Source organism: Desulfonema magnum, from assembly GCF_017377395.1.
Classification (GTDB): domain Bacteria; phylum Desulfobacterota; class Desulfobacteria; order Desulfobacterales; family 4be13; genus Desulfonema_C; species Desulfonema_C magnum.
In genome coordinates, this window is the sequence record NZ_CP061800.1 from 1,326,446 (window position 1) to 1,441,788 (window position 115,343).

General features: G+C 43.6%; 104 protein-coding genes and 1 riboswitch (1 of these 105 cut by a window edge). Of the genes, 81 read left to right on the top strand and 23 right to left on the bottom strand.

Going from position 1 to position 115,343, the window contains the following annotated elements; genetic code table 11:
- Positions 1-7: 7 nt before the first annotated feature.
- The 14 genes from dnm_RS05255 to dnm_RS05320 all read right to left on the bottom strand — a co-directional run bounded on the left by dnm_RS05255 (position 8) and on the right by dnm_RS05320 (position 20,147).
- On the bottom strand, positions 8-289 hold the full coding sequence (locus tag dnm_RS05255) for a DUF2442 domain-containing protein (RefSeq protein ID WP_246556212.1): 282 nt from the start codon (positions 287-289) through the stop codon (positions 8-10).
- Complete coding sequence (locus dnm_RS31540; RefSeq protein WP_207681648.1) at positions 270-515, bottom strand: DUF4160 domain-containing protein; 246 nt, start codon at positions 513-515, stop codon at positions 270-272. The genes dnm_RS05255 and dnm_RS31540 overlap by 20 nt, the downstream gene beginning before the upstream one ends.
- A gap of 53 nt (positions 516-568) precedes the next feature.
- Positions 569-784 (bottom strand): hypothetical protein, encoded by a 216-nt coding sequence (locus dnm_RS05265; protein WP_207681649.1) that lies wholly within the window; start codon positions 782-784, stop codon positions 569-571.
- A 217-nt stretch (positions 785-1,001) separates the two neighbouring features.
- Entirely contained in the window at positions 1,002-2,183 is a 1,182-nt protein-coding gene (locus dnm_RS05270; RefSeq protein WP_207681650.1) for an AlbA family DNA-binding domain-containing protein, read from the bottom strand.
- Between the two features lie 224 nt (positions 2,184-2,407).
- Positions 2,408-2,821 carry a hypothetical protein gene (locus dnm_RS05275; protein ID WP_207681651.1) on the bottom strand — a complete coding sequence of 138 codons (414 nt, stop codon included), beginning with the start codon at positions 2,819-2,821 and terminating at the stop codon, positions 2,408-2,410.
- A gap of 358 nt (positions 2,822-3,179) precedes the next feature.
- Positions 3,180-3,821, bottom strand: a complete 642-nt coding sequence (gene pgp3 / locus dnm_RS05280; RefSeq protein WP_207681652.1) for a virulence factor Pgp3 — start codon at positions 3,819-3,821, stop codon at positions 3,180-3,182.
- 15 nt (positions 3,822-3,836) lie between these two features.
- Positions 3,837-5,144, bottom strand: coding sequence for a C1 family peptidase (locus dnm_RS05285; RefSeq protein WP_207681653.1), 1,308 nt, complete (start codon positions 5,142-5,144; stop codon positions 3,837-3,839).
- 276 nt (positions 5,145-5,420) lie between these two features.
- Positions 5,421-6,908 carry a monovalent cation/H+ antiporter subunit D family protein gene (locus dnm_RS05290; protein WP_207681654.1) on the bottom strand — a complete coding sequence of 496 codons (1,488 nt, stop codon included), beginning with the start codon at positions 6,906-6,908 and terminating at the stop codon, positions 5,421-5,423.
- Positions 6,909-7,431: 523 nt separating this feature from the next.
- Positions 7,432-7,902 carry a cation:proton antiporter subunit C gene (locus dnm_RS05295; protein WP_246556214.1) on the bottom strand — a complete coding sequence of 157 codons (471 nt, stop codon included), beginning with the start codon at positions 7,900-7,902 and terminating at the stop codon, positions 7,432-7,434.
- A gap of 9 nt (positions 7,903-7,911) precedes the next feature.
- Positions 7,912-8,745 carry a Na(+)/H(+) antiporter subunit B gene (locus dnm_RS05300; protein ID WP_207681655.1) on the bottom strand — a complete coding sequence of 278 codons (834 nt, stop codon included), beginning with the start codon at positions 8,743-8,745 and terminating at the stop codon, positions 7,912-7,914.
- 320 nt (positions 8,746-9,065) lie between these two features.
- Entirely contained in the window at positions 9,066-10,847 is a 1,782-nt protein-coding gene (locus tag dnm_RS05305) for a methyl-accepting chemotaxis protein (RefSeq protein WP_207681656.1), read from the bottom strand.
- A gap of 573 nt (positions 10,848-11,420) precedes the next feature.
- A complete protein-coding gene (locus dnm_RS05310; RefSeq protein WP_207681657.1) occupies positions 11,421-11,984 on the bottom strand; it encodes a cache domain-containing protein in 564 nt (187 codons plus the stop codon).
- A 345-nt stretch (positions 11,985-12,329) separates the two neighbouring features.
- Positions 12,330-17,447, bottom strand: a complete 5,118-nt coding sequence (locus dnm_RS05315; RefSeq protein ID WP_207681658.1) for a PKD domain-containing protein — start codon at positions 17,445-17,447, stop codon at positions 12,330-12,332.
- 51 nt (positions 17,448-17,498) lie between these two features.
- Entirely contained in the window at positions 17,499-20,147 is a 2,649-nt protein-coding gene (locus dnm_RS05320) for a FecR domain-containing protein (protein WP_207681659.1), read from the bottom strand.
- A 338-nt stretch (positions 20,148-20,485) separates the two neighbouring features.
- Between dnm_RS05320 and dnm_RS05325 the strand changes: the two genes are divergently transcribed.
- The gene (locus dnm_RS05325; RefSeq protein WP_207681660.1) at positions 20,486-20,824 is read left to right on the top strand and encodes a hypothetical protein; all 339 of its coding nucleotides are present in this window, start codon (positions 20,486-20,488) and stop codon (positions 20,822-20,824) included.
- A gap of 424 nt (positions 20,825-21,248) precedes the next feature.
- On the opposite strand, the gene dnm_RS05330 is transcribed toward dnm_RS05325, so the two are convergent.
- Positions 21,249-21,452 (bottom strand): DUF6485 family protein, encoded by a 204-nt coding sequence (locus dnm_RS05330; RefSeq protein WP_207681661.1) that lies wholly within the window; start codon positions 21,450-21,452, stop codon positions 21,249-21,251.
- Between the two features lie 109 nt (positions 21,453-21,561).
- Between dnm_RS05330 and dnm_RS05335 the strand changes: the two genes are divergently transcribed.
- The 14 genes from dnm_RS05335 (at position 21,562) to rfbD (ending at position 33,277) form a co-directional block, all read left to right on the top strand.
- Positions 21,562-21,777, top strand: coding sequence for a hypothetical protein (locus dnm_RS05335; protein ID WP_207681662.1), 216 nt, complete (start codon positions 21,562-21,564; stop codon positions 21,775-21,777).
- Positions 21,770-22,024 carry a hypothetical protein gene (locus dnm_RS05340; RefSeq protein ID WP_207681663.1) on the top strand — a complete coding sequence of 85 codons (255 nt, stop codon included), beginning with the start codon at positions 21,770-21,772 and terminating at the stop codon, positions 22,022-22,024. Before dnm_RS05335 ends, dnm_RS05340 begins: the two co-directional genes overlap by 8 nt.
- Positions 22,025-22,786: 762 nt before the next feature.
- Positions 22,787-23,125 carry a type II toxin-antitoxin system HicB family antitoxin gene (locus dnm_RS05345; protein WP_207681664.1) on the top strand — a complete coding sequence of 113 codons (339 nt, stop codon included), beginning with the start codon at positions 22,787-22,789 and terminating at the stop codon, positions 23,123-23,125.
- A gap of 117 nt (positions 23,126-23,242) precedes the next feature.
- The gene (locus dnm_RS05350; RefSeq protein ID WP_207681665.1) at positions 23,243-25,324 is read left to right on the top strand and encodes a molybdopterin-containing oxidoreductase family protein; all 2,082 of its coding nucleotides are present in this window, start codon (positions 23,243-23,245) and stop codon (positions 25,322-25,324) included.
- An 80-nt stretch (positions 25,325-25,404) separates the two neighbouring features.
- Positions 25,405-25,725 carry a hypothetical protein gene (locus dnm_RS05355; RefSeq protein ID WP_207681666.1) on the top strand — a complete coding sequence of 107 codons (321 nt, stop codon included), beginning with the start codon at positions 25,405-25,407 and terminating at the stop codon, positions 25,723-25,725.
- A 44-nt stretch (positions 25,726-25,769) separates the two neighbouring features.
- Positions 25,770-26,135: a hypothetical protein gene (locus tag dnm_RS05360; RefSeq protein ID WP_207681667.1), complete on the top strand. Its 366-nt coding sequence runs from the start codon at positions 25,770-25,772 to the stop codon at positions 26,133-26,135.
- A 105-nt stretch (positions 26,136-26,240) separates the two neighbouring features.
- Positions 26,241-26,558: a hypothetical protein gene (locus tag dnm_RS05365; protein ID WP_207681668.1), complete on the top strand. Its 318-nt coding sequence runs from the start codon at positions 26,241-26,243 to the stop codon at positions 26,556-26,558.
- A gap of 972 nt (positions 26,559-27,530) precedes the next feature.
- Entirely contained in the window at positions 27,531-27,893 is a 363-nt protein-coding gene (dksA, locus tag dnm_RS05370; protein WP_207681669.1) for an RNA polymerase-binding protein DksA, read from the top strand.
- Complete coding sequence (locus tag dnm_RS05375) at positions 27,883-28,767, top strand: PHP domain-containing protein (protein ID WP_207681670.1); 885 nt, start codon at positions 27,883-27,885, stop codon at positions 28,765-28,767. The genes dksA and dnm_RS05375 overlap by 11 nt, the downstream gene beginning before the upstream one ends.
- A gap of 166 nt (positions 28,768-28,933) precedes the next feature.
- Positions 28,934-29,620, top strand: a complete 687-nt coding sequence (rnc, locus tag dnm_RS05380) for a ribonuclease III (RefSeq protein ID WP_207681671.1) — start codon at positions 28,934-28,936, stop codon at positions 29,618-29,620.
- Between the two features lie 3 nt (positions 29,621-29,623).
- Positions 29,624-30,661, top strand: a complete 1,038-nt coding sequence (locus dnm_RS05385; protein WP_207681672.1) for an elongator complex protein 3 — start codon at positions 29,624-29,626, stop codon at positions 30,659-30,661.
- Positions 30,662-30,695: 34 nt separating this feature from the next.
- Complete coding sequence (gene rfbA / locus dnm_RS05390; RefSeq protein WP_207681673.1) at positions 30,696-31,568, top strand: glucose-1-phosphate thymidylyltransferase RfbA; 873 nt, start codon at positions 30,696-30,698, stop codon at positions 31,566-31,568.
- A gap of 250 nt (positions 31,569-31,818) precedes the next feature.
- The gene (rfbC, locus tag dnm_RS05395; RefSeq protein WP_207681674.1) at positions 31,819-32,376 is read left to right on the top strand and encodes a dTDP-4-dehydrorhamnose 3,5-epimerase; all 558 of its coding nucleotides are present in this window, start codon (positions 31,819-31,821) and stop codon (positions 32,374-32,376) included.
- Position 32,377: 1 nt separating this feature from the next.
- A complete protein-coding gene (gene rfbD, locus dnm_RS05400; protein ID WP_207681675.1) occupies positions 32,378-33,277 on the top strand; it encodes a dTDP-4-dehydrorhamnose reductase in 900 nt (299 codons plus the stop codon).
- Between the two features lie 678 nt (positions 33,278-33,955).
- Here rfbD and dnm_RS05405 read toward each other — a convergent pair.
- Together dnm_RS05405 and dnm_RS05410 are read right to left on the bottom strand one after the other, a co-directional pair.
- Positions 33,956-35,155, bottom strand: coding sequence for an ABC transporter substrate-binding protein (locus tag dnm_RS05405; RefSeq protein WP_207681676.1), 1,200 nt, complete (start codon positions 35,153-35,155; stop codon positions 33,956-33,958).
- Between the two features lie 93 nt (positions 35,156-35,248).
- Positions 35,249-35,491 carry a hypothetical protein gene (locus dnm_RS05410; protein ID WP_207681677.1) on the bottom strand — a complete coding sequence of 81 codons (243 nt, stop codon included), beginning with the start codon at positions 35,489-35,491 and terminating at the stop codon, positions 35,249-35,251.
- 929 nt (positions 35,492-36,420) lie between these two features.
- On the opposite strand from dnm_RS05410, the gene dnm_RS05415 reads away from it, so the two are divergent.
- The 7 genes from dnm_RS05415 to dnm_RS05445 all read left to right on the top strand — a co-directional run bounded on the left by dnm_RS05415 (position 36,421) and on the right by dnm_RS05445 (position 46,953).
- On the top strand, positions 36,421-37,143 hold the full coding sequence (locus tag dnm_RS05415; RefSeq protein ID WP_207681678.1) for a hypothetical protein: 723 nt from the start codon (positions 36,421-36,423) through the stop codon (positions 37,141-37,143).
- Positions 37,144-37,235: 92 nt separating this feature from the next.
- Positions 37,236-37,739 (top strand): hypothetical protein, encoded by a 504-nt coding sequence (locus tag dnm_RS05420; protein ID WP_207681679.1) that lies wholly within the window; start codon positions 37,236-37,238, stop codon positions 37,737-37,739.
- Positions 37,740-37,839: 100 nt separating this feature from the next.
- Positions 37,840-38,856, top strand: coding sequence for a DNA-methyltransferase (locus dnm_RS05425; RefSeq protein ID WP_207681680.1), 1,017 nt, complete (start codon positions 37,840-37,842; stop codon positions 38,854-38,856).
- A 172-nt stretch (positions 38,857-39,028) separates the two neighbouring features.
- The gene (locus dnm_RS05430) at positions 39,029-39,961 is read left to right on the top strand and encodes a hypothetical protein (RefSeq protein ID WP_207681681.1); all 933 of its coding nucleotides are present in this window, start codon (positions 39,029-39,031) and stop codon (positions 39,959-39,961) included.
- A 119-nt stretch (positions 39,962-40,080) separates the two neighbouring features.
- The gene (tssK, locus tag dnm_RS05435) at positions 40,081-41,451 is read left to right on the top strand and encodes a type VI secretion system baseplate subunit TssK (RefSeq protein WP_207681682.1); all 1,371 of its coding nucleotides are present in this window, start codon (positions 40,081-40,083) and stop codon (positions 41,449-41,451) included.
- Positions 41,448-42,209, top strand: coding sequence for a DotU family type IV/VI secretion system protein (locus dnm_RS05440; protein WP_207681683.1), 762 nt, complete (start codon positions 41,448-41,450; stop codon positions 42,207-42,209). Before tssK ends, dnm_RS05440 begins: the two co-directional genes overlap by 4 nt.
- A 460-nt stretch (positions 42,210-42,669) precedes the next feature.
- Positions 42,670-46,953, top strand: a complete 4,284-nt coding sequence (locus tag dnm_RS05445) for a type VI secretion protein IcmF/TssM N-terminal domain-containing protein (RefSeq protein WP_207681684.1) — start codon at positions 42,670-42,672, stop codon at positions 46,951-46,953.
- Between the two features lie 17 nt (positions 46,954-46,970).
- Here the strand turns inward: dnm_RS05445 and dnm_RS05450 are convergent, their stop codons facing one another.
- Positions 46,971-47,135, bottom strand: coding sequence for a hypothetical protein (locus tag dnm_RS05450; protein ID WP_207681302.1), 165 nt, complete (start codon positions 47,133-47,135; stop codon positions 46,971-46,973).
- A gap of 348 nt (positions 47,136-47,483) precedes the next feature.
- Here dnm_RS05450 and dnm_RS05455 point away from each other — a divergent pair, with 348 nt between their 5' ends.
- From dnm_RS05455 to dnm_RS05485, 8 genes are all read left to right on the top strand, one after another.
- On the top strand, positions 47,484-48,302 hold the full coding sequence (locus dnm_RS05455; RefSeq protein ID WP_207681685.1) for a hypothetical protein: 819 nt from the start codon (positions 47,484-47,486) through the stop codon (positions 48,300-48,302).
- 295 nt (positions 48,303-48,597) lie between these two features.
- Positions 48,598-49,731 carry a type VI secretion system protein TssA gene (gene tssA, locus dnm_RS05460; RefSeq protein WP_207681686.1) on the top strand — a complete coding sequence of 378 codons (1,134 nt, stop codon included), beginning with the start codon at positions 48,598-48,600 and terminating at the stop codon, positions 49,729-49,731.
- 267 nt (positions 49,732-49,998) lie between these two features.
- Complete coding sequence (locus tag dnm_RS05465; RefSeq protein ID WP_207681687.1) at positions 49,999-50,304, top strand: hypothetical protein; 306 nt, start codon at positions 49,999-50,001, stop codon at positions 50,302-50,304.
- A complete protein-coding gene (locus dnm_RS05470; RefSeq protein WP_207681688.1) occupies positions 50,279-50,518 on the top strand; it encodes a hypothetical protein in 240 nt (79 codons plus the stop codon). Before dnm_RS05465 ends, dnm_RS05470 begins: the two co-directional genes overlap by 26 nt.
- Positions 50,518-50,661, top strand: coding sequence for a toxin-antitoxin system TumE family protein (locus tag dnm_RS31545; RefSeq protein ID WP_353740339.1), 144 nt, complete (start codon positions 50,518-50,520; stop codon positions 50,659-50,661). The genes dnm_RS05470 and dnm_RS31545 overlap by 1 nt, the downstream gene beginning before the upstream one ends.
- A gap of 222 nt (positions 50,662-50,883) precedes the next feature.
- Positions 50,884-51,189: a hypothetical protein gene (locus dnm_RS05475; RefSeq protein ID WP_207681689.1), complete on the top strand. Its 306-nt coding sequence runs from the start codon at positions 50,884-50,886 to the stop codon at positions 51,187-51,189.
- The gene (locus dnm_RS05480) at positions 51,186-51,560 is read left to right on the top strand and encodes a toxin-antitoxin system TumE family protein (protein ID WP_207681690.1); all 375 of its coding nucleotides are present in this window, start codon (positions 51,186-51,188) and stop codon (positions 51,558-51,560) included. Before dnm_RS05475 ends, dnm_RS05480 begins: the two co-directional genes overlap by 4 nt.
- A 164-nt stretch (positions 51,561-51,724) precedes the next feature.
- Complete coding sequence (locus dnm_RS05485; protein ID WP_207681691.1) at positions 51,725-51,970, top strand: DUF2442 domain-containing protein; 246 nt, start codon at positions 51,725-51,727, stop codon at positions 51,968-51,970.
- A 74-nt stretch (positions 51,971-52,044) separates the two neighbouring features.
- On the opposite strand, the gene dnm_RS05490 is transcribed toward dnm_RS05485, so the two are convergent.
- Both dnm_RS05490 and dnm_RS05495 read right to left on the bottom strand, forming a co-directional pair.
- On the bottom strand, positions 52,045-52,509 hold the full coding sequence (locus dnm_RS05490) for a hypothetical protein (protein WP_207681692.1): 465 nt from the start codon (positions 52,507-52,509) through the stop codon (positions 52,045-52,047).
- On the bottom strand, positions 52,490-53,794 hold the full coding sequence (locus dnm_RS05495; protein WP_207681693.1) for an AAA family ATPase: 1,305 nt from the start codon (positions 53,792-53,794) through the stop codon (positions 52,490-52,492). Before dnm_RS05495 ends, dnm_RS05490 begins: the two co-directional genes overlap by 20 nt.
- A gap of 462 nt (positions 53,795-54,256) precedes the next feature.
- Between dnm_RS05495 and dnm_RS05500 the strand changes: the two genes are divergently transcribed.
- From dnm_RS05500 to dnm_RS05650, 31 genes are all read left to right on the top strand, one after another.
- Entirely contained in the window at positions 54,257-55,201 is a 945-nt protein-coding gene (locus tag dnm_RS05500) for a class I SAM-dependent methyltransferase (protein WP_207681694.1), read from the top strand.
- Between the two features lie 130 nt (positions 55,202-55,331).
- Positions 55,332-57,539 carry a molybdopterin-containing oxidoreductase family protein gene (locus dnm_RS05505; protein ID WP_246556218.1) on the top strand — a complete coding sequence of 736 codons (2,208 nt, stop codon included), beginning with the start codon at positions 55,332-55,334 and terminating at the stop codon, positions 57,537-57,539.
- Between the two features lie 634 nt (positions 57,540-58,173).
- Positions 58,174-58,704, top strand: coding sequence for a protein-tyrosine phosphatase family protein (locus dnm_RS05510; protein WP_207681695.1), 531 nt, complete (start codon positions 58,174-58,176; stop codon positions 58,702-58,704).
- Positions 58,705-59,128: 424 nt separating this feature from the next.
- Positions 59,129-60,271, top strand: a complete 1,143-nt coding sequence (locus tag dnm_RS05515) for an RNA ligase RtcB family protein (protein WP_207681696.1) — start codon at positions 59,129-59,131, stop codon at positions 60,269-60,271.
- 360 nt (positions 60,272-60,631) lie between these two features.
- Positions 60,632-61,654 (top strand): Rpn family recombination-promoting nuclease/putative transposase, encoded by a 1,023-nt coding sequence (locus dnm_RS05520; RefSeq protein WP_207681697.1) that lies wholly within the window; start codon positions 60,632-60,634, stop codon positions 61,652-61,654.
- Positions 61,655-61,965: 311 nt separating this feature from the next.
- Positions 61,966-62,040: riboswitch (cyclic di-GMP riboswitch) on the top strand.
- 199 nt (positions 62,041-62,239) lie between these two features.
- Positions 62,240-62,884: a peptide chain release factor H gene (prfH, locus tag dnm_RS05525; RefSeq protein WP_207681698.1), complete on the top strand. Its 645-nt coding sequence runs from the start codon at positions 62,240-62,242 to the stop codon at positions 62,882-62,884.
- Between the two features lie 365 nt (positions 62,885-63,249).
- Entirely contained in the window at positions 63,250-63,840 is a 591-nt protein-coding gene (gene tssB / locus dnm_RS05530) for a type VI secretion system contractile sheath small subunit (RefSeq protein ID WP_207681699.1), read from the top strand.
- Positions 63,833-65,353: a type VI secretion system contractile sheath large subunit gene (gene tssC, locus dnm_RS05535; RefSeq protein WP_207681700.1), complete on the top strand. Its 1,521-nt coding sequence runs from the start codon at positions 63,833-63,835 to the stop codon at positions 65,351-65,353. Before tssB ends, tssC begins: the two co-directional genes overlap by 8 nt.
- A 259-nt stretch (positions 65,354-65,612) precedes the next feature.
- On the top strand, positions 65,613-66,107 hold the full coding sequence (locus tag dnm_RS05540) for an Hcp family type VI secretion system effector (RefSeq protein WP_207681701.1): 495 nt from the start codon (positions 65,613-65,615) through the stop codon (positions 66,105-66,107).
- 238 nt (positions 66,108-66,345) lie between these two features.
- On the top strand, positions 66,346-66,840 hold the full coding sequence (gene tssE, locus dnm_RS05545; protein ID WP_207681702.1) for a type VI secretion system baseplate subunit TssE: 495 nt from the start codon (positions 66,346-66,348) through the stop codon (positions 66,838-66,840).
- A 31-nt stretch (positions 66,841-66,871) separates the two neighbouring features.
- A complete protein-coding gene (tssF, locus tag dnm_RS05550; protein ID WP_207681703.1) occupies positions 66,872-68,716 on the top strand; it encodes a type VI secretion system baseplate subunit TssF in 1,845 nt (614 codons plus the stop codon).
- Complete coding sequence (gene tssG, locus dnm_RS05555) at positions 68,680-69,738, top strand: type VI secretion system baseplate subunit TssG (protein ID WP_207681704.1); 1,059 nt, start codon at positions 68,680-68,682, stop codon at positions 69,736-69,738. The genes tssF and tssG overlap by 37 nt, the downstream gene beginning before the upstream one ends.
- A 558-nt stretch (positions 69,739-70,296) precedes the next feature.
- Positions 70,297-70,644: a DUF6883 domain-containing protein gene (locus dnm_RS05560; protein WP_207681705.1), complete on the top strand. Its 348-nt coding sequence runs from the start codon at positions 70,297-70,299 to the stop codon at positions 70,642-70,644.
- Positions 70,641-71,024: a DUF4926 domain-containing protein gene (locus dnm_RS05565; RefSeq protein ID WP_207681706.1), complete on the top strand. Its 384-nt coding sequence runs from the start codon at positions 70,641-70,643 to the stop codon at positions 71,022-71,024. Before dnm_RS05560 ends, dnm_RS05565 begins: the two co-directional genes overlap by 4 nt.
- 190 nt (positions 71,025-71,214) lie before the next feature.
- Positions 71,215-71,823: a hypothetical protein gene (locus tag dnm_RS05570; protein ID WP_207681707.1), complete on the top strand. Its 609-nt coding sequence runs from the start codon at positions 71,215-71,217 to the stop codon at positions 71,821-71,823.
- Positions 71,824-71,931: 108 nt separating this feature from the next.
- Positions 71,932-72,729, top strand: coding sequence for a hypothetical protein (locus tag dnm_RS05575; RefSeq protein WP_207681708.1), 798 nt, complete (start codon positions 71,932-71,934; stop codon positions 72,727-72,729).
- A 12-nt stretch (positions 72,730-72,741) separates the two neighbouring features.
- Positions 72,742-73,158 (top strand): XisH family protein, encoded by a 417-nt coding sequence (locus dnm_RS05580; RefSeq protein WP_207681709.1) that lies wholly within the window; start codon positions 72,742-72,744, stop codon positions 73,156-73,158.
- The gene (locus tag dnm_RS05585; protein WP_207681710.1) at positions 73,146-73,481 is read left to right on the top strand and encodes a XisI protein; all 336 of its coding nucleotides are present in this window, start codon (positions 73,146-73,148) and stop codon (positions 73,479-73,481) included. Before dnm_RS05580 ends, dnm_RS05585 begins: the two co-directional genes overlap by 13 nt.
- Before the next feature lie 68 nt (positions 73,482-73,549).
- The gene (locus tag dnm_RS05590) at positions 73,550-75,103 is read left to right on the top strand and encodes a carbon-nitrogen hydrolase family protein (RefSeq protein WP_207681711.1); all 1,554 of its coding nucleotides are present in this window, start codon (positions 73,550-73,552) and stop codon (positions 75,101-75,103) included.
- A gap of 172 nt (positions 75,104-75,275) precedes the next feature.
- A complete protein-coding gene (locus tag dnm_RS05595) occupies positions 75,276-76,889 on the top strand; it encodes a B12-binding domain-containing radical SAM protein (RefSeq protein WP_207681712.1) in 1,614 nt (537 codons plus the stop codon).
- Entirely contained in the window at positions 76,879-79,662 is a 2,784-nt protein-coding gene (gene tssH / locus dnm_RS05600) for a type VI secretion system ATPase TssH (RefSeq protein ID WP_207681713.1), read from the top strand. The genes dnm_RS05595 and tssH overlap by 11 nt, the downstream gene beginning before the upstream one ends.
- A 141-nt stretch (positions 79,663-79,803) precedes the next feature.
- The gene (locus dnm_RS05605; protein ID WP_207681714.1) at positions 79,804-81,849 is read left to right on the top strand and encodes a type VI secretion system Vgr family protein; all 2,046 of its coding nucleotides are present in this window, start codon (positions 79,804-79,806) and stop codon (positions 81,847-81,849) included.
- Between the two features lie 29 nt (positions 81,850-81,878).
- Positions 81,879-82,376 (top strand): hypothetical protein, encoded by a 498-nt coding sequence (locus dnm_RS05610; protein WP_207681715.1) that lies wholly within the window; start codon positions 81,879-81,881, stop codon positions 82,374-82,376.
- Positions 82,377-82,545: 169 nt separating this feature from the next.
- Positions 82,546-83,580 carry a DUF2169 family type VI secretion system accessory protein gene (locus dnm_RS05615; protein ID WP_207681716.1) on the top strand — a complete coding sequence of 345 codons (1,035 nt, stop codon included), beginning with the start codon at positions 82,546-82,548 and terminating at the stop codon, positions 83,578-83,580.
- Positions 83,581-83,583: 3 nt separating this feature from the next.
- Entirely contained in the window at positions 83,584-84,651 is a 1,068-nt protein-coding gene (locus dnm_RS05620) for a beta-ketoacyl synthase N-terminal-like domain-containing protein (RefSeq protein ID WP_207681717.1), read from the top strand.
- An 11-nt stretch (positions 84,652-84,662) separates the two neighbouring features.
- Positions 84,663-85,046: a DUF4150 domain-containing protein gene (locus tag dnm_RS05625; RefSeq protein WP_207681718.1), complete on the top strand. Its 384-nt coding sequence runs from the start codon at positions 84,663-84,665 to the stop codon at positions 85,044-85,046.
- Positions 85,047-85,405: 359 nt separating this feature from the next.
- A complete protein-coding gene (locus dnm_RS05630; RefSeq protein ID WP_207681719.1) occupies positions 85,406-86,161 on the top strand; it encodes an AHH domain-containing protein in 756 nt (251 codons plus the stop codon).
- 2 nt (positions 86,162-86,163) lie between these two features.
- On the top strand, positions 86,164-86,715 hold the full coding sequence (locus dnm_RS05635) for an imm11 family protein (RefSeq protein WP_207681720.1): 552 nt from the start codon (positions 86,164-86,166) through the stop codon (positions 86,713-86,715).
- A gap of 312 nt (positions 86,716-87,027) precedes the next feature.
- On the top strand, positions 87,028-88,416 hold the full coding sequence (locus dnm_RS05640) for a hypothetical protein (RefSeq protein ID WP_207681721.1): 1,389 nt from the start codon (positions 87,028-87,030) through the stop codon (positions 88,414-88,416).
- 520 nt (positions 88,417-88,936) lie between these two features.
- Positions 88,937-89,482 (top strand): KilA-N domain-containing protein, encoded by a 546-nt coding sequence (locus dnm_RS05645; protein ID WP_207681722.1) that lies wholly within the window; start codon positions 88,937-88,939, stop codon positions 89,480-89,482.
- 63 nt (positions 89,483-89,545) lie between these two features.
- Complete coding sequence (locus tag dnm_RS05650; RefSeq protein WP_207681723.1) at positions 89,546-89,794, top strand: hypothetical protein; 249 nt, start codon at positions 89,546-89,548, stop codon at positions 89,792-89,794.
- A 186-nt stretch (positions 89,795-89,980) separates the two neighbouring features.
- On the opposite strand, the gene dnm_RS05655 is transcribed toward dnm_RS05650, so the two are convergent.
- Entirely contained in the window at positions 89,981-91,141 is a 1,161-nt protein-coding gene (locus dnm_RS05655) for a transposase (RefSeq protein ID WP_207678360.1), read from the bottom strand.
- Positions 91,142-91,302: 161 nt separating this feature from the next.
- Between dnm_RS05655 and dnm_RS05660 the strand changes: the two genes are divergently transcribed.
- The 13 genes from dnm_RS05660 to dnm_RS05720 all read left to right on the top strand — a co-directional run bounded on the left by dnm_RS05660 (position 91,303) and on the right by dnm_RS05720 (position 102,592).
- On the top strand, positions 91,303-91,887 hold the full coding sequence (locus dnm_RS05660) for a KilA-N domain-containing protein (RefSeq protein ID WP_207681724.1): 585 nt from the start codon (positions 91,303-91,305) through the stop codon (positions 91,885-91,887).
- Positions 91,888-91,981: 94 nt separating this feature from the next.
- On the top strand, positions 91,982-92,551 hold the full coding sequence (locus tag dnm_RS05665; RefSeq protein WP_207681725.1) for a hypothetical protein: 570 nt from the start codon (positions 91,982-91,984) through the stop codon (positions 92,549-92,551).
- Between the two features lie 59 nt (positions 92,552-92,610).
- On the top strand, positions 92,611-92,898 hold the full coding sequence (locus tag dnm_RS05670; RefSeq protein ID WP_207681726.1) for a hypothetical protein: 288 nt from the start codon (positions 92,611-92,613) through the stop codon (positions 92,896-92,898).
- A 19-nt stretch (positions 92,899-92,917) separates the two neighbouring features.
- Complete coding sequence (locus dnm_RS05675; RefSeq protein WP_207681727.1) at positions 92,918-93,460, top strand: hypothetical protein; 543 nt, start codon at positions 92,918-92,920, stop codon at positions 93,458-93,460.
- Positions 93,441-93,794 carry a polymorphic toxin type 44 domain-containing protein gene (locus dnm_RS05680; protein ID WP_207681728.1) on the top strand — a complete coding sequence of 118 codons (354 nt, stop codon included), beginning with the start codon at positions 93,441-93,443 and terminating at the stop codon, positions 93,792-93,794. Before dnm_RS05675 ends, dnm_RS05680 begins: the two co-directional genes overlap by 20 nt.
- 46 nt (positions 93,795-93,840) lie before the next feature.
- Positions 93,841-94,395 (top strand): DUF5412 family protein, encoded by a 555-nt coding sequence (locus dnm_RS05685; protein ID WP_207681729.1) that lies wholly within the window; start codon positions 93,841-93,843, stop codon positions 94,393-94,395.
- Between the two features lie 174 nt (positions 94,396-94,569).
- Entirely contained in the window at positions 94,570-95,085 is a 516-nt protein-coding gene (locus dnm_RS05690) for a hypothetical protein (protein WP_207681730.1), read from the top strand.
- 403 nt (positions 95,086-95,488) lie between these two features.
- The gene (locus dnm_RS05695; RefSeq protein WP_207681731.1) at positions 95,489-96,892 is read left to right on the top strand and encodes a cytochrome B6; all 1,404 of its coding nucleotides are present in this window, start codon (positions 95,489-95,491) and stop codon (positions 96,890-96,892) included.
- A 346-nt stretch (positions 96,893-97,238) separates the two neighbouring features.
- Positions 97,239-98,231, top strand: coding sequence for a TRAP transporter substrate-binding protein (locus dnm_RS05700; protein ID WP_207681732.1), 993 nt, complete (start codon positions 97,239-97,241; stop codon positions 98,229-98,231).
- 342 nt (positions 98,232-98,573) lie between these two features.
- Positions 98,574-99,974 (top strand): SPOR domain-containing protein, encoded by a 1,401-nt coding sequence (locus dnm_RS05705; protein WP_207681733.1) that lies wholly within the window; start codon positions 98,574-98,576, stop codon positions 99,972-99,974.
- 76 nt (positions 99,975-100,050) lie between these two features.
- Positions 100,051-100,746, top strand: a complete 696-nt coding sequence (locus dnm_RS05710) for an SPOR domain-containing protein (protein WP_207681734.1) — start codon at positions 100,051-100,053, stop codon at positions 100,744-100,746.
- A 34-nt stretch (positions 100,747-100,780) separates the two neighbouring features.
- On the top strand, positions 100,781-101,782 hold the full coding sequence (locus dnm_RS05715) for a hypothetical protein (protein WP_207681735.1): 1,002 nt from the start codon (positions 100,781-100,783) through the stop codon (positions 101,780-101,782).
- A gap of 216 nt (positions 101,783-101,998) precedes the next feature.
- Positions 101,999-102,592 (top strand): hypothetical protein, encoded by a 594-nt coding sequence (locus dnm_RS05720; RefSeq protein ID WP_207681736.1) that lies wholly within the window; start codon positions 101,999-102,001, stop codon positions 102,590-102,592.
- A gap of 120 nt (positions 102,593-102,712) precedes the next feature.
- Here the strand turns inward: dnm_RS05720 and dnm_RS05725 are convergent, their stop codons facing one another.
- The gene (locus dnm_RS05725; RefSeq protein ID WP_207681737.1) at positions 102,713-102,916 is read right to left on the bottom strand and encodes a hypothetical protein; all 204 of its coding nucleotides are present in this window, start codon (positions 102,914-102,916) and stop codon (positions 102,713-102,715) included.
- 119 nt (positions 102,917-103,035) lie between these two features.
- Here dnm_RS05725 and dnm_RS05730 point away from each other — a divergent pair, with 119 nt between their 5' ends.
- The 7 genes from dnm_RS05730 (at position 103,036) to dnm_RS05760 (ending at position 114,226) form a co-directional block, all read left to right on the top strand.
- Positions 103,036-103,185: a hypothetical protein gene (locus tag dnm_RS05730; RefSeq protein WP_207681738.1), complete on the top strand. Its 150-nt coding sequence runs from the start codon at positions 103,036-103,038 to the stop codon at positions 103,183-103,185.
- Entirely contained in the window at positions 103,149-104,570 is a 1,422-nt protein-coding gene (locus dnm_RS05735; protein ID WP_207681739.1) for an SUMF1/EgtB/PvdO family nonheme iron enzyme, read from the top strand. Before dnm_RS05730 ends, dnm_RS05735 begins: the two co-directional genes overlap by 37 nt.
- 223 nt (positions 104,571-104,793) lie before the next feature.
- Positions 104,794-108,399 (top strand): exodeoxyribonuclease V subunit beta, encoded by a 3,606-nt coding sequence (gene recB / locus dnm_RS05740; RefSeq protein WP_207681740.1) that lies wholly within the window; start codon positions 104,794-104,796, stop codon positions 108,397-108,399.
- Between the two features lie 190 nt (positions 108,400-108,589).
- Positions 108,590-110,422, top strand: coding sequence for an exodeoxyribonuclease V subunit alpha (gene recD, locus dnm_RS05745; protein WP_207681741.1), 1,833 nt, complete (start codon positions 108,590-108,592; stop codon positions 110,420-110,422).
- 631 nt (positions 110,423-111,053) lie between these two features.
- Complete coding sequence (locus tag dnm_RS05750) at positions 111,054-111,623, top strand: acetate uptake transporter (RefSeq protein WP_207681742.1); 570 nt, start codon at positions 111,054-111,056, stop codon at positions 111,621-111,623.
- Positions 111,624-111,702: 79 nt separating this feature from the next.
- The gene (locus tag dnm_RS05755; RefSeq protein WP_207681743.1) at positions 111,703-112,182 is read left to right on the top strand and encodes a cache domain-containing protein; all 480 of its coding nucleotides are present in this window, start codon (positions 111,703-111,705) and stop codon (positions 112,180-112,182) included.
- Positions 112,183-112,948: 766 nt separating this feature from the next.
- Positions 112,949-114,226 (top strand): L-lactate MFS transporter, encoded by a 1,278-nt coding sequence (locus tag dnm_RS05760; RefSeq protein WP_207681744.1) that lies wholly within the window; start codon positions 112,949-112,951, stop codon positions 114,224-114,226.
- A gap of 508 nt (positions 114,227-114,734) precedes the next feature.
- Here the strand turns inward: dnm_RS05760 and dnm_RS05765 are convergent.
- Positions 114,735-115,343, bottom strand: the 3' portion of a protein-coding gene (locus tag dnm_RS05765; protein ID WP_207681745.1) for a right-handed parallel beta-helix repeat-containing protein. It continues 3,921 nt past the right edge of the window; the window shows 609 of its 4,530 coding nt (coding positions 3,922-4,530); its start codon lies off the right edge, out of view; its stop codon occupies positions 114,735-114,737.

Here is a 115,343-nt window from a genome sequence, read left to right on the forward strand (position 1 = left end):
TTATTCTTCATGATACTTTTTTATGAAACTGAGTAGCATATCGTGTACGATCTCCAATTCCCAAGAGAAGTGATTTGACAGATATGTCTTCATCTAATTCATCCCAGTGCAATCCGCTTCCCCCACCACTGATGATATAATTCTCAAGCTGTTTTTTCTCTGCCCTGAGAAGTCTGGGAAAATAAGCCAGCGGAACACTCAGCTTCCGTCCGTCTCTTAGTTCCACCCACATGTTATCAGCATCAAACGAAAGTTTTTCTGCCAATGGATTAAAGGTCAAAGTATTCATTCCAACACCTTTCTATAAGCTCTCTGTTTTCTGTGATCACCTTCATCAGAGTTCGGAGTTCCGAGGATTTTATTCCGTATGATTCAGCAACGCTTATCTGAGGATGCACCCAAAATTTTGCGACAGATTCTCCTTTGCGAACGTGTATGCGGAGAGGTTCCAAAGGTTCTCCCTCATTTGAATAGAAAAAGAATCTGTATCCTTTGTATCTGAATACGACAGGCATAATGAAAGATCATTTCTTTTTTTGAATAATGTTTTCAACTTCAGCTTTCTGCGCTAGTAAACCAGCCAGCTTCGGCAGCCAAAAAGCTCCTCTTCTGAAATAAGTTCACCTTTTTTCATCTCAGAAATTGCCTGTTTTCTCCTTTTCATCAGTTCTTCTGAAAGCTTTTCATCCGCCATTATGGCAAGCGTCTCTTTCTCTGCATCAGTGAGATTTTCAATAGCTTTAAGAATTTGAAACGGAGTTGTTACGGGGTTTGATATTTGCATTTTTGCAACCTCGTTTTTAAAACATTTCCCAATTTAGCTAAACAATAACTCTCTTAATTTAAATCAAAAAATCAATATGCAACGAATCGCCCGGCACAGAGCCATACAGGCCAGGCTGAGAAACGAAACCCGACACTTTCGTGATCCGTCAGTTGGGAAATGATTGTTGGTGTTGGGTTTCGTTCCTCAGCCTAACCTACAGAACTGTAGCGAAAAGTTATATTTGCTTGGTTAATTTCTTAATCTTTTCAAGTAATTCATCGGTAATCCCTTCGATTTCTTCCAGAGGAGTATTTTCAGGATTATAGTGAAAATGGTCATAGATTTTAGAAGCCATTTCAAAATCAATGTTTAATACTTCTTGTATTACATTATAATCATAGTATCTAATATCTATGGGTTCGAAATCGGAACTTCCAGTGAAAATATGACGCAAATTTTTTAAGGTTCGTAAAGATACATCAATGCCTGTTGCTCCAGAAATAGCATTAAATTTTTTAATGGAAGCGTTAATTTTATTTAGCTCTGTTTGGATGTCTGCAAGTACTTCTATAGATTGGGAAATTTTAACTAAAGGGTTCCTCTCTACAGTACTATCAAAATAATCGAGAAAATCGATGTGAACAATTTCTTGAACTTTACTTTCACTGAATGGATGAAAATACGATATTGCAACATCAAAGGAGGTATCATATTTGGAATTCTCTCCCAAAATCGAAGAACTTGATCCCAGTGTATAGATTATCTTTCTACCGGGAGGAAAAAATTTAATGCCATTTTTTAGAGCATTTGGAAGTTCTCCTCTATACCACTTAAAATCTTTAGGGAATTCAAATTTTACTTCGTGGGCAACATCATTCCCAATGTTCTCTATTTTTAATCGGATTAAGTGACCGTCAAAATCAACATCGAAATTAACTAACTGTGGTAATAAACTCCTCCTGTTTCTTACATCTTCTATCTCATAATGTTCCATTGGGACAGATATAAAGTTAAAACGTTTGTAATATTTTTTGTCTGCTGATTGATGCGGTCCACGAAAACTTTTGGGAATACTAACCACAAAATATGAATGTTGGTTTGATTTTTTAATTTCATTAACTTCAATGCCTTCAATAGTCGGAATTATATGGGTTGAGAGGATTTGATCAATCCACTCTCTGTTGATTGTCTTGGTATCTACCCCATTATCTAATTCATACGGCAAATCATCTTTTTCTAAAATTCCATAAACTAGCACTCCTCCATCTGAATTGGCAAAAGAAGATACATCTTTGCAAATTTCATTCAATTTCTTTTTTGAAAGAGCCGGACTTGCCTTAAAATCTAAGTATAAACTCTCTGGAATTCCAGCCTTAATCAATTTTTCTAGGTCTTCTATCTTCTTTGGTATTTTCATAATAGATATCCCATTGGTATTACTGATATTAAATTATTTGCCCCGATATGGCAAACTCAATAACACTCGTCACAAGCTCGCCCGAATATACACAAGTCATGCAGGGCGGGATGAGAAACGAAACCCGACACTTTCATGAGCTGTCAGTTGGGAGATGATTGTTGGCGTTGGGTTTCGTTCCTCAAACCAACAGACAGAACTACAATATTGTTGTTTGATCATTTTTAAGAAATGCCTGCATACCAGTCATTCCACACTTTTTCCTCTGTAATAATATCATTCCCGTCATTCCCGCCAGCCTCAGCTAACTGACGCGGCAAATCGCCAAATAAAAATTCCCATAATGCGGTCGCCGCTCCGTTTGCCCCTGCAAAACGGGGATTATCTGTCACACACCATCGGTATAAATTCATATATCCGTTACGGTTAAAAATACTTTGAGAATTTCTCTTCTGCCCGGAAGGAAAGCTGCCAGTTTCAGGGAGAGATTGTAAAACCTGACAAAGATGTCGGTTTATGTTCACAGCATCACTGAAAAAATTGTCAGATAGCCTTCGGTATGTCTCTTTTCGGAAAGCCTGAATATTAACAATACTCAGATCTTTTGATAGCTCATTAGCACGTTTCCATTGTAACATAGTATTTCTTCCCAATGTTTTTTATAATTTATTGATTTTAATGCATATAGTTAGTGTAAGACACAAAAAACAGTGTCTGGCCCAGACCATATCCTGCAATAAAAAGGTGACTAATCCAGATGGCAGCTCCGTATCCGCTTCTCAGAAATGGATTTCCAAAAATTACGCCGGATTATACACCAAATTTCGATGATAAAAGTCATGCGGGCCGGGCTGAGGAACGAAACCCGGCACTTTCGTGATCCGTCAGTTGGGAGATGATCGTTGGCGTTGGGTTTCGTTCCTCAACCCAACCTACAGAACTGAATTTATCTTGGCACGATCATCTCGGGGTTATATTCTTTTGTCTTCAAATCTCTTAATTTTCGATTTCCATAACTCGAATTGATGATGCCGCCACACCACCATAGAGTTTATTGCAACCCATACCATTTAAAGTAAAGTGATACCCCTGACTTTCACCAATTCTTACTTTGAAAGTAATCGGAGAAACGGTTCCGGCAGTCATGTGATGTGACAGCAGAATAGGAACTCTGTAGTCATTACCCGGGGCTGTGACGGATATAGCTGCTAAAGCATTTGGATCGGAATCTTTGAATAAAGCAGTTGTAATATTCAGACCACCATCGACAGATCCAAAAGCATTTACATCAATTAAAAGTTTGCTATCAGCGGATTTAGGCGTGATTGTAACAGATAAAAACTCAGTTCCTTCTTCTTTCTGCGGAATAGTATCGTCTGTTCGTATTACAACATTGCTACAAGGTGCGTCGTTTCTCTGAAAACTGACTACCTGAACTATAGCACTTCCCAATTTATCAGTTAGTTTATTAATTTGCTCGTACAGCACGTCAAAATTGGCATTGACTTCAGCAGCGGAAGCAGGGGTATTTGGGGAAAAAGTATATGGTTTTGTGACATCCTGTGCAGTTGCCAAACTCGCACAAAGCAGAATGGCGATCAGAAAAAAAAGAACCTTGAAATCGATTTGAAACCTCATAATAATCTCCTTGAATTAATTCCAATTTTTTTCATTCCAATTCCCATAGTTCCACATGAGTCCGTCAGGTATGGGAATTGTGGTTGTCGTAGTCGGAACAAAACTTGTCGTAGTTGTCGGGGCAATGCTTGTCGTGGTTGTCAGGACAATCGTGGTACTTGTTGAGGTTGTCGAACTTGAAGTACTCGATGTGGTTGTTGTGCTGGTTGTCGTGGTTGTAACAGAAGCCGTGTTTTTTATCGTGAAATTTGCCATAACGAAACGCAGGTCAGTTATATGACCAGAATAGGCAATCCAGACAGTGCCGTCATTGTTGGGACCTCTTTCTCCCCAACTGTTTTTGCAAAGCCATGCCTGTTTGCCGTCGTCCCATCCGATAAGCAGGACTATATGACCGCCGCTGCGGGAACCGTCCGAATGCCTGTAAACTTCCCCAGGAGAACCTGTATTCCAGAAATTTTGAAAATCAGTGTATGTGTCAAACCCCAAAGGAGAGGGACCGTCTTCGCTGAGGGAAAGCTTTATCTCATTTATGTCAGTTGTATCCACAGAATAATATCTGTCAGTTCGGTAAGGCAGTTCATCGCATGACTCCAAAGTGTCACAAAAAACTTCCGCACAGTGAATATAGGGAGGAGCAAATCTGCAACCGCAGGAATCCCCTGTATTATAATCACCGTAGCCGCTACAGCTTTCTCTGACAGGTCCTCTGTACCGCCAGAAGAGAGCAGCGTTGACATATCCGCCGCAACATCCGTACTGGTTGTTTCTGTTACAGGATATTTGTTGCTGCTCCGAGAGATCGTATTCTGCACCTCCCGCCATCATTATTTTCGATTCAAAAGCACCCACAGCGCCGAAAGCCCAGCAGCTTCCGCAGCGTCCCTGATCATCTGGCGGTGTGACAATATACCTCTGATCCTTTGCCCGTGTCACAACTCCTTTGTCCCGCCAGTCGAAAATTTCGGGCAGTTGAATGACGAAACTTTCATAATCTCCCATGCTGGGAAAAGAATCTCTGAAGCTTATCAGCGTTTGTTCATAGTCATCAGGTATTCCCAAACCTCCGGGATTTCCGGGCAGTATTCTCAGACCCGCCACAACCTGCAAAGCGAATATGGCATCTTTCAGACCGATTTTTTCGCCGGATTCCGGGCTTGCGTCTAGGTTCATACCCGCACATATCTGAAGTGCGGTGACAACATCACTCAGGTCTGTGTTCCCGGATCCGTTGACATCTCCGTCAGATGCTCCGATACTGTGAGGGAAACACAGAATGAGTAAACTGAAAATCCTCAATAATAGTTTTAGCCTTTCACTCAATACGTTACCTCCTTATTTGAAGAATATAACTAATATTAGACACCAAAAACGGTGTCCATCCCAAACCGAATCCTGTAATAAATAAGGTGTCTAATCCAGATGGCATTTCCGTATCCGCTTTTCAAAAGCGTGTTTCCAAAAATCACACAGGATTATACACCAGATTTCCACCGATAAAAGAATCCGGAAACATACCTCCGGAATTAAAGATGAGAATGAGCGGTGCCGAAGGACACCGCTCCATCTGCCAGATTGTTGGGAACGGTCAACCGAATATCAGGTTATTCCCCCCGGTATGGCAAACTCAATAACATTCGTGACAAGTTCGCCCGAATATATACCCAGAACGATGAGCAGAATCGCAGTCATCAGAAGCGGAATCAGCATAGTGGCAGGAGCCTCGTCCAATGATGATTCCTCTTTTTCGTGATGATGATCGGCAAAAGGTTCATAATAACAAATCTCGATGAGCCTGAAAAACAGCACCACATTGGCAAGGCTGCTGAACAGCAGCGCCGCCACAAACCCATAATGCCCGGCAGCAATCCCTCCTGAAATCAGATACCACTTGCTGAAAAACCCGCACGTCGGCGGCACACCGATAATTGACAACGCCCCGATGACAAACGCTGTCATGGAAAAAGGCATTTTTTTGAACAATCCCTTCAGATCATCAAAAGAATCCCCTTTTGTTTTGTATAAAATCGTTCCTGCCGCAAGAAACACGCACAACGTCATCATGGCATCATTGACAATATGCAGAATTGCCCCTGTCATTCCCGGACGGTTTCCCAGCCAGAAGCCCCCGACCATATAGCCGACCTCGGCAATGACCACATAAGAAAGCATCTTTTTCAGGCTTTTCTGGGAAAGCGCAAACAAAGACCCCATGATAATCGCAAATACAGCAAGCCAGACAATGGCATTGCTTATCTTCAGACTGGCAAAGGAAAATTCCGGCGTGAAAACAGACAAGACAATCCGGATCATGACATAGATCATCACCTTGGTGGTCAGCGGCGCAATCAGGCTGCTGGCACAGGAGGGGCTGTATGAATACGCATTAGGCAGCCAAGCATGTAGCGGAAAAAAAGCCATTTTCACAAAAAGCCCCGTGAGACAGAAAACAAAGGCCAGCAGAACCACTTTTGAATCATAAATCTGAGGAAGCAGGGCAGCGAGATCCGCCATATTCAGCGAGCCAGTAACAAGATAAAGATATCCCACCCCCAGCAAATAAAGACTTGCGCCAATTGTCCCCATGAACAAATAATTCAGACTTGCCAGCGGGGCACGATCTTTTCCAATACCGATCAGGGCATAGCCAGTCAGGGACGCAATCTCCAGAAGCACATACAGATTAAAAGCATCTCCCGTGACAACCATGCCGGTCAGACCCGTCACAAACAGAATGTACAGCGTATAAAACGGGCCGATTTTTTCCGGGAACTCCTGTGCAATACTCTTTTTATTGGCGACAAGATTCAGAAGCGCCACAGCAGAAATCACAACAAGAACAAGCCCGTTTAAATGATCAACATTATATGCGATCCCCCACGGCGGAGGCCATCCCCCCAACTGATACTCCACCATGCCGCTTTCCAGGACAATGCCAAGCAATCTGACAGCAGAGTAAAGAGATACGCAAAGCGAAGCCGCCGCAATGGGGAAACATAATCTTTTGTTCACCCATCCCGCGACAGCAATCAGAAACGCCGCAAGCAGCGGCACAATAATAATCAATGCTGGAAAGTGTTCGCTCATTTTTTCTCCCTCAACAGTTGTAAGTTTCCATAGTATCTGAGATCAGTATCACCAGCGTTTTCCGGAGCAGCATATGCCGCCCCGGAAATCCAGAATGTTAAGTACCTAACCATAAATTTTTCAATATTTACCCGGTAAGAAACCCGGGTTTTTCCCGTATGACGTTCCCTTCTCCGAAGAAAAACCCGAGTTTCTTCGTTTTTCACAGAAAAAAATATAAAAACTTTTGCTCATCTACTTAACGTGATATGCAACTTATTAATGCCACGAAGACACAAAGGCACGAAGTCCGGCGAAGCATCTCCCGGTGTGTCTCCGTGTCTTTGCGCCTTCGCGGCATTGTCCGGCCGTGCTTCGGTTGAAAAAAGCCACGAAGACACAGAGGCACAGGATCTTTCTTTGTGTTCCTTTGTGTCTTCGTGCCTTTGTGGCATTATATGTGTGTCCGTGTTCCCCTCAGTTGAAAGAAGTTGCACATTGCGTGTACTTATGGAAAAACTTTCAACTTTTAATTTTTAACTTTTTACTGTGGAGTTTCCCTTAGTTGTGCGTTTATCTCATCCTCCTCAAGAGTTCCGTACTGACGATAAATCTTTATCGCCAAAGCCAGGGCCACTCCCAAAGTGGCCACAGACACCACAATAGCCGTAAGCATCAGCACATGCGGCAGCGGATTGATGAAATCCATCGCATGAACAGCGTGATCCCCCCCATTATGCCCATGGGAAATAATGGGAATGGTTCCGCCTTTCTTTGCAGCCACGGAAATATAAAAAAGGATGATAGCCGTTTGAAAAATATTCATTCCGATAATCTTCTTCACAAGATTGTTCTTGGTGATCATGGCATACATGCCGATCATCATCAGAATGACGTAAGCCCAGTAATTATACCTTGAAATAACGATTGTAATAAATTCATCCATTTTTGTCTTTTGAAACTTGAAACTTGAAACTTGAAACTTGGACGCTCCCATCCAATTTTCAATTCTCAATTCTCAATTTTAAAGTCCTTCGTCATGTTTTCCTACGGAGGAGAGATTATAGTATATCCATATCATGGCAGCCATTACGGAGATCCCCACACCGATTTCGACAATCAGGATGCCGTGAGAATGGGCTGTAACCGGATCAACACCCAATATGCCGGTAAGTGCGCTGTAGTCTAAAAAGTTTCCGCCTAAAAGATAGCAGAGAAAACCTGTTCCCGCGTAGAGAAATACGCCTGCCGCACAAAGGATTGCGCTGACTTTTTCCCCCATCCGCCGAATGCTTGCCCTGAGATTACGGGAAACAGCAAACAAAATAAAGGCCGCTCCCAGTATGACACCGCCCTGGAATCCGCCTCCGGGGCTGTGGTGTCCGTGGGCGATGACATAGAGGGCAAAGAGTTGAATAAACGGTATGATCAGGCGGCTGGTGGTATTTACAATCATGTCATGGGGGACCCATTCGGAATCTATCCGCTGAAAATCCGCCGATTCCTCAGGTATTTTTCCACCCTTTTCAATGCGGAGTGTGATGCCGGTGGGAATGTGGCGGTAATGCCTGACCTCATCGTTTTCACGTCTTTTAAAAACCCGAAGCAGAAAGAAACAGGCAATGGCAGCGGAAAACACAACAGTGGTTTCAAACATGGTGTCATATCCCCGATAATCAGCAAGCACTGCTGTGACAATGTTGGGGACAGATGTTTCCGCCATGGTGTTTTCAACATAACGGGGGGAGAGATAGGTGCTGGCCGGAGCGTCCGGGTCGCCAAACCCGGGAAAATCAATTGTGCCGTAAATCAGCAGACTGCCGCACAACAGCACGATAATAAAACCGATTATTTTCATTTTCATGGCCTCCTTGAAAAATTGATAAGATGACATAACTTACCGAATTTTTATTATACACAATCTTTTCAGATTGATCAATAATTTTTAGGATGATCTGAGTGGTAAGATGCAAAAAAACGCTTCGCTTTATTTTTGCACTCCGGAGAACATTGCAGATTTAGTGAGTATCAGTAGATCGAAAAGTTTTCGGGCTGTCACCGGGCAGACACGGCGGACGGGGGAGAAACCCGGCTTTTTCCAGCGGGGGAGAGCGTCCCGTCCTGAAAAAAAAGCCGGGTTTCTTTGCCGCACCGCTCATAGTCCGGAAACTTTTCGATCTACTGAGTATGACTGATTTTGAAGATTTTCATAGAGGATGCCAGTTCCTGACTTTCTTCCGCATTCTGTCGGGATATGGATTTTATTTCATGAATGGCGCGGTTAATCTCTTTAATTTTTTTATCTTTTTCATTGGATATTTCAGAAATTCTGTTCACCATATCCGCGGACTCCGCAGCGTAAATCGTCAGCTTTTCACTGCTTTTATTGGTATGATTAAGCAGATCATAACCATGTCTGATTTTTGTTGTCGTATCTTCAATAAGATTTGCAGCATTTCCCGCGGCGTTGGTTGAGCGGACAGACAGATTCCTGACCTCGTTCGCAACCACTGAAAATCCGTCACCAAGATCACCGGCTCTGGCTGCTTCGACAGCCGCGTTCAGCGCCAGAAGATTTGTTTGAAATGCAATGGCATCAATGGTTTTGACAATCTGTGTTGTTTCCTCATTTGCAACTGAAATTTCATTCATGGAACCCATAAGGCTGTTCATTGCATCATTTACCGTAATGACGACCTGATTTGCTTTTTTCATGCGTTTGTTCGCATCATTTGCAATGGCCGCGGACTCCTGCGTCATATTAAATATTTGATCCAGATCACACGAAGCCTGCTCCAAAAATTCCACCTGTGTGGACACCGATTCTGACAATACATTTGAAGTGTGAATAATGTTTCCGATGATTATGCTTAACTTTGCCACAGTTTCATTCATCTTTCTGCCAATCTGAGCAATTTCATCTTTTCCTGAAATCGCAGCATCAAACGCAAAATTCCCCTGGCCTATTTCATCCATATTGAGCATTAATGATTGTATTTGCGTTGAAATGGAACGGATTAACAAAAATGAAAGCACCACAAACTGGGTGATCCCGGCAATAAGCATAAACAGGATAATAAATGTTGCTGTTAATTTTGATTTTGCAAGTTTTTTTTCAGAATCTTTTTTAAGTAACTTTATTATCGCTGAAATACTTGTTTCCTCGGTGTCGAGGCCCCGGACAAGATTTTTTTCGTTATCCAGCAAACCAAATAAACGCTCGGAAGCAGATAAATAATCTGTTATTGAATGATGAAATTCCTCACTGGATTGTTTGAATATTTCAATTCCCAGAGAATCGGAAAAGTGTTTGAACGCGGCAAACAGAAATTTGCTTGTCTTACTGATTTCTTCAAATTGATTTCGAAATTTGATATTATCGGTCTGCAAGTAACTTTGCTGCATGTTCTGTAAGCTCAGGAAAAGAATCTTTCCGTCTCGTGCGAGATTCAAAAATTCAGCTTCCAATGCAGAAAGCGATTCACCATTGACCTGAATATCAGCCTCTTTTGCCTCAATGATCCTGATAATTGACGAGAGGGACTTGTCAGAAAAACGCAGTGCTTCTGAAATATCCTCGTCAACACTTTTCCTCTTCACACTGTTATCAACAAGCTGTGCAAACTGACGGTTGTAGCTTTCTGTAAATGACTTCAACGCGTCCAACTGATCTTTCATCTCATGTCTCTGACTGAGCAAATCAGTAATCAGAGATTCCCCTTTAATCTTAATTTTTTCAAATTCCTCTATGTAAAACGGATCATAATATTTGAGAAAGGCTTTTGCCACGGCATGTTCTCTTACCGTTAATTCCGCCAGTTGTATGGCAGATGATTTAAACTGATTCGCTTTTTCAATATTTCCAAAAAACAAAGCTGTGACAGCAATGAGTATAAATATCAGCATGAGGGCGGACAGGCCATATGCGATTAATTTAAGTTTGATACTGAATCTGTTCATAATATGATATATTCTTATTTTTAAAGAGGGTTGAAGAAAAAATTAAAACAAATGAAAAAATGGAAACAAATGAGAATTAAGTACCAGCACAAAATTTTTTGCATATTTCCTATTAAAATGCGGATGTACAAAAATTTATGCCCGGATATCTGAGTACCTGGTCAAAAGTTGTTTATACTTGATAAGCAACTATCAGTAGATCGAAAAGTTTTCGGGCTGTCGCGGGACAGACACGGCGAGCGGGGGAGAAACCCGGCTTTTTCCGGCGGGGGAGTCTTCTGTCCGGGAAAAAAAGCCGGGTTTCTTTGCCATACCGCACACAGTCAGGAAACTTTTCGATCTACTGACTATCGGAAACTTATGGTTATCCGATGATCAAGTTTTCTGACCCGATTTGAGCAAAAAGCTTGTCATTCCGTTCGACTGAGACTTAGGCGTGAACTCAGTCGGACACTCACGCCTAAGCCTGCGAAAGCAGGTATCCGTTTTTGGCTGATGCAGCGTTCCGGGAGCCGCGGATTCCTGCTTTCGCAGAAATGAAAAAAAATGAATATCAAGTGGTTAGATACTTCATTATTTCAAAACAAGCTTATTCATCTCTTTTTCAGGGATATCATAAGTGCCTGCCCCGATCATTACCGGTTCGCCATCGCACATGGCTTTTTTGACAAAAGCGAGTTTATGCGAACGGCCTGTTTCTCCGGGCTTGGGCCAGGTATATTTAATCCAGCCCTGGCCTTTTGTTTTGACAATATCAATCATTTCAACAAAAAAACGCCTGCCGTCTTTATCTTTCAGAGCGATCAGTGATGTTCCAATGAGACCGGGTTTGATGGGGTGCATCAGCATAATTGAATTCATGTTGTTTATCCAAATATAAGTCCCGGCAAACAAAAACGGACTGTTTTTGCCTTTGAATTTTCTAAAAGCTTGTTTTCCCTCTTTTTCCAATAACTGAGCGGCCGCATTAATTTTCTTCACAATAAGTTCGGGCGTTGCCCTGACCGACGCGGTTGAGATACAATACACCTCACTTTCTTTTGCAAGGACTATATCCTCATCGCTTTGCTGGGCTTCACAAAAAGCAGAGAAAAACAAAACAGCCGCTGTCACAAGAACCAATACAAAACATTTCATAAGAATCCTCCTGAATTACTCTTCATCTGCTTAATACAGATGGAATTTTCTTAATTTTTTCCGTGAATTTCTGACTGAATAACATAACAGAATGAAAACTTCAATAAATCCTTATTTCCTGATAATCAACCCTGCAAAAATGCCGCCCCTGCGAGGTCTGGCGCAATGCTGCTGACTAAAGAAGTTCCGGGCGGATCCGGAGTGCAAAAATTATATTTTTGCAATTGCGAAAAAGCATTTTTCGCACTCCGGAACTGCTACAAAAATGCCGCCCTTACAGGGCTTGTTCGGCCCTCCCCTGAATCCGTTATCATCAGAAAAACTTTTGCTCAGATACTTAACGCTCTATTTTCGCTCTTTCATCAGAACTGTAATCTCATCCCAATCCGCGCCCGAGGTTACGCCAGTTCCGTCATCCGCACGCAATCTGACCTTATACTCTCCCGGTTCTTTGAAACCATGCACGACTTTTGCCCCGTGTGCGTCTTCACCATCCCCGAAATCCCAATAAAAAGTAAGCGGATCGCCGTCAGCATCATGAGAGCCGGTGGCGTCGAAGATAAGCGCATCATGCGCGCCGCCGACAAATCCTTCACGATTCCCCCCGGCATCAGCAACAGGCGGAGCGTTCACCCGAATCTTCACCACATCTTCCGCAAAATTACATTTGGAACCGGAATCATCATACACCGTCACCCGGGCCTGGTATTCCCCGGGAGTTTCATACTTATGGCTTACCTTTTCGAATTTTGAATTTTGAACTTCGATCTTCTCCGAAACATCAGCATCTCCGAAATCCCATTGAAAAGAAACAACAGAACCGTCCCAGTCCCTTGCAGATACCTCGAACAGGACATCTTCTCCCGGGGATACAATCCGATATGCCCCCGCGTCGGCAATCGGCGGTTCATTCACAACGATAATAGCCGAAGTTTGTGATCGGCTGTTACTCACGCCCCTTCCGTCATCAACCTCCAGAACAATCACATAACATCCGGTAAACCTCCAGCTATGACGTACCTCCGTCCCTTCTTCCGAGGGGCTTCCATCACCAAAGTTCCAAGTATAACGGACAATCTCTCCGTCCGAATCAGAAGAATCTCTGCCACTTAGCATCACCTCCTCGCCAGGGCATGCTGAAAACTTGAAACTTGAAACTTGAAACTTGAAACTGGGATCTGGAGTTTCGAATTGCGAGTTTCGAGTTTCAAATTTCGAGATAACTGAAACTGGACTTTCGTTTACGGTTACACTCAGGGTATCTGTGTGACTGTTATTGCCGAGATCTGTATTGTCCGTGACTTTTAATGAAACGTCATATCGCCCGGCCGCTTCGTACTGATGCCTGATCCGGACACCTGCGGCCGTGTTTCCATCGCCAAAGTCCCAGTCATAAGCGGAGATGACACCGTCCTGATCTGTTGATGAAGCACCGTCAAAAGTGATAACCTGATTTACACCGACCAGACGATCCTCACCTGCCACAGCAACCGGCGGTTCATTAATGTTTATCCGTTTCTGTTTGGAAGATGTGTTGCAATCCGTGTCAGAATCCGACGTAACCGTCAGCGTGACAATATATTCTCCTGACTTGGCGTAAGTGTGTTCTGCCTGTTCTCCCTCACCTTTGGCCCCGTCTCCGAAATCCCAGTTCCAATTTGTGATTATTGGGGCGTGGGGCTTGGGGAGAGAGGCGTGGGCATCCCCCCTGGCTTCCGCCTTTTCCCCCTTAACTCTTCCCTCTCCCCCCTCGCCCCCGAATAAAACCGGTTTTTGGGGTTCTGCTGCTGAGGGACAGGTGATTTCTGCTATGGGAGCTTCATGAATCGTGACCATCATTTCATCGTCATCAGTATTATCACAATCTCCTGTATAATCTCCGGTCACGGTGAGCCTGACCCGGTAAACACCAGCTTTGGTGTAAACATGAATAGGACTGGGACCGCCTCCCACTGTATCATCACCGAAGTTCCATTGAAAATTATCTATAAATCCGTCCAGGTCTTTTGATTTTGTGCCATCAAATCGGACAATGGTTCCCGCGCACGCGGTCTGATCCGGCCCCGCATTTGCCACAGGGGACTCAATCACCTTTACCGTAATCTGATCAGCCCCCATGTTGCCTCCTGGCAATCCTGAATCATCTGTTACCGTGAGAGTGACCGCATAGACGCCGCCTTTGTTATAGATTTTGGTGGGGTTCACACCTTCTGCTGTTTCACCGTCTCCGAAGTCCCAATGATATTTCAGCAATCCTTTCTCCGGATCAGCAGATGCCACTCCGTCAAAGATTACAATTTTTCCGGCGCAAACGGTTTTATCCCCTCCCGCGTCGGCCACAGGAGGTTTGTTGATTTTTACCCGGATCGAGGATGTTGCCCGTGCATTTTTCACGCCGGTTCCGTCATCCGCTGTCAGGATCACTGGATAATTTCCTCCTTTGGCATATGTATGAAAAACCTTCTCACCTTTCTCAGCGGGTGTTTTATCTCCGAAATCCCATGTATAAATTAACGAATCGCCATCCGCATCTGTGGACGCGGAGGCATCCAAAAACACCGTCCTTTCATTGGTATGAATGTCTTTGCCTGCATTTGCCACAGGCGGGTGATTGACCCGGATAAGCATCTCATCCTGAGACATGGAATTTTCCACACGGCTGTCATCAGCAACAGTAAGCACCACCGTATAAACACCCGGCCTCGGAAATTGAAAATTAAAAACCGGTTCCGAGTTTTCAGTTCCAAGTTCCGAGTTTCCAAATATCTCCCATTGATAGGAGACGAGCTTCCCATCCGGATCATAAGAACGGGTTCCGTCAAACTGAACCGTATCGCCAGGTGCGACAGCAAGCTCTGATGCCTGAGCATCTTTACCTGAGAATCGGTAACTGACAATGGCCACAGGCGGCTCGTTGATCACAATCGTCACCTCGTCAAAATTTATCGCCGCGGCATGCCCTGAATTATCATAGACCGTCAGCAATGCCTTATATCGGCCAGGTTTTGCATAAATATGAGAGACCTTCCTGAGTTTCGAATTTCGAGTTTCGAGTTTCGAATTTCCTCCATCTCCGAAAATCCATTCAAACGCGCTGATGTCTCCATCCGGATCAACAGAAGCGGACGCGTCGAGATATATGGGCTGTCCTGGTACGCCAACTTGATCAGGCCCCGCGTCCGCAAAAGGCAGATGATTCACCGTGACCGTCATTTCATCGGAACTGCGATCTGTCGAAGTGGCTGAATCATCCCTGATGGTCAGGCGAACCCTATAAACCCCCGGGGTTTTATACACATGAACCGGTGAAGGTCCTGTCCCGGTTGAGCCATCGCCAAAATCCCATGAATATTGAATAATATCCCCGTCCGGGTCAGCAGATCCTGTTCCGTCAAACTGCACCTCGCTGCTTGTGACCCACTGATCAGGCCCTGCATTGGCAGCCGGAGGAGCGTTGACAATGACCAGCGCGTTATCCTGATCCGTGTCCGAAGAAGACCCGGAATCATCTTTCACAGTCAATGTCACCTGATACCGTCCGGGGTTGTCATAGCGATGGGAGATTTTTCCGCATGTTTCAAGTCTGACTTCGCAATTTTCAGTCTCCTGTGTTCCGTCACCGAAATCCCACTTGAATTCAATAAGTTGTCCGTCACGATCAGAAGAGCCGGAACCATCGAGAAGCACCTCCTCTCCCACAGCAGCCCTGTAAGTGTCGCCCGCATCTGCGATTGGCGGATCATTGACAAAAACGTTCAGTGTATCCGAGGCAGATCGGTTTTTTACCCCGGAATTGTCCGTAACCTTCAATGTCACTTTGTAAATCCCGGGTGTCTCATACGAGTGGGCAATATCAGCACCTGTCTTTTCAGTGCCGTCACCCAGGTTCCATTCATAAGATATGATGTCTCCGTCGCTGTCACCGCTGTTGGCACCGCTGAACCGGAGTTCCTCGCCTGCCGAGGCAATCCGGTCTTCGCCAATATCAACCACAGGCGGGGCATTGATGAAAACCTCACACTGATCTGTGGCAGATTTGCACGGGCTTCCCGAATCATCCTCCACCCGCAGCGTGACAACATAGAGATCGGGCTGTCTGAAACGATGCTGAACATTTGCCCCCTGAGCCTTGGTCCCGTCGCCAAAATCCCAATAATATGTTACCACTTCTCCGTCAGGATCAGCAGACCCGGATCCGTCAAATTCTATTTTTTCACGCGGGGCAGCGATGCGATCCGGACCTGCGTCGGGTTCTGGCGGATGATTGATCGTCACCACAAATTTCTCAAGCACGCTGTTGGTAACCTGGCCGGACGCATCTTCAACAATCACACTCGCCTCATATCGGCCAGGAGCGTCATAATGATGCGTCACCCGAACCCCTTTGCCAGTTGTTCCGTCGCCAAACTCCCAGAAAAAACGGAGTGAATCTCCTTCCGGATCAGTGCTGCGGGAACCGTCAAAGAGAACCGGATTACAGTCTGAGAGCAGTTCAATATGAATCTGAGGTTCAGGCAGCAAATTGGGTTTTTGCAGGTAAACAGGAATCTCCACCGGGAGCAGATTCCCTTGTTTGTCGGTGACATAGAAAGTCCCGTCATTGGGAATCTCCTCTCCGTCCTCAAATCGGACGGCAACAGCGCGGCCAGTTTCGTTCTCATCCAGCAAAACAGAACTTTTCTCCCATTTATCCTGGCCTGCCGCGGTAACTGGCAGATTCGCCCGAAAAGCTGTGTTCACGCCGACAACGGAACCTGGCAGGTCAAAATTGTGTACGACGATCTCACGCTTATCTCTGGGTACAAAAAAGCGCATTTCCGCAAAACGCTCCTGTTTCGGGAGCCGGAGTGTGGGTGTAAAATTGAACGTCTCAACACCTTTGGCCGAAACATTCCGCTGAGATTCCCGGCTCACGGCAATCTGGTAGCAATTGCCGTCATCGCCGCTTTTGCCCTCAACAACAATTCTGAAATATCGGAATTCGCCAACCTTTTCACCTTCTTCCGGATGAAGCTGTGCAAATGTATGCCACTGATAATCCCGGAAAGGGTCTTTTCCAAATTCCTCGTCAGCCATGAGAACACCGGAAGACAAATCTGATTTGGCCGGAAAAGGGGACTTCAGACCCGGGTCTGACCACGCGCCCTTTCCTCCGAAAATCCGAAACCGGGTGCGGGTGTCCCATTGTCCTGAATACAGATCATCCAGACGACCTCCGCAGTCAGCATCAAAAATACGGATATAGACGCTGTTTTTCAAATGCTCGGGGATTCGGATAAAAATTACCTGTAAAAAATCGTTATCCCCCTCAATGGTTTTGGCATCTGCCCCATATGTGATCAGATAAGCTGATTCATATGCCGGGACACGGGAAGGAACCGAGAGTTCCAGAATTAGAAAAATAATAAACAAAAATGCTAGGTTGTGATCTGTGATTTGTGATTTGTGATTGGCGATTGGCATTTAACTGTCTGAGTATGTGAGTGTCTGGTATCAAAAAAGTTTCGTGAAAAACTAAAAATGATATTCCTCGGTGTTACCAAGATAATCGGATAATGTAATGCTTTTAAGCTTTACCTTGCCTTTAATTTTTTCCGGAACACGAAACCATGCGATGTATTCTCCAACGTCCCCTCTGTCCCTCAGAGAAGGGGATGAGGAACGCATCATATATCCGCTATGAGTGTATTCTCCGATTGTCACAGTAAAAGGAGCTGTTCTGACAAGGCCCGCTGCATCTCTTGCCCGAACCCTCAGTCTTACTTTTTCCCCGCCCCTGACCTTGCGCGGCAAAGCCCCCCAAAGAATAAATTCAGGAGCCTCTGTATCAGACAGAACTGTTTTTTCCAGCAGACTGACATTTCCCACTCGGTCGCGTGCCACAAAGCGCAGGAGATTTATGCCCTTGGAAATTGAAACTTGAAACTTGAAACTTGAAACTTGATGTCGGAGTTCCGAGTTCCGAGTTTCAAGTTCCGAGTTCCGAGTTTCAAGTTCCGAGTTCCGAGTTTCAAGTTCCGAGTTCCGAGTTTCAAGTTTCAAGTTTCGAGTTTCAAGTTTCCAGTTTCGAGTTTCAAGTTTCAAGTTTCCAGTTTCAAGTTTCCAGTTTCCAGTTCCGAGTTTCAAGTTTCCAGTTTCAAGTTCCAGGCTTACTGCCCCCTGAACTGTTCCGGATATGGATAATTTTTTTTTGATGGTGGCAGAAGGGATTTCATCGGTCAGGTGTATGACCGGTGCCTCGGTGTCCGTTTCAACGGTAAAACGGTCTTTCAGAACTTCCCCGGTTGCTGAGGAGACTTCAATGACAAATTCCTCTTTCTGTCCTGTGATCCGTAAATTCATTTGAAAACGGCCCTGGGCATCTGCCTGAGCCGTTGTGGAAAAATTATGAATCAGAGGATTCTTTCTGACATTCTCTGATTTCGGTCTGATTGTATCCGGCCGGTCTGAATTCCTGACAGTTACAAGCGCATGAGGATATGTTTTCCCGGCCAGCATGAACCATCCGGGATGCCTTGCCAGAAAATGGTTATGAGCGATCTGATGCAGCGAAGCATCAAATGTCAGATTAATTTTACTCCCTGAAACAAAAGTGACAGTACGTTTCAATTCAGAAATGTTTCCAGCCCGGTCAGCGGCTTTGACAATAATGCTGTTTTCTCCTTCGGATAATTCATATCGGAACCGGTATTTCCCTCCGTGAGTGACATCAGCCGGCTGATTCTGGATGGTCACTGCTGCCCCGTCTTCAACATTGCCAGATATTTCCAATGTGGTTTCTGAAAAAACTGCCCCGTCTTCGGGGGTGAGAATGACAAGAAACGGCGGAGTATCATCCTTTATGATGCGAAAGAATCTGGCTTTGCTGGGACGTCCCGGCAATTTATCCGGAGAAACCGCGCTGACTCGCCAATAAAATGTCCCGGCTCCCAGATGACCGGGAAACATTCCTTTAATGTGACTCACGGAACCTTCTGCGGTACAGCGAATCATTTCCTCCCAGATAATTTCTGAGAAGGATGCGTTATAGGATAATTCCAGCAGATAGCTTTCGGCCCCGTTTACTTTTTCCCAAGTCAGGGCTGTTCTGAGATCAAATCGTTCATCCCCGTCTGCTGGTTTAAGCAGCCCGGGGCTGGGGAGCAGTTCCTTTGGCGCGGATGGTTCCTGATTATGAGGAACCACAGATCCCTGGTTTTCCTTGAGTACCACTTTTTTTCCTTTGGCCTCAATTTCAAGTTTGCCCTTATCGTAGTTGGCAATCCGGGTCTCTTTTTTGCCGCGGCCCACCCTGAACTGTCTGGATTCGATATTCATTGCAATGCCTTCGATATCCAGATTAAATCGGCTGTCCTTTTTACCGCCCGAAAGCAGCGCGAACACATCGCCTTCAATCAGATTGACCTTTGTTTGCTGTGTGTCTTCGAGAGGATTCTCCCGCATTTTACGGATAAGTGCCTGAGCATTTTCTTTCAGTTGCAGGCGGCTGTCGTCCCGAAAAAGAATTTCCGCATAGGATGCGGACAAAGTCCGAACTTTTTCACCTTCCATAAGAATATCACGCCGAGAGACATCTTTCCACAGATTGTCGGAGGGCTTTCGACGTTGGACATTGCCCTGCTGATACTCCACCATTGCTTCGGCCTGCACATCCTGATTCTCAATGCTGATGTTCAGCGCCTTTTTTGCCTCTGCTGCCGAGGCTTTTGCCAATTTTGTGCATCGGGCCCATTCTCCGGCCGTTCGCTTTTCAAGGGCAGCGTCTCTGAGATCAATTGCCTTGGCAATGATGTCAGGGGCAAAGAGTTTCGCGCCGTTTCGGGTTGCCTGCCCAATTAAAATTTTTGAGTTTTTCAGTTCACTATGCGCCAGGGATATGGCTCTGACAGGAATATGAAGCATCATTCCGGGGTGAACCTTATCTGCTTCACTCCGGTTCAGGTCGTTGGCAAGGAGTACATCTTCCCACAGATCGGGATTCCCGAGGTATTTTTCGGATATATCCCGGATACTTTGATTTTTCTCTACTTTAATGGTGATTACTGCGCTGTCTTGGGCAGCATTTCCGAGCTGAACATTGGCAAAAAGAGCTATACCGCTATATTCCAAAATCACCAGAACCATGAAGCAAATCAATGTTTGTTTATGACAGATGATATTCATAGGAATACTTTATATAAAATAAGGAACGGGGGTTGCCATTCTTATTTCTGAAATAAGCTGAGGGGCGGTTTCCGGAAGCTTCCGGTGGTGCGGATAAAAATCCCAACTGTTTTGCATATTGATGATAACCATCCATTTTCATAAATTTTAATAATAGTTAAAAGGCTGTTATGTGTCAAGCTAAATTAGCTGAACTTCCCTCTTCCGAACTGCATTCCAGTTTGTTATAAAGGGGGAAAAATATCAGAATATCTCTTGATTTTATTTTACATTTTAATTATTATAATAATTCTGTATATATATTTTTTTTGAGAAATCACGATGTGAGGAGGTGAAATATGAAGCATATTGCATTTATTTTGTTTTCGTTATTTGTATTTACAATAGGATGCACTCAGGAATCGCAAAACAAATTAAGCCGGTCATTTCAAAATTGGACAGGAACAAACGGTGTTCTTGATGTTTATGCCGGTGATAAGATTATGAAGCGATTTATCAGAATTGATAAGCTTTCCACTGCTTACGGAACTTCTGAGGCGCAGACCCGGCCCTATCGCTATGGCTATGGGTATATTGATGAAAATTTAAACTATCAGGTGGATAAGGGAGAGAAAAAAGTATATTTTGAATTCAGTGATTATTCAACAAATTATATTTTTTATGAAAACCCGAGTTAGAGATTTGTCCATGGGCTGTTATTGGTGACACTCGATAATCAAGTTTTTTTGTCATTCCTGCGAAAGCAGGAATCCACAGCCCCGGAACCGTGATATTTTTTTATCAGACCTGCTTTTCGTAGGCTTTGGCGGGAGTTCAGCGTTCGGCCGGCCCAGTCGGGCTGTCGGACAGAATGACAGCCTGTCCGGGCCAGGCCGGACCAGAAAACTTGATTATCGAGTAACAGAACGAAATCCGCTATGCAAATCTCAGCAGCTCGAAATGTTTCCGGGTTGTTGCGGGACAGCTGAGAAACCCGGGTTTTTTCCCCGGATGAGGTGGCTTTTCCCGCCGGAAAAACCCGGGGTTCTCTGCCCGCCTTCGTTTGAATCTGTCAGCGGGTTTCGTTTAAATGGTCATTCAGAAATTTTGTACAACAAAGATTCACACCTTTTTTTCCATAACCAGCTTTGCAAAATGTTCAAAAGATCGGTCGTAGGTCCGCTCCGCGTCATCCGGAAAGCAACAACCGGGAAGTTGCCGGCTTTTCAGATGATAACTTATACACTCACAGCAAATTCCCTTACGTGAACAAGGTTCATAGCTACAGTTACATGACTCAAGATTCTGCTCTTTTTTGCATTCCATAACATTCTCCTAAATTTAATACTGATTCCAAGTGTTGCCCTGTTTGAGTGATATGAATTCAAACCGGAAACTTTCTTGATACACAACCATCGGAGTTCCGTCAATAGTTGTGTGTGACTTTGGGAGGATCGGATATCTGGCTGACGAGTATGCCGTTATCAGCTATTCTCAGAGGCTCCGGGATTTTTTTCATGATCTTTTTCTTATCAGTTTTGAAACTGTTTCTGATCTTTTTGAAACTGAGGATGATTTTCAGTCCTGCATCGAAGCTCTCACTGATGCACTGACAGACTTCACGCCGCTTAGGAGGGCGAAACTTGAATGATTTTCTGACAGCGGTCAGGAAACATTGGGGCGTTGAATCGGACAACCGGGTCGGAGACTTGAGTTTTCAGGAGGACAGGGTGAAAACCGGAAACGGAAATCAGGCTCAGGTCATGGGAAGTCTGCGTACATTGGCGATCAGAATATTTCGCAAAGCGGGAATTTCCAACTTTCAGGCCGCTGTCGAAAAATTCACTGACTGTACAGATAAATTCGAAGATATGCTTCACAAAATAAATTTCATATAAGAATGTCATCTCCGCCCCGGTTATTTACACCTCAGTTTTAAAATGAGTAATTTTTTAACTTTTTTAAATTGCAGCTTATATTTTTATGAGAAAGCCGTGCTGTGACATCAGTATCAGCATCGCTGCCGATATCAGTACAAATATCTTATTCATTTTTCATCCCCTCCTGTTTCGGAAGATGCCATCCGGATACCATACAGAGAAAAAAATTCCAAGTTTTTTTCAGAAGATATTGAAATCCGGCCTCCTTTATGTTATTTACATAAAAAATCGGCTGAAAAATCAGCAAAGGCTCCTTTGTCACCCGGACAGATCAGTGATAATATTCCGAAATCACAGAGAGACACTTACAACTCTCCGTTTTTGTTTGATATAAAATTAACAAAAGTTTGTTTTTATTAAACGAATGGTCAGTTTGAAAACATTGAAAATCAATTCAAAGAAGATGAGGAATATACGCTCACAGCTTGGTGGACATGGAAAAATATTAAAGAAATTCTGTTTAAGGCAATCTGTAAAGATAATCAGGAGATTCAAGAATTGTTGGACTATGCCTTGGACTTGTACATAAATCAACATGGCGAACTTACGCTATAAAGCCGTTTAACCAAGCTTTTTGCTTATTACTATTCTCCTTTTCTGAAAAAATGATTACATTTCATATAGATATCCCATTAGGCTCCATAAACCACATCCTGATAATATTCTTAAAATGTATATAATCAATGACATTCTAAATATTTTAGAACGGGAGAGCATGTTATGAAAGATATGATAACATATAAGGGGTATCATGGTTCCGTTCATTACAGCGATGAAGATCGTGTTTTTCACGGTAAGATCGAATTTATTCAAAATTTGGTCAGCTACGAAGGGGTAGATGTCGAGGGATTGCGTAAAGCTTTCAAGGAAGCCGTGGATGATTATTTGGAACTTTGCAAAGAGGAGGGAACAGAGCCGGAGCAACCATTCAAGGGGAGTTTTAATGTCAGAACCGGAAGCGATCTGCATCGTAAGGCTGTGTTATTTGCCAAGGAAAAGGAAATCAACCTCAATAAAGTAGTGACGGAAGCTCTGGAAAGATATTTGTCAACAGGATAATATAAATATCGGAAAATAACAGGAAGTGTCCTAACAAGGCTGTCGGAAATATCAGGGCGAGAAATTGTCCAATGCCTTGCCACTGACAACTGACGAGTAAATAATGAGGCAAATCAAATGACAGAAAAAATTCACTGGATAAAGACCCACTGTGCCAGAATGGATCATGGCGGCTGTGCCCTGCTGGTCGGTGTCAAAGACAACAAAATTGTTCAGGTCAAAGGAGACCCGGATGGTTATTTAAACAAAGGCTATGTGTGCCCAAAAGCACTGGCATCTCCGGATCGCCTTACTCATCCCTCCCGTCTCAGGCATCCTTTGAAAAGGAAGGGAAAACGCGGGGAGGGAAACTGGGAGAGAATATCGTGGCCTGAAGCCATTCAGACCATCTCTGAAAATCTCTCCAAAATCAGAGAAGGATACGGGGCAAAATCAGTGGCATTTTGCCAGGGAATGCCCAAAGGACTGGAACATTTTGTCCTGATCCGCCTGGCAAACCTTTTTGGTTCCCCCAATCTGGTTGCGGTTCAGGATGTCTGCCACGCGCCCCGTGAAGTCAGCGGAATGCACACCTGCGGGTTTTATCCTGTGGCGGATTTCCATCATCAGAGCAAGACAGTGATCTTATGGGGAAGCAATGTCACCGGAACCAATGAAGAAGGAGAGATATGCAGCCTGCTGTTAAATCAGATAAAACAGGGAACCGAACTGATTGTTGTGGATCCGAAAAAAACAGACCTTGCCAAAAAAGCCAAATTCTGGCTTCAGATAAAGCCCGGCACAGACAATGCCCTGGCTCTGGCCTTTCTGAACGTCATCATTGAAGAAGGGCTGTATGATAAGGCGTTTGTTGAAAATTGGACCCACGGTTTTGAAGAACTTGCAACCCATGTCAAAGATTACACACCGGAAAAGATGTCCCAGGCCACCTGGGTTCCCGCCGATCTTATCCGGGAGAGCGCGAGGTATTACGCTGCCTCCCATCCGGCAGCGATTCAGTGGGGAAATCCCATTGAGCAGAACATCAACACTTTTGATACATCCCGCGCGCTTGTCTGTCTCATGGCCATATGCGGAAACCTTGATGTTCCCGGAGGCAATATTCAGGCAAACGAACCCCGCATTCTCGGTCTCGGGCCCTTTGTAAGAGCAGATCTGATCCCTTCAAAACGAAAGGAAATGATTCACGCACACCATCACACCATTCCCAGATTTATGACGGTTCCTCCTGCTTTTTTCAAAAAAGCTGTGCTTGAGGGATTCCCCTATCCGGTGCGGGGAGCTTACATTCAATGTGCCAATCCCCTGATGGGTTACACAGAAAGCCCCAGCACCTTTGACGCATTAATGAGCCTTGATTTTTTTGCCGTGTCCGACATTTTTATGACTCCCACGGCCTCTCTTGCGGACATTGTATTGCCCGCGGCAACACATTTTGAATTCAATGATATTGGTCACTACGGCCTCGGACATGGGCATATTCTGGCCCGTCCCAAAGTGGTTGATCCGCCGGAAGAATGCTGGCCTGATATGAAAATACTAAATGAACTGGGAAAAAATCTCACTTCCGGGGAATACTGGCATGAAGATTACGAAGGCTTTCTGGACATGCTTCTGAAACCGGCCGGACTGAATTATGAGCAGTTTGTTGAACAGGGATATCTGAAGGGCGAAGACCGGTTCAAAAAATATGAGGCTTCAGGTTTTAAAACCCCCACAGGCAAAGCAGAATTACGTCTCAGCCGGGCTGAAAAATTCAATCTGTCTCCCCTGCCCCGATTTACCGGGCCTCCGGAGGCAGATGATCCTGAATATCCGCTGATACTTACCAGTTCCAAAGACCGGTATTATCTTCATTCGTCTTACAGATGGGTGGAAAAATTAAGAAAACACAGTCCCCGGCCTGTCACGGAAATTCATCCTGAAACAGCCGCTGAATACGGTGTCGCTGAAGGGGATGAATTGGTTATTGAAACCCGGTCCGGTTCCATCACCCAGTTTGCACATCTCACTGAAAAGATTCAGCCAGGGGTGGTTTTCGCGGCTTACGGATGGTGGTTTCCCGAAGGAAAAAGCGAAACTCAGTATGAATGGAAAAGTGCCAACTTTAATATGCTTACCTCTGTAAAAACATTGGGAAAAGAATTCGGCACACCCAATCTCAAAGGACTTTTGTGCAGGATCAGACGAAAAAAATGAAAAATCAGTAGGTCAAAAACTTTTTCCGGAGTGCAAAAATAGAGCGAAGCGGTTTTTTGCATCCTGTCGGAATCATCCGAATGAATGTCCGGTACAAAAAACCGCTTCGCTTTATTTTTGCACTCCGGCTTTCTGCAAAAAACCGCTTCGCTTTATTTTTGCACTCCGGCTTTCTGCAAAAAACCGCTTCGCTTTATTTTTGCACTCCGGCTTTCTGCAAAAAACCGCTTCGCTTTATTTTTGCACTCCGGCTTTCTGCAAAAAACCGCTTCGCTTTATTTTTGCACTCCGGCTTTCTGCAAAAAACCGCTTCGCTTTATTTTTGCACTCCGGCTTTCTGCAAAAAACCGCTTCGCTTAATTTTTGCACTCCGGCTTTCTGCAAAAAACCGCTTCGCTTAATTTTTGCACTCCGGCTTTCTGCAAAAAACCGCTTCGCTTAATTTTTGCACTCCGGCTTTCTGCAAAAAACCGCTTCGCTTTATTTTTGCACTCCGGCTTTCTGCAAAAAACCGCTTCGCTTAATTTTTGCACTCCGGCTTTCTGCAAAAAACCGCTTCGCTTTATTTTTGCACTCCGGCTTTCTGCAAAAAACCGCTTCGCTTAATTTTTGCACTCCGGCTTTCTGCAAAAAACCGCTTCGCTTAATTTTTGCACTCCGGCTTTCTGCAAAAAACCGCTTCGCTTTATTTTTGCACTCCGGCTTTCTGCAAAAAACCGCTTCGCTTAATTTTTGCACTCCGGCTTTCTGCAAAAAACCGCTTCGCTTAATTTTTGCACTCCGGCTTTCTGCAAAAAACCGCTTCGCTTAATTTTTGCACTCCGGCTTTCTGCAAAAAACCGCTTCGCTTAATTTTTGCACTCCGGCTTTATGAAAATTTTCCATCTGCTGAAAATGAACAACAAAGGGGGAAGATATGAAATTTGCTGGTACATGGCATATTGTTGAAATGGAAATGTGGGATGAAAGTTATTTTAATATGGAAGTACAGGCCTATATTAAAATCAATAAAAAGGGCAACGGAAATTTCCAGTTCGGATTAGTCACCGGATATATTGACGGTGAATTCATAAAAGAAGATGAAAAACTTGAATTCACATGGGAAGGCAATGATGAAATGGACACTGCTTCTGGCAGCGGCTGGGTTAAGATGAAAGAAAAAGATATTATTGAGGGGAAAATTAAATTTCATATGGGGGACCGTTCAATGTTTACAGCAAAACGTGCCAAATAGTTTTCCAAAAGACCTTCAAGGTTTTGAAAATCCCGCAGGTCTGATGTTCTTTTTTTGCCTTTTGCCGAACGGGGTTGCAACCCCATACGCACCAAGCTAAGGATATGACATTCTGATTTTATTGAAACTGACCGGGCGACGGCCGAAAGGCAAAACCTTTATTTTCGGGCGTTCCGGAATCATAAAAATCCTTAGCCTGATGCATATGGGTTGCCCCCCGTCCGGCAACGTCCTGCAAATCTGACATTCCCCGACCCAAGTAGGAAATTACTACCTCTGAATACTCTCTTTGCCCCATTGACGCAGCTTCCTGTTTTATGACATAACCTAAAAATCATTGGGAACTGGGATATCATCTCAAGATTAAAAGTAATAACCAAAAGCTCACGTTATCTCAGAAAAACAATTTCTCTGTGTTGTCTCCGCACGTTTTGAAGCACCCGCATTTTGACAAGTATTTTTTTACAGGAAAACTGAATCCTTTTTTTAATATCAGAATTCAGTGGCTCGGACATATTTTATAACATATTTTTACAATATCTGGAGATTTTGATTTCAAAGCTTTAAACCATTTAATTTCAATAGGTTACAGTTAAAAGTTCCTCTAATTTTCAAAAACCGTCCGAACCATTGAGAATTGAAACATTTAAAAATATCATGATGTAAGGGCGCGTTTCCATTTACCGGTCAGCGCTGTAAGTATCTGGTTTATAAAGATTCAGTTTTATAATCGTTTTAATCAAATCAGTTAAATCAGTTACTTACATAATATACCGGGAAAATGGGAATGCGCCCTAATTTAATTTATCTTCAGAATTGCTTTTTTGTAACTGCTTTATTTTAAATAATATTAAGACAAATCTTCATTTGAACGTGACAGATATGATATTTTTTTATTTACATAAAAATTAAATCATGTCATATTTAATCTTTTTTAAATTTATAATAATGGTGCATTTCAGAGGTTTGACCATGAAGAAAAAAGATAAGGAATATTTTAAAGCCCTTCTGATTAAACAGATGGAAGATCTGTTGGACCAGGCAGGAGATACTGTGTCGGGCATGACTGTTCAAAAAGAAAATTTTCCGGATCCTACAGACCGCGCTTCCCTTGAGTCGGATCGGAATTTTATGCTCAGGATAAGAGACAGAGAGCATAAACTCATTAAAAAAATTAAAAAAGCCCTTGCGCGCATTGAAGATGACACATTCGGGATTTGTGACAAATGCGGCGAAGACATCGGCATAGAACGGCTTAAAGCCAGACCTGTTACAACCCAGTGTATCGAGTGTAAAACCAAAGAGGAGGCTAAAGAGAGGGCCCTTGGCTTGTAATAAATCTGTAAGGATTGACCTTCATGTTCACTCCGATGCTTCGGATGGCACACTTTCTCCATCTGAAATACTTGTCATGGCTCAGAAATTTAAACTCGGGGCGATTGCCATCACAGATCATGATACGATTGCCGGTTCAAAAGAGGCCATTTCTATCGGAATTCCCCCTTCGATTAAGTTTTTAACCGGTATTGAGATAAGTGCGGCATCTCCCCCTTCTTATCCCTGTACCGGAAGCTTTCATATACTGGGCTATGGGATACGTCTGGATGATCCTGTTTTAAATCAGACCCTTGATGTTCTTCAGAAAGCGAGAAAAAACCGAAATCCCCAAATTATAGAACGTCTGAATCATCTGGGAATTTCTCTTTCTTTAAACGAGGTGCTGGAGAACTTCGGAGAAGGTCAGGTTGGCAGACCTCATATTGCCCGGGCAATGATAAAAAAAGGGATTGTCAAATCTGTCAATGAAGCATTTGACAGATATCTGGCGAACGGCAAACCCGCGTATGTTGATAAATATCGAATAGATTGCAGTCAGGCAATTGAGGTCATACTCGGAGCCGGGGGCGTTCCTGTTCTTGCCCATCCGATACTCCTGAACCCCCTTGACGGTAAGCCGCTTGAAGATCTGATCCGCATTTTAAAACCAATGGGACTTAAAGGAATTGAGGTCTATTATCCGGAACATTCGCCCGGTCATATCGTCCTTTATTCTGAAATTGCCAGCCGCTACGGCCTGCTGCTGACAGGAGGGACGGATTTTCACGGTGCTGTAAAGCCGGACATAAAAATGGGATCAGGCAGAGGGGATTTTTTTGTGCCATACGCCTTATATGAAAAATTAGTTTTATCAATTACCAGTGATCAGTAACCTTTGGCTACTGCTGGCTGCTGATAAGTATCTGTCCATAAATTTTCCAGCATTTTTCTGATCCGGAGTACCCAAGTTTTGTTTCAGCATTCCGGAAAAAATAGCGAAAAATTTTTGCCCGGGTATTTAACTGATAACTGATAACTGACAACTGACAACTGACAACATGGAGATTTCAGAATTAGAAGAAAAACTTCTATATAAATTTAAGAATAAATTTTTTTTGGATGAGGCGTGCCGCCACAGCTCTTATGTTAATGAACAAATTGCGACGGATCTGCGGGACAATGAGCGACTTGAATTTTTGGGCGATGCGGTTTTAAGCCTTGTTGTGGGACATCTTCTCATGCAGAATTATCCGGATCTGCCTGAGGGAGATCTGTCCAGAATGCGTGCCAGCCTGGTGAATGAATATCAATTGGCAAAAATCGCAAAAATGATTGACCTTGGTTCTTATGTAAAACTCGGCAAGGGAGAAATTCAGACAGACGGGCGGAAAAAAAAATCCATACTGGCCGATACCTTTGAAGCCGTTATCGCGGCTGTCTATTTGGACGGCGGTTTTGACGCGGCATTCAAATTTATTAAAAATCATTTCTCAACACTGCTTCCTTCTATCGGGACCTCGGCTTCAAATTATGATTACAAAAGCCAACTTCAGGAAATTGTTCAGGTCTCTCAGAGAGTGACACCTTTTTACAAAGTGATACAGGAAAGCGGACCTGATCATGATAAGACTTTTATTGTGCAAATAAATGTGGGTGAGTTTTCTATTAAAGGTGTTGGGAAAAGTAAAAAAATGGCGGAACAAGATGCCGCAAGAAGAGCGATTGAGACTCTGGAACTGGAATAACGTATGAAACCATCTGAGAAACCGTTTGTCATTCCTGTTTTTATCCCTCATGTGGGATGTCCTCATCAGTGCATTTTCTGCAACCAGACAGCGGTAACCAACGTGAAACGGGAGATTATTTCTCCGGAACATCTCCGCTTATTAATCAACGGATTTCTGAATTACAAGGGAGCGCACAGGAAAACAGTTCAAATCGCATTCTATGGTGGAAATTTTCTGGGAATCAACAGAAAAGATATGGAAATGCTGCTTCAGGAAGCTGCCTGGTTTGTACACGAGGGAAAGGCTGACAGCATCCGATTTTCAACCCGCCCGGATACCATAAATGATAAACGTCTTGATATGATAAAAGATTTTCCCGTTGCCACCATTGAAATCGGGGCCCAGTCCATGGATAACCAGGTCCTGAGAATGGCGCACCGCGGCCACACAGCAACGGATACAGAAAAAGCAGCTTATCTGCTAAGAGAACGAAATTACGAACTCGGCATACAGATGATGACCGGCCTGCCAGGAGATGATGAAACCAAGACCCTTGACACTGCTCGCGGCATTGCCGGACTTTCGCCTGATTTTGTAAGAATTTATCCCACGCTGGTTCTTGAAAAAAGTATGCTCGCCCAATTGTACAACAGCGGGAAATATTCCCCTATGTCCCTTGAGGAATGTGTCACCCTTGTGAAAAAGATTTACCTCTTATTCAGGGAAAAAAAGATTCCGGTCATACGCATGGGACTTCAGGTATCAGAGGACCTTGAAAAAGGAGCGAAAATTCTGGCAGGACCTTATCATCCTGCTTTCGGACACCTTGTTCACTCAGAAATATTTCTCGACATGGCTGTCTCATCAATATCAGACTTGGGAAATGGTCCGTATGAAGCGATTTCCATAAAAGTGCATCCGCGAAATATTTCCGAAATGAGAGGATTGAAAAATAAAAACATTGAAATCCTTAAAAACAGATTTCAGGTAAACACCATAGACATTGTTCCTGATGCCTCAGTTTCAGAAAAAGCGTTACATCTTGCACAGTGCCGGTGAATTCAAATTTCAAGTTTCAAAAAAAGGATACCCCATGAAAGGCATCATACTTGCAGGCGGATCAGGCACACGGCTTTATCCCATTACCCGGGTGGTCAGCAAACAACTGCTTCCGGTTTATGACAAACCCATGGTATTCTATCCGCTTTCTGTGCTGATGCTGGCAGGAATACAGGAAATTCTTGTTATTTCAACACCGCATGATCTCCCGCTTTTCAAAAAACTTTTGGGGGACGGCTCACAATGGGGAATTTCTTTTGAGTACGCGGAACAGCCCCGTCCCGAAGGACTTGCCCAGGCATTTATTATCGGACGGGAGTTTGTCGGAAATGGTGATGTCTGTCTGATACTGGGAGATAATATATTCTATGGTTACGGCCTTACCGGACAACTGAATCAGGCAAAAACAGAGAACAGGGGCGCGACCGTTTTCGGATACTGGGTAAAAGACCCTCAGCGTTACGGAGTTGTGAGTTTTGATGAATCAGGCAATGCTGCCGACATCGAAGAAAAACCTGAAAACCCCAAATCCAACTATGCAGTAACGGGTTTGTATTTTTATGACAATCAGGTTCTTGATATTGCAGCGGCGCTGAAGCCTTCGTCAAGGGGAGAGCTTGAAATTACTGATGTCAATACAGTCTATCTGAAGATGGGAAAACTCCGGGTGGAAAGACTTGGCAGAGGCATTGCCTGGCTTGATACCGGAACGCATGAAACACTGATGCAGGCATCTGCTTTTATTGAGGCCATTGAAAACAGGCAGGGACTTAAAGTCGCGTGCATTGAAGAGATTGCTTATCGAAAAGGCTATATTGACGCGGCCCGGGTGGAAAATCTGGCCCAGCCTTTTTTACAAAACAGTTACGGACAGTATCTTATCAACATGATTCATCATCAGTATTAAACTCGTTCTCAGGCAGAGCCTGGAACGAGAATATGTTTGCAATTTGTTGTTTCCACAGTTATTCCTACCTTCCGTTTTTATAAACTAACACCATGTGCAACTTTTTTTTAACTGAAGAAAATAACGGACAGATGAATGCCACAAAGGCACAAAGGCACAAAGGCACAAAGGCACACAAATCGCCTTCGTGAGCCTTTGTGCCTTTGTGCCTTTGTGGCATTATTTGTGGCATATAGCGTAAACTAACACCATGAATATTATTACAACATCAATTGAAGGCATCCTTGTCATCGAGCCTAAGGTTTTTAAGGATAACCGGGGCTTTTTCATGGAAACCTATCAGCAGCACAGATATTCCGAGTTCGGTATAAATCACACTTTTGTTCAGGATAATCTGTCCTTTTCCGCGCGGGGAACGCTGAGAGGACTGCATTTTCAGGTCACACGGCCCCAGGCAAAACTTGTCCAGGCGATTACTGGTGAGATATTTGATGTGGCGGTTGACATCCGGCCCGGTTCGCCCACATTCGGAAAATGGACAGGCATTCATCTGTCAGAGCAGAACAAACGGCAGTTGTTCATACCGGAGGGATTTGCTCATGGTTTCTGCGTACTCAGTGAGATCGCCCATTTTTTATATAAATGCTCGGATGTTTATCAGCCTGATGATGAAGGAGGTATTTTATGGTCTGATCCTGATATTGGTATTGACTGGCCCGTAAAAAACCCGGTCATTTCAGATAAGGATAGGAAATATCCGCATCTTTCTGACCTGCTTCCTGAACAACTTTTTTCCCCGGAGGACTAAGATGAAAATTCTTGTAACCGGATCCGAAGGACAACTTGGGTGGGAACTTTCAAGGCAGGGAGATCGCTTTGATTTTGAAATTATCGGAGCGGACCTTCCTGAAACAGATATCACTGATATCGCTCAGGTTGAAAACACACTTTCAAACACTTGCCCCGCTCTTGTGATTAACGCAGCGGCCTATACTGCGGTTGACAGGGCTGAAACAGAGCAAACGCTTGCCTTTGCAGTGAACAGGGACGGCCCGGCCAATCTTGCCGCATCCTGTGCAAAAATGAATATTCCCCTGATCCATATTTCAACGGATTTTGTTTTTGACGGAAAAAAAGGAACCCCATATTCTGAAACAGATCCTGTTTCCCCTCTGAGCGTCTATGGTAAAAGCAAAGCCGCAGGAGAAGACGCGGTAAGGTCTCAGACAGAGGCACATATCATATTGCGAACCGCGTGGCTTTATGGCGCGCACGGTCAGAATTTTGTAAAAACCATGCTCAGGCTTGGGAAAGAAAAAGAGGTCATCAGGGTGGTGGCGGACCAGTACGGTTCTCCGACCAGCGCGGCAAACTTGGCGGATGCTGCTTTAAGTATTGCCAGAGGGGTTCTGAAAGATGCCGGAAAAATTGCCCCGTCATGGGGAACTTACCATTATTGCGGCAAAGGCGTGACCTCCTGGCACGGTTTTACAGAAATGATATTTGAACTGGCAAAACCATATGGGGAAATTCAGACAACCCGTGTGGAACCCGTTACCACTGCCGAATATCCCACAGCGGCAAAAAGACCGCCTTTCTCCGCCCTTGACTGCGGACGGATTCAAAAAAATTTCGGAATAACCACCAGGCCTTGGCAAAAAAGTTTGAAAATTATAATTGATCGTATCATGTTGAATACAGAGCAATAAGTTAGCCATGCGGGGCGGACAAATCGCTTTCAACGGTGTGTCCGGCCTGAGTTCTTCGCGCGTTGTCCACCCTGCCAGTTTCTTTTTTTTACCGGACGGGGTTGGCAAACCCATATACATCAGGCTAAGGTTGCCGGTTGCTGCTTGTTCTCTCTTTCCCTACAAGGATTTTATATAAGAAGAGGGATTCATAAGAAACGCTCATAAAAAAGCCGGGTTTTTCACCCCCGGTCATGAAAATATGCGGTGGGAACAGACAAAAAAACCCGGCTTTTCCGAATGTATTTTCATGGTAAAAGGGTTAAATCCCATTTCTTATATAAATTGGACTTTGGACAAAATATCAACCCAAAATGAAAATGTTATATATCACACTGATTTAATAACATAAAACATTAACTATTTAAAATATTATTTATCATTCTATTATATTGATATTTTTGTTAATTATTTATTTGGGAGTTTGAACAACTGCTGATTTTCCCAAACTCCCGAATAAATATATTTCAATAAAATCAGAACATTATATCTAAATACAGAAAAATAGCTATAACCATTTGATATTATTTGCATTTAATGACAATTAAAAATAATGTAATTATTTTAGACAATTGTTTTAAAGCAAATTTGTTTGTCCAAAGTCCAAATATAAAATCCTTGTAGAGAAAATATAATATGTTATTCTTTAGTAAGCTTACTCACATATTTAATCCTGAATGATTTTTTCCCAGGATTTTCAATCTGGGTCATATAAACAGAATCCGACCCCCGGTGGTCTCCGGGGCCGAAGGATATTTTCATTCCTCCGACATCATACCCGGCCATTGCTTCCAGCTTTTTTCTGAGGCTTTCGGAACTGACAGAATCGCCAGCATCCGCTATGGCCTTATGTATAATTTTTGCCGCAATGTAACCCTCAAGACTGACAAAACCATAATTATCTCCCATGGCTTCCTGATATTCTCTGATAATGGGAATACCTGAATTCCAGGGATCCGGAACAACTTGGCTGATAAATACATTTTTTACATTATCTTCCAAAGTTTCCGCCAGCCTTTTACTGCCGACAAAAGAAATATTTATAAAAACAGCGTCAAAATTCAATTTCTTCCAGAGATTTATTGCCGCGGCACAGGGTCGGTAAGCCCCCACCAGAATGACCGCTTCAATATTTTTATTTCCTGATATCTTTCTCGCATCCCGACCCACTGCAATGGTATTTCTTTTATAATTCGGCACAGCATTCCAAAAAGCATCCCATTTTTGTTTCAAAGCGCGAGGTTTGGGGATATCAGGAACCCGCGGTATAATTTCCATGTTTCCGATTTTTTCAACCGCTTTGACAGTGCCTTTTACCCCGGCCAGTCCGAAAGCGTCTCTTTGAACAAACAATGCTATTTTGGTGATACCCAGGTCTTCCTTTAAATGTTTTACCATATTTTCAATTTCCGCGTCATAACTTGCTCTGAAACTGAAGGCATAAGGGCTGACCGCGTGATTGCTTAAAAAATCCGCACCGGTAAATGCGCCAAAAAAAATCGTTTTTTTCGCCATTGCCAGAGGAACCGCGGCTTTGGAAGTCGGCGTTCCCACATAGCCAAACAATGCTGTAACACCGTTCTTCAAAAATTTGTTGGTATTTTCAATACATTTTGCAGGCTCATATTTATCATCCAGAAGCTTTAGCGTGATCTCACTGTCATTTTTATCAAAATAAGCCTTTGCCCCCCGGTTCATTTCCAATCCCAGAAAAGAGGTGGGGCCGGATATTGCACATGATTGCCCTAAAATTACCTGAGCATGCGCTGCTCCCTGAAAAAAGAGCGCAGTTGCAAGCAACACCGCCACAATCAAATCATTTAATTTTTTTTGCATCATATACTTGAGTTTTCGAAAAATAGTTCTTTGACAAATGAATGTTTTGGCATGCTTTTTGCTTTAAGCTGCCGAATCCGTCTCTTCCGCATCGAATTAATTTAGTTTAATCAGATCGTTACGAACCTTTCGTTTTCTGAAAATGTTTTTCTTTTCAACCTCGGGCCATTTTTTGACAAACTCCTCATCATTCTGAATTTTTTCTATGAAAGCCTTCGGATTCTCATACTGTTCACGACGGACTGCTGAAGGAATCGTTGATGAATCCTTTGACAATTCTCCGGCAGTGCTTTGCTCATAGTTTCCGAGACGGAGGAGGAAGACACATGGAATTTTCATTGTGACCTCGGTAATTTGTCATATCCGAACAGAGCGGTTCTCTGACCCGGATGTGCTTCTCATTCACATCAAGGTGACAGCAGTTTCCGGCATTTCTTCCCCGGGTGACTGACAACCGTAAAACTGACAAATCCGAATTATAAGCACCCATACAGGAATTTTTTAATCTTTTTCAGAAATCGCATCCTTAATTTTCAGGCTGTCAGCGACTCGGAAAGATTAAAAAATTCCTGAGCGGATACTTATCAGACTGTTGGAAGATTTTGCCGATAAGAATTGCCTGACTCAGATAAAATTAAAAGTAATATTTTTTATCATATTTGCCAGTCAGAATCCAGTATTATTTTTTATCAGACTATTTTGAAAAGTTAAACAACCGACGCAAATATCATGCCATACACTTAAAAAAATGGTAAGCTATTTTTTGAAAACTCAAGTACATGGCACTGGTTCCGTTCAATGGGATTTTTCAGGGAAATTTATCGAATTTGTTTGAAAAAACAGCAGTTTGGCCGACTTTTGGTCTGTTCATATAACCATCTGTTTTTACGAGCTTTCCCATTGAACGGAACCAGTGCCATGTACATGGGTTCATAAAAAAAAAGCTGATTATAACGGATTTAGGGGAGGCTCCCTTATTGCATTGACAGGCCCTTCACCCTTGTTGTAAAATATAATAACTTATTTTTAAGGAGGAATTTCCGATGGATAAAAAAAGACATCAGAACCGGCTCCCCGGCGAAATAGGACAATCTGCCTCCCCTTTTCGAGGGAAACCCGGGATGTGACAGCCGGATATCCTCTTCAGTTCATCGAACGGAATGACAGGTTTTTTGTCCAAACCAGATCATCGAGTTTCATAACATTTCAGTCGTGATCGTATCGCTTTGACTGCTTGGCAGCACGAGATTTAAAACCAAAGGAGGCTGATGATGAACCCTTCTCGTTTTCTGTTTATTGTTTTTGTTTTTATGCTGGTTGCAGGATGCAGATCATTTGTCCCGTTTACTTATGAACAGGGCAAAGAATTTAAAAATTATTTGCCAAACATACAGTTTTATATCAGCCAGCAAATATTGCTTCAGCGGGGTGTTGAATCTGAAGAAAAAATTATCACAAGTGACAGCCGTAAGATTCGTGTTGAAAAGAACAGAAAAATTATGGAAATTAAGATTCCGAAACACACCCCCGGGATATGCCGCAAAACAGACGGGGATGAATTGAATAAATTGTACATTCAGTTTGAACCCCCTTCTGAGAATAAAGAAAGATTAATACCTTTTAATAAAATATCAAAATATGATCCTGTCACAGATGATCCGGGTGCGTATATGTATCAGTTCAAAGACAGGGAAATTATCTATGAAGGAAAAAAATACACGGTTTTATTTTCTCAAAAAAAAACCCGCGTCAGCAAAGGTGACACTGATATTTATGCTAATAAAACCGATGAAACCACTCAGAATCATTATTTTATAAAAATCCTTTATCCGTTGTTAATCATTGACCCTGTTGAACACAGTAGTCGTTTTGAGAAAGAGAGGCGGACAGTTTCGGGAGTAAAAATTCAAACCCGGAAAGATCGCGAGGAACAAGGCATTTTTAGCAATTTTTTTAAGAAGTTATCCGAATACCTTTTTGGGGGAAAGTAAAAAATCTCATTTTATACTTGCTTTTTTTTTTCCATACAGACTATATTAACATTTAAATTAATGAGTTGCTTTTTTTATAAATGACTTTTTTTATGATGAATTTTCATAAGGTTGTCAAAAATCATATTGCTTCCGTTCATATCATCATATCGTTATTTCTGTTTCTGATCATGGCGGGGACACTTTTCTCCTGCGGTATCGGCATCCGTACCAGATCGCTATTAGGAGGAAAATTACATTTCACAGTCAATATTTCTGAAAAAGCAAATAGAAACAGCCCCATAGCTCTGGATTTGGTTTTCATTTACGATGAGAAACTTCTGGAAAAACTCCTTGAAATGCCTGCAAAAGAATGGTTTGAAAAACGGGAACAAATTAAACGGGATAATCCTGAAGGGATCAGCTTGGACTGCTGGAGCTGGGAATGGGTCCCCGGACAGAACATCCCGGTTCAGGAATTACCTCTCAAAGCAGCAGCGGAGGGGTCGCTGATTTTTGCTGATTATTTAACTCCCGGGGCCCATCGGAACCGAGTTGATCCTTTTAAAGACATAACAGTTCGTCTTTTAGAAGAGGATTTCTATGTTGAAAATTGAATAACTTCTTTGACAATTGAAAATAAGTTATAAAAAATGTCTCCCCCCCTTTGTTAATTCCTAACCTTTTATTATGCAACACTGAGAAACAAAATGTCCAATGGAACAATATAACGATAAGATAATATTAGGCGACAGTCTGCAAGTATTAAAAAAAGTCAGAGATAATTCGGTTGATCTGGTCATTACGTCCCCACCGTATTTTCAACAAAGAGATTATGGAAACGGAAATTCGGGTATTGGAAACGAAAGCACGGAAAAAGAATATTTGGACAATCTCTTAGCCGTATTTTTTGAAAGTGTCAGAGTGACCAAGACAACAGGAACGATAGTCTATAATATCGGCGACAAATATTCACAAGGCGGGCTACGTCTGATTCCGTACCGGTTTGCCATAAAAGCGACAGAGAGCCAAAAAGTTTTTCTTGTCAATGACATAAAATGGATAAAACTCAACCCGACACCCCGGCAGGACAAACGTAAATTGATACAGTCAACCGAACCTTTTTTTGTCTTTGCAAAATCAAAAGAATATCATTTTGATCTGAGCAACTATCTGAAGCATCTTGATGATCTGAACAGAAGCCGGAACAGCAGACCTTCGGATAAGTTGGGTAAAAAATATTTCGAACTGATTGACGAATCTGATTTGTCTGAGAATGAAAAAAAGAATGCGAGGAGAGAACTGAGGAGAGCCATCGAAGCGGTTCATGCGGGTGAGATCAGCAGTTTTAGAATGAAAATAAGGGGAATACACAAACTCGCTTACGGCGGACAGGCAGGGGGAAGAAATAACCAGATTGTCAATAACGGTTTTACAATTATAAGGATAAAAGGAGACAGGCTGAAAAGAGATGTTATTGAAAGCCCTGTGGAAATCACCAAGGACAACAGACATCCGGCAGTTTATCCGCTTTACATTGTTCAGGAACTGATTCGCCTGCTCTCAAAGCCGGGTGATATTGTTTTGGATCCTTTCAATGGAAGCGGAACAACCAGCTTGGCAGCTAAAAATCTTGACAGACATTATATCGGCATAGACATAAATCCCGAATATGTGGAACTGGCAAATAATCGCTTGAAAAAAAGTAATTATCAGCAAGAACTGTTTATATGAAAGTGTCAGGTGTTAAGTGTTAAGTGTTAGGAAAAACTTCAAAACTTTCATACTTCGTTGTGACCGTCAGGACATGGCCGTTTATATGAAAGTGTTAGGTGTTAAGTGTTAAATGTTAGGAAAAACTATAAACTTTCATCATTCGTTGTGTCCGCAGGACATGGGAGTTTATATGAATGAGAAAGAGATATTGGAACAGGCATACATGGAAGCTCGTAAAATAGTATCCGAAAACAGATGGGAGGAATTTGATGCGGTTATCCGAAGGGACGTGGATTTTCTGATAGAGAAAATCGAAGGAAACAAATCCATAGTTTCTGCATTGGCAACAAGTCTGGTCAAAAAAATATCAGACCCTGGTCAGGATATCCGTTTGCATCGGACGGATTTTAAAAATGGCTATTCAGCACGAGTTTTGGACACCAAGTTTACAACTCCGTTTTTCAAAAATTACTTTCCCAAATATGCGAATAAAGAAAGCGCATTTTTGACCTTGGCAACCAGGGAACGAATCAGATGGAATGGCAATGAAGGTAAGAAGTTAAAAATACGAAACAAAAAACTCAAAGAAAGTTTTCTGAATATTTTTGAACAGGTTGAAGTTGGGAATGCTGATCCGAAGGAATATCTCCGCTATCTTTTTTCTAAGTTAAAAGAACTTTCAAGCAGAGATGACCTGATTTTTCAATCAGCAAGGGAACAAATCACGAATTTGGGGATTTTAAATATTAATCTGATAATTGAAATGCTGAAAAAGCATTTTACTGAAAAATTAAGTTCACGTTTGCCTGTCATAGCAATTTATTCTATTTATGAAATACTCATTCCTAATTCAAAAAGATACGAAAATAAAAAATTGTTACCTTTGCAAGTTCATACATCTTCCGACAAACATGGATTCGGAGATATCGAAATTTACGGTGATAACGATGAGCCATTTGAAGTTGTTGAAATAAAACATAATATTCCTATTGACAAGTATCTGATATTCGATATTGTCAAAAAAACTGAACACACTAAAATTAATCGTTATTATATCCTGACTACATTCCATATTGATAAATGGATTGAGATTTTAAGAGAATATAAAATCAATGTTGCCTGACCCGCCATTGATGAGGACAAAAAAACTCCGTTTCAGTCCGCTTTTTTTTACCGCTTAATTTGCTCATTAATTAGCAATTCTCAATTCTCAATTCTCAATTTTTCCGAGGTGTCTTTGTTATGACTGATGCTCATAAATTGCCTGCGGCGATCCAATGGCATGAAGGCATGTTGCTCGCTCCGCAGCATTTTCAACAGTTATCTCTCCGCCAGGAAGAACTCCTGCACTATCACCTTGCAACCACTGTCCCTTTTCACTGGGGAATCAAAAAATTAAAAGTGGATGAGACGCTTCTTATTGACGGCACCCTTCGGATTCTGGAACTGGAGGCTGTCATGCCGGACGGTCTTGTGGTGAGCCATCATTCTGAGGATGAAGAAAATCTGGAAACAGATTTAACGCCTTATGCTGAAAAAATGAAACAGAAGCCGCTGACCGTGCATCTGAGTGTGCCTGTAAAAAAAATCGGTATAGCGCATACAAAGGGCACTTTGCCCCGGTTTCACTCTGCGGAAGGTGATGCGGTTCCGGATGAAAATACCGGAGACCAGGGCCCCCCCATTCCTCGTCTGAAGCCTATCCTGAGCCTTTTGATAACTGAGAAAGATTCTGAAATCCCTTCGCAAAAATACACCACATTCCCCCTGTTGAAAATAATCTACAAAAACGAAATTTTCATCTCTCTGACGGATTTTATCACACCGGCCCTGACAGTGCCCTTGAATTCGCCGGTGGGAGAGATTTGCAGTTCAGTGGCCCGGAGGCTGAGAGAGAAATCTGTTTTCTTATCTGAAAAAATAAATGCTTCCGCCTCAATGGTTCAGGGGGCCAGCATTCTTGAAACAAAACTGCTGATTCGGAGCCTTGTTTCCGCCCTGCCTCATTTTGAAGCGGTTTTAAACACAGGAAAATCACATCCTTATCCCCTCTACCTGTCATTGTGTATGCTGGTGGGAAGCCTGGCTTCCCTGGGAACCAGTCTGATACCGCCTGTTTTGCCCAAATATGATCACAATGACCTCCGGGCCACTTATGAACCTGCAAAAGAATTTATTTTCCGAATGATTGATGAGGGGATACTTGAATCTCATACCGCGATTTCATTTGATGTTGAAAAAGGGGTTTTCAGCCTTAAACTCAAACATGAGTGGATTCATGAAGATGAACTTGTCATCGGTGTGAGGGGAGGCCCCGGAATCGCGGAAAATGATCTGGTGAACTGGATAGAGGAAAGCCTGATCGGATCTGTTGTAAAAATTGAAGAGATGAAAAGCACCCGGGTGCTGGGGGCTGAAAGAAATAAAATTGAACGTGACGGAGAACTTGTTCCGGTCAAAGGTGTTATTCTTTTTTCCGTTAAAAAAACAAATGCGGACAAGGAACGGACTTTTATTGAGCCTGATGAAATATTGCAAATATTCAACCCTTCTGATTTTAGGGAAGAGCGTGCGCCTTCTGAAATCATATTGTATGTGAGAAACAAATCGTGACAGATCGCTCGGAATTGGAAAATTCATTTTTCCTCAGACAGTTTTACGAATTTTACAGCGAAGTCATTGTTCAGAAAAAGATAGCCGAGTCATATGCCAAACGCTCATTGATGGCAGGAGGCGGAGCTATGTCATCTGAAACGGAGACCATCCATCCGATCCATATGACGCTTCTGAACCTTTTGGACCGGCAGGTGCTTGAGGCCCGCAGGCACGGCGGAGAATACGGCGTAACTTTTTACAAGGAAGCTCAGTATGTTATGGCGGCTCTGGCGGATGATATTTTCCTTCATATTGACTGGGACGGAAGGGAAAATTGGAAATCCGACTTGCTGGAATTCAAACTTTTCGGCACTTACACCGCGGGTGAAATTTTTTTCCGAAATCTTGAGAAACTCCTGAAAGATCGTGATCCCGGATATATGGAAATAGCAGCAGTTTATTTTCTGGCGATTTCCCTGGGATTCAGGGGGAAATTCAGGGACAAGGATGACGGGGGGCAGATTGCAAATTACCGCAGGCAGCTCTTTGCCTTTATTTTTCAAAAAGACCCTGATCTTCTTGCTGAATCCCGGAAGCTTTTCCCGGACACTTATGCCCATATACTGAGTCAGGCAGAAGGGAAAAAACTTCCCTATCTGAAATGGTGGATCGGGCTGATTGTTCTGTTAATTATCTTATTTTTAATTATCTCTTATGGAATATGGACTGATCTGACCGAGGACCTGATTGACATTGCAGAAGATATTCTGAGATAAAGGAGCGCAAAAATTTTATTTTCGCATAAGTACAGGGAAAGTGGATAAGAAAAGGAAAAAAACATATTCCCGTTCTTATCTGCTGTCCCTGTTATTTGTTACTCGATAATCAAATTTTTTTCTGTCATTCCTGCTTTCGCAGGAATGACAAACTTTTTGTTCGAACCAGGTCAAAAAATTTTGATTATCAAGTGTTATAAGTACCCGATCAAAAGTTTTTTATACATCTTTTTTTCTGCGAACCGCGGAGAAACCCGGCTTTTTCATTCAGGGGCGGCGAATCATTCCGGGAAAAAAGCCGGGTTTCTTCCCCCGGACAAATATCGAAAATTTATGGTTAGGTACTTATACAACAGGCCGTCTGCCCCGTCATTGGCACAGCCCCCTGTCGTTCGGATCCTGCCTGTCAACAAAATCCGTCAGCATCAACTCCTCAGATAAAGACTTGGATGAGTAAAATATGGGAACAATAAAACGTATATTGCTTTATCTCCTGGGAGGAATTATCGCAAGTCTCCTTTTTGTCTATAGAAGATCATTATGGGCAGCCATACATTCCCCCACACCGACCCACCTCCTCATAGGGATTATCCTCCTTATCCTGCTTATCCTGATATTCATTTTTTTTATTTTCCGATCCGCCAAAAAAGAAGCCTCGCCTCAGCCCCCTGACAAAATTCCTTTTGCGAAAACAGATGATCTGCAAAAACCGGAGAAAGGCCCTCCTGAAAAATATGGATTCTCAAAACGGAAACTCAGATTATCCTTTGCCAGAAACATAAAATACCTCAGAGACAAGGTCTCGGGTAAAAATTACCGCTATGATATTCCCTGGTTCCTGATGATTGGCGAGGCCGGAGCAGGCAAAACAACTGCGCTCCGGTGGATCGAGCCTCAGTCAGCAACGTCGGCCATACCTGCTGAGGGACCTTACAAGACAAAGAATCTCTGTGAATGGCATTTTTCTGACAACGGCCTTGTCCTTGATGTGGCCGGAACCCTTGTTTTTCGAGAATCTCTGGAAAGCCCTGATACTGGCGCATGGCCCTATCTGCTGAGACTGCTTCAGAAATATCGCCCCCGCCGCCCCACAGATGGTATTGTTCTTGCCATTTCCTGTGAAAATCTCATCCGTACCGACCCGGGCAAATTCGAAGAAAAAGCTGAACTTCTCTACGAAAAACTCCGACAGGCCCAGAAAATTCTCGGTATTCATCTCCCGGTATATGTCCTTATTACAAAGTGCGATCTTGTGAATGGCTTTCAAAACTTCTGTCACCAGCTTCCGAAACAGATGACTCATAATATCTTTGGCTGGTCCAGTCCCTATAAAACAGATGCGGCTTATTCTCCTGACTGGGCGGACGAGGCATTTCAAAGTATTCACAGCACCCTTTTCCGAACACAATTTGAAATTTTCAGCAACATGACAGATGTGCGGGAGAGCGATGCACTTTTTTCTTTTCCTATTCATTTCCAGTTACTTACGAAACCTATTCGCATTTATTTGAATTCTCTTTTTAAAAAGAGCGTGTATCATGACGAATCATTTATTTTCCGAGGTCTTTATTTTTGCGGACATGGCGGAACAGAAGCGAGCGGAACCGCTTTATCTCCCCTGTTTGTAAAGGATCTGTTTGAAAAGAAGATTTTTTCGGAATTCAGGCTCGCTTGGCCCCTTGAAAGAGAGCTGATTTCAAGAAATCGGAAAGTCCGTGCTGCCCTGGCAGTTGCTGTGGTGATTGCTGTTGTGGGAGGACTGGGGCTGTGGGATGCATATCGCCATCTTCTGAGAGATAAAAATAATATCCTCCCTGGCTTTACCCAGATAAGAGAGGATTTTGAGGCTTCCAAAGCGTTTGAAGAACTGAATTTTGAAAAAAGCGCGCAGAACCTGTTTGACAGTATGAAAAATCTCAGAACATTAAGGTATGTTTTCATTCCTCCGTCATGGTTCAGTGACGTTCATAAAGAGATCAGACAGTCCATGCTCAAGGCATACAACGAGATCATTTTAAAAGTGATTTTTAAAAAATTGAAAGAAAAGGCTGAAACAATTTTTTTCAAAACCAATCATATGTCTCCTCAGATCAGGACCGATGAGGACATGGTTTTCATAGAAAAAACAACGCCGTTTATTGAACTTTGCAAGCCTGAGTTCACTGATCTTTACAGGTTTGTCAGAGATGTTACCAAGCTCCAGGAACATGCGGATCTGTACAATGATTTTTGTAAGACCAAAGATTTAAACAAGCTCAATCTTGTGGTGAATTATCTGTTCGGAAACAGCCTGCCCAGGGGGTTTGACAAAAATATCCGGACCTACAGCGATGTTTCTGATGAAACCGAATATCCGGTGTTTCAATATGGCATTTTCAAAATAAAAGCCGGATCAGAGAAACTGGAGAGCCTGACCGAAAAATTGTATGAGCGTCTGTTTCAGGCTGGCAGAATCACCGAGGCGTTATTATTGCAGGAGTTGGCAGACAAACTGAATATTTTTGCACAGAAAACCCGGAGTTCCGACCGTGATGGCCTGCTGATCCGGGATGTTCTGGAAACCATTTCCCGAACAGAGGAAAACCTCGCCAGTGAAAGGTTTGCCTGGATATCCAGTGATACATTTAATCTCGGAGAATCCTATGATAACATCCTTTCCAGGATTGAAAAATCCCACTTTTTCGGTCCTGACTTGCGGTTGGAAGTCCAGAGAGCCGGAGAATCCGCTTTTCGGAGATTTAAAAACACGCTGAAAATAAAAGAGAGTGTGCTGACAGGGCCGCTGCTGAAAGTAAAGGACGGAGAGCTTGTGATGGCACTCTCTCCAAGCACGCTTGCATTGAAGGCTGATCTTGAGACGCTCTTAAAACAGCCCTTTATGGTCATGGAGCCGGTCCGGGGGCAGCGTATCGGACAGCTTCCCCCGGGAACCCGGTTCAGCAGTTGGAACACGGATATTCTTGACGAAGCTGTGAGGATTTTTGAGCCATATGAAAACTATATGAAAAAAAGAGGGGGGAGAATCGCTTCAACAGGCTTGCAAAAAACCATCATCAGTGATACGGCAAAAAGCAATCTGGAACGCAAGGTGCGGGATATGATCGCACAGGCCCGGCGTCTTGAGCCGGTGTCTGACGGACTGGGGAACCGCCCAAGAGAGACTTTTGATGATCAGCTTGATGAAACAAATATTTTCCTGGAAATAAGAAATTTTAAAGAAGCAGAGAAATTTTTTAACCGCCTGTTGTTTTATTTTCGCAAACTGGGGCTTGCGGACGCTGAGAAAGAATTGTTAAATATTCTTTCCGGGCAGTCCTTTGCTTTGCTTGAGCGAGTTGATGATTTTCTGAGCCATGAGAATATTTACCGCATCAGGGGGGAGGATTTCTCTTGGTGGAATGGTCAGGAAACCCCTTCCCTGGCCGCTTATGACGTGGTTGATGAAAAAGAGCTGGAATACCACCTCAGGCTTCAGCGGGAACGAATTCGGCATCTGGCTTATGAATATGCCGAACCGCTCATCACGTTTCACGCCCGCCGAAATCAGGCGCATGTCCGTGCGAATCCGGGGAGAGGAAAACTTTTTTCCAATGGAAAAAGCGAGCAGGAACAGGTGCTTTTTAAGTGGAAGCGGATTTTGTCAGCACTTGAGGATTATGAAAATAAGAAACCCGCCAATTCGGTCACTGTTTTGGAAAAATTCATTCTCTTTGATATGAACGATATCAATGAAACGAATTATTTCAAAAAAATATCTCAGAAAGATTTAAATGAACGCTCGTCAGATATATTTTTGCAAAGAAGAAATGACCTGAGGAGGAAACTTTACGAGCGGTGTCAGGAATTCGCAGCATCTCGGATTATCACAGAATACGCCGAGATCAGGGATTTTTTTGACAGGGAACTGAAAGGCAGATTTCCTTTTTCCGAGATAAAGGGACAGGCGGTTTTTTCCGAGGCAAATCCTGAAAGTATCCGTGATTTCTACAGTCTGTTTGATGAAGACGCGGCCACACTCAAAGATGTTCTCAGGCTCAATAAACAGTTCGGAATTTCAGGTGATCAGACTTTTGCGTTTCTGGATCAGATGGAAAAAGTCAGAGAGTTTTTTGTGTCATATCTGGAGGCCGGAAAAGCAGAAGGGGAAGAGGTAAAACAGGAAATTCCTGTATTGGATTTTAATGTCAGATTTCGTGTGAATCAGGCAAATGAATTCATGGCAAACACCATTATTGACTGGAACCTGACAGTAGGCAGTCAGGTGTTCCGATACGGCGATGAGAAACTCGCAGGACGCTGGCAATTTGGCGATCCGGTGTCCCTTTCGTTCCGCTGGGCGAAAAATGCTATGGATTATCCCTATTTTGCAAGACAGCCCGCGGAAGGGAAAATAACAGAGAACAGAACCGTGAAATATGAATTTAATACACAATGGTCTCTGATACATTTCCTGAGAACCTGCGCCTTTTCCCTGAAAGATACAGAGCCTCACACCCTTGAATTTGTGATTGACACGGTGCGGGCAGGAAGCGAGAGTGAGAAGAACGGAAAATCTCAGGCCAAAGTCTTCATTCGTCTGGTCGTTTCAACTTCGGATAAGGCAAAGAAGGTTCTGAAAATGCCGTATTTTCCCAGACAAGCCCCTGAATTAAAATGGAGTTCTGGCAATTATACAGAGTTAAAACTGCCCATACCCGAATCCCTTCCGGATGCAACAGAGAACGCTTCCCCTAAAGAGAAATAAAAAAAAGAATTTTCTGATTATAACGGATTTGGGGGAGGCCGGTCAAGCCCCGTGGGGGCGGCATATTTGTAGCAGCAGGTTTGCAAGCCCCCGCCAAGCCCCGTGGGGGCGGCATATTTGTAGCAACCAGGCGAATATGCCGCCCCTACGGGGCTTGAACGGCCCGGCATGATGAATGCCACAAATATGCCGCCCCCACGGGGCTTGAACGGCCCGGCATGATGAATGCTACAAATATGCCGCCCCTACGGGGCTTGACCGGCCCGGGATGATGAATTACCAGAAATATGCCGCCCCTTTGGGGCTTGGCCAGCCTCCCCCAAATCCGTTATAATCAGAGAATTTTTTGTGCGGGGAAGAAACCCGGCTTTTTCTCCGGAAAAAAGCCGGGTTTCTTTGCCTCCCTCTTTTTTGTCCTGTACACAGATAAAGCATATCCGGATTTTTATCGTTATGGAAAATTGGGGCGATTTACGATTGCATCTTAATGGACAAAAATTGTAAATCTGAAATTGTCAAGGAGAGTTAAAATGAAAAAAGTGGCCTCGCTTCGATACGGCGTCATATTCAAAAAAGCCTTCTGTGACCCGGAGATATTTACGGCGTTTGTGCGGGATATCGCGGGGATCAATATTGAAATTGACCGGGTTGAGACGGAAAAGGAGTTTGATCCGCCCGTGGGTTACATAAAATCCCGTTTCGACCTGTTTGCCCAGGATTTAAAAAACCATGTGGTGGTTGACATTCAGCACGAACGCTACCCGGATCATTATGACCGGTTCATGCATTATCATATGGCGGCCATTCTGGAACAGGTTGCCAATGCTAGGAACTACCGGCCCGGGATGACCGTGTTTACGATAGTGGTGCTGACTTCGGGAGACAAACATAAGACAGACATGGCTGTCACCGATTTTGATCCCAGGGATCGGAAGGGAAATCCGCTGGGTGAGATAAGACATAAGGTGATATACCTGTGTCCGAAATATGTGGATGACGAAACCCCGGAGCCATTCCGGTCCTGGCTGCTCGCCATTCAGGACACATTGGACGAGGAGGTTGACGAGACAGTTTATCAGCAGGCTGAGATACTTAAAATTTTTGATCATATTGAAAAGGATTCCGTGTCACCGGCCGAGCGGGCCGTGATGTTCGACGAGTATGCAAAGGAACAGTTGCAGGAAGAAAAATTTGCAGAGAGTGAGAAGATAGGCATTGAAAAAGGAGCAAAGCTGAAAGCAATGGAAACTGCCAAAAATCTTCTGAAAATGGGACTGAGCTTGGAGCAGATTGCCCGGGCCACCGGTCTGGCCATTGAGGATATCCAGGCGGAGACAACGGATATATAAATAATACTCGATGTTCAAGTTTTCTGACCCGGTTTGGACAAAAAGCCTGTCATTCCTGCGAAAGCAGGAATCCGTTTCGGAGCGGTGCCACGCTTCCGGGAGCAGCGGATTCCTGCTTTCGCAGGAATGACAGAAAAAAACTTGAACATCGAGTAATAACTTTAACACCTAACACCTAACACCTAACACCTAACACCCTAACACCTAACACCTAACACCTAACACTTAACACCCTAACACCTAACACTTAACACCCTAACACCTAACACCTAACACCCCAATACACCAACAAACCATGAACACTTATTCAAAAGAATCTGTATTGTCCGAGTCCGGTGACAAGGATGCCTTGTATCTGGAGATAGAACGGCTGCTTCATCCTATTTCGGAGGCTGAACCGTCCGGAGAAAACCTCCGCTATGAGGGCACTTATGATAAGATTAAGGATGCCCGCCGAGAAGATGATCCCATCCTTTCCCGGGAAATTCATGAACCTAAGGAATTGAAAAAAGCAGATTGGAACTCAGTCAAGGATATCTGTTTTAACGCTTTGGAAACCCGGTCAAAAGACCTGCAACTTGCTGCCTGGCTCCTGGAAGCTTTTTTGCATTTGTACGGATTTGCAGGAGTGAGAGAAGGGCTGCGGCTGATGGTGGGGCTTTGTGAGAAATTTTGGGACACCATTCATCCTGAAATCGTGGGGGATGATCTGGAGTGGCGGCTTTCTCCTTTCATCTGGATGAACAAAACCCTTTCTCTTAAGCTGAAATTTAAGCCCATGACCATGCCGCATTCAGAGGATTCTCCGTCATATACGTTTGCCGATTGGGAAAGCACGGGGATTTGGGAAAAACTGAACGGAGGAAAAGGTGAGACCGCACCGAAAAGAGCCATGCCAAGAGTTTCCCGTGAACAATTTTTGGGAAGCGTCTCTCTGACTTCAGGAAGTTTTTACGCCAGACAATTCAAGGAATTAAATGATTGTTTATCCCTTCTCACCACTTTGGAGCGTTTTTTGGAGGAGCGATGCGGCAAGGAGGCTCCTTCCCTGAATGAATTCAAAGATACGCTTGAGGGAATTCAGCGTCTGGCAGATAAATTTCTGGGGGAAAAGCCTTCGGATATTACTGAATCGGATATTTCCCTTGATTCAGAAGATATGGAAATTCACACGGAACAAGATGCAGATGGAAAACAGGCAGCCGTTCCTTCAGCCATCCGCAACCGTGCTGATGCGTACAGAATGCTTTCCATGGCAGCGGATTATCTCCTCATCCATGAACCTCACAGCCCCACGCCTTATCTTGTAAAACGGGCTGTCTCATGGGGAAACATGACGCTGACAGAACTCCTCCGGGAACTCGTGAATGACGAACATGACCTGCAACAGATATTTAAACTGCTTGGGTTGAAGGTGGCGGAGAAATGAGTTCCGTAGGTTGGGTTGAGGAACGAAACCCAACACCGACGAGTACGAAAGTGCCGGGTTTCGTTCCTCAACCCAACCTGCATGGCTGCTTGGATCGTATGCGGGAAAATTTGTACATGCGGCTCCCGGAGGACGGGAGTGTGGTGAATACCTGGAAATGAAAAAAGAGGATATCGTTAAAGCAATAAAGGCTGAACACGTAAAAATTTCCAAGCGTGCCAGATGGCAGTGAGCTTTTCATCAGCCCCTGAAAATGGAGAAAAAATTATGATAAGACTTGAAATAAAATCCAATTTTGAAGATGCTGAGTCACTTATCAGATCAGCAGTCTGTTCTGAGATAAAAAGGTTGGAAATAGGATTGGACAGAACCGACAGAGAAATCAGAAAGTTTGAAGACAAGTATCAGATATCTTCTGATATATTTGTCAAAGAATATACGGCGGAGGATCTGGACGGCGGAGATGACGAGTATGTCAGTTGGATGGGAGAGATAAAAATAAGGCGGAAGATTGCCGAAGAACTTAACACACTGAAAGAAGCGGAATATGTTACTCAGCGAATATCTGTATGAGATTACGGAGACAGTCGGCGAACTGACAGAAACAGGTCTGATCCTGTCCTCCGGGCTCACTACCGATTTCAGAACAAAAAAAATCGGTCTGATAAAAGGTGTGCTGTTATTTTCTGACAATTCGAAACTTTTTTTCAGAGAATACGTTGATCTGCGTTATAAAATCAGAAAAGGACTTATTCTTTCCATTATCAGGATCGGGACGGCGGTCTGATTTTTCGCTACGACAATGCCGACCATAAGCCTTCCCTTGGTTTCACAGATCATAAACATATCGGAGAGCAGGTTGTCCGGGCCGAAATTCCCAATCTGAGAGAAGTTTTGGAAGAAATTATAAATGATCACCTGACTGCATAAAGATATCGTATTGAATAAAAATATTTGAAGAATCGGAGGTGACTGTCCGAAATTATGAGGTCAGAACATGGTGGTCCCGGCGAAAGAAACAACCATGAAAGCGATCTCTGCCAAAGCAGGCGGTAGCGGGTTGGGCTGAGGAACGAAACCCAACACCGACGAGTACGAAAGTGCCGGGTTTCGTTCCCAAATCCAACCAGAACATAATAACAGGAGGTTATCTTGAATTTAGAACTGAAGATCACCCGGGAGACGGAAAACCGCTTAATGACAATTCTGAAAAACATAAATGACCAGGAGATATTTGCACAAAACATTATTGCTTATCAAATATCGGAACTGAAAAAAAGCATTCTCAGCATCCGGCTGGATATCAGAGCGTATGAAGACAAATACAAAATGTCATCCGAAAAATTTTACAGCCGGTTCGGACAGGGGAATCTTGGCGATGAGGAAGATTTTGTCATATGGGCAGGGTTATATGAAATGTTGCATGAAAATATGCGGAAACTGAAAGAACTGGAATGATAGAAACATATTTTGCACAACTTGAGAAAACACTTCAGGAGTTCCGCAACATTCGGTCATACACGCTCACAAAAAAAGTGTATAATTTCAAACAGGGATTTGTCAGCGGAAAAGTTGTTTTTGAAGACAATTCGAGGCTTGATTTCACGGAGGTCAGAGATACTGATGTGAAAGGTAAAATAAAATATCGTTATCAGTATATGAATGAGAAAAATGAACTGATTTTCCGCTACGACAATGCGCCTCATCACAGAGAAATATCCACATATCCTCATCATAAACACGTCTCTGAAGAAGTGGAAGATAGCTCCGAACCGGTTTTGCGGGAGGTATTATTTGAAATTGCTTGGAAAAGCAGAGAGGGGCAGTAATAATAACAGGCTAATCCCCCGCTTAATTGTAATGGGTTGGATTGAGAAAACTGGTGCTGGCATGGGCTGAATTACATCAGGAAGAATTAGCAGCTAATTGGCAACTTGTTATGAACGGAGAAGAACCGTTCAGAATTCAACCGCTTAGGTAAGGAGTAAGAACCATGTATCCTTCAGTAAAAGAAGTCACTCCGTGTGATGATTATATTCTTTCCATTTCTTTTGACAATGGCGAGAAAGGTAAGCTCGATATAAAACCGATACTTGATTTCGGGATATTCCGGAGGATCAGGGACGATGAAGTCTTCAGACGTGTGCGTGTTTCCTTCGATACCATCCAATGGGATTGCGGGGCTGATCTGGATCCTGAGTATGTTTATAAAAAATCTATGAAAGAGAAATTCGCATAATGCAGCAAGCCAGGCTAACGAATATCGCCCGAAAGGTTAATAAGTTATTGTGTATATTGGATTTTTAAATAAATTCATGTGTGTTTCTTTTTCGTTTTCCAAAATTGATGATCTTTATCAAGGAACACGATGTAAAATATGTTATCAACAATATGCCTTACGATTCTGGTCTTTTGGCCTGTAATTTTTTTTATCACACTCCACCTTGCTCCGTCTTTAAATTGTTTTGGGCATTTGAAATCCGTATTGTCTGGAAATTTATTATATTCTGTAATAAATCCTTGTTGTTTTGCTTCCTGAATTGTCAACTCACTTAAATATCTTAGTTTTTCTAATAGCTTTGATAATATTTTGTCTTTTTGCCATGATTCAAAAGATTGCATATTCCCTTTTGGGTGATTACTGATAACATCTTTAAAACTAAAAGTTATTTTGTCTATATCAACGATAGCGACACGTTCATCACGACAATTTGATTTTTTTTGAAAAGAGCGATCTGTTCTAACTTTTAACCGAGGATTATTCTTTTTTTTTGCCATATATCAAATCCAAAATATTATCAATATCTCCAAAAAAAGGAATTGCGCCATATTTGCCAGCTAAATAGTTTTTATCGAATGAAGCATCTTTTCTTACATGAAAATTTCTGTACTCCACCAAAGAATACAAGTCTGTCTCACCATATTCATTTTTTTCGGTAAACCATATCTGATCTCTTCTGAACAACTCCTTTTTTAACAGGTTCGTATCATGAGAGGCAAAAATCAACTGAGCATTCTGAGGATTGTGTGTATGAAAAAATTCAATTATTTTAATTGTAAGTAAGGGATGAAATCTTGAGTCAAGTTCATCCGCAACTAAAATTAATCCGTTTTGAAGAACATCATATAAGGGACCTAAAAGACTTATTAATTTCTTAGACCCTTCAGATTCCTGTGTATCAAAATCAAATGGAATCTTATCAATAATTTTGTTAGAATTATCAAATTTGTTGTGCCAAGTTGAAATCTTATTTGCTGTTCTGGCTTCTTTTAGAATATGAAGAGCGATTAAATTTTCAGGCAAGTTGTTAGCATTTGATGAGGGCAACGCTCCCTTCTCAGTTGATATCTCTTCAATTTCTAAGAATTTTACAAATGTTCCAATCCATGATTTAAATTTTTCATCCTGATCTATTTTGTTTGTTGTATAGTCTTTATAACTTCTGTCATCCAAACCAGATATGATTTTTAATTTTTTAAACCATTCTAATATGTTATTAGATTTTTTTCCGTCAAATTGTGCAGCAACTGACAAGAACAAAACATTTTCCCGGGTTTTTTCTCTTAAACCTTTGGCTTCTTTAAATGATCTGAGATTATATGATATTTCCTGACCATTTCTTATAAAAAGTTGAATTTCTTTTGTTGTATTTACAAAAAATAACCATTCGCTGTGTATTTTCTTTTCGTCAATCTCAAAACCGTATCTGTATCTTTTTCCCTGATATATAAAAACAATTTCAAATAATGAAGGTTCATCTTCATTTTCAGCATTTAAAAGAAATTTATCTATTTGTATTTTTCTTTCATTTTCCTCTATCAGAGCATCCCTGAAAGAATTTAAAATAAATCTCTTCATAAATGACAGAGAAGAAATGAGATTACTTTTTCCACTTCCGTTAGCGCCGTAGATTTCTGAAACTTTTAAGAATTTTAATCTATTGCCAGGATCAGTAAACGTATTTGTTTCTTCATGTTCTTTAGTTGAATTTGAACCTACCATACTAAACGTATTGGTTTTTCTAAAAGAAAGATAATTTCCAACTGTAAATTCAATTAGCATTTATGTCGCCTGCCTGTAATACCATTTATTGTTAAAATGAAATATAATATTGTGATTCATTCACAATTTTTCCATAAATATGAAAAAAATAATGAAAAAATATAGAATTGTCAACATTATTATCAGAGAAAAATAAAAGTTGGTTTGACAGTGCTTCGGTTCCGCATATAAAATCTGGAATACTCTGAATAAATATGATACTTGATGATCAGGTTTTCTGACTTGGTTCGGACAAAAAGCTCGACATTCCGTTCAACGACCCATTTGAACCCGTCGAAGTGTGGCGTCACACCGAAGTCTGTGAAAGCAGAAATCTGTTTTTGGCCAGTGACACGCTTCCGGAAGCAGTGGATTCCTGCTTTCGCAGGAATGACAGGCGCTCCGGCCGGACCAGATCAGATCAAAAAACTTGATTATCGAGTAATATGTTTATAAAATCTAAGGAAAGGCGTTAAAATAAAGATGAAAAAATGGTTAAAGGAAAAACTTTCATGTCCGGAATGTTTAAATAATCAAGCTCCGTTAGACTTGGATATAAAAGAAGAATTGTCCGATGATGTAATGGAAGGCGAACTCAGATGTACTGCCTGCGGAAGATGTTATCCCATAAACAAGGGAGTTGCTGTCATTTTACCTGAAAAGTCAATGTCGCTGATGTCAGACAAATCCGGATATAATTCCCAGAGCATGTTATCTTCGTATTTATGGAGCCATTTTTCTGAATTATTTAATGACCCCGATGCAACAGATGCTTATAAGGTATGGTCTTCATATTTCAGAGAAACAGATGGCTATGCCCTTGACATAGGCTGTTCTGTGGGAAGGCTGTCCTTTGAACTGAGCAAAACACATTCTCATGTCATCGGGATTGATTCATCTGTATCTTTTGTTACAAAAGCACGGGAACTGTTAAACCAGAAACGATTAGATTTTGATTTGATTATCGAAGGGTTTATTACTGAAAAACGCTCCTGTGATTTTGATGCTTCTTGGAATTACGACAGAATTGATTTTATCGTAGCCGATGCCCTTGCGCTTCCGTTTCCAAAAAGCAGTTTTTCAACAGTCACGTCAATCAACATATTAGAAAAAGTTCCTTCTCCCATCCGGCATTTAGCTGATATGAACAGGGTGTTAAATGAGGAAAATTCCATGCTCGTATTTTCTGATCCTTTTTCCTGGGATGAAACCGTGTCAGCTTCCGAACTTTGGTTAGGCGGAACGCCACACGGCAAGTACAAAGGCCGCGGCATTGACAATATCAGCAAAATTTTTTCAGGCGAAGAAGGGATATTTGATCCGCCTTTGGAAATTGCAGACAAGGGAAATGTGTCCTGGAAAATACGAAAAACCGAAAATTTGTGGGAGCATATTAATTCGCAGTTTATTGTTGGCACCAGAAAATAAAATCAGCAGATTAAAAAAGTTCGTAGTTCCGCCTTTAGGCGGTCTGTTTCGTGGAGATGACACTCATTCCACAAAAACAGCCTAAAGGCGGAACTACGAACTTTCAGATAGTTTTTAGGAGGCATTAATTTTGAGTAAGAAGTATGGTATTTGCGGTCTCTGTTTTCATAGTCCGGGCTGTGGTGTTGTCGTACATTTTGATGAACAAGGTAAAATAGACCGGTTGGAACCGGATCCTGATGCGCCTGTTGGCAGTATTTTATGCCCTATTGCAGACAGCGCAAAGGAAGTTATTTATTCTGAAAGGAGATTAAAACATCCGTTAAAGCGAGTCGGTCCCAAAGGAACCCATGAATTTGAAAGGATTTCCTGGGATGAGGCGTTTGATATCATTGTAAGCAAGTTTAACGAATTAAAGGAAAAATACGGACCCGAAACCGTTGGCTTTTATGCAGGCACTGGCTCATATGAAAGGGCTTTCAAAGACATCTATAAATTAAAAGGATCAGAAATTTATCTGGCCTCCAGTGTATTGTTTCCTTTTGGTTCTCCCAATACATTTGGCGTGGGCGCGCCCTGTTACACATCATTAGGGGTTTTGGCACCCAAGCTCACAATGGGATGTCTGCACATAGACATGTTTTCAGATGTTGATAATTCTGATCTGATACTGGTATGGGGCACAGATCCTTCTACTTCCACGCCGCCGGAGATGTTTGAACGGTTAAAAAAAGCTTCTGAGGAAGGGGCTGAAATCATTGTCATAGATCCCAGAAAAACAAAAGCGGCCGAGTTGGAAGGTAGCGAATGGATCACCATCAGACCCGGATCAGACGGGGCATTGGCGCTGGGTTTGTGTCATATTCTCATAAGAGACAATCTCTATGATGAGGAATTTGTTGAAGACTGGACTTTGGGCTTTGATGAATTCTCAGACTATGTAAAAGATTTTACGCCGGAATATGTGTCGGAACTGACAGGAATAGATGAAAACACCATTGAACGTCTGGCAGAAAGCATCGCTGATGCCGAAGGCGCGTCATATATCATGTACACAGGTTTGGAATATACCAAAAGCGGCGTCCAAAACATACGGGCTGTGATGGTATTATGGGCTTTGGCCGGGCAGTTGGATGTGGAAGGGGGGCGTTGTTTTCTGAGAAGGGAAAATACCATTCCCTTAGCCACGAGCAGGCAAATTAAAACCCCGGGGTTTGACAAATCAATTGGTAAGGATAAGTTTCCTGTTTATGCGCTGTATTGCGGCGGAGAACCCCATGCCTCTCTTTTACCAAAATCTGTTATAGATGGCTTACCTTACAAAATCAGGTCGTTGTTCGTGTTAGGGGCATCATTGATAACCTCCTGGCCCAATCCGAATCTTTGGCGAAAAGCACTACGGGAATTGGAATTTTTGGTAACAACAGATTTACAGCTTACCCAGGACGCGGCGTATGCAGATATCGTATTACCGGCAACAACCGCATTTGAGCAGGAGTCCTATTGTTATTATGGCTGCTCATTAAGACTGAGGGAAAAGATGATCGAACCGGTCGGCGAGGGCAGGCCCAGTTATCATATTCTGGCGGAACTCGCCAAACGTCTCGGATACGGGCACCTGTATCCGCAAAATCAGGAAGAGCTGCTTGAATATATACTGAGTGGCTCAGGCTTTACTGTTGAAGAACTGATGAAGGCTGATAAAAATGTGCTTAAAAACTGTGATACAGAGATGGAATATCGGAAATGGGAAAAAGGCCTGTTGCGAAGTGATGGCAAACCAGGTTTTGAAACACCGTCAGGCAAATTTGAGATTAAATCCACTGTGCTGGAGAAATACGGATATGACGGCCTTCCAAAATATAAGGAATCTGATGAGACATCTGTGAGCAATCCCAAATTGTTTAAAAGATATCCATTGGTTTTGGGAACAGGTCCGTTTAAACCGGATATGAAGTCCTGTTTGCGGGCCATCCCCAGTTTTATTGAAAAATATCCGTATCCTGCGGTTGAAATAAATGAATCAGATGCCAAAGATCGTGGTATAGAAATGGGGGATACGGTCGCCATCAAAACAGCCCGCGGCTCGGTCACGATGAGGGCTTATGTTACAGATAAGATTATGCAAGGCTTTGTCTATGCACCGGTAGGCGGCGGCGGTCCCATAGGCACAGATGAATGGAAACAGGCAAATGTCAATATCCTGACAGATTTTGAACAGTTTGATGAAATATCAGGTTTTCCAGTTTATAAAACATTGTTGTGTCAGGTAAAAAAAAAGAAACGAAAACGCAGGGGAGTTGCTGCTCAGGATCCGAGCTTAGGCTGCGTGGGGTGATAAATTATAAACTGAATTTTTGTGTAACTCCTACTAATAATGACACCCTTCCGTCCTGAAGAAAAAAGAAAAACATTGGTGATGTCCCAAATCCGGAGATAACGTCATGCCCGCCGGAGCCACCTGTCTCGCCCACCCTGCATTTCGGGTATTCTATTTTTTGGGGAATCCCTAAGTACCTAACCATAAGTTTTCGATATTTGCCAGGGAAAGAAACCCGGCTTTTTCCCGGAATGATCCGCCTCCGGTGAGGGAAAAAGCCGGATTTCTCCGCTGTTCACGGAAAAAAAGATGTATAAAAAAACTCTTGATCGGGTACTTACTTAAATGGTCATAATCTGGGGTGTCTAAAAATGCCATTTTTTACCATTATTTTTTACCCGGTTTTTTGTTCCCCGGGGGTTCGCTCCGACAAGTTCGGCGAACGACCCGCGGCCGTGCCCCGGGTCTGTCGGAGGACAAATTCGAAAAGCGGTCAAAGAAAATTAGCTGATTTAGACACCCCGGTTCAGACAGCTTTTATAAATAACAGCAGGCTGTAAGATTCTGACATAACGAGAGTATATATATTTTAACTACTGAATTTTTTTAACATAATCCAAGTTATATTTTCTGAAATCAGAGCGTTTGTGATATGAAAAAACAACAGGATGTGCCGCTTTATGACTCTTATTGGGTAATACCGGGCAAAGTGTTGGCAGGAGAATATCCGCCACAAAGCATGAAAAAATGCAGAGCCATGTTACGTTGCCTGCTTGAAAACAGCATCACTTTTTTCATGAATTTTACGGAAAAGGGAGAAAAAAGGCTGAAATCTTATGAAACGCTGCTGCATGAGGAGGCCGACGCTCTTAGGGTTTCAGTCGAACATCACAGGATTCCGATTCAGGATTTTAAGACAGCGGAACCGGAAAAAATACGACAGATTATAAACCTTATTGATTCTGCCCTGGCAAAGGGACATAAGGTTTATATTCATTGCTTCGCAGGTGTCGGACGGACAGGGATGATCGCGGGCTGTTATCTGGTGCAACACGGACTGAGCAGTGGCGAAGCCCTGAGCAGACTTGATCATCTGAAACAGGGAACAGGATATGAAAGAGAAACGATTCCCCATACTTTGAAACAAAGGCGGGTGGTGCAAAACTGGTCAGCAACGATATGAAATCAATTGGTTAATTATCAATTCAGCTTCTCACTGTTTGCAAGGAGGGGCGTAATTGCAAATTGGAGGAGTGGTTTCAGTCCCGGAGGGACAGGAGAATAGCCCTGCAATTTATTGGCAGCACGGAATAAATACCTAACCATAAATTTTTAATATCTGCCCGGGGAAGAAACCCGGCTTTTTTCCGGAATGATGCGTCTCCGATAAAGGAAAAAGCCGGGTTTCTCCGACGCTCGCAGAAAAAAAGTAATATAAAAAACTTTTGCTCAGGTACTTATAAGCTTCCCCAAACAGCTGCTCAGTTTCGTTTTGACAGAAATCTCCTGCCGGAGCTTTATCATTTCCTTGATAAGCTGGGAAAAGATGAATTTTAATGAGGACTTGAAATAAATACGACAGAAACAAGACTCAGTAAGGAAACAGAATGAATAATAGCGAAACTGAACCTCTCGTTAATAAAGATAAAATTAAAGTCATTGCTTCAAAAGATAACTGGATTGAAGGAGAGGCTTTAAAACAACTGGAAAAAACTGCCCAGCTCCCTGGAATCCTTAAAGCAATTGGCCTTCCGGACATTCACCCCGGCCGAGGAACGCCTGTGGGAGCGGCATTTGTCAGCAAAAAAATTATTTATCCTCATCTTATAGGAAATGATGTGGGATGCGGAATCGGACTCTGGAAAACAAATCTCAAAAAGCGAAAATTCAAGCGTGACAAATGGATAAAAAAACTCTCAGAGCTGGAGAAACCCTGGGCCGGTGACAGGACAGAATGGTTATCAGCCCATGGACTTGAATCTTCTGATTCAGACCATGCCCTCGGAACCATTGGCAGCGGCAATCATTTTGCAGAATTACAGGCCATTGAGAAAATATATGACCAGAATATTTGCGATGAGCTGCAACTCGATAAAAAGCTCTTAATGATGGTTATTCACAGCGGATCACGGGATATCGGAGATGCTTTGTTCAGAAGCTTCGCAGAAGAGCACAGGGCACAGGGCTTGCAGTCTGATACAAATGAAGCAAAAGACTATCTTGAGAGACATGATTATGCTTTGAAATGGGCTGCTGCAAGCCGGGCATTAATTGCCCACAGAATGTCCGAAAAACTGGGTGGCGAATGTGAAAGCGTGCTGGATATTTTTCATAATGCTATTTCCAAAATTGAATCACACGAAGAATTATGGCTGCATCGCAAGGGGGCTGCCCCTTCTGACTGCGGCTGTGTCGTCATTCCCGGGACCCGGGGATCACTCAGTTATCTTGTCTCTCCCATAGGAGATCAGCGCCAAAATGCCTGGTCATTGCCCCACGGAGCAGGACGGAAATGGAACCGAAGCACTACAAAAGCGCGATTGAAATCCCGTTATAATGCGGATTCATTCCTGAAAACGGATTTAGGCGGATATGTGATATGCGAGGATAAAAAATTATTGTTTGAAGAAGCGCCCCAGGCATATAAAAATATTGATACTGTCATAAATGATATGCTTGAGGCAGGGATCATTACCATTGTGGCGACCTTAAGGCCTTTAATTACTTACAAGGTCAGAAAATCATCATGAAAAAGTAATAAGACAAACTGTCATATCCCGAGGTTCCCGATTCATATAAACGGCCATGATCTGCCGGTCACAACGAAGGATGAAAGTTTTACAGTTTTTCCTGACACTTAACACCTGACACCTGACACTTTCATATAAACGGCTATGATCTGCCAGTCATAACAACCTATGAAAATGAGACTGAAATTTCTCAATTCTCAATTTTATATAACTATTGACCGGAACAGCATAAAAAAGTATTATCTGAATTATATCATATAGATCAGGTTTGTTTCAGGCAGTACGCAGCCTGAAGAGTGATTAAGGATAGTCACGATTATCATTTCATCGGAATGGCAAACTGGGAAAGGCGAAAAAATTGTGAGACACAGGATTGATCCGACTGTTGACTGCGTTTTCAAAGCGGTCCTCGGGAGTGAGAAACATAAAAATCTGCTGATTCATTTTCTTAACGCGGTGCTGGAAAAAGAAAATGACTCGAGGATCACGGAAGTGGTCATTATGAACCCTTACAATGAGCGGGAATTTGAAACTGATAAGCTGAGTATTGTGGATATCAGGGCAAAAGACGAAACTGACAGCACCTATCAGATTGAGGTGCAGATTTCAGTTCATACCAATCTCCCGTCCAGAATGCTTTATACATGGAGCACGGTTTATCACTCACTTATTGGCAAAGGTGACAGCTTTTCTCTTCTGACACCGGTGATCTCGATATGGATACTGACTGGCAATCTGTTTCCGGAGATTGATGACTGCCATATCCCTTTTCTGGCCTGGAATTCCGAACATGAGATTATGCTGAGTGACCACTTCGGCATACATGTGCTGCAACTGCCCAAATGGCAGGAGAGCCTCGCCGGCCATACTGAAAAGGACCGGTGGCTGTATTTTTTCAAAGAAGGCAAAAACACGGATCCCGGGGTATTGCCGGATATACTGGACACCGAGGAAATGAGGGAAGCGATGAGTGTTATAAAAGATTTTTCAGAAAACCAGAAAAACTATCACCTTTATCAGAGCCGTCTGGCCGCTCTTTCCGAAATAGCGACTTGGAAGGAGGAGGTTGAAAAGGCTGTGCAGGCTATGAATGAAGCTCGCAGAGAAAAGGAAAATGCCATAAAAAATGCTCTGAAAGAAAAGGAAAAGGCTCAAAAGGCCATAGCAAAAGTTCAGAAAGAAAAAGAAAAAGCCATAAAAGAGGCTCAGAAAGAAAAGGAAAAAGCCATAAAAGAGGTTCAGAAGGAAAAGGAAAAAGCTCAGAAGGAAAAGGAAAAAGCTCAGAAGGAAAAGGAAAAAGCTCGGAAGGAAAAGGAAAAGATACAACAAATGCGGCTATTATTAGAGAAAGCCGGAATTGATCCTGATCAGACTGAGGTGTAAAATTTTAATAATTTAATCATAAAATTCATGTCTTTTGTCAGGAAATCAACGCCGGCAGGCACATAAGTACCCATACAAAATTTTTTGGTATTTTCTCCGGAGTGCTAAAATAAAATTTTAGCACTCCGGATCAAAAAAATGCCGGAAAATTTATGGACAGGGACTTAAATTACAATTTCCAAAAAGCAAATGACAAACAAATCACAAAATATGCCCGGGAATCAGGATGGCGGGCCAATTCAAAATCAGCCGAAATACTGCATATTTCTTCTTTACAAAAGGCAATTTTTTAACTATAACTATCTTAAACATATTGTAAAAGCCAAACCTGTCGTGAGACGGGGACGGAAAGCCACGGGTCTTACGGAGACAGCCGGGTTGCCTTGATTCAGAAAGGTAGCCCGGCTGTTTTTTTGGCTGGCGTGAAGCAATACTGAGATTAAAACATACGGCTTAAATTCGATATGAAAAAATAAATTACAACAGATTCAATTTTTTTGTGTGTAATTTAAGATGCGGAGCTATGTTTTGAATAACTCAGAATCAAAAACACCTGACACCTTAATATAACTTCAGAAAAACATCATGATTTGCTGGTTACAAATTACATCGGGGCGGGGCCCGGAGGAATGCTGCCGGGTGGTTGCTCAGGTTGCCGAAAAAATAGTTTCCGAGGCCAAACAGAGAGCATATAAACCCCATATTCTCGAAACAATTCCCGGAATCAGACAACATACCCTCAGATCAGCTTTAATCGCAATTGAAGGAGAAAATGAGATTACGAAATTCATTTCAGAATGGGAAGGAACCATTCAATGGATTGGAAGAAGCGTATTTCGGCCAAAGCACAAGCGAAAAAACTGGTTTGTCGGAGTGACGTCACTTCAGCCGACAGAGGACGCACTTTTTCACAAAAAGGATTTCAAAATTGAAAGGATGAGAGCATCGGGTCCCGGAGGACAGCATGTGAATAAAACAGAAACAGCAGTTCGTGTCACCCATATACAAACGGGAATAAGTGCTGTGGCTCAGGAAGAACGATCTCAGCACTTTAATCGAAAGCTGGCTCTCACACGCGTTTGCAGGAGACTGGAGCAGGAAGTCGAAGTCACAGCATTAAAAACGCAGCAGGAACGCTGGCAGTGCCACAATTCACTTGAGAGAGGCAATCCTGTACGAGTATATGAAGGCAGGAATTTCAAGTTAAAAAAAGTGAGAAGAGAGAAATGAAAAATTCTGGTCTCATTTTTATGCTTTGTTGTGAATGGATTGGTCATGACCGTTTAATAAAAAAATTGTCCGGAGTGCCAAACTTACAGTTTGGCAGGTTTTCGGGTATTAGAAATATTGCCAAACTGTAAGTTCGGCACTCCGGAAAAGCTTGAAAATTGAATTTGGTCGTAGTTTGCCCTTAATGAGAAGCAATAACAAAAATTTTGATTATGGGATATTAGAATTTTTTGGTAATGTTCTAAAAGTGGAGCTAAATTTTTTAACCCTCTGAATCAATTTGGCAAATATCGGAACAAGTCCAGTTTTAGAACACCACCAATTTTTTTTAAAACCTCAGGTTCATAAGCTTTACGGAGGAGATTATGACAGAAAGCACACAACACAAACTGGATCGTGTCCGTCCTCCCAGGGTGCAGATCACCTATGATGTGGAGATCGGAGATGCCATTGTCATGAAAGAACTTCCCTTTGTCGGCGGCATCATGGCTGATTTGTCAGGGAAACCAGAAACAGATGTACCCAGACGTGACCAGGAAGGAAAACTGGTATTTGATAAGGACGGAAACGCGGAACAAGACAAGGGAAAGCCTCTGCCCAAGCTGAAAGACAGAAAATTTGTACAAATTGACCGGGACAATTTCAATGAGGTTTTGAAAGGGATCAATCCCCGGGTTGATCTGAGAGTCGCCAATAAGCTGAAAAATGACGACAGCGCGCTCAAGGTTCAGTTGCAGTTCAAAAATATGGAGGATTTTAACCCGGTAAACGTCCTGAAACAGGTTGAGCCCCTCAGAAAGCTTTATGAGGCAAGGCAGCGTCTGTCAGACCTTCTCACCAAGCTGGATGGGAACGAGGATTTGGAAAAACTTCTTCAGGAGGTGGTGGATAAGACTGAGGATTTGGAAAAATTAAAGAATCTTGCAACGGTTGAGGAGGATAAAGAAAATGGCTGATGAAGAAAGAGAACAAGAAGAAACTCCCGAAAACGTCGCAGAGGAACAGGAAACCGCTGAAAGTCCGGCGGAAGAACAGGAAGTAAGCCTGCTTGATAAAATTATCAAGCAGGGCAAATTAGCCCGTGATGAGTCTCAGACACCTTACGCTCGTGATCTTATCGGTGAATTTGTTACGCAGATTCTTGAAAAAGAGATGACTCCCAAGGAAGACACCGTGGCCATGATCAACCAGCGCATTGCCCAGATTGACCAGCTTCTGACCGATCAGCTGAATGAAATCCTGCATGATGAAGAATTTCAGACGCTCGAGGCTTCATGGAGAGGGCTGAATTACCTGGTAATGAACACAGAGACCAGCACCAAACTCAAGCTGCGCCTTTTGAATGTCACGAAAAAAGAGTTGTTGGTTGATCTGGAAAAGGCGGTTGAGTTTGATCAGAGTCAGTTGTTCAAAAAGCTTTATGAGGAGGAGTACGGAACATTCGGAGGGGATCCTTACACGCTCCTGCTCGGGGATTTTGAATTCGGACGCCATCCCCAGGACATGGCGCTGCTCGAAAAAATATCCAATGTTTCGGCCGCAGCCCATGCGCCTTTTATTGCCGCGGCCAGTCCCAAGCTCTTTGATATGGATGGTTTTACAGAGCTGGGCACGCCCAGGGACCTGTCTAAAATATTCGAGAGTCTGGAACTGATCAAATGGAGGTCTTTCAGGGACAGCGAAGATTCCCGTTATGTCACCCTGACATTGCCCCATATTCTGATGCGTCTGCCATATGGTGCGGAAACAATTCCTGTGGAAGGACTTAATTTTGAGGAGGATGTTGACGGCAGGGATCATAAGAAATATCTCTGGGGAAACTCAGCATATGCCCTGGGACAGAGAATTACCGAAGCATTTGCAAAATATAAATGGTGTGCTGCCATACGGGGTGTGGAAGGCGGCGGACTGGTACAAGGACTGCCCACGCACACCTTTTCCACAGACGAGGGCGATATTGCCCTGAAATGTCCCACGGAGATCGCTGTCACGGATCGGCGGGAAAAAGAGCTGAATGATCTGGGATTTATCACGCTGGTTCATTGCAAAGGCACGGATTATGCAGCGTTTTTCGGCGGACAGACCACCCAGAAGCCCAAAGTTTATGATACGCCTGAAGCCAATGCCAATGCCAGAATTTCAGCAATCCTTCCCTACATTCTTGCCTCCTCACGGTTTGCGCATTATCTCAAGGTGATTATGCGGGACAAGGTCGGGGCTTTTATGACTGCGGAGAATGTTGAAACCTATCTGAACCGGTGGATTATGAATTATGTTCTGGCAAAGGATGACGCGGGACAGGAACTTAAAGCAAAATATCCGTTGCGGGAAGCCCGGGTGGATGTGACTGAGATTCCCGGAAAACCCGGGTGCTACAACGCTGTTGTTTATCTGAGACCTCATTTTCAGTTGGAAGAGCTGACAGCATCCATTCGCCTGGTGGCTGAGTTGCCGCCGCCGGCTCGCTAAGACAAGGAAATAAAAGGTTTTGTTTCTGATCATTAAAAGGAGGTGAGGTCTGACATATTATTAACGCGTTAAAATCTGACAGACATAGAAGTTTTAAGAAAAGAATTATCCGGAGTGCCAAACTTACAGTTTGGCAGATCCCGCCGCTTTTCGGCTGTCGGAAATATTGCCAAACTGTAAGTTTGGCACTCCGGAGTGAGAAATCTTTTCTTAAAAGTTATATTAGTAAAAAACTTTGACAAGGGAAAGGAAAAGAAAAATGGCCAGTAACATGCTATTAAAATTGGACACAATAGATGGTGAGAGTACCGACGCGGTTCACGCGGGTGAAGGATGGATTGAAATCCTTTCGTGGTCTCATGGTTTCACTCAGCCGACGACCCCTGTAAGGGCGTCTTCCGGTTCCACCACGGAAATGTGCAACCATTCGGATGTCAGCGTGACCAAGTATCTGGATAAGGCCACGGATCAGATTCTGAACAAGGTCTGGTCCGGCAAGCAGCTTGCAGAGGCGCATATCGAGTGCTATCGGTCAGACGGAAATAACAACCCGGTCAAGTATCTCCAGATTGATATGGAAAAGGTTATTATTTCCAATTATAACATATCAGGGGGCGGGGGTGATGTTCCCATGGAAAATCTTTCCCTGTCATACGGAAAAGTGACATACAATTATATCCAGTATGATAACGAGGGAAATCCCCAGGGCGTGCAGCCCGTTTCCCATGATCTGACGACCAATGAAGTTGGTTGATGAATTTGCCTCGGAGCCTCCTCTGAACGATTTGCAGGCACGGGCAGGGGAGGCTTTCCGACAATAAATTTATACTTATCCGAAGGCGCAAAGGAAGTGGCTTTATCCGGAGTGCGAAAATTTTATTTTCGCAGTTGCAAACATAAAATTTTCGCACTCCGGATTGTGGAAAGGCGAAGTTTTATGCAGTTGCAAAAATAAAATTTTTGCACTCCGGATTGTGGAAAGGTGAAGTTCTATGACTGGCCCGAAAACCGCATTTAAAAGCAGAGCATCCCTCATTGACCGGCTGGTGGATGAGCATCCTGAATCAGAGCGGGAAGCCATTCCTTTGCGAACCCTGAACAAAAACCAGTTAAAGGCTTCGATACGCCGGGATTTGGAGTGGCTGCTCAATACACGCACGCCCATTCCGGGCAGTCTGTTTGACAGAAAGGCCCTGACAGTGACAGATTACGGCGTACCGGATTTCAGTTCATATACCACAACAAGTGCTGTTGATCAGCAGCGTCTGGCAAAAAGGCTTACACGAGCCATATCAGCCTTTGAACCGAGGCTTCAGAATGTAAGGGTCGGGGTGGAGCCGGTCATCGTAAATGAAAAAACCCTCCAGATCGTTATTGAGGTCGTTGTTAAGGCTGTTGTTGTTGTGGACACAATGAGAGAATCTGTTTCCTTTTCAACGATTCTCCAGAAAAACTCCGAGGCAAGAAGGGTTTATGAACAAAAATAAAAGGAATTGTGCAGGAGGTGCGGACTGAACCATGAACGGAAACAACAAAAGCCATATGCTTGAGTATTATCAGCAAGAACTGACCTACCTGCGTAAAATGGGGGCGGAATTCGCGGAACAGTATCCCAAGGTGGCAGGCAGATTGGAAATGGGGACTGACCGAAGCCCTGACCCGCACATTGAACGGCTTATTGAATCCTTTGCCTTTTTAACTGCCAGGATACAATACAATCTTGAAAGCGAATTTCCCCGGCTCTCCACCGCGCTCCTCGGTGTACTCTATCCTCAGTTCCTGAATCCTGTCCCTTGCATGACAGTTGCCCGGTTTGAGGTGGATCCGGGCCAGTTAAAACTCACCTCAAGATATTCCGTGGAGAAACACACACCGTTGTTCACCCAAACCGAACAGGGGCATATTTGCCGTTTCAGGACATGCTATCCGATTGACCTCTGGCCTGTGGAGGTCACGGAGGCTGAGTTTGAAGCTCCGGATAAATATGAGTTTATGCCCTCCAATGTGTTCACCGTGCTGCGGCTGAGAATTAAAAGCCAGACAGGTTCTTTTGATGATCTGGCAATTCCGCATCTTCGTTTTTATCTCAATGGCGAGCGAATGCTGGTAAATGACCTGTATGAGCTGCTTTTCGGCAATGTCATTGACGTTGCGGTCCTAGCCCCGGAGGAAGATACAAGCCCCCCTGTCTTTCTGACGAAGAATGCCATTCTGCCCGTGGGATTCAGGCCGGAGGAGGACGTGCTTCCTTATCCTCCAAATGCCCACGCTGGATACCGTCTGCTTCATGAATATTTCACTTTTCCGGAAAAATACCTCTTTTTTGATCTTGATTTTCAGAAAGGACAACGCGGGGAGAACAATACTTCTTATCTCCCGTCCGCGGGCGATTATTTCGACATTCTGATTATGACAGATCAGCCCAGGGCCAGGCGTCTGACCATTGACAAAAACACCTTCTGTCTGGGCTGTACTCCGATTATCAATCTCTTTCATAAGACAACAGACCCCATCCGGCTGGATCAGCAGCGAGTGGAATATCCGCTTGTTCCTGACAAACGACGGGAAAAGACCACTGAGATTCATTCTGTGCTTTCTGTTTCCGAGACCACTGATTCCAGAGATAAATCCGGTGCGATAGAGCCGTTTTTTTCCTTTAATCACCAGATGGAGAAAAAAGAGAATAAGGCATTCTGGTTCGCCAGACGCGAACCTGAGATCAGGAAAGACATATTCGGAACCCGGATGGTTATCTCCTTTGTTGACTTGGATTTCAATCCCGGACTTCCGCCGGCCTCCACAGTTTACGCGCATACGCTTTGTACAAATCGGAATCTCGCGGAAGACCTTCCCACAGGCGCGCTGCTTCAGATTGAAAGGTCTGTCCCTGTTTCACGTATTTTTACTCTTGACAAACCCACACGGCAAATTGATCCGCCTCTGGAGGGCGCGACCCTGTGGCGGCTGATTTCGCATCTTTCACTGAACTATCTGTCTCTGAGCGACTCGGACGAGAGTTTGGAATCACTGAAAGAAATCATTCGGCTTTATGATCTTTCAGAGCGCATGGACGCATGTAAACAGGGTGCGGGCATAAGGGAAATGTCGTGTAAGAAAATCGTAAGGCGTTTTGGGCCGGATGCGTGGAGAGGCTTCTGCCGAGGTACGGAGATCACCATGATATTCAATGAAGGGGAATACGAGGGAGGGAGCAGCGCGTTTCTTTTCGGTGCTGTGCTGAACAGCTTTTTCCCGCTTTATGCGTCTGTGAATTCTTTTACCCAACTGATCATAAAAAGTCAAAAACATAAAGGAATTTGGAAAAGATGGGAACCCATGGTTGGGGAACAGATGTTTCTTTAGAAGAACTGCTCTTTGACAAAGGATATCGTTTTGATTTTTATCAGGCAGCGAGGCTGCTGGAGGCGATGTATTCTGAGGTATCTCCGGGATATCCGAAAAAACCTTTGGGAGAGGGGGCAGAACCTGGAAAAGAGTCTGTCCGATTTAAATCAAAGGTGGGGTTTGACTTCCCGGCCAGTGAGATTGATGAAATTATCCGTGCAAATGGAAAACCCGCACAGATGACCGTGAATTTTATGGGGCTTGCAGGGGGGCTGGGACCCTTGCCTGCTCCTTATACAGAACTGATTCTTGAGCGGGCATGGCGCAAAGATACCGCGTTAAGAGATTTTCTCGATATTTTCAACCACAGGCTGATTTCTCTGATGTACCGGGTGCGGAAGATTTACCGCATTGGTTTTGATTTCAAGGCACCGGAACAAAGCCATTTTTCCCGGTATTTTTTCTCTCTCATGGGGATGGGGATGAAGAGCCTCAGAGGAAGAATGGGGCTGCCGGATCGTGCGCTGCTGTTTTATACGGAACTCCTGAACCAGCAGCCCCGTTCCATGACCGGGCTTGAATCTGTTCTCTCGGATTATTTTAAGGTGATGGTGAGAGGGAATCAGTTATGCGGCAGGTGGATTCATATCGAAGAAGATGAGATTACCCGGCTCGGAGCTTCCGGGCAAAACCGGACGCTGGGACAGGATGCGGTGCTGGGTTCCCGCGTATGGGATCAGCAGGGAAAATTTGAACTGATGATCGGGCCGCTCACATATGAGCAGTTTCTTGATTTTTTGCCGACGGGCTCCGCTTATGTTCCGCTTTGCGAATTTACCCGGTTTTATATTGGAACAGACGAACTTGATTATGATTTTCTCCTGATTTTAAAAAAGGACGAGAAAGTTGAGGCTGGGCTGGGAAAAGCAGACGGGCCACGACTGAGTTGGACTTCATGGCTGAAGCGTGGCGGTTCTGATACGGAATATGAGCGGGTAAGGCTTTCTCCTCAGCTTGAGGATGAGAGCGAGAGAATATGATCAGGTGAAGCTTTTCTCACAAAAAAACATGTTTCTATGGGAAAAGCAGAGGGCGTGACGAGGTATATAGATATATGAGGTAAGACGGGGACTTGTAATATGAGAGTACCTGAACGGGCGGCTCACAATCGGGGAGTGCGGGGAAATATTGAAAACAGGCCGCTGAGGTTTTCTTGAACCGCTGTGGGACAGAGGAATTCCTGACGATGCCCTTAATGACGACGAACTGGAGCAGCAGGTATCCCTGCTGTGAGAACTGGCTGATATCTGATGAACTTCGTTTTTGAGAATATAATCTGACTGAATAAAATGCTTAAAAATTGAAAATGGTTCAAGAACATGTCACTGAAATTCGAATGGAATCCGAACAAAGCCAAAAAGAATATTCTTTCAGTTCGCCAAGTTCTTTGATTCCGAAGGAATTTTGTCTCTGAAGCCGGATTGAAAAAAGCTCTCACTTTTCAGCATAATCCCGAATTATTCTGATAATATGTTATTTTTTATAAATTTAATTAAGAAAAACAAAAACCATGATTTGGAAAAAAAGGAACACAGATTTTGAAACTGGCAGATATTGCTGACAGCATCCGTATTGATCCCCGTAAACTAACACATTATGTGCTTGATCCCGATTCTCCGCATGGAAGACATAAAGCTGTTCTTTTTGAGAAGCTGCTCGGGTTTACAAAAGAAAACTACAGGGATCTGATTCGTCAGCTTGAAGGCGGAGCCATGAAGGCCGAGATTACTTTCCATAGCGAGGACAGATTCGGAAAACGTTATACAGCAGATATTCCCGTCAAAGGAACAGAAGGCCGGCATGCCGTCATAAGAACAGGATGGATCACAGTTCCCGAAAGCAGGGAAGCTCATCTCGTAACACTTTATGTAAGGAAAAAAATATGATACCGGATATAGGAGACATAATCGAACTTGTCACGGACATCCCGGAAAAAAATCTGCGTGCCGGGGTGCGGGGTGCGGTTGTTCATTGTCACGGCAATGATGTTTATGAAATCGAATTCACCGACGAGAACGGAGAGACCCTTGATTTCTCAGCCTTGCATGCAAAACATTTTATCGTTGTATGGCGGGCTGAGACCCGGCAATGGATTCCGATTGCGGAGCAGACTTCGGCGCTGGTTGCGGGTCTGCCTGATGACGCTGCAAAAGAAGTATTGGATTTCGCCCGCTTTTTATTCATGCGGAATTACCAGTCTGCCGGTTATAAGGTACTCAGAAAAAACTCATTATCCCAACATAAGCATCATACACAAATTGTCTGAAGTTCATACATCAAAAACTGGAATAATGAGTTTAATCCGAGTACCTAAAAACATATCTGCATTCTGACGTGAGAAAAAAAGAGCAGCATAATTCGTCAATGCTGTCTTTAGAATAAAATTAAAAATTGAAACAAGATGAATAGAACAAGAAAAAATCTGCTCCTTTAACTTATTGGTGGAAAATGAAGATTTGTTTTCAGAGATTAAAGAAGCGGAGATCAGCGAGTTTTTATCAACGATTTTAAAACAAAATGTTCTCCTGGCCCTGGCAATCGGTAAGGAAAAAGCCTGTTCCGAACTCATCATCATTAATCTCTTACTGGAGATAAAAAACCAGTTTAACGTCAGCTTTTTTTCCGGCATAGATTTTACGGTGGATAAAGAAAAAGGATTAAACGGATTTTGTGACTTTAAGTACCCGGCCATAAATTTTCAGGTATCAGTGGATTTCGGGTCGGAACTGAAAAAAAGTCCCTTTTTTTCAGTTCCGCCCGGAAGGACATGTGGTGCATGTCGTGCTGCTTATGGCAGGAAATCCCGGAAAACTTTTGGCCAGCTACTTATCATAAGCAAGTCACCAGAACAATTGTTTTTAGATATCCCTGTGCTGGCAGTGGTTGAAGCAAAAAATGAAAAAATTGTCAGCGGACTGGGACAGTGTGTTGCGGAAATGATCGCCGCAAAAATTTATAACGAGCGGGAAGGCAATGCGCTTCCATGTATATATGGCGCAGTTACAACCGGACATGCCTGGAAATTTTTAAAACTGGAGGAAGATACAGCTTACATAGATATTTAAGATTATTATATAAAAAATCCAAAGAAGATTATTGGAATATTCGGGCATATGATCAGATCATCAGCATAAGAGAATTTGTCAGTTAAGATAGGAGAAAGAAACTGAAACATGATAAAAACCGTATTTCCGAAACATGGGCGGATTTCATGTAACAAATGTTTCCCGAATGGCGAACAGCAGATAAAAATCGGGAATTGGCGAATGCGAAATAATCCCGGAGCATGGGGAAGTTCCGAGCCTGAAATCATCGTGTTGGGCTTCTCAAAAGGAGCCACTCAGGCAAATATTTATGAAAATGGTAAGTTTGAAGATGTTCCTTTTGGCGGAAAACGGTCAAGGGAGAATTTGACAAACATACTCAGATGTGTCGGCATACTGAAAGAATCGGAAAATGTTGATGACAAAATCGGAGATTCTGAAAGAACTTTCGCTTTTGGTTCGCTGATAAGATGCAGTCTTGCAAGATATGATAAAAAGAAATCAGCTTATGCGACATCAGGAACCCTGATCAACAAATCATTCTCGGAAATACCGGAACTCATAAAAATCTGTGCAAATACTTTTCTTGCGGATATCTCCTCGTCGGTCAGGCTTGTCCTAATGCTCGGAACAGCAGACCCGTATATTAAACATTGTAAAAATACTGTGAAGTCGCTGTATCCGGATGAGTTTGAAGAATTTAACATAGTGGCATACGGAACCGGACATATCCTGTGGGTTCATCTTACGCATCCTTCTCCTGTAAATGGGACTGTCAAATCCTGGCTGAACAGCGAAGGCAAATCAGGGATAAAAATGAATGAGGCAAAGAATATCATCAGATTCAGAGGGTTGGCAAAAGGGAAATACCCTGGAACAGAACAGGCAAAAAAATTACGGAATCCGAAATTAAACACAACTTTCTGAAAGTTAAAAGAAATGACCGCAAAAGATATTTTTCATGATGTTGTCAGAAACGCACTTGAAAAAGAAGAATGGATAATCACCGATGACCCGCTTTTTATCCGTAGCCTCGGAATAGAATTTTATATTGATTTGGCCGCTGAGAAAATAATCGGAGCAGAAAAAGAGGGACAGAAAATAGCGGTGGAGATTAAAAGTTTTATCGCCGCATCCGCTATCTCAGAATTTCACAGGGCGCTCGGACAGTATATGAATTACCGCCTTGCTTTGCAAAATCAGGAGCCAGATCGTGTTTTATATCTTGCCGTTCCGAAAGATACATACGAAACATTTTTTAAAATACAGTTTGTTCAGTCCGCTGTCAGAGAATATCGGATGGAAATTGCAGTCTATGATCCGGAAAAGGAGGAGATTGTGAAATGGGAGATATAGAAAAATATCGCAGAAATATTCAGGAAATAATCAGACGCTACGCAGCGGAAAGGCCGCTTCCGAAAAATGTTGAAGGGCAGATGATTTTTGATATGGAAAGAGATCATTATCAGCTCGTCAATGTGGGCTGGAACAATGATTCATGGATATACGGATGCATTTTGCACATAGACCTTAAAAACGGAAAAGTCTGGATACAGCATAACGGAACAGAAGTCGAGATAGCAGATGAGCTTGTAAAGTCAGGAATACCGGAAAAGGATATTGTTATTGGTTTTCATTCACCTTATAAACGTAAATTTACAAGATTCGCAGTAGGTTAGGGACGGTGGGTATATTCCGGGAAGCATCTGATCAGTTCAAGGCATGTCATTGAGGCTATAAGGAAAAAATGGAAAAAAATATTTTAACTCATAAGCTTAAAACCAGGAATCTTCAGCACTCGGACTACAATGAGATCAGAAGCATAATGGAGGTGTCTTATGCAGGAATGGGCGGCGCATGGACCAAAGGAGAATTTTCAACGCTGTTATCGCTTTTTCCTGAAGGACAGATTTGTATCGAAGACAGGGGAAACGTTGTCGCTGTAGCGCTGACGCTCATCATTGATTATTCCAGCCTGGAACGTGATCATTCTTATGAGGATATTGTATCGGATGGCAGATTCGAAAGTCACGATAATGAAGGTGATTATCTGTATGGCATAGATATGTTCATCCGCAAGGATTATCAGGGCATGCGGCTGGGAAGACGCCTTTATGATGCAAGAAAAGAATTATGCGAAAAACTGAATCTGAAGGGAATTCTTGTGGGCGGACGCATACCCGGATATTCCAAATATCACAAGGAGATGAGTCCTGGTGAATATATTCAGAAAGTAAAAAACCGGGAGATTGTGGATAAGGTATTAACATTTCAACTGGCGAATGACTTTCATCCCAAGCGTGCAATCAGAAACTACATTCCGGAAGACAAGGCATCCAAAAGCCATGCGGTTTTCCTGGTGTGGGATAATATTTTCTATCAGACAAGAAAAAAACATGTCTGGGGGAGAAAATCAAATGTCCGCATCGGTATTGCACAATGGCAGATGCGGCAGTTTCAATCCCTGGAAGAACTTCTCCAGCAAGTGGAGTTCTTTGTGGATACTGTATCCGGATATCACGCTGATCTGATATTGTTTCCGGAACTTTTTAACGCGCCTCTTTTGTCCCGGTATAATCAGGAAGACCCGCCCCAGGCCATGCGGCATCTGGCGGAATATACTGAGCGGCTGAGAAATGAAATGCTGCAAATGGCTGTGAATTGCAATATCAATATTGTTGCCGGAAGCCTGCCTAAGAGCATAAACAACAAGCTCTATAATGTGTCGTTTTTGTGTCGGCGTGATGGCACATGGGATGCTCAGTACAAACTGCATATTACGCCGGATGAGAAAGAATACTGGGGACTCAGAGGAGGACAGGAGTTAAAAATATTTGATACGGATATCGGAAAAATCGGCATACTGATTTGCTATGATGTCGAATTTCCAGAGTTGTCCCGGATGCTGGCGGACAAGGGAATGAAAATTTTACTGGTTCCGTTCTGGACAGATACCCAGAACGGTTATCTCCGAATTCGAAGATGTGCCCAGGCGCGTGCGATTGAAAACGAGTGTTATGTTGCCATATCCGGAAGTGTCGGCAACTTGCCAAAGGTGAAAAATATGGATATCCAGTATTCCCAGTCTGCCATCTTTACCCCGTCGGATTTTGCTTTTCCCCATGATGCTGTTGCTGCTGAGACGACGCCGAATACAGAAATGACACTTATAGCGGACATTGATTTGGATTTATTAAAGGAACTCCGAAAACACGGCAGCGTTCGAAATCTCGACAGTCGGCGGAAAGATCTTTATAAAATTGAGTGGATTTATTCTGGCTTGCCATTGACAGACAAGTGATCAACTGGAAATAATCAGTAAGTTGAAAAAGTTCGGAGTTCCGCGTTCAGACTGTCCGTTTTTCGGGATAACTGACTGATTTAATAGGAACAGCCTGAAGACGGAACTCCGAGCTTTTCCCAGCCTGCCAACAGTTACATTTCACAAGAGAGATAACAGAGGAGGTTCTCTCATGATAAACAAAAAAAAATTTTATTTCAGGATAGTTGTACCTGCCTTCCCGAATTTCAATATCTACACCTCCCTGGCAACTCGCACAACTTCTGTGGGGCCAATTTATGTGGCAACAAACGCAAACAAGTTGGACAAATGGGAGGTTGAAGTCATTGATGAGAATAATTGCCACGGCAGGTTTTGGCCCAGAGATGAACATAATTTGCTGGATCATGATCAGCTTCAAAAAGAAAGACCGGCCGACGTGGTCGGTTTTTACGCGTCAATTTCATCAACTGTCCCAAGAATTTATGAACTTGCAAAATTTTATAAAACCTCCGGTGTAAAAACCGTGGCCGGCGGAAAGCATGTTGAGGCATTAATTGAAGAGGCATTGGATCATGATATTGATGTGGTGGTGTTGCGAGAAGGTGAAATAACGATTAAGGAATTGCTCTCAGCATGGGAAAAGAACCAGGATTTGTCCGAGATTCGGGGCATTGCATTCTTAAAAGACGGGAGCATGTATAAAACAGAGAAAAGACCGCTGATTCATGATTTTGACATGCTGCCTTTGCCTGATTTTAATCTGATGCGATATGCAAAAATAAAAATGTATCCGATTACTCGGACAAGAGGCTGTAATTTCAACTGTGAATTCTGCACTGTCAAAGATAAAGCCAGATCCGCTTCGCCGGAGAATATGATGAAACAAATTCGGTATCTTGTTGAAACTCGCGGTGCTCGTAAATTTTTTGAGGCAAGCGACCATTTTGCGTCAAATCGGGAAGAAGCCATTGAATTTTGTAAATTACTGACAGAATATCAGAGAAAATACAACATAAAACTTAAAATAACGGTTCAGGTAAGAATCACCGATGCCAGATATCCGGCCTTATTGGAAGCGATGAGACAGGCAAATATCAATAATGTCTGTATCGGATATGAATCTCCCATTGACGAAGAATTAATTGCCATGAGAAAAGGATATTTGTCAAAAGATCTGGTAAATTGGACAAACACATTTCATAAATACGGCTTTTTTATTCATGGCATGTTCATTTTTGGCTATCCCAGAAAACCTGACGCTTCACACAAGGTTATCCCGCTAACTGAAAAAGCAAAATATTTCAGAGAGTTTATCAAAAAATCGAAAATTGATACGCTTCAGGTGCTACTGACAATCCCCCTGCCCGGCACGGAATTAAGAAAACGATTGCTACAGGAAAATCGAATATTTACGACTGAACAATTAGGTTGGGAATATTATGACGGACAATACCCGCTTTTTATGCCCGACGATGGCGCTGAACCGGAAGAAATGCAGCAAATTGTCGGAGATCTGATGTACAGATTTTATCATTTCAGCAATTTTTGGAAAATCGTGAAAAACATACTGATTAATTTTCCGATGATTGTGTTTACGTCCGCGTTTACAATCATTGTCGGCAGAGTCAGATATATCATATCGGCTTTTAATATATGGCACAGAAAATACTTCAGAAATTATGCATTAAGATTTGGTGGCTATTTCATCGTAAAAAACTGGTTTAAAAACTTCAGAAAAGACCCATTTTTAAAAAAGCTTAATATCGCAAAAGCGGAATTGAAGGAGAGTAAACATGAGCCTTGACCTGCAAACACTCATTGCAAAACTGAATGTGACCTGTCGGAAAGGACTTGAGAAGGCAGCTCAGTTGTGTGTCTCCTATACCAATTATAATGTGGAGATCGAGCATCTGCTGATGACACTGCTGGATATCCCCGATGCGGACATACAAAGAGTGTTGCGTTATTATGAGGTCAGTTCTGAGGATGTCAATAAGGAACTGACCCTCTCAATTGAGAAATTCAGACGAGGCAATAGCCGCACGCCCGCGCTTTCTCAGCACATTCTCCGAATCCTTGAACAAGCCTGGATGATAGCTTCACTCCGTTTTGACTCCGATACGGTAAGAACCGGAGCCATTCTTCTTGCCCTTCTGGAAGATGACGCACTTCGGGCAATGCTGTTCGAGACCTCCCCCTCGCTCAAGCGGATTCCGAAAGATGCCATCAAAAATGATATCCGTGAAATCATCCGCTTTTCAGGTGAGGAAACTCGAAACTCGAAACTCGAAACTGGAAACTCGAAATTCGAATCACCACTCGCCACTGACCACTCGCCACTGACCACTGACCACTCACCACTCGCCACTCGCCCCTCACCACTCACCAAAACCCCCAACTTGAATCAGTACACCATTGACCTCACAGGACGAGTCAGAAGCGGTCTGGTGGACCCCATTCAGGGCCGTGACATGGAGATTCGCCAGATTATTGATATTCTGACCCGGAGACGGCAGAATAATCCCATTCTCACCGGCGAGGCAGGTGTGGGAAAAACAGCCATTGTCGAGGGGTTTGCAACCCGCATCGTCAAAGGAGATGTGCCGCCGCCCCTCAGAAATGTTTCTGTGCGTATTCTTGATCTGGGGCTTCTCCAGGCAGGGGCAGGGATAAAAGGAGAATTTGAAAAACGCCTGAAATCCGTTATTGAGGAGGTGAAAACTTCTCCCCGCCCCATCATTCTCTTTATTGACGAGGCGCATACCATGATCGGCGCGGGCGGTCCCGCAGGCATGGGAGACGCTGCCAATTTGCTCAAACCGGCATTGGCTCGGGGAGAACTCCGCACCATTGCAGCGACAACCTGGGGTGAATATAAGAAATATTTTGAAAAAGATCCGGCGCTGACGCGGCGATTTCAGGTGGTCAAGGTGGATGAGCCGACTGAGGAGGAGGCTGTTGAGATGCTCCGAGGACTGGTGTTTAATCTTGAAGCCCATCATAGCGTCATTATTCTGGATGAGGCGGTGCAGGATGCGGTTCGGCTATCCAAACGCTATATTTCAGGAAGACATTTGCCGGACAAGGCCATCAGTGTTCTGGATACCGCTTGTGCGCGTGTTGCCATCGTTCAGAACAGCACGCCGCCTCAGATTGAATATATATATTATCGAAAAAAACAGGCAGAATTGGAGCTTGTCATTCTGAAGCGGGAGCAGGCTTCAGGCCGGAATCATGCTGCACGGACAGAGGAATTGTCAGGTGAATTGGAAGCATTAAAAAAGAGAGGTGAGGAACTCGAAGCACGTTGGAAAGATGAACTCAGACTGGTGGAACGGTTGATTGAAATTCAGAAAAATTTAGAAAAGACCTCCGAGTTGAAACAGACCTCCGAGGTTTCTAAAACCTCGGAGGTCTCAGTCTCGGAAACCTCGGAGGTCTCAGTCTCGGAAATCTCGGAGATATCACTTGAACAACTAAGCGAGGAACGCATCAAACTGAGACAAGAACTGGAAATGTTGCAACAGGCTGATCCCATGATTCACATTTGTGTGGATTCCGGGATCATTGCCACTGTCATCTCCAACTGGACAGGCATTCCCGTGGGCAAGATGCTGACAAACGAGATAGAGGGGATTCTTCATCTCAAGGAAAACATGGAGGAGCGGATTATCGGACAGTCCCAGGCATTGGACACCATCTGCCGGCGGATTCGCACATTCCGGGCAAACCTGGATGATCCGGGCAAACCCGCGGGCGTGTTTCTCCTGATCGGTTCAAGCGGCATTGGAAAGACAGAAACCGCCCTGACCCTTGCGGATCTGCTTTACGGCGGAGAGGAGAATATGGTGACGCTGAATATGTCCGAATACCAGGAGCCTTATACCGTATCCGGGCTGAAAGGCTCTCCCCCGGGTTATGTGGGCTACGGACAGGGCGGCGTGCTGACCGAGGCAGTCCGGCGCAAACCCTACAGCGCAGTCCTTTTGGATGAGGTGGAAAAGGCGCACCCGGATGTCATGGAGTTATTTTATCAGGTCTTTGACAAGGGGACACTGGAGGATTCCGAAGGATTATCCGTGGACTTCAAAAACACGATTATTCTGCTCACCTCCAATATCGGCACGGACACGATTTTGGAGGCATGTCATGATTTCAACAATATGCCAGACGCGGAAACACTGGTGAAACTGGTATGGCCCGACCTTTTGCAGCGATTCAAACCTGCTTTCCTGGGGCGGCTGGTGGTTGTGCCGTATTATCCGCTGACAGATGAAGTCATTCGCAAAATCGTGAGGCTGAAGTTAGACAGAATCCGCCAAAGATTTCTTGAGAATCACCGGACAGAATTTACTTACAGTGAGGAACTTGTCGCGGCCATCGGCGCACGGTGCATGGAGGTGGACACTGGCGCACGCAACGTGGATCATCTCCTGACACACACCATGCTGCCTGAACTTTCAGGAGAACTCCTCCGGCGCATGGCAGTGGGAGAAATCTGTATCGGCATTCACGTTGATCTTGATGAATCCGGAGGGTTTGCATATCATTTTGATCCGATAGCAGACGAACCTTGAAATTTGAAAATCAGGGTGAAGAAGGATCTGTAAATTGAAAAAAGTGATATCTGTAAACAATGTATTTGAACCTGTGAGAACCATAGCCGTTCCGGTGTATGATTTGAGTCTTGCAGATTGGGCCGGGAAAGGGGTTTAAAAATGACAGAATCGGCAAATGAAAAAGTCTATCTCTGTGTGACAACTCCGTTGGACGGAGAGGCACGAAAATTCATGCTTGCGGAGATTGAGGGCGAGGAGCATCTGTCCGGGCTGTTCCACTACCGACTCAAACTGAGGACTGATGACAACGCTGTTGACTTTACCCAGATCGTGGGACAGAAGATTACCGTGACGATTGAGCAGTATAACGGAACCAAACGCTATATCAATGGTGTTGTATGCCGCTTTATCCAAGCGGGCTATGACGGGAACATTACCACGTATTACGCTGAAATTCGTCCGTGGTTCTGGCAACTGACCCTGACCGCCAACAGCAAGATATTCCAGAATATGACCGTGCCGGATATTATTGCGGATGTGTTCTCGGCTTTCGGACTCACGGACTTTGATGACAGAACCACGGGGACATATAATCCCCGGGTCTATTGTGTTCAGTACCAGGAAACCGCTTATGCGTTTGTGTCCCGGCTCATGGAGGAGGAGGGGATTTTTTATTTTTTCGAGCATACCGAGGACAAACATATGCTGATTCTGGCGGATGATGCGGATGCTCATCAGCCCTGCCCGGGACTGGACGCTGCCCGGATGCGACCCGTTGCCCATGAGGATCGTTCCGATGATACGCTCATTGACCGGTGCAGCCTTGAGCAGCAGATGATCCCCAATAAATACGCGTCAGAGGATTTTAATTTTGAAACGCCGGACACCGATCTTCTGAGCAGCGTGGATGGGAAAGAATCGGGCGGTTTCAGAATTTATGATTATCCGGGAAAATTCGGCACAACCGGTGACGGAGAAGCGATTATCAATAAGCGGATTGAGGCATATGAATTGCCGCAGAAGCTTCTCCGGGGGCAAGGATTCTGCCGGGCATTTATTGCCGGATACAAATTTGATCTGACGGAGCATGACCGGGATGATATGAATGTGACATATATCCTGCGGGATGTGTTCATCCGGGCGGATCAGGACGGTTATGCCAATGTGTTTGAGGCGTTTCCTGGGGATGTGCCGTTTCGTCCGCCTTTGATCACGAAAAAGCCCAAGGTCGTTGGCACGCAGACCGCCATTGTGACAGGCCCGGCTGGCGAGGAAATCTGGCCTGATGAATACGGCAGGGTCAAGGTGCAGTTCCACTGGGATGAGGAAGGCCAGCGGGATGAGAACACTTCCTGCTGGGTCCGGGTGGCGCAGATGTGGGCCGGGAAGAACTGGGGAACCATATTTATTCCTCGGATCGGCATGGAAGTCATTGTCAGCTTCCTGGAGGGCGACCCAGATCAGCCTATTATCACGGGGACGGTTTATAATGCGTCGCAGGTTGTGCCGTATGCTCTGCCGGGAGAGAAGACAAAAAGTACCATGAAAACAGATTCGTCTCTTGGCGGCGGCGGTTTCAATGAGATTCGGTTTGAGGATAAGAAAGGCTCGGAGGAGATTTTCCTGCACGGTCAGAAGGATTGGACCATTGTTATTGAAAATGATAAAAATCGGACCGTGGGACATGATGAAACTTTGTCAGTGGGAAATAATCGCACAAAAAGTGTGGGGGTGAATCAGAGTGAATCTGTTGGGAAAAACAAATCAATTGATGTTGGTAAAAATCATACCGAGTCCATTGGAGATAATGCCAGCATCAGCATAGGTAAAAATGAAACGATTTCAATAGGAAAAAATCTCTCTGAGTCCATTGGGAAAAATGCAAATTTATCAGTAGGAAAAAGTCTCTCTGAATCCATTGGGGATAATGCAGATTCATCAATTGGAAAAGACCTTTCTGCTAGTATCGGTTCAAATGCATCAGTCAAGGTTGGTAAGAATACAAGCCTGGATGTTGGAAAAAAGTTAAACGTACATGCTGCCGATGAAATCAATATTTTCAGTGACAAAAAGATTGTGCTGAACGCAGGGAAGGCCAGTATCACACTCAAGAAAAATGGTGACATTCAAATCAAGGGGAAGAAATTCAATTTTAAAGCCTCGGGCGACATCAAAATCAAAGGCTCTAAGATTGCTGGAAATTAATTTTCAAGGTTTTCAAGGAGAAATTTGAAATGTTTAACGTTGACACATTATTAACGAATGAGCTTGCCATTCAAAAGGGTATGATTGCCGGATTTGAGAGTGACGGCATGATATTGGTGGAGGCAGAAGAATCGGAATTTCTTTTGCCCTGCTATTTCATTCGTACAGCCCAGGGGCCATTGCCCCGACTCAATATCGGTGATTCGGTTCTGTTTGTTTTGGATTCCGGTCAGGAATACGGATATATCACAGGATTAATCGAAGTTTATACACCTCCGGTGAATACAAGTGAGACTTTAAATTATCCTGATGATAAAGTTGAGATTGAATTGCCTTTGAAAGCACAAGATGTAAAAATAAATGACAAAAGAATCATTATTGAGGCCGATGACGAAATACGACTCAAATGTGGTGAGGGCATGATTCTTATTAATAAGCAAGGTAAAATCATTGTGCGTGGTACCAGTTTGTTAAGCCGTGCAAAAGGCATGAATAAGATCAAAGGGGCGGGTGTCAGCATTAATTAGCAAAGGATCAAAGGAGCCTTTTAGGGAAGTCCAATTGAAAAACGAGACTTCTTATTCGGAGTGCAAAAATTGAGTGGAGCGGAGGAACGGAGCGGAACGGTTTTTTGCACCAAGGTTCGGCAGGGATAAATTATTTATTGGGAAATCCTTATGGATCGGAGAATATCTGATGTTACAATTGAAAAATGAGACTCCTTTCGAGGTTGAAATTGCGCTTTTCCCTGATGAACATGGGGTGGACACCCTCTATGTCACTGTCAAAGCAACTTTTAAAATTGGAAAAACCCTGACTGTGGATGATGAGCAGATTCCCATGGTCTATGCTGATGAGTATTGGGGCGAACCTGGTCAGTCAAGTCTGAAGTACGCGGCCGAACTCCATTTAATAAAACCCTCCACCGATATCGTTCTGATTGGGCATGCCCAGGCTCCTGACAGACAGCTTGTAAAACAGCTTGATGTGACCCTTTCCGTTGCTGACCAGAATAAGACTGTGCGTGTTTTCGGCAACCGGCAATGGGAAAGCGGCCTTTTGTCACTTCGAATGACACCTCCGGAACCTTTTGAAATGATGCCTCTGATCTATGAACGAGCCTTCGGCGGTTTTCATGAGATAAATGCGGAAAAGGGGAAAATCTTATTTGAAAGTCTTAACCCTGTTGGCAGCGGATTTGTTGGAAAAAGAAAAGAAAAGGAAATAAAAGGGTTATTTCTTCCAAATTTGGAAGCCCCGGCCTCGTTGATCTCGCAGCCCAAAGATCAGCCTCCCCCGGCAGGCTTTGGTTACATTGCCGGATCATGGGAACCCAGAAAGCTGTTTGCCGGGACTTATGATGAAATTTGGCAAAAAACATCTGCGCCGTATTTGCCCAAAGATTTTAACCCCTGTTTTTTCAATGCTGCCCATCCTGACCTCATTTGCAAGAGCTATTTACAGGGTGGCGAACCTGTTGCGTTGATAAATGTGTCTCCGCATGGGCCTTTGAATTTCAAACTCCCCTCATGTGGCCTGGTTGCAAATGTTCGGATTGCCGGTAGCACGGAAACGCCGCCACTGAACATGGAAACTGTTTTGTTTGAGCCGGATCAGTCTCGCTTCTTTATGATTTGGCGGGGAGCAGTGGCGTGTGACAAAAGCGCACTTAAAGTGGAGCAAATTGATGTGGCTTTGCAGCATCTTGATCTGGAAGGGAGGAAAAGATAACTGATGGCAGAAAAAGGGACAATTATTTCGGGAATTGGCATGATGACTGCTGTTGGCATTGGAGCAAAACAAACAGCAGCTTCAGTTCGGGCCGGCATTTCACGTTTTTCCGAGACAAGCATTTGTGATAAGCATTTTGATCCTTTTGTCATGTCAATTTTACCGGATGAAGTCTTGCCGCCTGTCAAACCGGAGATTGATCAGATTGTCGGGCTTACTGCCAGACAGTTGCGAATGCTGCGGCTTGCGGCCCCGGCGCTTGAGGAAGTTTTGGCAGATACGCGGGATATTGAAAAAATCCCGATTTACCTGGGTGTTCCCGAACCACTTCAGGATCGTCCGAAAGTGGTTGATGACGAATTTATCAAGTACCTCGGTATGCAAACGGGTTTCCGCTTTAATGTCGGTGAAAGCGAACTTTTCCCGCTGGGTCGTGCGTCAGGTTTGGCAGCGATTCAGAAGGCTATGCAGGTTCTAAGTTCAGGCGATCATCAGCATGTTATTGTTGGCGGAGTTGACACCTATTTAGACCTTTATCTGCTGGGAACGCTTGATATGGAAAACCGTATTTTGGGAAATTTTGTCATGGACGGATTCATACCCGGAGAAGGCGCAGGTTTTTTGCTGCTCAGTTCCCCTGATGTGGCTGAAAAATCAGGGGAAAACCCTGTCGTTCAGATTCAGGCGGTTGGTGTCGGATACGAGAGCGGTCATCTTTATAGTGAGGAAATTTACCAGGGGAACGGACTGTCAGAAGCGTTTCAAGCTGCTTTTGATTCTTCTGATACATCTCTTGGGAATATCCGTTCCGTGTTTGCCGGGTTGAATGGTGAAAATTTCGGAGCAAAAGAATGGGGCGTTGCTTATTTGCGAAGTAAAAGCTATTTTGAAGAGGAATTCAGGCTTGAACATCCCATAGATTGTTTTGGAGATACCGGTGCTGCCCTTGGCCCTTTGATGACAGGGCTGTCAGCAATAGGCATGAAGAAGAACTATATAGAAAGCCCCTGTCTGATCTGGTGTTCTTCAGATTACGGAACCAGAGCAGCATTGACTATGGCATTATTTTAAGGAGAAAAAATATGGCTCAGACGACCTTTGTAAATTCACGAGGCATTGCTCATAAAGGAAGCGGCGGGATGAGTCCGGTATTTCCTGATGTTTGTAAAACACCGACTCCGGGCGGGCCAGTCCCGATTCCCTACCCGAATATCGGCAAATCATCCGATACATCAAAGGGACCAAAGAAGGTTAAAACCGATGGAAAAATGCCCATGGTAAAGGGGGCAAAATATTCAACGACTACGGGGGATGAAGCTGGCACAGCCGGCGGGGGGATTATAAGCGGTAAGATCAAAGGGGAAGCCGAGTTTATGATGTACTCTTTTGATGTTAAGTTTGAGGGGAAGAATGTTTGCAGGTTGGGTGATCCGTTATTTCATAATAAAAAAAATATTATGGGATAAACAGGTTAAATCCAAAAACAGCACTAATCTCATATTGTGATCCTAAATGATTTATGGAAAACCGTATTACTCGATGATCAAGTTTTTTGTTTTTGATTCTGTAAACAATGAATTTTCAATATATTAAAGTGATTGGCAAATTATTTGTCCAAAAGTCCAAATTGTTATAACAATGGTTCGGTAATTTTTTGATTCAACAGGTTAAAGGTCGTAACTGTCTGAAATTATTATAAACAGTTTTATATTTTGATTTCATGACCTATTGAAATTATTTGATTTATTTTTTTTGCCCAACTATTATTATAAGGTACTTTTTAAAATGTTAGTTCCCATTTGTTTTGTAATAGGAGGTATGTAAAATGTCTGAATCAGGAGAAAAAATCAGTCTTGGTCTTCCTGCTGTTGATGAAGATAAGTGTCCAATCTGCAACAAAAAAAAACATAAAGATACCACAAAAGAAAAAAAAGAAGGTAATGGAGAGTTGTCTAGTATACCGAGTAATTTAGGTTGTAAGACCATTCCACAGCATCAAGATATTGCCTATTACGCGACAGCAGCACATCACCTCATACCTGCAATGCAATGCCTTGCGAAATTCCATCGTTTGAGTCAAATGGCTGATGAAGTGGGTTACGATGTTAATAACAAAAATAATGGATTGTCGTTGCCAACTGTTGGTCAACTAAATGAAAATAGTTACTACCTTCAGGGATATCAGTACGGAGAGTTGGTGCCTGTAGATAAGAAAGAAGTAGCATTTGAAGTAATGCGGCATGTAGATAGCCTTCCTTCCACAAGCGCATTTGGTTCTCAATGGCATGTAGGTCACCATGACTGGAGTTTTGAGACTGCTAAGAAACTAATCAATGATACTGATGATATATCGCACAATGATACTAATTATGAGGAGAAGGTTAATAAATTGCTTCGTGATATAGAAGCGAAGTTGTCTAAAGATAAAACAGTATGTGAGCCTGATGATAAAGGTGAAATAGGAAGAGAGGTCTTGAAACGATTGGATGGGATTTCTTCTAAAATCAGATCTAACGTAAAAGGATGGAAAGGCTATTATGTGTCATCAATGAGCTATGTATACGCAAAGGAGGAAAGGTAGCGATGTACTATTTCATAACACAGGATTTGGATGACGTTACAACCATGAATTTCTTAGGTCATTCCGAGGAGTCAGGAAAAAGACTATGGATTAATGGCGTTAGGTTTTCGGAACCATTCCCTAAGGATACTTTTTATGTGAAACCTTGTATGGGGTCAGGTAAGGAAATGCCTGATTTTTTCGATTCATCTGTTCCTGTTATGTCTAAGCGTTTACTTACTGCATTCACTAATCTTGGTGTCGATAATATTGATGTGTATCAAATAAGTGTCAAAGAAGAAAATACGGATGAAGAATGGAGTAATTATTTCGCTATAAATTTTATTGGGTTAGTCGACGCTATAGATCGTGAACAGTCGGAGATGGAAGATGAATACACCTTCCACTCGACTGTGATTGATAAAAATAAAGCACAGGATTTGCTCTGCTTTCGTTTGTTTTGTGGGCCGACTGTGTTGGTGATTCATGAAAAAGTAGCTAAAAAACTTATGAATATGAATCTTAAGGGTGTATTAATCGTAAAAACAGAAAATTATGATGAGGATGACTTTTAATGAATAGAGCGAACCACGAATTGCATAACAACAAATCAAATGCACACGGACAATATTTTTTTCTGTGATTGGGTAAGCAAGTGAAGCAACAGATTTAATTAAAGAAATAGTTTGTTGAAACAAAAGGTGAGTTAAACGCCTTGGTTTGAACGAAAAAATAACCCTGTCATGCTCGTGCCAAAATAAATCCAAATTGAAGGAATCGGGGTAGGCCCATGATATTCGGTTGATGTTACCCCGTAGGTGATCGCTTTAAAACCTTCTACAGAGCTTAATAGACATCCATTTTTGTTATTACAAATGGATGAATATATGAAAATTTATTATAATTATAACAATATGCAATCAATCACAAAAAATCAAAAAAAATTCGCCATTACTCTTTACCTTGATCATTTCGAAGAGGTTTCCTTCCTCTATGAACAGCGTCTTACCTTATTGGATGACCCTGAAATTACTTGGTTGGACCTCGAAGACTTTGAAAATCGTTTTGAAGCCCATATTGATGGATTGCTTGTAGGAGAAGACTTAGCCCTTGAAGTTTGCAAACAGCAGGTAATCGAAGGCGACTTTGGCGAACTCCACGCCGCAATTCGGGTGTTCTGTCGCCAAAATCGCTTGGATTTGGTTCAGGAAGTCTTAGAGGAATTGGATGCCGAAGATGAAGAACGTGTCCAAGCAGTCAGCGATGCCCTCAATCATGAATTACCGGTGAATTGGCAAAATGAATTTATTCGGATGCTCTCGGAAGGTGATCAGAAACTTGTCCCCATTGTGGCTAGACTTATCGGTTATCAACGATTACCTGCGAAAAGAGAACTGTTTCATGTTGCGTTGCGCCCGAAAAGTTCAGATTCATTGCCCGTGCTTTTTTGGGCCATCGGTCGTGTTCGGGATCCGAACGCCATTGACCTGCTTTTGAATTATGTTCAACACAAAGATGAAGCCATCTGCTCTGTTGCCGCACTCGCAGCTCTGAGGATTGGCGAACCACAAACCATAAACGAATGCCTGCGTTATGCCGAAACAGAGAATTGGCCGCTTTTACCACTTGGGCTTGGCGGCGGTTCGTCAGCCATATCTGTTCTGCTCCGAATCGCATCTGGTGGCAACGTCAGCGTTGACTGCCTGATATCACTTGGCCTGCTCGGAGATATTTCAGCAATGGACACACTTCTTTATCATATTGGCAACACCGAACTTGCCGAATCTGCTGCATTGGCCATGAACCTTATCACCGGAGCAGCACTTTACGAGGAAGTTTTCATTCCCGAAGACATTGACGAAGACGAGTTGTTTGAAGAAGAACTTGAGAAATTGAAAAAAGGAGAAAGCCTCTATCCCCCGGGTGAGGAATCCGGAACCACCATCACCCGTGTTTCACAAAAACCAGAAGACTGGCACGACTGGTGGACAGAAAACAAATCCCGCTTCAGCCCCGGAATCCGCTATCGCAATGGCAAACCTTATTCACCAGCCTGCCTGCTCGAAAATCTGAAATCTGAAAAGAGCATACGCCAGGTAAGGCAGTTTGCTTATGAGGAACTGGTCATACGTTATGATATTGATTTCCCCTTTGAAACAGATATGTTTGTCGTGCAGCGGAAACAAGCCATTGCAAAATATGCGGAATGGATTGAAGCAAACAGCAGCCGTTTTCAGGCAGGTCAATGGTATTTTTCAGGGCGATTGATAAGCTAATTGAGCAGGTTGAACTGAGGAAGGAAACCCAACTTCCCGATAAATTATGCGACGCCGCAGAGCTGAAATAAAAGACGGAACTTTTATTTGCCATCTGTGCGTTGGGTTTCGTTCTTCAACCCAACCTACAATAACTGATTTATCTCACCGATTTTTGGAAAGCTGTAGGAAGCGAATCAAATAAAGACCTTCGACAATGGAAAAGAAAGGTAGGACAAGAATTTATTGATTCTGTCAATGAAAAGTTAAATGTGCCCGTAGGGCACATTTATAAAACCACCCGTGGCCGTTACGTTTCCACATTTGCCACTGGCAAATCGCTCTGGCCTATGCAAAATACCTTTCCCACTAGTTGCATATGCATGTCAACAAGGTGTATATGCCGAGGCTATGCGGATTGCACCAATGCTGTTTACGAGCCTATCCTCGGCGGGATAGCCAAAGAACCAGGCCGTAACAAGAATTATCTGTAAAAGCGAATGTGTTTTTCAAGCCCAACCTGCAAGGAGGAAAAAATATAATGAAAAGCGGAGAAAAAGTGACAGAGTTATCAATGGATTTTAACGGTCAGCATATCCGACCAAAAGAGGGACTGATTTGTCTCACCGATCTTTGGAAAGCATCTGGTAAGCCTAAGGGCAAACTTGATCCAAGATTATGGAAAAAATATACTGGTGAACAATTTATTGATTCTGTTGCGAAAAAATTGAATGTTAGCCCTGCTAACATTTACAAAACAAAACGCGGTAAGAACGGCGGAACGTATGCCCACTGGCAAATCGCTCTGGCCTACGCCAAATACCTTTCCCATGAGCTGCGTATGCACGTCAACGAAGTGTATATGCGGTACCGTTCCGGGGATGTCACCCTTGCCGATGAGATAGCGGACAAGGCCAGCTCCGAAGATCAGGAGTGGCTTGCAGTGCGCACCATCGGCAAAATTGCCCGGAATCAGTTCACAGGCACGCTGAAAGAACATGATGTCAGAGGCCGGGGCTATGCGGATTGCACCAATGCTGTTTACAAACCCATCCTCGGAGGCTCAACCAAAGAACTCAGGCATTAAAAAGGATTACCTGGAAAAGCGAATGTGTTCTTTAACCCCGACCTGTAAGGAGAAAAAAATATAATGAAAAGCAGAGAAAAAGTGACAGAGTTATCAATGGATTTTAACGGCCAGCATATCCGATCAAAAGACGGGCTGATTTGTTTAACCGATCTTTGGAAATCTTCGGGAAAAATTGAAGGTAAGCTTGATCCAAGATTTTGGAAATTAAGAGGCGGCCATGAATTTATCAATTCTGTGGCTAAAAAGTTAAATGTTACTTCAGGTAACATTTATAAAACTGATAATTCCGAAATGCTTTTATTTCTTTGATACTGTAATATTAGGAAAAAACTGCAAATGAAAATGTTCACGAATAATGTTTCCGAAACCTTTGTTCCTGCCGGCCTCTGCTTTTTTCGCACACTCGGAATTTTAAATAATATTCCGGGCTCATCAGAGAAACTGAGAGATTATGTCCGGCCGGTAATTTAAAACAAGGCATATTGTAATAACTCGTTATGTGTTTAAAATGGGAAGACAGAAATGGTTACGGAGAATAGCTTCGAGATCGCATTCCCTTCTGATTTTTCGCATGATCTCCGTGACGGACATTTTCAAAAAGGGCTTCCTCATACTGAGCCTTGTCGCAAGTATATATGCGATTACCTTTATTAACAGGGCCGCATGCAGGCCGTCACCCTGAAGGCGCATGGCCTTTATCCCGAGTACCGACTTGAGGATTTTCCAGAAACACTCGATAATATGGTGCTGCTTCCATATATGCCAGATTTCAGCGCCGCGCAGGGGAACCGGGCTGAAATCCATGAGATAATAAGTACGCGTGGAGCTTTTTCGGAAAAAGAAAAGAATGACACACCCGAAGGTCGGGCTGAAAGCAGCGGTTCTCAGGGAGGGAACATCGATTCCCCACTGATCTCTGATCAGTCCGAGTGTTTTTTTCCATGAAGAGGCTTTCTGTTTTGCCTTGCCGATTGTAAAAGTATAATTGCCCTTGCCCGCGATGATAATTTTTTCAAATCCCAGGGCGCGGAGCCGCTTTTTCAGATCGTCGGATGCGAACCATGAGTCAAAAGTGAGGGGGAAGGCGGTCAGATCAATACCTTCCCTGGAAAATTCCTCTTTAAGCCGTGTCAGCATGGAGATCAGAAGAGCCGGCTTGTCAGTGTTGGCCCGACCCTGTTTGGAACAGAAAAGCAGATGCAGAGGAAAGGCAATGCCGCCGATCGTCATCACAATTCCCATCAGATCGTTGCCGCTGACCACTTTTTTGCAACGGCCGCTGTACCAGCTCCATGTGCAGCGGAGCAGTTTTCCCAGACGCTCGATCACGCTGTTGTCAAATGTCAGAGTTATACCGGCCCGGGATATGGTCGCATCACTTTTTTCCAAGAGAGGCCCGAGTTCCTCGGCAGCCTGCCTTACCATAAAACGGACAAGCATTTCTCTGAGATAGTAAATGCTCCACCCTTCTATGGCTCTGTAAAGGCCCTGATGGGGAATGTCCAGAAAATCGGCAAGCTGTTTCGGATTGTAAAACCCGAAAAAATGAGCTGTCGCCAGAAACATGAGAGTTTCAAAGGCAATGCGTTTATCCTGACGGAACTCTCTGCTGAATATGACAAAGAACCATTTTAATTCTTTATTTAAATCCGACATAAGATTATCCTCCTTTTGTTTTTGTATGACAGTTTTTATCTAAGATAATCTTTAAATGGTAATCAGTCAATTTTTCCGAATATCCCGGAACATTATTCAGAATTCCGGGTATGCGGAAAAATCTGAATCCGGCAGGCGCAAAGGCTTCGGAAATATTATTCGTGAGCATTTTCATTTGCCTTTTTTGTTCTAAGCAAAACCTGTCAACGGGATACAATCATTTCGGAATTATCAGTAAAACAACACGTGGCAGAAACGGCGGCACTTATGCCCACTGGCAAATCGCTCTGGCCTACGCCAAATACCTTTCCCATGAGCTGCATATGCACGTCAACGAAGTGTATATGCGGTACCGTTCCGGCGATGTCACCCTTGCTGATGAGATAGCGGACAAGGCCAGCTCCGAAGATCAGGAGTGGCTTGCTGTGCGCACTATTGGCAAAATTGCCCGGAATCAGTTCACAGGCACGCTGAAAGAACATGATGTCAGAGGGCGGGGCTATGCGGATTGCACCAATGTTGTTTACGAGCCTATCCTCGGGGGCACAGCCAAAGAAGTCAGGCAGCAAAAAGGACTGCCTGTAAAAGCCAATGTTCGGGAAACATTGAACATCAAAGAGCTGTTGGCTGTGGGACTTTCCGAGGTGCTGTCCAAAGAGAAAATTGAAGGTGAAGCCCTTTATGGCAACAAAAAATGTAAATCAGCGTGCAGCATGAGTGCGGAAAAAGTTCAAAGTATCCTTTAATCCGGCAGACTTGGATTTCATTTTTCAATCCGGGCTGCTTAAATGAACTGGCAGGAAGTATGCGAACATCGGAAAAATCAGGGAGGATAGCAAAATGCAATCGTATTGCCTGGATGCTCAGGGCAGAATTATAAAGGCAGATAGTTTTACACCGTCTGAATTCTGGAAAAAAACTGCCAAAGATCAGGAAAACCTTGGCATAAAAAATTTGTATAAAATACTCGGGTTGGATGGTAATCCCGTAACTCCCGGAGAAGCCATGATTCTTGATCACTTAAAACGGGATCGTCAGTTGGCAATGGATTTTGATAACCCGGCAACACTTGTAAAGGAACTGGGCTTTAACTATTATGTGGGAATTTCCACGGATCCCACGGCCCGCAAATACGGGCACAGAGGAGAAACCATTATCAACGAAGAAGAAATACCGTCATCAGTGCCGAGGTTCAGACAGGTGCTGCTGACCATTGCAGACAATTTTTGGGCAAAGATGTTTGTGATTTATGCGGGAAAACCAGAAACAATCCGCAACATGGAACGAAAGCTGATTAATGATCTCAGGGGAAAACTGTCAACCTATCGGCAAGCCTTCAACAAACACCCCGGGGGGAGCGGAAATTTGGGCAACAAACCATATGGATTTGTTTATGTATTGATAGACTGATCTTAAAAACCAGGTTGGGCTGAGGAACGAAACCCAACACAACAATTCAAGGAAACGCCATGAAAACCCAGGCATCAGCCATAAAAAACTGGATTCCTGACAAACACGGATATATTTTCACCTTTGCTAAAAATCGTGAAGCCATTGGCGTGAAAGTGGACTTGGCACACGGAACCATCCGGGAAGATGAGGACGACAGGCTCCGTGAGATTTCCGATCACATCATTCAAAAAGGACTGCCACCCCTGAAAATCGGTCCCGGAGAGCTTAAAGCCATTTCTCACGAGGATTATCTTTCAGACAAATACACCCATCCTGCTGATGCTTTGACGGAAAAAGCGAAATAATGACAGAAAGAGCATTACAATGCGAAGAATCCTTTACAAAGGCACTCAGAAATTTGAAATCACAGATAAATGTGAAACTGTGGGAAAAGGCTATATTCCTAAAAAGTTCTCAGATCAGTTTTCCGCGTACAGTTTTTTGTTACAGTTCACAGATGATCGTCATATCGCGGTGTTTCGGGATATCCTTGGCAGACAAATGATGATGAGCCTGAATCCTTCTGCCTTGAGAGACCATGAAATTTTTGAGGAAATTGCCCGTCTGCTCGCGGCCGGTAACATGAGGATCGCCATTGATGAAAAATCCTATCTCGCTGAAAAGTTCTCCAATATTAATGATGTGATTTTGTTTATTCATAAGGACATGATCAAAAATGAAAAAGGAACAGATGTAGCGTATATTCGTGACAATCTGAAGGTTTGGCAGTGGGACAACCTGATCCCCTTCAAAATTCAAACAGATATAATCCAGGCGTATTGGCGATGGTATGAGAAAGTAAAAGGCGGAGGCCCCTGGGACCACAAAAAAGCGATAAAGGGGAAATATGGAGAATGGTTCCTGTGATTATCCTGAACGTCTGCTGTACAGCTTTGATATATGGTCAAATATCCACTACGGATATATTGGCCTGGCAGCAGGTTTTACTGAGTGGGTGCTGCTGTCAGGAGCAGGTTTCGCACAAAAGCTTGCTGACACGAATCCGCCAGGATATTGGAAAAGAAGATTGGAGGAAATTGGAGATGCTGATTTTCTCGCTGCATTTGATGATCCTCACGATCAGCAAGCTATCAAAATCGGATTTGAGTTATGGAAAGGGTTTAAGACAAAAGTGACGACTAAAAATATCCTTGACTCGGTTCGAAAATATTCATCAAAACTCAAAACGAAACAAGCCTGAATCAACATGATGAAAAAAAAAAGCAGCCAATATCGGATGTGTTATTTTGTCAGTGCTTCTGATGACAACAGTCATCATCGCTAAAATAAATTGGCAAAACTATGCCCTGTTTAACCGGATTGGCGAAATGACATCGGTAATTTTTATGTTCATTCTGCTTTGCTTCATCTTCCTCATTCAGATAAATATTGGCAATAAGATAAAATATGTGATAAACAGCTTTTTCATACTCGTATTGCTTTGCTCACTCTTCCTCTTCTTTTTCAGCAGAGATTTATGTAACGAGGAAATTATCTCCCGTTCCGTATCGGGTAATGACCAGTATCAGCTTTTTATCATACAGAAAAATTGCGGTGCCACCACAGATTATGAATACAGAATCCTGTTACAGGAGACAGGAACTTTCTTACCAAAAGAGAAAATAATATTTCAAAGTTATTCATACCCTGTCCCCCGGCAGGTAACTTTCCTAAATGACAATAAGATACAAATATCTTGTCAAAGCGCCGGAGACAAAACCAATTTTATGATTTCTTTTGATGAAAAAACATTAAACACGGATAAAACACTTTTATTTTACAGCGGTGACATTTATGAATAAAAATGAACCTCAGCAGATCGAAAAGTTTTCGGACTGTGCGCGTGACAGCAAAGAAACCCGGCTTTTTTCCAGGACGGGGCGATCCTCCTCCGGAAAAAGCCGGGTTTCTCCCCCGTCCGCCGTGTCCGCCCTGTGACAGCCCGAAAACTTTTCGATCTGCTGAACCTGTTTAAAATGAAATGTAAAAGAACAGCTTGTGCTTTAAGTCCGTTAATAATTATCTGTTTCCTCATATGTTCCGCCTCGGACATCCCGAAATTAGGCCAGGAAAGACATATTTTCTATGAGGCATTAAAAAGATCGGAAGTGATCAATCCGGCGGAGCTTGTATTAACGCATTTCAGTCATATTGGCAATCTGCATATGGAAGGTGAGGTGCTTTATGTTCTTGATGTTCGGGAGATTATTCCTGACATGGCGGCCCCAAGAGGACTGAACAAGATTGTCATACTTAATAAAAATCTTGAGGTTCTGCATGTTATCCGATATATTGACGAGCGTCCTTTGCGTTGTGACGGCAATACATTGCTACTTTTCGGAGATATTATCATACATACCATTGACAAGCATATCAATGGATACGAGGGCAATTTGCTTATTTTTTCAGATAAAGGCAAAAAAATTTCTGTTGGCAGAACAAAATGGAACAAACTTTTGCCAAATACGAACTTGGAAAGGAAAACGCCGTAGTGTATAAAAAAAATACTGATCATAACGGATTTCGGGGAGGCTCGGGAATATGACAGCGGACAGGAGGATGAAACGGATATGTCCGTCCGGCACCGGACCGGGAACATGACATCGGACAGGCGGACGGAAATCCGGTTAATCCTGAAATCCGCTGTCATATCATGCTGACCGGGCTCCCCTGAATCCGGTATAATCAGAAAAAAGATAAGGTGTTCAAAGACATACACACGCTTGCCGTGTTGGATATCTTTGTGATCAAAGGGGCTGGGACAGTTGAGAAACCTGATTCATTTTTCGTAATGCCAAAGCGTTTATCAGACGTTGTTTTTGTCTGGTAAAACATGATTGATATTAATTTTTTTTAGCAGTCGCTGTTTTACCACATAAAAAGGAGGAGGTAGAAATGAAAAGTGAAACAAGAAGACAAACAGGAGGCCTGCTGATCATTCTTGTATTTCTGGCAGCAGTACTGGGCATGGCTTATGCTCAGGAGGCTTCAAAAACCAGTTATTCGCCCGTTGTCGTTAAGGAATCGTTCCAGGACACGATGAAGCGGATGAAAGTTGCGAAACCGGGAGTGATGAAACAGCAGATGGACCTGCTCAATGAACGATATGACCTGAGCAACCGCCCGGCCAAGAAGGTAATGATGTCAGGAGGAAAGAAGGCTGTTCAGGAAGGTGTCCGCGTAAAGCTTCCCAGCGGCATGACCTGGGCAAAGCTTGCCGACATGACTCCGGATCAGATTCGTGAGAAGGACCTCTGGCCCGGAGGATTTTTTCCGCTGCCTCATCCGAACCACCCGGAGGGCGGGATGGTCTTTCCCCAGTTTCATATTGATGAAATTAAGAAACAGGAGGGACGGGACCTTACCCGGTTTGATCTGGACTTTGACCTGCCGGATCATTTCCTGCCTGAGTTTCCTCCGCCCATCTATCTGACTACGAGGACTGACCTCGGGGATGTATCTCAGGGAAAACTCGTCACCATTATGAACTATTATGAACTGTTCAACGGTATTCTGAATCCCAAGCAGTTGGAGGGGCTCCGGCTGCTTGTCACACCTTTCCCCCAGCAGCAGTTCAATCAGACCGAAGATCGTCGTTCAGAGCTTCCCAGCAGAGGCGTCACCTGTTTTGACTGTCATGCGAACGGACATTCAAACGGTGCCACACACCTTGTGGGTGATATTCGTCCTCAGGAACTCCGGCATCGTTTGGATATTCCTCCGTTACGCGGGGTGAACATTCAGCGTCTGTTCGGGTCCCAGCGGGCTTTGAAAAGTATTGAGGATTTTACCGAATTTGAACAGAGAGCCGCTTATTTTGACGGAGATCCGGTCATAGCGACGAAAAAAGGCATCAATATTCTGGAACGAGGAAGCCAGGTCCATTTTATGGCTGAATTTCAATCCATACTGGATTTTCCGCCCGCTCCCAAGCTGAATATTTATGGCAAGCTGAATCCTAAAAAAGCTACGGAATCCGAACTCAGAGGCCAGGAGGTTTTCTTTGGCAAAGCCAATTGCGCTGTGTGTCATCCCGCGCCTTATTACACGGATAACCTGATGCACAATCTGAAAGCAGAGCGATTCTTCAAACCCCGGATGATTAACGGCCGCATGGCTTCGGCTGACGGACCCATAAAGACCTTTCCGCTTCGCGGAATTAAGGATTCTCCTCCATATTTGCATGACGGACGCCTGCTCACGCTGGAAGACACTGTGGAGTTTTTTAATCTGATCCAGGAACTCAGGCTGACTGAAAAGGAGAAAAAGGATCTGGTTGCCTTTATGAGATCACTTTAGTTTTCTATAAACCATAAATTAAAACGGGTTAAAACAGCGGCTTGTACCATCGCCGGAGCAGAGGCGGAGGGCAGGGGCTTCCATCAAGTACAAATATCTGCTTTTCTCCCTCTGCCCGGCCTATTATAGTAGCTTTTAACAAAAACATTGTCCGAAAGAAATCGGATTTTTTCAAAAAATCCGATTTCTCCGCATGATAAACTTTATGTTAAAAGCTCTGTATGGCTGGTAAAATTTTACCTGATAAAAGAAATTATCAGGTTGTAAGAAAATGAAATTCAGAGGGGGAGCATAACGCCCCTCTGCATGATTTATATAACACTAAAAAATTAAGGAGGATAACAATTTGAAAATAATATTTTATTTTTTTGCAGGCGTGCTGCTCATGCCGTGTCTGACGGCAACAGGCGGAGAAGCGATTGTTCTTAACATAAGTCATGATTTGCCTGAAGATTCTCCCCAGCACCTGGGGATGATAAAATTTGGTGAAATTGTAAGCCGTGAATCATCTGGCGACATAAAAGTGAAGATTTACCCGAAAGGGAAAATTGGGACAGATCAGAAAACCGTGGAACTTTTAAGAAGAGGTATTATTCAGGCGAGCCTGGTTCCCACAGCCAAATTAAGCCGTTTTGATAAGAGTTTGCAGATTGCTGACCTTCCTTTTCTTTTCCCATCCAAAGAGATTTGTTATTTTGTACTGGACAGCGAGGTGGGAGAGAAAATTTTGGCGGGTCTGGAAGAAATCGGATTAAAAGGTCTGGTTTTCTGGGAAAGCGGATTTAAACAGCTCACTGCTGACAGACCCATAAGGAAGCCTGAGGATTACAAAGGGTTAAAAATACGGGTGATGGACAGCCCGATACTTATGGAACAGTTTGAAATTATGGGAGCCAAAGCCCGCCCGATGGATTTTTCAGAGGTGTATAAGGCATTGAAACTGAAAATTTTTAATGGACAGGAAAATCCTCTTGTTTCGATTACCAAAATGAAATTCTATGAAGTTCAGTCCCATATGACGCTGAGTTATCACGGATATCTCGGGTATGCGTTTTTACTTGGCAAATCTTTTTGGGACAGCCTGGATACAGTTCAGCAGAATATCATCAAACAGGCTGCGTTAAAAGCAGGTCATTATGAACGGGAAGTTACAGCAAGCACGGAAAATGACTGCATTAAAATAATAGCAGATTCCGGAACGGAGATCATTCGTTTAACTGCTGAGGAAAGAAAAGCCTTTGAAAATGCCACAAAACCCATTCATGAAAAATTTGCAGACACGGTTGGCAGACAATTGCTGGAAGCTGTTTACGCCAAAATTAAGGCGTGTCAGAAATAACAGAACTCAATGATCAAGTCTTTTTTTTTGTCATTCCTGCGAAAGCAGGAATCCACTGCTCCCGAAAACGCCGCACCGGTGAAAAAAAGTTTTTCCGGGTTGTCCGCCACTTCCTGAAAAAATGGATTCCTGCTTTCGCAGGCTTCGGCGTGAGCTCAGTCGAACGGAATGACTGGGTTTTTATCCGAACCGGGTCAGAAAATCTGATCATCGGGCAGAAGAAGCGATCAGAGTGCGATTGACATTTCAATGCTTTAGAATCATTGATATATACAGTGCCGAGAACAAAATGCTATGCGTTACAACTTCTCTTTTAATAAAAACAAAATGAGACTGCTGTTCATGAGTTGCACTTCCCTGGCAACCCTGGTCTTCTTTGCCGGATACATTATCGGGCTTACGCTCCCTCTTCCCATGAATTTTAATCAGGCATCGGCATCTGAAGAAAGGCATGAAAAATCATCTGGCTCATCCATATCTTACATCTCATCTGCCATAGCAGAAACTTATCTGAATCAGCCGATTCAGCAAGTCCGTGATGAGAATTTTCCTCCGAAGGAGAAAATAATCCTCACCCAGAGAGATTTCCGACCAACGACCCGATCTCCCGAATTCCAAAATCCCTTTCTTCAAATTGTTGAGGAAAAACCGTATCCGGTTTTCAAAACCAGTGACGACAGACCATTAAGGAAACTCTCTTTCACGGTTTTGGCCGGTTCTTTTCCGAGCAAAGCAGAAGCTGAGAAATACCATAGTCAGCTCAGGCAGAAAGGCTATCATCCGCAACCGATTTATCTGGCATTATCAAAAGGGCAAAAATGGTATAATATACTGATCGGCAACTACAAAAATCTGGAGGACGCGTCTCAGGCGGTTTCTGAGTTTAACCGCAAGGAAACCATGATAACAGCAGTGGTTGCCAGCGTATCAAAAAAATTGCCCCTTACGATCCTTGCTGATGCGTTTTTGGAAGAAAAAAAAGGTGAGGAAAAAGCCGGAAAACTGCTTGCACACCTGAAGAAAACAGAGTACATCAGATATAAACCAGTTATTTATCCGGCACAGGATTTCAGGAAACAGAAATGGTTTGCCATATTGTTAAATTACGATGAGAAAGATTCACAAAAGGCATATCAGCTTGTCTCCCGGCTCAAAGATGACGAAAAGCGGACGCGGGCGGAAGTCACTTACAAAGAGGATGAGCCTGGGTGGAACGTGATAAAAAAAGGGGTCTCGCTTCGAAGTCTTCGGGAAATTCTAAATCATTTTCCTTCTTCTGAAGATGAGTCACCGCATCCTTACACTATCCAACTGGCAAGCTATCGTTCAAGAAAATCCGCACAGGAAGGACGCCTCCGTTTTGAGCGTCATGGCGTATCTCCGTATCTGGGGAGAAGAGGAAAATGGTGGATATCTTATATGGGACGATACAAGAGCAGAGAAGCGGCTGAAACAGCAAGAAAGCAATATGAAAAACGTATTAAGAAAGCGTCCCGTCGTTCCGATTCTCTGGTAAGGAAAATGCCTTATTCCAATTTCATAGGCAGTTTTTCTTCTGATGATAATAAAACGCCGAAATTTCAACGTCTTGAGAGATTGGGATATTCCCCTTATTTTATGAAAGGGGCGGAGGATGAGGATTTCAAATTGTTTGTAGGCGTTTATAAAACCAAAAAAGAAGCTGAAAAGCAGATCCGCAGACTGAAAGCCAATGGGGTTTCAGGACAGGTGGCTGAACGATAAATTGCTCCGGAGTGCCAAACTGTAAGTTTGGCACTCCGGATCGAGAGTTTTTAATACAATGAGTTTTGACCTTTCTTTGAATAAAAAACAAATCGCTTTGCTGGTGATAGCGTGTGTGGCTCTGATCATTCTGATCTTTCTGGCCGGGATGCTCTCCGGAATGATGATGCGCGCATCAGGTTCGGCAAATCACGCCGCTACAGCGAAAAATCAGAATATGGGGGGCAGTGGCAGCGCAGTTCCCATGACACCTCAGTCGGCCGCGGGCAGGGCAAAGGGTCTTGTGGCATCCAAACAGGCGGCTGTGATGTCAAAAGCCCGCCAGCCTGCTCAGGCCATTCGGAGCCCCGGATCAACATCCGGGGAACAGGGAGAGGCCGGTCAGGAGGAGCTTGCGGATAAAGATAGCAAAGCAGATACAAAAGAGACCCGGTCCGCCTCAGATGATCAGAAAAAAGACGAGCAGAAAACTGAAGATGCCCCGCCTTCGGACACACGCTTTTCCGTTGAAGTTGAATCTTTTGTATCAAAAACCAAAGCCCTGAATATGGTCAGCGATCTGACAGCAAAAGGATGGGGAGAAGCCTCTGTTTTGAAAATGCAGGATACCGGAGACAGGAATAATGTCTGGTACTTGGTTCAGATTGGCGATTATGACCATGCTGAAGCGGCATATCATGCGGCTTCCGAGTTTGAAGATAAAGAAGGAATCGTTGCAGCGGTGAGGTCCATGGATCCTAAAATTCTGGAACAAAGAAAAATGGGCGAATGAGAATTTCTGCCAAACTATCTGCGGAGAAAAGAATATGGGCGATGAAATAAAAATAGTGCATTCAAAGGAAGAATTTGAAAAGATTCAGCGTATAAAAGCAAAATATCCTGAGCCGGATGCACCAGACCCCGCGGAAGGCGATGTTTCTGAACAAGAAACTGAATTAACTGATAATGATGATCAAATAAGGAAGGAGCAAACAATGGCCGAAAAAAAAGAGGCACCGCAAGAGGAAAAGCCCCAGAAAGCAGCGGGTGAAACAAAAAATGATGAAAAAAATCTGTCTGAAGATTCAAAGTTTGCCAGTGCGCTGTTGCAACATCTGAATGCCACCCGGATGACCGCAGGACAGCTCGACCTGCTGATTCAGAAGCTGGAACTTCAATTTGATCAGCTCGTTCACGGCAACTTGGTCGGACAGTTAAAGCAGACAGACGAATATACCTTTGCCAAAGAATATCTTGACATGGAAATCCAGCCCATGAAAGATGTGATTGAGCGCATGAAAAAGATGGTGGCCGCGCTTCAGAACAAACAGCTCACGCTGAGTGATGATCTTCTGGAAGCCAAAGAGGAGATGGATAACAAGCTTCTGGAAGCAAAGAAGGAGGTAAATAATGAAGTTGAACGCCGGGTCAAAACCATAAGCACAAAGATTGATGATGAAATTCAGCGGACAAAGCGCACGATTGATGAGCAGGGAAGAGGGCTTCGTAATGAGCTTGTGGATTCCATGAAAAAGGAAAGAAAGAGCGCTGAAGATGAGCTTAAAGACATACGCGGCAAGTTTGAAACCGATACTGGCAAGTTGAAAGAATCGCTGACGGACCTTATCCGACAGGAGCGGGAAAAGCTGGAAAAGGAGACGCAGAAGATGTCCAAGGAAGCCTTTGAGATGAAAGAGAAGGTTCAGCAGAGTCTGCGCACGTTAAGCGAATACCTTGTTCTGGTGATTGACGCGGCCGGAGTCCACGATAAGATTGAAAAGTTATCTTATGATAAGACCCTGGAGGAAATGACAACGATCAATCTGTAAACTGATCCGGAGTGCCAAACTTGCAGTTTGGCAAAGACATCGGAAATGTTGCCAAACTGCAAGTTTGGCACTCCGGAATTTATGTAAGGGCGGTTCGAAATCGCCTTTTTTCCAGGCATCGGAAATATTGCCAAACTGTAAGTTTGGCACTCCGGAATTTATGTAAGGGCGGTTCAAAACCGCCCTTATGTTTTTTTATGAAAGGAAATTAACGTAATGTCAAGAACGTTGCTGGTGATCTGCATCGCATTGTTTATAAATATTATCCCCGGTCCGGGTTTTGCAGAAGTCAATCTTGTGGTCGGTATTACTCCGGGAATTTTTCTTTACAGCCCTGATGCCGAAGGATTCCGGGTCAGTGATGGTGAGACAATAGGAGAGGTGGAGGGCTATCTGAGTAATCTGGCGACGCTGACAGCGGGCGTAGGGATTAACACCCCGGCGGTTATTATTGATCTGACCGGCGGTCTCGGATATCAGTACAACAACGCGTTTACTTCAACCCTGTTCCTGGCTGATGCGGCCCTTCGTTTTAAAATCAACAGGGAAGAACTTACGGCCGGGCCTCATATTACCATCGTGAAATATGATCCGAGCTGGGACGGAGACGCGAATATCTCTCTTTCAGACGATACCGGATTTATCGGCGGATTGGGCCTCACCATAGGATCCAAGGCATTTTCCATCTCAGCTTCTTTGGATTATGTAAGCGCCTCTTTTGATGTGGAATCGCCCGGCATATCCTTAAACAATGAGGCCCTGGATATTTCAGGAATTGCTTTTCAGCTTGGCGTAATTTTAAGATTCTGATACTATTAGCCATGAGTTCGTTTCACCACAAATCCGGAGTGCGAAAATAGAGCAAAGCGATTTTTCGCATAAACACAAATCCGGAGTGCGAAAATAGAGCGAAGCGGTTTTTCGCATCAATCACACAAATCCGGAGTGCGAAAATAGAGCGAAGCGGTTTTTCGCATCAATCACACAAATCCGGAGTGCGAAAATAGAGCGAAGCGGTTTTTCGCATAAACCGCAAATCAAATCCGGAGTGCGAAAATAGAGCGCAACGGTTTTATACACTCGAAGATCAAGTTTTTTTTCTGTTATTCGAACCCGGTCAAAAAACTTGATCATCGAATATACAACAACAAAGGACGGCCAGGATGAAAAAAGGCTCAGTTCTCATAAAAATTGTTAATTTTTGTTGCTTCAGCATATTTTTTTCATGTATTAGTTTTGCAGAAAAGCAGATCATGAAAAACGATCTGACAGAAATGCAATCTGAGCAGCGTGTGGCGCTTGTCATCGGAAACGGCGATTACAAATCTTCGCCGCTGCCTAAAATTCTGTCAATGATGCCAGAGCCATGTCTGAAATCCTTGAAAAATTGGGATTTGAGATGATAAAAAAGGAAAATCTCAACTGGCAGGAGATGAATGCTGCTATTGTTGCCTTTGGAGAAAAACTGCTCAGGGGCCGGGGGGTCGGTCTTTTTTACTATGCGGGACACGGGGTTCAGTTAGATGGAAAGAATTATCTGATTCCAGTTGAATCAAATATCCGCCATGAAAATGAGGTGAAATATAAGGCAGTGGACGCGGGGATTATTTTGGCTGAGATGGAAAATTCCAGGACCCGGCTGAACATTGTCATTCTCGACGCATGCCGTGACAATCCGTTTGCCCGCAGTTTTCGCAGCAGTGCGGGACAGGGGCTGGCTTATATGGACGCACCGACCGGAATCATTATTGCTTATGCGACCGCTCCGGGAAAAACAGCCAGCGACGGGCCCGGAAAAAACGGTATTTACACCTCCGAACTCATCCGGCAGATACAGACACCGGAGCTGAGGCTCGTAGATATGTTTAACAGGGTTCGGAAAGCAGTGAGAACCCGGACAAACGGAAGGCAGATTCCGTGGGAATCCACGTCACTGGAAGGGGCGTTTTACTTTAAACTTCCTCAGAAAGATATTGCATCTTCGGATGGGTCTGCTCACAGGAATGCGGTAATTCCTCAGTCACAAAACGCAAGACACGGATTGAGTGCGGAAATATCGCCAGGTCAGACAATGGAAATGAAACCGGAGGCGGGGGAAGTATGGAAAGACCCTGTAACCGGCATGGCGTTTGTGTGGGTCCCGGAAGGATGTTATCAGATGGGCTGCGGATCATGGGCCGGTCAATGCGACAAAGACGAAGAACCTGTCCATAACGTCTGTGTGAACGGATTCTGGATGGGGAAATATGAAGTGACTCAGGCCCAATGGGAACAGATGATGAAAAATAACCCTTCCTCTTTCAAAAAAGGCGATAATTATCCTGTGGAACAAGTGTCATGGAATGATGTTAAGGATTTTATCCAAAAACTCAATACCGAGAATTCCGGACAATATAAGTTTCGCCTGCCGACTGAGGCAGAATGGGAATATGCCTGCCGGGGTCTCGGAAAACATGAGAAATATTGTGGAGGAGATGATCTCAGCAAACTGGGATGGTATGACAACAACAGCGGAGGCGAACCCCATTTGGCGGAAACGAAAGCCGCCAACAACTCAGGACTTTATCATATGAGCGGCAATGTGTGGGAGTGGTGCGAAGATTGGTATGAAAGCTATTCATCAGATTCGGTGAGGAATCCCGGGGGACCGTCAGCAGGTTCGACCCGGGTAATCAGAGGCGGGATCTGGTTTGATGATGAAGATTACTGTCGCTCAGTGAATCGTCATTATGGCGCGCCTGATTACCGCAACGATGATATTGGTTTCCGTTTGCTGAGGACACCTTAGACGACCATCCGGAGTGCCAGACTTACAGTTTCAGCAGCTCGAAAAGTTTCCGGACTGTGCGCAGTGCAACAAAGAAACCCGGCTTTTTTCCAGGACGAGGCGCTCTCGCCCGCCGGAAAAAGCCGGGTTTCTTCCCCGTCCCGTGTCTGCTCTGTGACAGCCCGAAAACTTTTCGATCTGCTGAGTTTGGCACTCCGGAATGGCTTTTTTCAGGATGTAAAAAATGCAAAAATTTAATCTGTCAGAAAACAAACTTGAGGGAACAAATCTCATTGAGGCCAGCGCAGGAACAGGAAAAACTTATACGATTACCGGACTTTTTCTCCGTCTGATTCTCGAAAAGCATCTTTCCGTGGACCAGATTCTCGTGGTAACGTTTACCCAGGCAGCCACTGAGGAGCTGAAAGACAGGATTCGCACCCGGCTTCGTGATGCCTTGGACGCGTTTTCCAAAGGACAAAGTGAAGATAATGTTCTGAACACACTTATTCAGAAAGCTGATAATCTCAAAAGCGGAATCAGACGCATAGAACAAGCCATCCGGGATTTTGACGAAGCCGCGATATTTACCATACACGGCTTCTGCAAGCGAATGCTCCATGACAATGCTTTTGAAAGCGGCAGCCTCTTTGACAGCGAGCTGGTGGCGGATCAGGAAAATCTCAAGCGGGAAATTGTCGAGGATTTCTGGCGAAAACATTTCTATAATGAATCCCGGATGTTTATCAATTATATCCTGGATAAAAAAATAACCCCAGAGAAGCTCCTCGCTTTTCTGGGTAATAAGATCGCGCATCCGGATTTGAAAATAATTCCTCAGCCGGATATGCCTGACGCTGCTGAGGAAGAAAACCAATACAAAGCCTGCTTTGGCCCGGCTCAGGACGCATGGTCATCTGTAAAGACAGAAATTCGGAATATCTTTGACACGGACAAGGGCCTGAACCGTAGCACTTACAATAAAAAAAAGAGTATTCCAAAATGGTTCCCAAGCATGGATGACTATATGGCCATGGGAAACAATAATCCTGTGAGTTTTAAGGAATTTGAAAGGTTTACTTCTTCAGGCTTGCAGAAAGCCACGAATAAAAATCACACAGCGCCGGTTCATCCTTTTTTTGACTTGTGCGAAGCCCTGAAAGACAAACAGGAAAAACTGACAAAAATTTTTGAGCAGCGTCTTCTGCGTCTGAAAATCGAACTCTTCCAATATGTAAAAGATGAACTTCGGAAGAGAAAGGAAATCCGAAACATTCTCTCGTTTGATGATCTTCTTTTTAACCTGCAAAGAGCCATTCAGAAGGGCGGAGAACCGCTTAAAGAGAATATAAGAAACAGGTTCAGGGCCGCGCTCATTGACGAATTTCAGGATACGGATGTGATTCAGTATGATATTTTTAAAAGCCTTTTTGACACAAAAGATAATATTCTTTTTCTCATTGGTGATCCCAAACAGGCCATATACGGATTCCGAGGAGCGGATATTTTTGCTTATATGAATGCGGCAGCTCATGCGGAGTTCAGGCACACCCTCGGGGAGAACTGGCGTTCCGAACCCTGTCTGATTTCCGCGGTGAATACCATTTTTGAACATTCTGATAATGCGTTTGTTTACAATGAGATTAACTTTAACCGGGTTGGTGCCGCGAAAAAACCAGACCCTGTATTTTTAAAACACAAGGGAGAATCCGAGCCGCCTTTGCAGTTATGGTTTGTAAATGCAGGAACTGGAAAGCCCATGACCAAAGGCCAGGCGGAAAAACTGATTTCCAATGCTGTCGCGGCCGAAATCTCACGACTCCTCGACCGAAACAATGAAATATCCCTGGGGGAAGCGCGTCTCAGGGAAGGCGATATCGCTGTTTTAGTACGCCAGCACAGAGAAGCCAAGTTAATGCAGAAAGCGCTTATGGCCTACAAAATCCCCAGTGTTCTCCACAGTGACAGCAATATTTTTGATTCCCATGAAGCCCTTGAGATGGAAAGAGTGCTTGCAGGCATTGTCCAGCCCAACAGTGAGAGATTCCTCAGAAGGGCCCTTGCAACCGACATGATGGGAGTGAGCGGAGAAGAACTGGATGAGATGACAAAAGATGAGACCCAATGGGAAGAATGGCTCGTAAGGTTCAGGGAATACCATGATATATGGAACAAATCCGGTTTTATTCAGATGTTCAGGCAAGTTATATCCAAACAGGACATATTGCCACGGCTCATGGCTTTGCCTGACGGGGAACGCCGTAATACGAACCTTCTGCACCTTGCGGAAATTCTTCATCAGACCGCTGTTGAAAAAAAACTGGGCATGGCATGGCTTGTCAAATGGCTTTCGGAGCAAAGAGACACGGAGACAAGAGACACGGATATTCCGGGGGCCGAACAATATCAGCTCCGCCTGGAAAGCGATGACAACGCGGTGAAGCTTGTCACCATCCACAAGAGCAAAGGACTGGAATATTCTGTTGTATTTTGTCCTTTTATATATGGCGGTTCTAAAATCAGCAACAAAAGCAAGTCGTTCCTGTTTCATGATGAGAATGATGATCGAAAACTGACTCTTGACATGGGTTCAGAAGATACAGAAAAAAACCAGGTCTTTGCCGAGCGGGAACTGCTTGCGGAAAATCTGCGGCTTCTCTATGTGGCGATGACCCGTGCAAAGAACCGGTGTTATCTTGTATGGGGGCGTTTCAATACAGCAGAGACATCTGCACCGGCTTATCTTTTTCATCATCCGGATGCTGCGGAGGATATTGTCAGCGCGACCGCTGACAAATTTAAGTCATTAGACGATGCGAACATTTTGGCAGATCTGAAAGCGATTCAGGACAAGTCGGACAGAACCATCAGCCTTTCTGAGATGCCCGACGAACCCGGAGAACCGTATTCACGCACTTGGAGTGGGGACAAACTCGGCTGTCCCAAATTTCAAAGTAAGATTCATCGTGACTTCCGCGTGTCGAGTTTTTCGTCTCTGACATCGGGGCGGACACACGGAGCAGAGTTGGCGGATCATGACGCTCAGGCCATTCATTATGACTATGCGGATTCGGAGGATACGCGGGTTCAGGAAGACCTTCTGAATATTTTCTCTTTTCCAAAAGGGCCAAGGCCGGGCACATTTATGCATGAGATATTTGAGCATCTGGATTTTACTGAAACGGATATGTCCGTAGTGAAGGATATGATTGAGGAAAAACTCATTGCATATGATTTTGATCTCAAATGGCGGGACACGATTTATGACATGATCCAAAAGACACTTTCCGTGAACCTTGATGAGACCTGTAAGGATTTCAAGTTGTCACAAATTCGGAATGAGGACCGGCTCAACGAATTGGAATTTTACTTTTCTTTAAATCGGATATCACCGAAACGCTTGAAACAAATATTTGAGAAATACGCTGTGGGTGATTTTTCAGAGGATTTTCCCAGTTATATTGAACAATTGGATTTCGCATCTGTCAAAGGATTTATGAGAGGCTTTGTGGATATGATTTTTCAATTTCAAGGCAAATTCTATCTTGTGGACTGGAAATCAAATTTCCTCGGCCCCGGGGCTGAAGATTATAACCAGGCGACAATGCTTCAGGCAATGAAGGAGAATTTTTACATCCTTCAGTATCACATTTACACACTTGCCCTGCATCGGTATTTGTTTGCACGACACCCGGGCTACAGCTATGAAGAAGATTTCGGAGGTGTCTATTATATATTTTTGCGGGGAACAGAACCGAATCGCCCGGATTTGGGAATATACCGGGACAGGCCTCCGGAACCATTGATAAATGAATTATGTAAAAACCTGATAGGACCTTTGACTCGATAATCAGCTTTTTTTGCAGCAGAGAAACCCGGCTTTTTCCTCCACGGACGGCGGGCCATTCTGGAAAAAAAAGCCGGGTTTCTTCCCCGGACAAATATCGAAAACTTATGGTTGGATACTTAACAGGTTCTTTGTCCGATCCGGGTCAAAAACCTGATTATCGAGTGTTAGTGAATAATTTATGAAAAAAGACATGATAACACAAATCTGCGACAGCGGAGTATTTTCTCCTCTGGATATCCATTTTGCCAGATTTATGGCGAAACTTGCGAAAAAAGATGTTGACAAAATTGCTCTGGCCGCGGCCCTGGTAAGCCATCATAAACAAAAGGGACATATCTGCCTTGATCTTTCATCTGTTAAGAAGAACTTGGATATCCCCTTTTCGTATCCTGATTTGGAGGACTGGCTCGGAAAACTCAGAAAAAGCTCCGCAGTGGGAAACCCGGGTCAATACAAGCCCATGATTCTGGATGATAAATCCCGGGTCTATCTTTACCGTTACTGGGAATATCAGGATAAACTCGCGGCTCTGATTAAAACACGAACCACAGAACAGGCCGAAGATATTGACATGGCAGTGCTGAAAAAGGGGCTGGAACGGCTTTTTCCCGCAAATCAGACAGATGAAACTGACTGGCAGAAGGTCGCTGCATTTACCGCACTGATGAAAAATTTCTGTGTTATTTCAGGAGGCCCGGGAACCGGTAAGACCACAACGGTTACGAAAATACTGGCCTTGGTATTGGAACAGAACCGCAAGCAGAGCATTGCCCTTGCAGCTCCCACTGGGAAAGCGGCCGCGAGGTTGCAGGAATCCATTCTTCGTGAGAAAAATAAAAAGCCTTATGAGGGAGTCAGAGAGGCAATTCCGGAGGATGCGTCAACCATACACCGGCTCCTCGGGAGTGTTCCCGGATCGCCTTATTTTCGTCATAATGCCGGCAATCCGTTATCTGCGGATGTTGTCGTGATAGACGAAGCCTCCATGGTGGACATGGCCCTGATGTCCAAACTTGTCCAGTCGCTTTCCCCCCGGACGCGGCTGATTCTTCTGGGGGATAAAGATCAGTTGGCTTCGGTGGAGGCGGGGGCCGTGCTTGGGGATATCTGTGACACGGGAAATATTCACAGCTTCTCTGAAAAATTCTGCGAGGACTTCAGGCAAATTACCGGACATGCAATTCGTGTTCCTTCAGATGATAATGCAGAACCTGCCACACCTCGTCGGAACCGCTCGGAGATGAGTAACTCCGTTGTTCAATTGCATAAGAGCTATCGCTTTGATAAAAATAGCGGTATCGGTGCGGTCAGTCATGCGGTGAATTCAGGAGATGCGGAAGCTGCGTTAACCCATATGAAAAAGGGGGAATACGGCGATATTTGCTGGAAAACACTTCCGCGGCCCGATGCGTTGCCCCGGGATATAAAAGATACGGTCATTCAGGGATTTCAGAGTTATTTAAAGGCGATTGATGATCCCTTGAAAATGTTTGAATTGTTTGACCGGTTTCGGATTCTGTGCGCGATCAGACAGGGGCGTTACGGTGTTGCTGCCGTGAATATTTATGTGGAGTGGATTCTCAGACAAGCCAATCTCATACAGCCATACAGAACGTGGTATAAAGGGCGTCCGGTGATGATTACCCGAAATGATTATCATCTCCGGTTGTTCAATGGCGATATCGGAATCACCCTGCCTGATGCGGACGCGAACGGTGAAGCAAAGGTTTTTTTTCCTGACACTGAGGGAACGCTCAGAAAATTACATCCGTTCAGACTGCCTGAACATGAAACCGTATACGCCATGACTGTGCATAAAAGCCAGGGATCAGAATTTGACAAGGTCCTGCTGCTCCTTCCGAACAAAGATTCTCCGGTATTGACAAGGGAACTTATTTACACGGGGATTACCCGTGCCAAGGAGAATGCCGAGGTATGGGGAACCGAGCGTGTTTTTCGTGACGCTGTTTCGCGCCGTATTGAGCGGGCCTCAGGCCTGCGTGATGCTTTGTGGGAGACATAGTTGTTTATTTCGGTACAAGGATTTCATATAAGAAACGCTCATGAAAAAGCCGGGTTTTTCACCCGGTCATGAAAATACATGGTCAAAACAGACAAAAAACCCGGGTTTTCAAAATGGATTTACATGGTAAAAAGATTGAATTCTTTTCTTATCATCCCCCTTCTTATACAAAATCCTTGTAACGATAAATAAGGAAACAGGCTCTTTGTTTTTTCTACCAAATACCTACACAACTTAAGTTGTAAATACAATCAATATTGTAATCATTTCAATTTTTTTTAATTCTTGTAGGTTATATCATTATATCCGATTTTTTTACAACTTAAGTTGTAAATCTCTTTCTGTTTCCATTCTCTTCTCTGTCTGTAAAAAATTTCTTTTGTTTCAATAGGCTATTTTATTATTTTTTAGTGTGGCACATTCTTTGCTTATAATTATATCTTTGTCATTGATGAATGAATTAAATTCATTTAATACGGCTTAATAAAATAAACGTAATTAATTTTTAAAATAGCAGGAAGAAACATTTTTTAGCAAATCAATTTTTATGTCAAAAAAATAACATCAGAATATCAGACATATAATCTGTTTAATTTAAAAATAATTTTAATCTTTTAAAGGAGGGTTGTTTATGTCAAACGGAGGTACAGAAAACGGGAATCCGGCAGTTGTCGGGTTAGCAGGCTTTGGTCTTACGACCATGATCCTACAGTTTCATAATGTCGGGTGGTGCGGTGTGGGTCCTATCGTGGCACTGGCATTTGTATTCGGAGGGCTGGCGCAGATGATCGCCGGTTTCCAGGAATTTAAATGCGGCAACAACTTCGGTTACAGCGCATTTGTGTCCTACGGATCGTTCTGGATAGCCTTGGGAGTAATTTTCATTTTGAACCACTTTAATATTTACCATTCCAGCACAACAGATGTCGGATGGTTCCTGGTGGTCTGGACCCTTTACTCGATCATCATGTGGATTCCTGCCATGAAGATTCATGGCGCAATGGCAATAACGTTTACGCTTCTGATCATCGGATTTATACTGCTGGATCTGGCTCATTTTGGTTTTCCGGCATTAACCAAAGTCGCGGGTTACGAGCTGATGCTGTGTGCGGCTGCCGCATGGTACATGATGGCTCATGTCATCTTTGCCCAGGTTTTCGGGAGAGACATTCTTCCGGTCGGCAAACCCTGGCTCAAGTAAGGACAGATAGCGGGTCAGCCTCGGTTACTTCAGCACCCCTAAAAGCCAATGAATCTAAACAATCTGAGGAGGGTATATTATGAAAAAATTTCATATTATTTCAGCCGTATTGATAATTCTTTTTTTTGCGACAAATGCGATTGCCGGACAATCAGCGACAAAAGATGAATGTGTGGTGAAGTGCCATGAGGCCGCGGCACTGATTAATTCTAAAGGACTGGAAAAAGCTGTAAAAGTCATCGGCGACCCCGAAGGCCCTTTTGTATGGAAAGATTCTTATGTGTTTATGATGAATTTGGATGGCAAGATGCTGGCCCATCCTATAAAGCCGGAACTGACAAAGCAGGAACATCTTTTTCTGATGACAGATCCCACAGATAAGGCTCTGTTTGTTCATTTTGTCAACCTTGCCAGAAAGGTAGGACACGGATGGGTTGAGTACATGTGGCCCAAACCCGGTAAGAACACACCCTGGAAAAAACTTACTTATATCTACAGAGTTCCCAATCAGGACATTTTCGTGGGAGCAGGTGTTTATGTCGGTGGTATGATGTACTAATTTATTGATGATCCGTTCTGTAGTTTTTCAGAACTTTTCAAAGGAGCGCAAGGTTTACTTATCTTGCGCTCTTTTTTTTTGAAAGTCCGGATGTCCGATAATCAGAGGGTGGTGTCGTAGATTGAATAATACAACTCGGAACAACCGCCCTAAGTCGGCATACAAAAAATTGTCCGAAGCTCTGATACAGTTTCGAGTTTCAAGTTTCAAGTTTCATCCCCCCCTCCCTACAACTTAAATTGTATTCACAATCTAAGTTGTAATCATTTTTCCCTTCTTTCATTCTTATACTTTATTAAGTTAAATTTGGAATGTTTTACAACTTAAATTGTAGGCATACAATTACCGCTTCTTTTTCTTATTTAGAAAAAAATATTTTTTTATTTTAGCAGGTTATACTATTTATTCTTTGCATGGCATACTAATTGCTTATATTCTATAGAAAAGGTGGTTTGTTATCACAAAATGAATGAGATTCATTTATTATAATCTGATAAAATAAACATAGAGAATTTTTCAAGGAGCAATGACGGAGATGAGGCATAAAATACAGCAAGGAATATCCCAAAGCAAATATCTCATCTCGGAGCGATCAAATAAACGATTTTACCAGGACCGATCACAAAAGGAACAAAATTTTATGGGATCACAAAGCTATGAGCATCGTTTCGGCTGACACTGGCTGATCGGCTACGTTTGTAATCGGATTTCAACTATATTTTTTTAAAATGACAATCATAACTCATTAACTTATTAAGGAGAAAACATGAAAGAGATCAAAAACAAAGGCTGGAGCGTAACTTTGGCGGGACTGGGAATTAACCTTGCACTGGGAATCCTTTACACTTGGAGTATTTTTAAACAGGCAATCAAAGAATCTATTACTGCCGGAGATGGCCGTTTTAACTGGGACATTGCTTCCCTCAACGATCCTTACGCAGTCTGCTGCCTGGTTTTTGCTTTTACAATGATCTTCGCGGGACGGCTACAGGACAAACTCAGTCCGAGAATTACCGCCATCATCGGCGGAATCCTGACTGGCGCGGGTCTGATTGTGATTTCACAGTTCAGCAACCTGACGAGTTGGATTCTGGGATTCGGCATACTGACCGGCATGGGACTGGGGTTTGGTTACGCATCTGCAACTCCCCCGGCTATAAAATGGTTTCCGCCTTCCAAAACCGGTATGATCGCGGGTATCGTGGTCGCAGGATTTGGTCTGGCCTCGGTTTATATTGCGCCGCTGGCGAATTTTCTTATTATTAAATTCGGGCTGAATCAGTCCATGCTGATTTTTGGAGCAGCTTTTCTCGTGGTCGTCTGTTTTCTGTCCATGTTCTTAGTCAATCCGCCTGAAGGTTATACGCCCGAAGAAACAAAGCCAAAAGCAGGGACATCTGCTCCGACAACCGTAAAAAAGACCGAAAATTTTTCTCCGGGCCAGATGATACGGACAGGAACATTTTATAAATTATGGTTTATGTATTTCGTAGGGGCCGGTGCAGCACTGATTATTATCGGCGGCGTGGCCGGAATGGCGAAAAAAAGTATGGGAGAATATGCCTGGATCGTGGTTGCGCTTATGGCGGTCGGTAATGCAGGCGGACGGATTATCGCCGGTATAATTTCTGATAAGATCGGCCGGACCCGCACGTTGCTGATTATGATGAGCTTCCAGTCTGTTGTGATTTTTTCTCTGTTATTTATCGGTGAAACTCAGGTATATCTGCTTGTCTTAGCTGCCACGCTGATCGGATTTAATTACGGAACCAACCTTTCCTTGTTTCCTTCTGCCACAAAAGACTATTTCGGGCTGAAAAATTTCGGCGTGAATTACGGACTGGTTTTTTCAGCATGGGGAGTCGGCGGCTTTGTCTTCCCGAGAGTTGCCCAGACGTTCGTAGCGAAGACCGGAACACCTGAAATAGCTTATATCATGTCCGCTGTCCTGCTGATTGCAAGTGCTCTGATATCACTTACGACCAAAGCTCCTGAAAGCATTCCCGAAGGCGTATCCGCTCTGGAGCGATTTAATGAAACCTAAAAACTGAAATTTGAAACTGAAAATTTTTTATATAACCCGGGGCAACACCCCGGGTTATGTTTTTTTGATTCATTATTAGGCTGTCTGATTTATCTATTATCTGACCAAATAAGTTCTGACGGGTGAAATTCGGAAAAACCGGACGCATGGAAATCATGCAGGACAATTTTTCAAAGTGTCCGAAAAACAATTTGAAAAATTGTCTTACATCTCAGCAGCCCGTCAGAATTTATTTGGTCGGACACTACTTTCAGTAGATCGAAAAGTTTCCGGACTGTGCGCGGGATAGCAGAGAAACCCGGCTTTTTTTCCCGGACGGGGCGTCTTCCCCATATGCATCAGGCTAAGACTGCCGGACGGGGTTTGCAACCCCGTCCGAAACGTTTGTTTTCGGGGGTCGGAAAATATTCCGGACGGGGTTGCAAACCCCGTCCGGCAAAAGCGGGATAGCAGAGAAACCCGGCTTTTTTTCCCGGACGGGACGTCTCCCCCGCCGGAATTCTGATTATTACCAATAAAATCCGATACCGGCAGTTATTCCTCTTCTGTTATCAAGATCAAGCTGAAAACAGAGCTGCCATTCATCCAATACTTCTTTAAAATAACTGACTCCCACGCCGTAAAGCGCATAGTTTTTCTTTTCCGATGACTCTTTATAGTACCGTGCTTTGTCATTAGAGAAATCTTTTCGGGAGATTTCGATTTCGGTTACTCTGGTAACACCAAGAAGCACAGATAAATACATTCCCGGATATATGGATTCAATACCAGTTTTGGCAAAAAGCCCCAGTTCCGTGCCTTCGTTTCCATCACCTGCTCCGACACATTCTCCCCCATGAGGACATGGCTGATCTGTATCAAATTCAACATCATATCCGTGAGCTATGATGGGAATTCCTCCGGCGATAAGATAAGTCTTGTTGCCGATTTCAACCTCTGTCGCGCCTCCCTCCAAAGTAAAAGCGATATCCCCCGCGCTTCCCCCTGCCCCGACACCTCCGGAAAGATATCCCGCTGCAATCGCTGATGAAGATAAAAAAAACAAACTGCCCAGAATGAAAATAAAAGCAATGAGTTGTTGCATATTTTTTTTTCCTTTTCTTATCTGGCTTCCCTG

Coding starts and splice junctions, on each gene's coding strand:
- dnm_RS05615 (WP_207681716.1), top strand. CDS start 82,546: ATGTTACAATTGAAAAATGAGACTCCTTTCGAGGTTGAAATTGCGCTT.
- dnm_RS05580 (WP_207681709.1), top strand. CDS start 72,742: ATGACCGCAAAAGATATTTTTCATGATGTTGTCAGAAACGCACTTGAA.
- dnm_RS05620 (WP_207681717.1), top strand. CDS start 83,584: ATGGCAGAAAAAGGGACAATTATTTCGGGAATTGGCATGATGACTGCT.
- dnm_RS05445 (WP_207681684.1), top strand. CDS start 42,670: ATGGGAACAATAAAACGTATATTGCTTTATCTCCTGGGAGGAATTATC.
- dnm_RS05655 (WP_207678360.1), bottom strand. CDS start 91,141: ATGTCGGATTTAAATAAAGAATTAAAATGGTTCTTTGTCATATTCAGC.
- dnm_RS05605 (WP_207681714.1), top strand. CDS start 79,804: ATGACAGAATCGGCAAATGAAAAAGTCTATCTCTGTGTGACAACTCCG.
- dnm_RS05425 (WP_207681680.1), top strand. CDS start 37,840: ATGGAACAATATAACGATAAGATAATATTAGGCGACAGTCTGCAAGTA.
- dnm_RS05705 (WP_207681733.1), top strand. CDS start 98,574: ATGAGTTGCACTTCCCTGGCAACCCTGGTCTTCTTTGCCGGATACATT.
- dnm_RS05275 (WP_207681651.1), bottom strand. CDS start 2,821: ATGTTACAATGGAAACGTGCTAATGAGCTATCAAAAGATCTGAGTATT.
- dnm_RS05575 (WP_207681708.1), top strand. CDS start 71,932: ATGATAAAAACCGTATTTCCGAAACATGGGCGGATTTCATGTAACAAA.
- dnm_RS05720 (WP_207681736.1), top strand. CDS start 101,999: ATGTCAAGAACGTTGCTGGTGATCTGCATCGCATTGTTTATAAATATT.
- dnm_RS05680 (WP_207681728.1), top strand. CDS start 93,441: ATGGAGAATGGTTCCTGTGATTATCCTGAACGTCTGCTGTACAGCTTT.
- dnm_RS05585 (WP_207681710.1), top strand. CDS start 73,146: ATGGGAGATATAGAAAAATATCGCAGAAATATTCAGGAAATAATCAGA.
- dnm_RS05420 (WP_207681679.1), top strand. CDS start 37,236: ATGATGAATTTTCATAAGGTTGTCAAAAATCATATTGCTTCCGTTCAT.
- dksA (WP_207681669.1), top strand. CDS start 27,531: ATGAAGAAAAAAGATAAGGAATATTTTAAAGCCCTTCTGATTAAACAG.
- dnm_RS05300 (WP_207681655.1), bottom strand. CDS start 8,745: ATGAAAATAATCGGTTTTATTATCGTGCTGTTGTGCGGCAGTCTGCTG.
- dnm_RS05750 (WP_207681742.1), top strand. CDS start 111,054: ATGTCAAACGGAGGTACAGAAAACGGGAATCCGGCAGTTGTCGGGTTA.
- dnm_RS05415 (WP_207681678.1), top strand. CDS start 36,421: ATGATGAACCCTTCTCGTTTTCTGTTTATTGTTTTTGTTTTTATGCTG.
- dnm_RS05735 (WP_207681739.1), top strand. CDS start 103,149: ATGTCTGAAATCCTTGAAAAATTGGGATTTGAGATGATAAAAAAGGAA.
- dnm_RS05320 (WP_207681659.1), bottom strand. CDS start 20,147: ATGAATATCATCTGTCATAAACAAACATTGATTTGCTTCATGGTTCTG.
- dnm_RS05510 (WP_207681695.1), top strand. CDS start 58,174: ATGAAAAAACAACAGGATGTGCCGCTTTATGACTCTTATTGGGTAATA.
- tssB (WP_207681699.1), top strand. CDS start 63,250: ATGACAGAAAGCACACAACACAAACTGGATCGTGTCCGTCCTCCCAGG.
- dnm_RS05430 (WP_207681681.1), top strand. CDS start 39,029: ATGAATGAGAAAGAGATATTGGAACAGGCATACATGGAAGCTCGTAAA.
- dnm_RS05760 (WP_207681744.1), top strand. CDS start 112,949: ATGAAAGAGATCAAAAACAAAGGCTGGAGCGTAACTTTGGCGGGACTG.
- dnm_RS05410 (WP_207681677.1), bottom strand. CDS start 35,491: ATGAAAATTCCATGTGTCTTCCTCCTCCGTCTCGGAAACTATGAGCAA.
- rfbA (WP_207681673.1), top strand. CDS start 30,696: ATGAAAGGCATCATACTTGCAGGCGGATCAGGCACACGGCTTTATCCC.
- dnm_RS05645 (WP_207681722.1), top strand. CDS start 88,937: ATGAAAAGCGGAGAAAAAGTGACAGAGTTATCAATGGATTTTAACGGT.
- dnm_RS05470 (WP_207681688.1), top strand. CDS start 50,279: ATGTTACTCAGCGAATATCTGTATGAGATTACGGAGACAGTCGGCGAA.
- dnm_RS05540 (WP_207681701.1), top strand. CDS start 65,613: ATGGCCAGTAACATGCTATTAAAATTGGACACAATAGATGGTGAGAGT.
- recD (WP_207681741.1), top strand. CDS start 108,590: ATGATAACACAAATCTGCGACAGCGGAGTATTTTCTCCTCTGGATATC.
- dnm_RS05345 (WP_207681664.1), top strand. CDS start 22,787: ATGAAAGATATGATAACATATAAGGGGTATCATGGTTCCGTTCATTAC.
- dnm_RS05665 (WP_207681725.1), top strand. CDS start 91,982: ATGCAATCGTATTGCCTGGATGCTCAGGGCAGAATTATAAAGGCAGAT.
- dnm_RS05330 (WP_207681661.1), bottom strand. CDS start 21,452: ATGGAATGCAAAAAAGAGCAGAATCTTGAGTCATGTAACTGTAGCTAT.
- tssF (WP_207681703.1), top strand. CDS start 66,872: ATGAACGGAAACAACAAAAGCCATATGCTTGAGTATTATCAGCAAGAA.
- dnm_RS05675 (WP_207681727.1), top strand. CDS start 92,918: ATGCGAAGAATCCTTTACAAAGGCACTCAGAAATTTGAAATCACAGAT.
- prfH (WP_207681698.1), top strand. CDS start 62,240: ATGATTTGCTGGTTACAAATTACATCGGGGCGGGGCCCGGAGGAATGC.
- dnm_RS05490 (WP_207681692.1), bottom strand. CDS start 52,509: ATGGCAAAAAAAAAGAATAATCCTCGGTTAAAAGTTAGAACAGATCGC.
- dnm_RS05730 (WP_207681738.1), top strand. CDS start 103,036: ATGAAAAACGATCTGACAGAAATGCAATCTGAGCAGCGTGTGGCGCTT.
- dnm_RS05695 (WP_207681731.1), top strand. CDS start 95,489: ATGAAAAGTGAAACAAGAAGACAAACAGGAGGCCTGCTGATCATTCTT.
- dnm_RS05310 (WP_207681657.1), bottom strand. CDS start 11,984: ATGAAATGTTTTGTATTGGTTCTTGTGACAGCGGCTGTTTTGTTTTTC.
- dnm_RS05385 (WP_207681672.1), top strand. CDS start 29,624: ATGAAACCATCTGAGAAACCGTTTGTCATTCCTGTTTTTATCCCTCAT.
- dnm_RS05590 (WP_207681711.1), top strand. CDS start 73,550: ATGGAAAAAAATATTTTAACTCATAAGCTTAAAACCAGGAATCTTCAG.
- rfbD (WP_207681675.1), top strand. CDS start 32,378: ATGAAAATTCTTGTAACCGGATCCGAAGGACAACTTGGGTGGGAACTT.
- dnm_RS05255 (WP_246556212.1), bottom strand. CDS start 289: ATGAATACTTTGACCTTTAATCCATTGGCAGAAAAACTTTCGTTTGAT.
- dnm_RS05365 (WP_207681668.1), top strand. CDS start 26,241: ATGAAATTTGCTGGTACATGGCATATTGTTGAAATGGAAATGTGGGAT.
- dnm_RS05485 (WP_207681691.1), top strand. CDS start 51,725: ATGTATCCTTCAGTAAAAGAAGTCACTCCGTGTGATGATTATATTCTT.
- dnm_RS05515 (WP_207681696.1), top strand. CDS start 59,129: ATGAATAATAGCGAAACTGAACCTCTCGTTAATAAAGATAAAATTAAA.
- recB (WP_207681740.1), top strand. CDS start 104,794: ATGCAAAAATTTAATCTGTCAGAAAACAAACTTGAGGGAACAAATCTC.
- dnm_RS05465 (WP_207681687.1), top strand. CDS start 49,999: ATGATAAGACTTGAAATAAAATCCAATTTTGAAGATGCTGAGTCACTT.
- rfbC (WP_207681674.1), top strand. CDS start 31,819: ATGAATATTATTACAACATCAATTGAAGGCATCCTTGTCATCGAGCCT.
- dnm_RS05500 (WP_207681694.1), top strand. CDS start 54,257: ATGAAAAAATGGTTAAAGGAAAAACTTTCATGTCCGGAATGTTTAAAT.
- dnm_RS05350 (WP_207681665.1), top strand. CDS start 23,243: ATGACAGAAAAAATTCACTGGATAAAGACCCACTGTGCCAGAATGGAT.
- dnm_RS05650 (WP_207681723.1), top strand. CDS start 89,546: ATGAAAAGCAGAGAAAAAGTGACAGAGTTATCAATGGATTTTAACGGC.
- dnm_RS05690 (WP_207681730.1), top strand. CDS start 94,570: ATGAAATGTAAAAGAACAGCTTGTGCTTTAAGTCCGTTAATAATTATC.
- dnm_RS05595 (WP_207681712.1), top strand. CDS start 75,276: ATGATAAACAAAAAAAAATTTTATTTCAGGATAGTTGTACCTGCCTTC.
- rnc (WP_207681671.1), top strand. CDS start 28,934: ATGGAGATTTCAGAATTAGAAGAAAAACTTCTATATAAATTTAAGAAT.
- dnm_RS05405 (WP_207681676.1), bottom strand. CDS start 35,155: ATGATGCAAAAAAAATTAAATGATTTGATTGTGGCGGTGTTGCTTGCA.
- dnm_RS05270 (WP_207681650.1), bottom strand. CDS start 2,183: ATGAAAATACCAAAGAAGATAGAAGACCTAGAAAAATTGATTAAGGCT.
- dnm_RS05640 (WP_207681721.1), top strand. CDS start 87,028: ATGAAAATTTATTATAATTATAACAATATGCAATCAATCACAAAAAAT.
- dnm_RS05265 (WP_207681649.1), bottom strand. CDS start 784: ATGCAAATATCAAACCCCGTAACAACTCCGTTTCAAATTCTTAAAGCT.
- tssE (WP_207681702.1), top strand. CDS start 66,346: ATGACTGGCCCGAAAACCGCATTTAAAAGCAGAGCATCCCTCATTGAC.
- tssK (WP_207681682.1), top strand. CDS start 40,081: ATGACTGATGCTCATAAATTGCCTGCGGCGATCCAATGGCATGAAGGC.
- dnm_RS05610 (WP_207681715.1), top strand. CDS start 81,879: ATGTTTAACGTTGACACATTATTAACGAATGAGCTTGCCATTCAAAAG.
- dnm_RS05480 (WP_207681690.1), top strand. CDS start 51,186: ATGATAGAAACATATTTTGCACAACTTGAGAAAACACTTCAGGAGTTC.
- dnm_RS05565 (WP_207681706.1), top strand. CDS start 70,641: ATGATACCGGATATAGGAGACATAATCGAACTTGTCACGGACATCCCG.
- dnm_RS05625 (WP_207681718.1), top strand. CDS start 84,663: ATGGCTCAGACGACCTTTGTAAATTCACGAGGCATTGCTCATAAAGGA.
- tssA (WP_207681686.1), top strand. CDS start 48,598: ATGAACACTTATTCAAAAGAATCTGTATTGTCCGAGTCCGGTGACAAG.
- dnm_RS05670 (WP_207681726.1), top strand. CDS start 92,611: ATGAAAACCCAGGCATCAGCCATAAAAAACTGGATTCCTGACAAACAC.
- dnm_RS05325 (WP_207681660.1), top strand. CDS start 20,486: ATGAAGCATATTGCATTTATTTTGTTTTCGTTATTTGTATTTACAATA.
- dnm_RS05495 (WP_207681693.1), bottom strand. CDS start 53,794: ATGCTAATTGAATTTACAGTTGGAAATTATCTTTCTTTTAGAAAAACC.
- dnm_RS05355 (WP_207681666.1), top strand. CDS start 25,405: ATGAATGTCCGGTACAAAAAACCGCTTCGCTTTATTTTTGCACTCCGG.
- tssC (WP_207681700.1), top strand. CDS start 63,833: ATGGCTGATGAAGAAAGAGAACAAGAAGAAACTCCCGAAAACGTCGCA.
- dnm_RS05305 (WP_207681656.1), bottom strand. CDS start 10,847: ATGAACAGATTCAGTATCAAACTTAAATTAATCGCATATGGCCTGTCC.
- dnm_RS05630 (WP_207681719.1), top strand. CDS start 85,406: ATGTCTGAATCAGGAGAAAAAATCAGTCTTGGTCTTCCTGCTGTTGAT.
- dnm_RS31540 (WP_207681648.1), bottom strand. CDS start 515: ATGCCTGTCGTATTCAGATACAAAGGATACAGATTCTTTTTCTATTCA.
- dnm_RS05290 (WP_207681654.1), bottom strand. CDS start 6,908: ATGAGCGAACACTTTCCAGCATTGATTATTATTGTGCCGCTGCTTGCG.
- tssG (WP_207681704.1), top strand. CDS start 68,680: ATGGGAACCCATGGTTGGGGAACAGATGTTTCTTTAGAAGAACTGCTC.
- pgp3 (WP_207681652.1), bottom strand. CDS start 3,821: ATGAGGTTTCAAATCGATTTCAAGGTTCTTTTTTTTCTGATCGCCATT.
- dnm_RS05455 (WP_207681685.1), top strand. CDS start 47,484: ATGAAAAAAGTGGCCTCGCTTCGATACGGCGTCATATTCAAAAAAGCC.
- dnm_RS05715 (WP_207681735.1), top strand. CDS start 100,781: ATGGGCGATGAAATAAAAATAGTGCATTCAAAGGAAGAATTTGAAAAG.
- dnm_RS05755 (WP_207681743.1), top strand. CDS start 111,703: ATGAAAAAATTTCATATTATTTCAGCCGTATTGATAATTCTTTTTTTT.
- dnm_RS05635 (WP_207681720.1), top strand. CDS start 86,164: ATGTACTATTTCATAACACAGGATTTGGATGACGTTACAACCATGAAT.
- dnm_RS05315 (WP_207681658.1), bottom strand. CDS start 17,447: ATGCCAATCGCCAATCACAAATCACAAATCACAGATCACAACCTAGCA.
- tssH (WP_207681713.1), top strand. CDS start 76,879: ATGAGCCTTGACCTGCAAACACTCATTGCAAAACTGAATGTGACCTGT.
- dnm_RS05725 (WP_207681737.1), bottom strand. CDS start 102,916: ATGATCAAGTTTTTTGACCGGGTTCGAATAACAGAAAAAAAACTTGAT.